The sequence below is a fragment of the Paenibacillus turicensis genome, from assembly GCF_050461185.1.
Classification (GTDB): domain Bacteria; phylum Bacillota; class Bacilli; order Paenibacillales; family Paenibacillaceae; genus Fontibacillus; species Fontibacillus turicensis_A.
Map to the genome: position 1 here is coordinate 57672 of NZ_JBCMOR010000006.1, position 115343 is coordinate 173014.

The following is a 115343-nucleotide window of genomic DNA, read 5'->3' on the forward strand; positions in this document are numbered from 1 at the left end:
AAATTCAAGCTTTCCTAACACTAAAAAACCATCGATATTAGCTTAAGGCTTCCTCGTATCCCAAGCTAATTCCGATGGTTTTCGTTTTTCGTGTATGAATAACAGTAAAATTCCTTGAACTCAACTTATTTTGTAGCCGCTACAGAAAAAATAACCGATTTCTCAGTGCTATTGACCAGCACATTGATCGTATCTGTACCCAAGGTAATCTTTTTGGAGGCTAGTGGTCTACCTGCTTCTACCTCTACACATACGCTATTAAACCAACGATGAAATGCAATTGCATTGTAGCCAAAAATCTGATTACCAAAGGCTTCAATCGCTTCTTTATTTCTCGCAAGCGTGCCTTCCCGCAAGTAGACGGTAAAACCATACGTATTATAAGCAGGGTCAACCCACAGCGATACCTCTGGTTCAACTTTACCATTAGCTACTGCTGTTTTTTCTGTACTATCCTTGTATAATCGCACTGTTGTTTCTACGTTATCGAAATTCGTTCCTCGGGTTTGACCTGCTTGTAATAACATGTCATAGGCATCCCACATGCGTTGATCTGGAAATTCAACAATCTTTTGCCCACCACCACTTGCAGGCACATATCTTTGTAAGCTTTGTGCTGAAGGCTTTACTGGGATACGTTGTGACTTATCTGTCAGACGATTCAAGATCACTAACGCCTCTGCGCGTGTCACGTAGTTTCCAACCCCAAACTTTGCATCAGGGTAACCTTCCATGATCCCTTTTACTAAAGCTTCAGCGATAAAGCGTTGCTCCCGATCCGATGCACTTGTAATGTCACCATACGCTTGGGCTAAAGAGGTGCTAAAAGCAGTATCCTCTAGAAATTCGGTTTCTTGTAGCACGTAATACACCACTTCTGCTACGTTTTCCCGGGTCATATCACTTTGAAAATCTGCATATCTATTTTTATTGAGAAAATGAAGATCACTCGCAATATCGATATATGGCTTAGCCCAATATCCTGTCGTTGCAGGCTTAAAATCATAATGACGATAATCCTGCTTTAAAATCGTTTGATTATCTTCGCTTAAGGAGGCTAAAAAGGATTTTTGCCAAGTGCGCCCTGTGTTGGGATGCTGATCACTGTATGACAAAATGAGCATTTTAATAAACTGATCCACCTTAATAGGATCTTTAGGGCGAAAACTCCGATCTGGAAAACCATCTAATATGCCTTGCCCCACCATCGTATTTATGGTTGCTTCTGCCCAATGATTTTTAATATCTGTAAATATACTGGTTCCCGCTGCACTTACCTCCCGGTCAGTACTAAGCAAGGATGCCCCCAATATTAAAATAGTCATGACAAAAAGACATAAAACCTTTGTAACACGCTTCATCTATATCCTCCTCACATTAAATTAACCAACATCTGTATGCATCTCATTGCCCCTATCACTATTTGGGACTAATCCTCTATGTATTGTTGATTTGCCACACAAACATTAGATAACCATAAATGATGGAGGATGTGAATAGGTCAAATGAACGTAGGTAAACGGACTATTGAAACAAGCGATATTCGCTGCATTTTACAACCGTCATAAGCACTGATTATAATTAAGTTAACTAAGTCAAATCTCCTATTCTAAAAAATAAAAATTTTTGAAACTCTTATATCAGATGTGCGTATTTAATCTTCAAGAAGCTAAATAACATTATGTGGAGGAATGAACCTATGTCTATTTTCAAAAGATTACGCGATTTAACGATGTCAAATATAAATGCAATGATTGATAAAGCTGAGGACCCGATTAAAATGACTGATCAATATATTCGGGACATGACCGAGGATTTAGAGGATGCGGAAAAAGCAGTTGCAGCACAAATTGCGATTGAGAAAAAATTCAAAGCATTATACGAGGAGCAAGAAGCACTTGTAGCACGTCGTAACGATCAAGCACATACGGCTGCACAAGCAGGTAATGTTGACCTTGCACGCCGTGCTTTGGAAGAAAAGAAATCGGCAGAAGCTAAACTTAATGAATACAAAACAAGCTATGAGCAAAACAAAGCAGCTGCAGATCAATTACGTGGTAAGCTGGAAGAGATGCGTAAGCAATTAACAGAAATGAAAAATAAGCGTGAAACGTTAGTGGCTCGCTACAATGCGGCAAAAGCACAAACTGAGATCAATAAGGCGATGAGTGGCTTTAATTCTGACTCCGCTTCGGCAGGCTTAAAGCGTATGGAGGAAAAGATGCTTCAAGCAGAGGCTCAGGCTGAAGCAAGCAATGAAATGAACGCTAAGGATAAGTCACTTGATGATGAATTTGAGGCATTAGGCAAGGATAAACAAGTTGAGGATGAATTAGCAGCATTGATGAAGCAATACGAGAAGCAATAATTATTAAAATTTTGCGGAATTCAATAATCATCTTTATGAATAGAATTACTTAGAATAACAAGGAGAGGTGGCAGATGAAGCCCCCTCCTTCTTATTTGTCATTATTTTGGTGAAGAGGAGCTTAAAAAATGAGCTTAGATAATTTGATTGCGATGTTAATCTGGACAGCAACGGGTTCGGTGCTTTTATTTATTTTAATGTATGTGGATTCACTATTTACGAAATATAAGGATTTGGAAGAAATTAAGGCAGGCAATATGTCTGTAACAACCAGACTTGTATTAAAGCTATTAGCTCAAGGCTGGATTTTAGCTTCATCCATTAGTTCTTCTGCATTTTTATTGCAAGCCATCGTTGTTTCCGTTGTTTCGTTCTTTATTTTACTTATCATCGAATCGATTACTCGCTATTTACTTCATAAGGCTGCAAAAATTGATTTAGATGCAGGCACTAAGGAAGGTAAGGTTGGATACGGCTTATTTGCAGGTACCTTACACATTGTTGGAGCGTTGATTATTACTGCGATATAATAAAATTTAATACAGCTATTACAAGTGGCTCACACATTTATCAGTTGAAAGGAAGTTCATTCTATGAGCTTATGGAAACGAATTAATAATCTATTTTCCAAGCCTGCCCCACCTCCAGTACAAAAAAGTATCCTGTCCTTATCACCAGGAGATATTTGTGAGGTTGCTTTAGTAACCTATGAGGTGACAGGTCGGGTCCAGAACAGAAGTAGAAATGCTGTCATGCTAACATTGCAGGATGGTGCAAGAATTGCTTATTTATATATTGAGGAAAGAGAAACATTACAATATGCACTATATGAGCCCATTGACGGTAGACTTGACACACCAAACGAAGTACCTACTACAATCGAGCTTGATGATCGCGCCTTTTTCCTTGAAGAAGAGTATGACGGCAATGTGTCTATAGTTGGAAAAACTCCGTTTACCCAAAGCGGGGAGCAGCATATATGGCAATACCAATCCGATGATTATCGTTTATTACGAATTGAGTGGCAGCATGGTCGATTTATGTTATATGAAGGAGAGAAAGTTATCGCCGGTGATGTAAAGATCATTCGCGCCAGCTAGGAGAGGGTTCAAAATGAAGAAAATGTCTTCACTGTCGCTGAAATTAATGCTCGTATTGGGGCTGTTAGTTTCATTGCTTAGTGGCTGTGGCGCTCCAAATGTAAAAGAAACATACCCACTAGAATCTGTTAATCGTGATGGCAACTCGACGTCATACGTATATCGTGCCGTAAATACTAGTGTACCTGAGGTGGCTTCATCCCTTGTCAGTGAGAAGAAACCTAATCAGGCTTCTCCTGAAAGCACAGAACGAATGTTTCTTGTTTATGGAGATAAGTATTACCATCTTCAACAAGACCCTAAAAATACAAGTGACACGTTAATTGAAATTAGCTCTAAAGAATATGTACAAAAAAATTATAGCTCAAGCTTCTTACAAGGCTATTTAGCTTCCTCCTTACTCCGTGATTTATTTGATTCATTAGGCGGAGGAGGTAATTATCGAGGATACACAAGTAAGGATATTTATAAGCCTTCCCAAGGGAATTATCATAAGCCTACAGATGCCGATAAAAAAATAAGCCCACCCCTTACCGTGGAACGCAAGGGTAGCATATTCCGCCGAGGAAAAGATAGCGATTCTAGCAGCGTTGGTTCTAATGGAAGCTGGTTTAATCGTGATTCTGGCAGTTCTAAGGATACGAAGGGGAAAATAGAACGAAAGAAGGGCGGCAGCTCTTCCTCTGGATGGTTTGATTCCCCTAAAATAAAGAAACCTAAAACCCGTAAAGGAACAGGGAGTATTTTCAAACGGAGAAGATAAGTAGACGATTAGTGGAATTTGAGTTAAAGGCAAGTCATGATAGTCAAAAAGGAAGAACAAGCAAAGTGGAGACTCTTAGATTAGAGAATCCACTTTTTTTATATTAACTAAAGAATTGAATAGATTTTATTAGTAAATTTAAAATTTATATTTTTTTTGAATATACGCTTTAAAAATGTGTATAATAAAAATATATTTTAAAAAACCATCATTTTTTTAAAAATAGAAATGGAGGTGTCCTATGGAATATCAGAAATTATCAAAGCTTTATTATAAGTTAGATTATGATGCATACTTAAACGAGATAGATAAACGGAAACATGGCTACAGTAGCTACTTAACGTCACTTAAAATTAGAGGGTTCAAAAAAGGACAGCTTACCAAAGATTATTTTGAATTATTTTATGTGAATATATTTGAATTAACGAATGTCAGTAATGAGGTTTTAATAAATAGTTCCAAAATTTCATTACTAATTAGTAAATTACCTCAATTTGCAGTGCAGTATTATTTTAATAAACTTATTATCAACGAAGCTCAAAGTACTAACGAAATTGAAGGTATACGTAGTACCAAAAAAGAATTACAAGAGGCGCTTATGGATGTAAGCAATCCTCAATCCAAAAATAATAAAAGATTTAAAGGCTTAATGAAAACTTACCGTTATATAGATCAAATTAATAGCTTTGAAAATGTAGAGGATTTCAGAAAATTGTATGATGCGCTGGTATCGGATGAAATTAATGAAGAAGGTACTCCAGATGGAAAATTATTTAGAGCTAATTATGTTGAAATAAATGATGGTCTTAAAACAACCCATATCGGATTGAGTAATGAACAAAAAATTATTGAAGGGCTAGGCGCTCTTATAAACTATTTAAACAATAGTGCTCACCCCCCTTTATATCGTTATCTAGTAGCTCACTACTACTATGAGTATATTCATCCCTTCTATGACGGCAATGGAAGAACCGGCCGCTTGATTGTTGGAAGCTATATATCACGTTACTTAGAGAAATATACTGCAATCACATTTTCATACGCAATTAACAAAGATAAACTTAAATATTACAAAGCATTAGAAGAAATCCCCTTTCCATTAAATCATGGAGATATGACCTTCTATTTAGTGGATATGCTTCAATTACTTGCAACAGGACAAAAGCTAATCATTGAGGATCTTGAAATAAGCTTAGATAAATTTGAGCGTATCAGTCAATTTTTTGACGAGGACAGATGGACTAAATTAAGTGATGAGCAACAAGTATTATTTACGATGGTTACGATTGTAGTGTTTATTAGTACCGATACCCTCTTTACGCTTCAAAGTTTAATGGAAATGTCCCAAAAATCTAGACATATTATGAATAAAGTAATGACTTATTTATTGGAGGAAGGTTACGTAAAAGAAGTAAGTAAAAAACCAAAATCGTACCAAATTTGCGAGGAGTTTGTTGATAAGATATTATCTAAAAATTAGGTAAGTAAAACCTACTAGCTGGTATTGTTTAGGATGAATTATAGATAGTTTAATATACAAAAAGACTGTCTCTTCATGATTTAATATCTGAGACAGTCTTCTTTTTAGTCGTTTTTAATCCTCTAGCTCTACATTATGATAAACCTGCTGTACATCCTCTAAGTCCTCAAGCAAATCAATCATTTTCTCGAATTGTGCCTGAGCATCATCAGCTAATTCAATATAGTTTTGTGGTAGCATTGTAATTTCAGCAACGGTAAATTCAGTCACACCTGCATTAATAAATGCTTGTTGCACTACATGGAATTGATCTGGATCAGCATAAACAATGACCGCTTCATCTTCCTCGATGATGTCTCGTACATCTAGGTCTGCTTCCATCAACAATTCCAACACTTCATCTGCTGTTTTGCCAACCAAACCAATCACCGCAGTCTGATCAAACATATAACTAACAGAACCACTAACGCCTAGGTTTCCACCATTTTTAGTAAAGGTAGAACGCACTTCAGAGGCAGTCCGATTTACGTTATTGGTCAACGCATCCACAATAACCATGGAGCCATTTGGTCCAAAGCCTTCATATCTCAGCTCATCATAGTTTTCCTCTGAGCCACCTTTTGCTTTTTCGATCGCACGATCAATAATCGCTTTAGGTACGTTATAGGTTTTAGCACGCTCTAGAACAAATTTTAATGCTTGGTTTGACTCTGGATCTGGCTCGCCTTGCTTGGCAACAACATAAATTTCGCGTCCAAACTTAGCATATATACGACTTGTATTAGCATCCTTGGATGCCTTTTTTTCTTTAATATTATTCCATTTACGGCCCATACGTATTTTCGCTCTCTTTCAACATTGGATAAATACAGTCTATATTATTATAGCCCTTGCAGTGATGTTGTTCAAATGATATATTTCTCTTTTATTTAATGGATAAATTTTGTAAAGGAGGTAAATCCTAAATCAAGCCCTACATTTATTCAAAGAGGTGAGGTCTAGGATGGAATTGATTAAAGATCTTGGCATTGTTTTTATTAGAATTGTTACCATTTTTCCACTCATGTTATGGGTGACCTTATTTATTATGGGTCGTAGATCAATTGGAGAAATGCCAGTATTTGATTTTCTTGTTGTGCTGACACTGGGTTCTGTCGTTGGAGCTGATATCGCTGAGCCTAAAATTGAACATATACCTACTGCCTTTGCGATACTTGTAATTGGACTTGTTCAAAAATTAATTTCTTATTGGGTGATTCGTTATCAACGTTTTGGTAAGCTAGTGACCTTTGAGCCAATCATCATTATATATGAGGGGAAGCTGGTTCATAAAAATTTAAAAAAATCTAGATATTCAGTCGATAATATTTTTCAATTGTTACGTGAAAATCAAATTTTTGATCCAAGCACAGTGAAGCTAGCCATTATTGAAGGAAGTGGTAATTTAAGCTATCTGGAGGAGACAAAGGCCAGCACAACAAGTATATCCTATCCTGTTATCCGCGAAGGTCAGATTGAGGATCATATTTTATCCACCTTTGGCTTAGATGAAGTCTGGTTATTGGATCAATTAGAACAACAGCAACTCGATTTGAAAAATATTTTTGTGGCAACGATTGATGACAAGCATCAATTACATTGCACGAGATATATTGAACCTGAGCATCAGAAATTGCCGCCTATTGTGCATTAAGGGATACAGCTTTACCCGACCCGATGAGCAATTAAACAATCATTACCCCTACCAACAATTCCAACTATGAGTATGTATAGATATTTCTTCCATTTATTTTATGCATATGCTAGAATTGTGAGAAAGCTAGTAAAATATCATGGAGAGAAGGTCAGTGAATAGACATTACGATGCAATCTACAAACATATGAAAACGCTCACATCTTCTCAAATGGTTTTCTAAGCTTATTTTATTGGGATAGGGAGGTTTTTGAATGTTTTCATCGTTTCAAAGGATTGGCAAGCTACTCTTATCATTTGCATTACTAGCAAGTATTAGTGTATACGCTGGTAGCACAACAAGAGCCGCAGAGGAAAATCTTTATTTCCACACTGATGGTAACAAAATTGTGGATGCTTCTGGTAAAGAAGCCGTGTTTAATGGACTCAACTGGTTTGGCTTTGAAACCCCCAATTACTCTCCTCATGGTTTATGGACCCGCTCAATGGATGACGTATTAGATCAAATCAAAGAAGAAGGCTATAACTTAATTCGCTTACCTTTCTGTAATCAAATGTTTGACGAGGACTCCGAGCCTAATAGCATCCGGTATGATATCAATGCTGATTTAGTTGGACTAAAGCCGATTGAAATTATGGATAAACTAATTAAAAAGGCTGGAGATCGTGGTATTCGCATTTTCCTTGACCGTCATCGCCCTGACTCCGGTGGACAATCAACGCTATGGTACACAAGCGCTTACCCTGAAAGTCGTTGGATTAGCGATTGGGTAATGTTAGCTGATCGTTACAAAAATGACCCGACTGTCATTGGTGCTGATTTGCATAACGAACCCCATGGTGCGGCAAGCTGGGGTACGGGTGATTTAGCAACTGACTGGCGATTAGCTGCTCAGCGTGCAGGGAATGCAATTTTAGCAGTCAATCCAAATTGGCTCATTATCGTTGAAGGCATTGAAAAAAATGTACAAGGTAATGATAGCAAATACTGGTGGGGCGGTAACCTAACTGGGGTTCGTGATTATCCGGTACAACTTAGTGTACCAAATCGTGTTGTTTATTCACCGCATGACTACGGCCCAGGCGTAGCTTCGCAGTCTTGGTTTGATGACCCTACATTCCCTAACAATATGGCAGCGATTTGGGATGCCACTTGGGGTTATATTAGCAAGGAGGGGATCGCGCCTTTAATCGTTGGTGAGTTTGGAGGACGTAGTGTAGATACCGTGACAGTAGAAGGTCGCTGGCAAAATGCACTTGTTGATTATATTGGCGAAAACGGACTGTACTGGACGTATTGGACTGTGAATCCGAACAGTGGTGACACAGGTGGTTTATTGCTAGATGATTGGGCAACATGGAATCGTCCGAAGCAGGATATGCTTGATCGCATTATGAAGCCAGTTACATTTACACCAACCAATCCGGATAATGGCGGTGGAACACAACCTGAAGTGATTGAAGTAACTCCTTTATATCTAGTTGGGGATAAGGCAGCTTCGACTGGCTCAATCCGCGCTAATTTACAGCTAAAAAATAACTCTAACGTACCTGTTAAGCTAAGCGATGTTACGGTGCGCTACTGGTATACAGAGGATGGTAATTCAGATCAGAACATTGTGATTGACCACGCCACCATGGGTAAAACCAATGTAGTGACAAATGTAGTCCCTGTGATACCAGCTAAACCTAAAGCAGATAAATATGTGGAGTTTTCATTTCTTGGTGATGCAGGCAAGCTAGCCGTCAATGGTAATAGCGGTGAAATTCAATTTCGAGTGCATAACACCAATTGGACTAATTTAAATCAAGAAAATGATTATTCCTTTGACCCTACTTCAACTAGCTATGCTGCAAACGAAAAAATCACTGTATATTATAAAGGGAATCTGATCTTTGGCATTGAGCCTTAAATAATTTTAATAAGGAAGAAACCTCCCCTGCAAAATGCAAAGTAAGGGATAGTCCCTTTTGTGAGCAACGTAGGGGTAAGGTTTCTTTTTTCTTGAACAAAAATACTAATGCATTTCTAACTAATAGTGACATCCCCTTTAATCGGTACAATATAATCTATCGTTACTTTTTCACCACGACTGGAGGGTTCACAATATCGCTCATTCGTATATACCTCACACCAGTAAAAATTTTCGTGGTCAATTTGCTTGCCTGTCTTCTCTACTGCTTCCGTAATTAACAAATAAGCGGATTCCACAATATCAGGGACTTGATTTCCTTCGATTTGAATATGTGCTGTTAATCCACTTGGGATATGCTTTGAATAAAGTCCTTCTGGAATTTCTGTACCAACCTGAACAAAATCGCCAATCACAAGTTCAAAGTGGTTCATATCTTTAAAATCATACATCATCCCGATCCCTACATTTGCATCGATATCATCGCAACGTTTCACATCTGACACTACACTAAGCTTTTCAGGAGTATCCCCCTCAAAAAATGCTTGCCACACCTTGCCTGCCTCAAAAAAAGAGGTTTCGGTGTGCATCCCGATCATAAGGCGCTCTTCCGCTTCTTTGTAAATATTTTTTTCATTTCCGCCATAATCCGCTTTCCTCCTATAAATCGCATCTCTAAGTAATTAATCGGAAGAAAAATATTTAAGTTCGCAGTTTCGAGCTTGGCTTCTGATGGGGTAATCCCGTGATGCTCCTTAAAGGCACGTGAAAACGCTGAATGCGATTGGAATCCATATTTTATAGCTACAGCTAGCACAGAGATATCACTATTTTTTAGATTTAAGCCCGCCATTGTAAGCTTACGCTTACGCACATAGTCCGCTATACTAACGCCAGATATAAAAATAAAAATTCGTTGGAACAATGCTGCGGGGCTCATCGCAATTTTTGATATTTCGTTATAGTCAATTTCACCGCCATCGACAATCGTCTTTTCAAGATATTGGATTACATCATCAAAGGTTTTACTGCTATTCATCTATTCACCCTCCGTTATGGCTAGATTAATGGAAATTGGAGCGCGTTGCTTTACACCAAGCGTACAGCTTTTGCACAAGAAATTATAACAATATGTAAATCGTGCTCTATTTAGAAATTAGTCCATGACAACGATCATAGGAACTCTCTGCCCCGTAGCTTCCACCTTCATCGTGTCAATCACTGATTCCTCTATGCCTTAATTAAGCCTCATCATTTCATTAGTGATTGACACACACACCAAATAGCGAAAGGGCAGAGGGATTCCAGAGATCGTCTCTTAAAACCAGATTTTAACAATTAACATATCATTCCGAACAATCTGGTTTTAACAACGATCGTAGGAACTCTCTGCCCCGTAGCTTCCACCTTCATCGTGTCAATCACTAATTCCTCTGAGCATTAACTTTAATGAAGCCTCATCATTTCATTAGTGATTGACACACACACCAACTAGCGAAAGGGCAGAGGGATTCCGGAGATCGTCTCTTAAAATCAGATTTCACCATTAAAATACCATTCCGAACAATCTGGTTTTAACAACGATCGTAGGAACTCTCTGCCCCGTAGCTTCCACCTTCATCGTGTCAATCACTGATTCCTCTATGCCTTAATTAAGCCTCATCATTTCATTAGTGATTGACACAAACCCCAACTAGCGAAGAGGCAGAGGGATTCCGGAGACCGTCTCTTAAAACCAGATTTCACCATTAAATACCATTCAAAATAATCTGGTTTTAACAACGATCGTAGGAACTCTCTGCCCCGTAGCTTCCACCTTCATCGTGTCAATCACTGTTTCCTCTATGCCTTAATTAAGCCTCATCATTTCATTAGTGATTGACACACACACCAACAAGCGAAGAGGCAGAGGGATTCCGGAGATCGTCTCTTAAAACCAGATTTTAACAATTAACATATCATTCTGAACAATCTGGTTTTAACAACGATCGTAGGAACTCTCTGCCCCGTAGCTTCCACCTTCATCGTGTCGATCACTAATCCGTATGAGTCTTAATTAACTTTTATTAACTACAACCGTTTAAATTCAATATAGTCAATCTGTAACCCTGGCTTAATGAAGTCAAGCTTCATTTCATATAGACCAGTATCCAAATGCACTTTGATTAGCTTTTGTTTAATCCAACTGCCTTCTGTACCATTGGTTTGGATCGTAACCACCGCTTGATCGTTGAGCGTTAGGTTACACGCACTTTGTGCAAGGAAAAAATCTGCCGACATCAGTTGTACGTAAATCCGATATTCTCCCGCTTCTTCCACCGTAAACAAGGTTGTCCCTGCTTCATTTGGTTTCACTTTAGCATCTATCGAGATGCTTTGAACTTGCTTAGCTTGTTCAGCTTCTAAAGCAGAACTACCTTTAATCGTAGCAGCTACTTCCTCTGGTTTAAGTGCTCTGAAAAATACAGGCGCCTTCATAAGAAACTCACAAATGTTAATCGCACTACGTTGCACCTCTCCACGTGTCAAGGAACCATTTTCTAACGATTCCAATGTATTATCGCCCCATACGTTCGTTTCAGCACCATAATTCGTGACTACCTTATACAAATCATTTTGTGCACGTACCATCATATTCGTAAGCTTCCGATCTGCTGGGCCACCGTTAACAACATCGTTCATCACTGCCCACCAGTCTGTCATAACAATACCCTTAAAGCCCCATTCTCCACGCAATATCGTTGTATTTAAATCGTAGTTAGAAGCTGTCCAATGTCCGTTAATTGGATTGTAAGCTGTCATGATGGAGTTCGCTCCAGCTTGCTTCACTGCAATTTCAAAGCCCTTTAAATAAATTTCACGCAATGCCCGCTCAGATACAACCGCATCAACCTTGTTACGGAATTTCTCCTGATTGTTACCCGCAAAATGCTTCAGTGTGGCATTGGCGCCACCCTTCATAATCCCACGCGTACAAGCAGCCGCAAAGAGACCAGAAACTAGTGGGTCCTCTGAGAAGTACTCAAAATTGCGTCCGTTTAATGGGCTACGACGAATGTTTAATCCTGGTCCTAGCAGTGCATCGATCCCGTTACGCAACAATTCTTGACCTTCCATCACGTACAAGGCTTCCACTAATTCTACATCCCAAGTTGCAGCCAGCAACGTTCCAATGGATACTTGGGTTGCTTTATGTCCACTATCCATACGAATTCCAGATGGACCATCTGCCGTACAACCAACAGGAATACCTAGCTTACTTAAGCTATCACTCACACCACCAAATGCAGAAGCTGTACCTGGGGTAACAAGCGGGCTACTCATTCCTTCACTGCGTACAATGACAGCTAAATCCTCGTCACTTAACTGGGCAATAAATTGCTCCATGCTTACCTTACCTGCGGCTACATCCTGTAGGGTATATCCTTGGTTGCCTGTCTGCTCGATCTCTTGTGGCAAACGGCTTTTAATCCGCTCGGCCAGATCCACCTTACGTGTCGGTACTGGAACAAAGTCGATTTCATATGTGCCATCTTCCTTACGAGCACCTGGCTTCATTCTCGTAAATTCCTGTACTGGTGCCATCGCTTCCTCAAGCTGTTCTACCACTACTAGCTGATGAAGGTTAAACCCATCCTTGCCGTCTACCTGAACCTGAGTTGTATTACGAACACTGTTGCCAACATGGAATAAGTACGTGCCTGCCTCTAATACATAAGCAAAAGCTACACCACTTTCACCGTTATCATCATAAGCCGCCATACTAGATACAGGGAAACTCACAGTGACACGTTGAGATTGACTTGGCTGTAACTCCTTTGTTTTTGCAAAACCAGCAAGTGTCTTCGCAGGTCTTCCTAATTTACCTTGTGGTGCTTCATAATAAACCTGCACAACCTCTTTACCAGCATAGGTTGCGCCGATATTTTTTACAGTTGCAGAAACTTCAATCCACTGTTTGCCTTCCTTTTCTATCACATGTGCTTGCTCTGTCTCAATTGAAAAATCAGTATAAGACAACCCAAAACCAAACTCATATTGCACCTTATTAGGACAAAACGTTTCAAAGTAGCGATAACCTACATAAATATCCTCTTGATAAAAATTTCTAAATTCATCCCCATAATTTCGTGTAGAAGGGTAATCTTCGATCGCATAAGCAATCGTATCCGTTAGCTTACCACTTGGGATTACATCGCCAACAATGACATCTGCAATCGCATTGCCACCCTCCATTCCCCCATGCCAAGCATAAATAACAGTAGGAATATCACGAAGGTTATCGTCATTTAACCAGCTCATATCTATAATATTGCTCACATTTAGCACCACAATTGTCTGGTCAAAATGGGCACATACCTTTTTAAGCATTTCCTTCTCATCATCAGTAAGGCGGTAGCTACCAGGCGCATCCGCATTATCCTGGTCTTCACCTGCTGTACGACCAATAACAACGATTGCCTTTTCCGACTCCGTTGCAGCACGAGCTACGATCTCATCGGTTAAAGGCATTTCCTTCTGATGCCATGGCTCGGCAGCCCAACCGCCACCACCGTTATCAAACGGGTTTTGCTCCACCCATTGCTCATAAATTTGCGATAACTGTTCATTCACAACAATATCTTTTTTACTACGAAGCCCTTCCAGCAAGCTTGTCGTATGGGTTACATTTACACTCCCACCTGAGCCTGTGCCACTACGATAATAGTTAATTTGAACTCGACCAAAAACTGAAACCTTCTCATTTTTTTGAATAGGCAGAACATGTCCTTCATTTTTCAAAAGCACTGCCCCTTGTGCAGCAACTTCCCGACTAAATTCAGCAAATCCCTCTAATGGTATCCCTAATTTCTCCATACCTTATCTATTCCCTCCTGATGTTCGTTTCAAAGTACTGCTACATCAACAATGATAGCGCATTCTTAAATCAGTATTAGAATTGAATTTAAAGCTAGTTCTCTAAATTATAGCCTTCCCCCAGCAAGCATGTCCATATCACAACTTAATAGAATATCATGCTAAAATTACAGATTTGAAGCATGAGGAATATCACAACTTCCAATTAATGTATATCGTAAACTAATGTTATTGTGACTTTAAAACTTAAAACCACTTAAAACTATACTTCCTTATAAAAGATGTTGAAAAAGATATTGGATATGATTGTTAGAATTAGTAAAAAACGATTGAATTGCTAGGGGTGTATGTGGGATTAGGTATAGGGGTTCTATACATTCCTATATCTTCTATAGTAATAGATTGGATTAAAGAGGGCGAGACAGGCAATAGCAATAAACATAACAAATGAAATGGGATCCCCACCTATACCTAGCTCATCAACAATAATACCTGTTTGGTAAAGTAGCAGTGCGGAGACAAATAAAAAAGTGACTGAAAAGCTAATCACCGTAAAACCATTTATTATTTTTCTCTTGAAAAACGCCATTGCAAACAATGAGCACACTAACAATAAAATAAATAAAATATAGATCGGCCTAAAACCTATATAGGCACCATCAACAATTCCATTAACCATTAAAATTCTCTCCTTACGGCATCAAAAGTATATACATGAAGATAGCTGCTGGAACAAGCATGCCAACAAACATAGCGACATAGGGCAGAGGTGTTTTTAAATAACCTTTAACTTCTTTTACCCCATACTTACGTTTATCATGGAAATCGATTTGACTAGAAAAATCCTGAATGAGGTTTTCTGCTTCTTTCTCCTCATAGTGAAGTAGCGTATTCCACACTTTCTCATATTGTGTGCGTAGTTCATCCAAACGTTCACTATCCCTCAGCTTCATCCGTTATGCACTCCTTTAGCTTTATTTAATAATTAGATATATGGCTATCCCCATTACTATAAAAGGCAAACCAAACAAAAACAAAAATTGAGATTGCCTTACTCTCGACGTTCGATCTTTCTCGGTTTCTTGATGAAAGTTAGCTCTAGAACGATCTCCACTTATAAATGCGCCTGTGAGTAAACCTGAAATAATCCAAATAACTACACCTGTAATGAAGGTGACATTTAATGCAGTGTCAATATCCTTTGTAAATATCATAATTGAAATAGTAAGTACACTGGCTATTAAACCATACAGCAATGATTTCAACTTCATCACCCCGATATAAAAAATATATCTAATCCTATAACTTTACTTTAGCATATCACCAATATATTGGAAAATGTGAGATAAAGAGCTATAAGGTGCATAATGGATATGACGAAGCACATACTAAGATTCAACTATAATTACAAAGGAGATGGCTTCTACTTGAATCAACAACATGAGCCAGATAAAAACCTAGTTAATACAGTCAAGCGGTTGGAGGAAACACCTGTGAACAGTCATGAGGCGCAGCAACAGCAGCAGGCACGTAACGACCGTCGTAAGCAAGCCTTGCATAACAGTGATGGAAAATATAAAGAAAATGAATCTGGAAACTTCCATTAAGCTAACTGCATCACCATTAAATATTATTCCATTTGAAAAAGAAGCTTCTTCGCCCACATATCGTGGATGTAGAAGCTTCTTTCTTGTTTTAAAATTTTAAATTGCCCAAATTTTCCTTCGTTTAGTTTGTTTAATTTATTTAGTTATTTAGCTCTTGTCCTGTCCCCTTACTTCTTCAAGCCTTTCCATACCCAGTTTTCAACCTCTGGCAAGTCAGTACCTTCTTCACGAATAAAGTGGTGGTGTTTGTTCACCATTTCATCCATTTCGTTCGCAATTGCAGTATGTGCCTCAGAAGCAGGCAAGCTAAGCACAGCTTCCTTCACGAGGTCAAAACGGTCCATTTGGTTAACAACACGCATATCGAATGGCGTAGTAATATCTCCATTTTCACGGTAGCCATGTACATGTAAATTATGATTATGACGATCAAAGAACAAGTCTTTAATTAAGCCTTCATAACCATGGAAAGCAAAAATGACAGGTTTATCTTTCGTGAAGAATCCATCAAATTCAGCGTCTGAAAGACCACGAGGATCTAGCTTTTGGCTTCTTAATTTCAATAAATCAACGATATTAATGTATCTAATTTTAAGGTTTGGCAATTTTTCATTTAAGATGGAGATTGCAGCTAGCGCCTCCATTGTTGGTTCTGTTCCTGCGGAAGCAAATACAACATCAGGTTCAGCACCATTGTCTGTACTTGCCCAATCAATAATTTTAAGTCCTTTATCCACTAGTTCTTGCGCTTCATCCCCATTAAACCATTGTGGACGTGGGTGCTTAGAAGAAACGATCAAATTAATTTTTTGACGATCATTCAAAATAGTATCAAATACTGCAAGCAAGGAATTCGCATCTGCTGGCAAATATTCACGAATGTACTCAGGTTTCTTATCTGCTAAGTGACCTAAAATACCTGGGTCTTGGTGCGTATATCCATTATGGTCTTGTTGGAACACCGTAGATGTTGCCACAATATTTAGGGATGGAATTTCTGCACGCCAACCTTGATCTGTCGCCTTACGAAGCCATTTGAAGTGTTGTGTAATCATGGAATCAACAACACGTAAGAACGCTTCATAGCTTGCAAAAAATCCATGACGACCCGTTAACACGTAACCTTCCAATAAACCTTCAGCTTGGTGCTCAGACAATTGAGAGTCTATAACACGACCATAGCTAGCCAAAAACTCGTCGTTAGGCTCAATAACTTCTTCCATCCATTGACGTTTGGTAACTTCGAATACAGGTCCTAAACGGTTAGACATCGTTTCATCTGGACCAAAAATTCTGAAGTTTTTGTTGTCTTCATTTTCAACAAGGACATCCTTAACGTATTTACCAAGCACGGACATATCCTGCGCTAACACAGCACCTGGCTGACTTGTATCTACAGTATAATTGCGGAAATTCGGCTTTTTCAAATCCTTTACAAGATGACCTGCATCTGCATGCGGATTTTTACCCATTCGTCTGTTACCCTTTGGTGTAAGCTCAGCAAGCTCTGCTTTTAATTTACCATTAGCCTCAAACAACTCTTCTGGTCTATAGCTATGCATCCATTCCAATAATGCAGGTGCATATTCCATATGCTTTTGATCCACAGGAATTGGCACCTGATGAGCACGGAACGATCCTTCATTCGGAACCTTATCCCATTCCTTAGGTCCAGTCCAGCCTTTAGGAGAACGGAAAATAAGAACAGGCCATGCAGGAATCGATAAATCGTTGTTTTCACGTGCATTTTTTTGAATCGCATGAATTTTTTCAATAATAACATCTAAAGCTTCAGCCATTGCTGCGTGCATTTTATCAGGATCGCTACCTTCAACAAAATGAGGATCCCAACCTAAACCTTTGAAATATTGGGTTAACTCTTCGGTTGATTTACGGGAAAGAATAGTTGGATTACTAATTTTAAAACCGTTCAAGTGTAAAATTGGCAATGCGCAGCCATCTGTAATTGGGTTAATAAAACGATTAGAGAACCAAGAAGCCGCAAGTGGTCCTGTTTCAGATTCTCCATCGCCAATAACTACCGCAGAAATCAAGCTAGGGTTATCTAAAATTGCGCCAACACCATGGGAAAGAGAATATCCAAGTTCGCCACCTTCATGGATTGATCCTGGCGTTTCAGGTGCAGCATGAGAAGCAATACCGCCTGGGAAAGAAAATTGTTTAAACAATTTTTTCATACCTGCAATGTCTTGAGTAATTTGTGGGTAAATTTCAGTATAGCTACCGTCTAAGTAGGAGTTGGAGACCATGACTTGACCGCCGTGGCCTGGACCTTCAATATAAATCATATTTAAATCGTATTTATTAATAACACGATTAAGATGAGCGTAAATAAAGTTTTGACCCGGAATTGTGCCCCAGTGTCCAATCGGTTTTACCTTTACATCTGAAGCCTTCAAAGGTTCCTTCAATAAAGGATTATCCTTCAAGTATAGCTGACCTACTGAAATATAGTTTGTTGCTCTCCAGTACGCGTCAACCTTTGCCAAATATTCTTTAGATGAGTAATCCAACTTTGGTGCGATCATTGCCATTTCTTCCACCCCTAAACAATTTTTTTGTAATTTCTTTCCGTTTTCTTTATTTTCAAGTACATCATACCGCTATGAAAATTAAATTCAACCTTTTTATGAATTAATACGATCCAATCATGTGAAATTTTGAACATAGTATGAAATTTACAACAATAAATTAGTCGTTTTTCTTTTATTTTTAAATTATTATAAATTTTTACTTCTTACGAGAGCACAAAAAAACCAGGGTATTTTCCCCTAGTCTTTTCTAAACCTTGTTTATTATTCTGATCACTACGTTGTCAAATAATTCTTGCTTACTGCACCGATACAAAGGAGTTAAATTTCATATATTTATAATGAAAACGCATATGCGAGAACTCAAACGGTGTTCCATTGTCTAAAAAGAAAATGCCTTCCATCACACCTACCGGCTCATTTGGCTGTAGCTCTAATAGCTGCTGATCCTCAGCCTGAGAAGGCTCTGCAAACACGGACAAAAATGACTTTGTTACCGCTAAGTTATGCGCATCCTCCAAATAATTAAAGATCGAGCCTTCAATAATTTCCTGATTTAAATTTTGCACAATTTTAATTGGAATATACCCCGTCTCAATCATAAACGGCTGATCATCAAACAAACGTAAACGCACAATTTTATAAACAAAATCATATCTATCTATAAACAAATCTCGTTGTAACTCCTCTGTTGGAGAAATCACCTCAAAGCTGAGTACTTTGACCTTAGGTTTTTGCCCATGCATTTGAAAATTATCTGTAACCCCTAGGTTTGAGCCTTCATAATTGAAAATAGATTCATTTTTAATGTATAAAGGATTGATAAATGTTCCTGAGCCACGCTTTTTAAAAATAATACCTACGTGCTCCATTTTATTCAAGGCATGTTTGACTGAACTTCGACTCACCTGATATGTTTCACTTAATGTCCTCTCGTCTGGTAATTTCATATCAGGAAATTGCCCTGCGAATATTTTCCTTTTGAGGTCATCCATAATTTTTTTATACACAAACTGCGTCATATCTTACTCCTCTTTTAAGGTCATTTTTCAGTTAACCCCAGTAGACCTAGTTTACCATATCCAATTAGTAGTTAGGTAAGCTTTCAACCGCCGTAAAAAATACATCCAACAATTTTTCGCCAAATTCAGCTTCGACATAAGCTTCAATTTTGTCTAACTCCTCAAGGCTGTCATACTCCAGACAAGGGCGTCCTTCACTCCACAACACCCGACATTGGAATACTGACTGCACCTTTTCGATGATGAAATCTTGCTCTACAGACTTACGGCTAAGCGACACGAAAAATCATTCCTTTCTTCTTTCTTTGTTTCTTCTTTCTTTGTTTCTTGTTTGTTCTTCTTTTCAATGTTTAAGGTTTTTCTTTATTTCTTTGGCATGCATGGAAATATGTAAAAATTTATTTAGTAGATAAACTAATAAGTTCACTGACCGTCACCAATTGATACCCGTCCCCAGCAAGCTCCTCTACCAATATGCGTACTGCCTCAATGGATTGGGAACGATCCCCATAACCATCATGGAAAATTAAAATACTTCCTTTACCTAGCTTCTTTTTGGTCTGATCGATAATAAAATCAATACCTGGCTGTTCCCAATCCTGTGCCTCATTGTTTACTGCACCGATCGTATAATAACCACGATCCCCAACAAACTGCTGTATCTCATCATTAATGCCAAAGTAAGGAGGTCTAAAAACAGCCGGTTTCCCACCTGTAATTTGAACAATTCGTTGTTCCATTTTTTCAATTTCAGCTTTAGCTTCCTCTAAAGAAACTGACGCTAAATTGGGATGGGTATACGTATGGTTTCCAATCTCATGTCCTGCCGCGTGAGCCTCTCTTGCTACCTGCTCTGCCTCATCTGAAGCATCCATCTGTTGTCCTAACATAAAAAAGGTTGCTTTGCCACCAACCTGGCTAAAAATATCAAGCAACTGCCGCGTATATAACGGATTAGGACCATCATCAAACGTAAAGGCAACAATTTTATCCTCTGTTGGAACCTGTTCAAGCACGCTAAATTTAGTTAACTTATCCATTACACTCACCTCGAAATTAAGTTACTTCTATCGCTATGCCCCTACATTATACCGTATCTCACTATGGCAAAAAGTGAATGTTGCCAAACATTTCTTAAATTGTTGAAAAAAAAGCCCACCCTGATAAAAGGATGGACTTAGAACTAAGCGTTAATAAATGGGAGGAATTTGATTTTAAAAGGCAATCTTCAGAATCGCTCTGTCTCTCCGCTAGTTTCAAGCACTGATTTCAAGATTGAGCCAAATTTGTTTATATCGTACGTGTTGCTACCACGATTTCAAATGGCTGAATCTGCCATGAGACAGTAGTATCTAATTGACGAACTCCTTCATTTGGGACTACAGTCCACTTTTCATCTAAAGCAGGCATCTCACAAGCAACTCCGTTATAGTTTTGTACAAATAGGTACTCGGTATCGGCATTTTCACGCGTAGTAGCATACACGCCATATGGTAATGGCACCTCAACCGCCTTTTTCAATTGTAATTTAGCAGCTACATCAAAATAAAAATCGCGATAAAACTGCTGTTCAAATCGGCTAGCCACATAATAGGCTTCACCTGCGCCAAAACGATGACGGGTTAAGGCTGGCTTACCTGCATAAAAATCATCGCCATAAGTCATGATTGCTTCTGCACCTTGCAAAGAAACTAAATCACATAACGTACTACAGAAGTAGAAGCCAGTTAGCTTGCCGTTGCCCTCCTGCATGATGTGTGTCGCCTCAACGTTAACGACGCCTTGATTCATCTCATGATCATACAGACCATCGATTTCGTCACTAACTAGACCAACAACATCACTTAGCTTATGCGGTGCAACACCTCTGAACACAAGATCGTTTTCGTCGACAATACCACTCCAGTACGTTAATACTAATGTGCCACCCTGCTCAACAAATGAGCGAAGCTTATCCTCAAAGCCAGCCCGAAGCATATACAACATTGGAGCAACAAGCAGCTTATAGTCACTAATGTCACATTCCATATCCACAAAATCGACAGAAATACCTTGCTCTAGCAATGCCCGATAATGACGCTGAACCTCTTCAATATACCCCATACCTTGGTTGCGAGGGCCTTGAGCGTCCTCGATCGCCCATTTATTTTCCCAGTCATACACGATGGCAGCTTGGGAAACTGTCGTTGAACTCGCTACATCTACATCTGAAAACTGCTGGAGTAGGTTACCTAACTCTGCCACTTCTTTAAATACACGGTGCTCATTGGAGCTATCATGGGACACAACAGCACCATGGAATTTTTCACTCGACCCACGACTTTTACGCCACTGAAAATATTGCACAGAATTAGAGCCATGCGCCACCGCTTGCATTGACGATAATACATGCATACCTGGTTTTTTCAGCTTGGAAACGCCTTGCCAATTCGTCATACTTGGTGAGCTTTCCATAAGCAAAAACGGCTGACGCTTAATCGAGCGCATCATATCATGATTCATTGCCGTATCGATCGCAATATCGATATCCGGTTTTTTATGCCAAAGTGGGTAATTGTCCCATGATACAATATCAACGGAGTCCTTATATTTAAAGTAGTTTAATCCATCAAAGTAATACATAAAGTTGGTGGTGACAGGAATACCAGGATTATAAGTTTTTACTGCCGCAATTTCATGGTTCATAAAATTAAGACTTTGATCGGTTACAAATCTGCGCCAATCTAGGTTCAAGCCATGAGTTGCGCTCTCGCCATGTGGAGCAGGAGAGTCAATTTGTAACCAATCAGTATACGTATGACTCCAAAAAGTTGTCCACCAAGCGGCATTTAATGCCTCTAATGTACCGTACTTGTTTTGAAGCCAAGTCCTGAATGCGTCCTGACACAAATCACAATGGCATTCGCCACCATATTCATTGGAAATATGCCAGAGCTTTACCGCAGGATGGTGACTATAACGCTTTGAGAGCTCTGTATTAATAATGTTGATTTTTTCTCTATAAATAGGAGAAGTATAGCAATGATTATGACGAGCACCATATAAATTACGTTGGCGTTCTTTGCTTACACGTAATACTTCGGGATATTTCTGAGCGAGCCAAGTTGGACGTGCACCTGATGGGGTTGCCAAAAAGACAGAAATCCCATTTGAATAAAGGGAATCAATCACATGATCCATCCACTCAAAATTAAACTTCCCTTCCTCAGGCTCTAATGCTGCCCAAGAAAAAATCCCTACAGACATTACATTACAGCCCGCTTCCTTCATATATCGAATATCCTGCTCCAGCACCTCTGGTTCATGTAACCATTGCTCTGGATTATAGTCCGCACCATGCAAAAGTCGATCACTAAAAAGATGTGTCTCTTGTGTTCTTGTATTCGTATTCAATGGTTTCCCTCCACTCTTAAAAATAAAGCCTGATTTCACCTTGATGCATAACATTAGGATGAGAATCAGGCTATCAAATTTAAAAAATAAATGGTGTGGTCATTAAGGTTCGCTCTTTTAATTAGTGGTTGACAACCAACCCAAGCTAGCGAAGGGAGAGAGAGATTCTGGAGAGTGAAACGTTCGTATTTAAAACCAGATTTCCACAATAAAATTATCGATAACTATGAAATCTGGTTTTAACAACGATCGGAAGAACTCTCTGTTTCGAGCCTTCCATCTCCATTGTTGACAACCACTAATTGTATTTAGATCCTAACGAGCCACTATTTAACCGAACCAATCATCCCCTGCACAAACTGCTTCTGTAGCAAGAAGAAGATTAATACTGTAGGAATGGTCGTAATTACAATCGCCACCATAATAATGCCGTAATCCGGATTATAGGACGAAGCCAAGCTTGACACGATCAGTGGCAAGGTTTTCTTTTCCTGCGATTGCAACGCAATCAACGGCCATAAGAAGTTATTCCAATGGTTCATGAAGGTTATAATCGCTGCTGCCGCATACGTTGGTTTCATCGTTGGCACATATACTCTAGTAAAGAGCTGAATTTCATTTAAGCCATCCACACGTCCTGCCTGCAATAGCTCACGTGGGAAGGACTTTGTATTTTGTAAAAAGAAAAAGATCATAAATGCAGTCGTCATCATCGGTAAAATAACAGCCGTTGGTGAGTTTAACAGCCCAAATTGACTAAACATCCGGAATAGCGGAATCATAATCGCTGCAAAAGGCATCATCATTGAGAGCATTAAAATCCCAAACAATCTATCCTTCGCACGACTACGGTAAATTTCAAAGCCATACCCTGCCATGGAGCTTAATAGTAAGGTCAAAATGGTACCAATCACCGCAATGATCGCTGAGTTCCAAAATGCGGAACCTAATGTTGTTGTATCTAGCAATTTCGTAATATTATCCTGCAACATACTGCCAAAGCTAAATTTACCTTTAACAATGTCTGAGGAAGTATTTGTCATACCAATCAGCATCCATAAAAATGGGAACAGGGAGATTATAGATACGATAATGAGGAAGACATGTATAGCTATATTCGATAGCTTTCTCATTTTTTCTCCCCTCCAATTTTAAGCTGAAGTAAAGCTAGAACAGCAACCATAATCACGATAGCATAAGACACTGTAGCGGCATAACCAAAATTAGGTGTATATACAAACGATAAGTTATAAATGTACTGAGAAATCGTCATTGTGGAGTTACCTGGGCCACCATTTGTAATATTGACAACCTCATCAAATAACTGCAATGTACCGTTCGTTGAAATAATTGCTGTAAACAAAATAATAGGTCTTAACATCGGTACAGTGATTTTGAAAAATTGCTTTGTTTTAGAAGCCCCATCAATTGAAGCTGCTTCGTATACACTTGGATCAATACTTTGCATAGCTGATAAATAAAAAATCATGTTATAGCCTGTCCAACGCCATGTAATTGCTGCGATAATGACTACTCTTGCCCATACTGGGTCCATGAGCCAAGCGATGGGCTCATGGATAAGGTGGGTTGAAACTAACATTTTATTCAGTATGCCATCTACTGCAAAAATACTTTTAAACAATACTGCATAAGATACGAGTGAAGTTACACAAGGTAAAAAGATTGCAGTACGGTAAAATCCTTTAAAACGAAGCTTCGGCAGGTTTAGGAAGTAAGCGATAATAAGTCCCAAAAACAACATGATTGGTACTTGGACTACTAAATAAAGCAACGTATTAAGGACAGCTTGCTTAAACATCGGATCAGAGAACAGGCGTGTATAGTTACTTAAACCTGAGTATTGATATACAACGCCTTTACCTGATTGAAACGACAACAGCAAAGACTGTACCATCGGATAAAAGCTAAATATGATAATGAGTAAGGAAGGCCATAATACGAATTGCCATCCAATCAGTGATGATTTGTTCCATTTGTTACGCATAATTCCACCTGCCTAACTTGTAGTTTATTGCACCTGTTGCTCAAACAGTTTTTGAATATTTTCTAAGCTTTTCGTAATATCCGCACCGTTCAAGATGTTAGGCAATTCATTTTTCAACGCGTCTTTTGCTTCTTGTGTGTACATGCCTAAAGAAATACCTGGAACTAATGTAGACCATTTTGTAAAGTCGCTATAAATTGCTTGTCCACCAAAGAACTCTGATTTTTGTCCATAAGCTTCACTTGTGAAAGCAGGCATATAAGAACCTACACCACCGTTTTCCTTCAAGAAGCGCTCATAAAACTCGCTGCTACCACCAATTGTTTTTGCAAGGAAATCCATTGCAGCTTCTTTATTTTTAGAGCCATCTAATACGAACCAGCTAGAACCACCTTCATTGGAAGCGTTAGCTGCGCCTTCAATATTTAATTTAGGGATTGGAGCCACTCTCCATTTACCACTTTGGTCTTTAGCATCCATAATTGAAGCAACTTGCCACACACCAGAAACAACTGTAGCTACATCACCTGCGTTAAAGCTACCTACAAACTCACTCCAGCCTGTAACTGGTTTAGCAATCCCAGAGTCAGCAATCGCTTTGTACACACGAAGTGTTTCTGCCATCACAGGGTTATTTACAAAGTTACCTTTGTTATCTGGCGTAATATACCATGAGCCACCAGATTGCAATAAGATTGACGTCAACGCTTCATCGTTAGGATTGATCGTTGCCATATATTTTCCTGTTTTTTCTTTTACAATTTTACCGATTTCAATGTACTTGTCCCAAGTAATGTTCTCCAAGTCCTCAGGTTGGAAGCCTGCTTGCTCTAAGTAATCAGAGCGATAAAACATTCCAGTTACACCGATATCAAACGGCACACCATAAATTTTGTTATCAATGCGAAGTGCATCTACTTTATAAGGTGAAAATTTAGTGAAATCGACTTTATCTGTAAAGTCAGCAAATGTATTTGGATAGGAATTTACATATTTTTGAATGTTAGGGTCATTAACTAAAATAATGTCTGGAAGACCATCCTTTACGCCAGAAGCAAGGTTTGTATTTAGCTTTTGCTCAAGGTCTGCTTTTGCCATCTCTACTACTTCTAATTCGAAGTCTGGATGTTCTTTTTTGTACAATTCCTCAGCAATTTTTAGTGCCGCACCGTTAAACGAAGGATCCCAAGCCCAAGCAACTACTTTTGTTTTTGCGCCTGATTCCGTTTTAGTGTCTTTTCCTGCCTCTTTATTCTCTGTCTTATTAGAGCTAGTGGAACCACAAGCTGCAAGTAATGAAGCTGTCAACGAAAGTAATAACAACATCGATAACCATTTTTTCAAAATACACAACCCCTTTTTTCTATAATTTGAAAACGCTTTATTTACTGGTTTGAATTTAATTTTAAATATAATTGCATTCTAAGTATAATAATTATTAGCTGAAAAATAGTAAAAATTTTAGCATTATGAAAACGCTTCTTTTAAAATTTTTAGCAATAATTTTGGATAATAGTATTATTTATTTATATCCTTTGTTGTTCTTGTCTACCCAATACCCTTCTGCGTAGGCATCGGTTATGATGAAGGTAATAATTAGAGGTAATGGGGTGAATCTATGACTACAGCAAGTACAACAACCTATCGAATTATGATCGTGGATGATGAGGTAATTTTACGATCGGGGATTGTTCATTTATGTAACTGGAGCGACTATGGCATTGAATTTGTTGCACAGGCAGCCAATGGACAAGAAGCGCTTGCATTAATTGAGGCGCATTCCCCACACGTGGTCATCACTGATATCGTTATGCCCGTCATGGATGGTGTCGAGCTAACTAAAAATATAAAAAAAATGTATCCTCACATTAAAATTGTGGTACTAAGCAGCTACAGTGAGTTTAACTATGTACGTGAAGTGTTCAAATATGGTGTAACCGATTATCTCCTAAAACCGAAGGTTTCTGCTGAGGAGCTGATCGCTTTAATCCAATCACTATGCAGTGATGTTGATCTACCGATGCTAAGTCATGAGCCAGCTAAATTTGATCGGTCACTAGTGTTAAGCCAATGGCTGAATCAGGATACAACGTTAGATCCAACCCTTGATGATGCTACAATTGAGGAGCTAAAGGCACAATTTCCATTCCCCCATTTTCATATGGTTAAGGCAAGCACAAATCTCATATTGATGCGGACAAGCTATAATCAAAGCCAAATGGAGCAAATTATACTCCAAAATGCCCAGACGTATTTATCTGAGCTACATTACACTGTTGTTTTTTTAAAAAATGAGATGCTAGTCCTGTCTAATTATGACTTGTCACAGGAGGAACATGTTAGATTGGCGATCTCCCAGTTCGCAATTGAAATTCAAAACACCTTCAACTATATTTCCTTTGTAAGCGCTCAACCTTTTCAGCAATTTGAAGAAATTTTGCCACAACATGAACGGCTTACACCGTATTTAGGCAAATTATTTTATTTTCCGGGTCAACCTATCGTGGACGAAGACAACATTTTATTAACAGGTGAAAAAGTTGATTTTGACTTAAATACGTTTACAACGATGTTACGTATGTTTGCAATGGACGATGCTTGTAAGATGCTAACCTCGTTTTTTGATGAAGTAAAGCAAGGACAAGCCTATGACGATTATAGCTTAAAGCGGATATGTCAAAACATTGTTTACACCGCAATTAGCACAATAGAGCAATACAAACGACTGGAGTCCGGAGGCACTTCCTCTAAGCTAAAGCAATTTAAGAGTATTGATTTAGCCCATGATATCGCTGAGCTAGAGCATGTTATGACGTTATTTATTACCGAATTGCAATCGGCAACCACCCAAGGAGATCAACAGCATTCCATTCTTCTCCACCAAATTTACGATTATGTTCAGCAAAATTACGCCAATGATATTTCGCTCACTGAGATGGCAAATCATTTGCATATGAACTACAGCTATTTGTCTTCTTACTTTAAGCAACGTACAGGTGAAAATTTAACGACCTATATTAATCGAATTCGTGTGGAGCAGGCTAAAAAGCTACTATTAGACTTAAATCTTTCTGTCTCTGAGGTTAGTGCGATGACGGGCTTTTCAGAGCATAATTACTTTTCAAAGGTATTTAAAAAACTTACAGGCTTTACGCCACTTGAATTTCGCAATCAAGCTTTACACTCATAAAGCTATCAAAACCATACGTACAATAGGGTGAGGGTGCATAAGATGCTTCGTAAAAATAGTATTTTCATTAAATTTGTAGCGTTGATGCTGTCAGGCATTATCGTCATTTCTACCCTGCTCGTTTTTGCATCCTCCACAATTTCAGAACGAATTTTGCTGCAACAAGTCATTAAAAGCGCCTCGGCGAACATGAATTTAGTCAAACATGATTTATTGCGCTATAACGATCAGGTCGTGAATACAATGCTACAAGTAAGCAGTAGCTCTGAATTCAAAAATTACATTACAAAGCCCGTTACTACCACGTTAGAGCATATTAATTTAGTGATTTCCTTAGGAAGATATATCGATTTATATAAAGATTACTTAAGTCCTGATAACTCCCATGTTATCGTTTCCTCACTTCCAGGCATGGGTGGACGGCACTACTCAAGCAATGCTTTAAAATGGGACAAAATCCCTCAAGATATCGTGTCTAAATATATGACGATTGAGGGCGAGATTCCTAACAAAATTTTGTATCACAGCAGTGATAACTTATTTAAAGAATCTGTGACGTATAAAAATTTCATTTTTGCAACTAAACCATTAATGGATAAAAACGGCTGGATGTACGGTTATGTTGCGGTTGTCATGAACGAGTTAAATATTTCCCAAAAATATAGTCCTTATATCTCTAACGGCACCCATATTTCACTTATTACACCAGAAGGCATCATTTTATCTAGTAGTAAAAAAGAGTTGATCGGCCAAAAAGACATTCCACTTTTAAATCTAGCTACTGAGACGAAGGAACAAGGTGGGGTAATGTCAGATGCATTACAAAAACAAACCTATATCTCTTATTTCTTACCTGAATTTAATGCTTATCTTGTGGAAGAAATTGATCAGCTTGTTGCCTTTTCGCCCTTGTATAATATTTCTTGGGAAATTTTCAAGGTAGTCAGTATTCTAGTTGTAATTAGTATGATTTTTGTATATTGGCTAAGTCGGCGGATTACTCATCCTCTTAATAAGCTAGTTAAAACGATGACCACCTCTAGTGGGAACAACCTTAAGCCACACCCTCTACAGGAAAGTGGTAGCTATGAAACTAATGTACTGACAAAAGCGTACAATTCACTTATTAAAGAAATTGATGAACATACGGAGCAGCTAGTACATGAGCAGCAGGAGCGGAGGAAAGCGGATTTAAACGCGTTACAAATGCAAATCAATCCTCACTTTTTATACAATACATTAAGCTCAATTAAGTATTTGGCTAAAATGCATCGTACAGAAGAGGTGGATCAAACGATAGATAGTTTAATCTCTATGCTACAAAGTACACTTGGCTCAACTGAAGATGTTGTCACCGTGATGACTGAGATTGAAACTTTAAAACATTATGTATTTATTAATCAAATTCGTTATGGCAATCAGATTAAGGTTCATTATGAAATTGGCGAAGGCTGTGAAGATTTGTTGATTCCGAAGCTCATTATACAGCCGTTTGTTGAAAATTCCTTTTTCCACGCCTTCCCTGGATCGGTTGGCGGTAATATTCATATTTTTATTACACAACTCAATGAAAAGCTACTTATCGAAATCATGGATGATGGCATTGGCATGTCACCAAATCAACAAAGTTCAAAGGAAAAGAAAAAATACCATTTATCTGGTATCGGTATTCAAAACGTACATGGACGTGTTCAGCTTTTATACGGACAAGAATATGGCGTGCAGATCGAAAGCGAGGAAGGTTACGGCACTGCGGTCAAGATTTTGTTGCCGATTATTCAGTCGGAATCAGAGTCAGAGGTTCACAGGGATCATAGAGAAAAATGATGTGACCCATTTCCCCATAGATGACCTTGATCGGGTTTCAGGCACGCCCTAACCTCCTATTCAGACTCCTAATCTCCGAAGATTCACGACTGAGTCTTCGGAGATCCCCATCTTTCAGAGTTTTATCTCAACTAGAAAAGTGATTAATCCCAACCTATGAGGTTCTGAATATGAGATGTTAGTTTATTTGCTGCTTTGCGATGTGTTGTTGTAGATGGATGCCAATCCGCACCAAAGCCATCTTCCGGCAACTGTACCTCAAATTTCATCGTAGTAACATTAGTATCCCCTGTTTCGTTACTATACGCGGCTACCGCTCTCTCTACATAAGGAAATAAACGATCTCCCATAATGCCTAACGTGCATAATATTTTGGCATGTGGGTTGTTGGCCCTAACTTGTTTTAGAAATAAGACATAATGCTGCTCATAGTCCGCTTGGCGTTCTGGATGATCCTTGGTATAAGAGTCATCGTTTGTGCCTAAATTAATAACAATCAGGTCAGGTGTAAATTCGCTGAAATTCCAAGGGATAGACAAAGGGTTCACTGTTTCATTCAATAGGCCCTCGGATTTAGCAAATTTATTATAATAGTCAGGCAAAATATGAGTAGTTAGCTTTTGATCATTTTCTGTATAACCTGAAATAATCCCATATCCACTATAACTGACCATACTGTAATCAGCGTTAAGCTTTTGTGCTGTCAGATAGGCAAATGCCTTCGTCACATCTTCCGTTCCTGTCGTAAAGGGACTTTCCGCATGACTTGCATCCACACCATACCCACATGTAATGGAATCACCAATAAATTCAATTTTGCGAGCTCGAGCTGGCGTTGCCTTAATCCCATCTACTGAATCCACTTTTATATCCGCTATACCGACGGTAGACATTGCCGCTTCAGACAACTTGATAACCCGAACAGTAACTTCTCTATCTTCAGATCCGCCTTCAGTTCTGACTTCAGTTCTGTCTTCAGTTCTGTCTTCAATTCTGTCTTCAGTTCGTTGTTCAATGCTATTCTGACGTTTATCCCCATATTGATCTTCTATCTCATTGGCATCGTTAGCAAAAATAGAATACGTTTTCATTTTTTCAGTAACAAGCTCATCTACAACTCGTTGACCGTTAACTTCAATCGCAATTCTAGCTTCATTAATACCACTTGTTGCAATCTGATCGCCAACAATCGTAATTTCCGCCCTTTTCCCGTAAAAAGAAAACTCAATGCCACTACCTGATAAAGCAAGCCATCGTATGTCATGGTGCATATGTGTCCGACCGATTAGTTTGACGTGTGGTGATAAAGGCTTATAACTGTGGAGTAAGCCTGATGACATGAAACATCCCTCTCATTCATATAATTTGATTTGATAGATTGTTTAACATAAGAATACCTCCAAAACAAAAAAAGCGCACCCTTCAATTAGATTACTCTAGTTGAAGGCTACACTTCTATCACAATTCCCCTAAATCTTCCTACACCTGATATGTAATCAAATTATCAGATACAACTTGGAGCTTCTCACTGCTTTGTTGCATTTGCTCAGTAATATCCATAAACAAGTTGACCATTTTAGTCTGCTCTTGAGATGCACTTACAATTTGGTCTAGTTCACGTTCAATCTGCGAAATGGACTCTTGCACATCCTTTAATGCGGCTGCAATATCAACCGTTGCCTTTTTAGATTCTACTGATAGCTTACGTACCTCTTGAGCAACAATACCAAAGCCTGCTCCTGCTTCACCAACACGAGCCGCCTCAATCGCTGCATTTAAACCAAGTAAATTCGTTTGTTCAGAAATCTCTTTAATAAATCCAGCGACTTCATTTACTTTTGCAGAATTTCGGACAGCATGTTGTGTATTTTGTAAAATCTGCTCGGTAGTTGCTTGTAGCTCCTGAGAATGAGCTGCAACTTGCTGAACCGTCTCTACTAACTGATTTGTATGCTCATAGTTATTAGAAATTACGTGATCTAGCTCGTCTTTAGCAGAAGCATTATAACTCACTGTAAGTGCAGCAACAACCTCATCATTGTCATCAAAGATTGGAATTGTGACCATATCCAAGGGTATACCATACATATCCTTTGGCAAATGCATCAAATTAGGTTCCCTACCATTTTTCAAGGCAGCAAAATTTTCGAATCCAGGGTCTAGACGAGCACCTGTTTTAAATCCCATCTTAATTCCAGACTCAAAATAACCCAAAATATGTGTGCGATCTAACACAGCGATCGTTACCTCTTCACGCATGATTGATTTAAAATAAGGGATTGCTTTAAGTAATGCATCAATAATTTCCAACAATCACATCCACCCTTCTCTATGTAGTTAAATTATTCCCTAAAATCTAGTATAAATGAATATGTGATATTTTGTCGAAAATAATCAGAAAATTTTCAGAAAATCAAAACTAGGCTATTCTGAGCTACTTTTATCCCCTTTTTCTACACGAAATGATTTAATATATTGATATATCTCATCCTCAGGGGTACCTAGCAATCGGACAAGTGCTTCCTTCATCGCTAGAAACTGCTTCACTTTTTCATCGATATCCGCAATTTTACCCAATACTCGTTCCTTGAGAATATCCGGTTTAATCTCATCCCCTAGTAGATGTAACACCTCTTGAATTTCTTTTAGGGGGTAACCTAACTGCTTAGTATCCTTTATAAATTTAATCTTCACTAAATAATCTTCAGTGTATAGACGGTACCCATTTTCTCCACGACTTGGTTTAGGTAAAATACCTTGCTCCTCATAGTAACGAATCGTTGCTGCAGATAATCCCGTCCGTTTAGCAAGCTGTCCTCTCGTCATTTTCATCTGTGTATCCGCCTCCCTTATCATCGCTATTATTTAAATAATTCACTCACTTCATAAGCAATATATTATAGGCTCTATCTTGAAAATCAATACTTGACCACTCACCCACACTAGCGAAGAGACAGAGAGATTCTGAAGGTTGTCTCTTAAAATTATCTTCCATCTACAATTATACTTCGATCAAAAGGAATATGATTTTAACAACAACCGCAAGAACTCTCTGGATCGTAGCTACCACCCTCCCGTTATTGTCAAGTGTTACATTTTTTGAATCGGCCCATATTTTATATATAATACAACAATAATTTATTGTAAAACGATAAAAACCATGATAAAGTTTTGATGAAAATGATTAAAAGAGGTGTTTTTTATGAAACGAGAAACCGTGTTTTTAAAGGTGATTGTTTTTCTACTTGCTTTACCTGTTTTTGCTTTATGTATTTGGATCGTCCCTCGTATAGGTAGTGACCTAGCTGAAGCCTATCCAGATTTTTGGGTTTATTTCCTGTTGGGATCAGCGTATGGATCAGCCCTTGTCTATTTCACTGCACTATATCAAGCTTTACGGCTGTTAAGCTATATAGACAAAAATAATGCCTTTTCTCATCAATCTGTTCGAGCTTTAAAGCTAATTCGAAATTATGCCTTTATTATAAGCATACTCTATTTAATTGCTTCCCCATTTTTGTATTTCATTGCTGATCAAGAGGATGCACCTGGAATTATCGCATTTGGATTGATCATAATTTTAGCCTCTACCACGATTGGCGTATTTGCTGCCGTACTAAAAACATTGTTAAAAAACGCAATCGATATGAAAGCAGAAAACGAATTAACGATTTGAGGTGATCGTCTTGGCTATTATTATTAATATTGACGTTATGCTAGCAAAACGAAAAATGAGTGTAACTGAATTAGCTGATCAGGTTGGCATAACAATATCCAATCTTTCTATTTTAAAAAATGGAAAAGCAAAAGCTATCCGAATCTCCACCTTAGAGGCTATCTGCAAAGCTTTAGACTGTCAGCCAGGGGATATTTTAGAATATCGCAAAGAGGAATAAGCTTGTCGAATAGGATAAAGGGGGCAAAATATGAACGCGATCAAGCAACTGTTTCGTTTTGGGATGGCTCAAGCTCTATCTTGCTTATTTCCTGTCGTTATTTTCAGCTCATTGGCATTGACTAAGTATGTCCCTCTTCCCTTTTTGCCTAGATATGATTGGCTGCTCATTATTTGTATACTGATGCAATGGTGGATGGTTCACGCTAAGCTGGAAACGATGGACGAATTAAAGGTTATTTCCCTATTTCATGTTATAGGGCTAGCACTAGAGCTATTTAAAGTACATATGGGATCATGGTCGTATCCAGAGGAAGGCTTCTTCAAGGTTGGGGGCGTTCCGTTGTACAGTGGCTTTATGTACGCAAGTGTGGCTAGCTATTTATGCCAAGCGTGGAGAAGGTTACACGTAGAGCTTGTTCACTGGCCTCCTTTAAGGATAGTTGTGCCTGTTGCTGCTCTTATTTATTTCAATTTTTTTACTCATCATTTCTGGATTGATGTGCGCTGGTGGTTATCTGTGCTCGTCATTATCGTTTTCTGGCGGTCTTCCGTGAATTATAAAGTAGGAGGCACACAATATCGTATGCCCCTTGTTTTTTCTTTTATATTAATTGGCTTCTTTATTTGGATTGCAGAAAATATCGCTACTTATTTTGCAGCATGGCAATACCCGAATCAAGCGACGGCGTGGAGCTTAGTTCATATTGGAAAGGTCAGCTCGTGGCTATTATTAGTTATAGTCAGCTTTCTCATTGTTGCTACATTAAAGCAGGTAAAGGAAACTAAAAAGTTAAGTTAGATTGGCTCAATCTTGAAATCAGTCCTTGACAGCTAACCCATACTAGCGAAGAGACAGAGAGATTCTTAAGGTTGTCTCTTAAAATTAAATTCCATCCATAAATATACTTCAATAATAGGAATATGATTTTAACAACAATCGTAAGAACTCTCTGGATCGTAGCTACCAGCCTCCTGTCGTTGTCATGTACTAATTTCTAAAGAGAGCCGTAGAATTCTATTTTTATTTTCCGCCAACAGAGACCAATGTCGTTTGGTAACTTCTTATTTTAGCCATCAATGCTTGATTTACATCATAAGAGGAATCATCTACTTCATTATTAAATTGCCATGTAAAATCACCATTGTTTAAACGGCCAGCTTGGGTAGTCACCACTTGCTCTACCTCATCTACAGGATGAATTGCAGCTACAGACACACCTGTATCCACGTTTGTATCAAAGTTGTTGTATGGTGTTCCCCCTTTTAAGGTGACGAACTCACTTGGGACAACCTCATTTCGAGTTCCAGCCAAATACGCATCAAAGGAAGTGGCATGTGGTTGTGCCGTGTCACTCTCCACATTTGCATAAATAAGGTTTGCCTCATCCACAATTTTATTGTCAAAAGCCTTAATCATGCCACCTTGCTCACCTGAAAACGTCCCTCTACCTGTCGCATCCGTTCCTTGCAGGGAGCTTAGCATCGGATATTTGGTATTTCTAAAATAGTTGGACTCTACAAATGCAGAGGCTCCTGTTGTTACACCAACACCATACTTTGAAACACCATCATAAAAGTTGTTGTAGACGTGCACAGAAGCTACTCTTATACGTGGATGACGGGAATCAGAGTGATCAAACCAGTTATGATGGAAGGTAACAAAAAATTCAGCACTTTCACTCAAGCCTACCAATGACGCTTTACCTGAATCCCAATAGTGATTATAGGATAGAGTAATATAGGAGGAGCCTTTTTTTAAATCTGTGGAGCCATCGCCTTTCGCTTGATCCGCATCGCTACCCGCGGAGCCGTAAAACAGATCGTTATGATGCACCCATACATTCGCATTGCCCGTATCCATTGAAATCCCATCATCAGGGAATAACATAAACCCGATATTTCTGACCTCAACATTACCTACATATCGAAGCAACATCCCCCATCTATAAGCGTAGGCATCATCCCCGACCCCCTCAATGGTTGTATTCATCTCTGAATAGCTGGATTTTCCCTTTAGCTCAAGATAACCACTGCTGTTAAGCTGTCCCTGCATATCCTGTGCTGTAATTTGGCCGATAAGTCTAATCGCAAGTGGCGTTTTATCATAACCTTTTTGTCTTAGCTTTAAAATTTCTCCGAGCCCTACGCCAGTCTGTATTTTACCTTTGTTATTTACGATGACATCCAGTGTGACCGTCTGTGCAGTCTGAGCCGTGATATAAAGCACTTGCGCATCCTGCTTCAAGGTTCCATCTTCATTGTAAGCACCAGAGCCTGTCTGATAGGGAGAGTCAGATGAAAAGGAAAATCCAGAGCGATCATGTGCGACGACCGAAATTGGATTGGAAATAGCACTTTCTACCGAGTCATTTGCTAATCTAGCTTCTACTTTCAAAACATAGTCTCCAGCGGAAAGACCAACTGCATCAGCTCTCCAATAGGAGGGATATTTTCTGATCAATTCATTATCTATTTGGCGATAAGCCCCCTCTGACTGTCCTACACCTTTTACATATACCGCGTATTCTTCAGCATTACTAACAGGTAGCCACTTAACGTAAGCGGTTTCATTCCAACCCGCTTCAGAAACAATCGTGAGTCCAGCCGCCAAAGCTGATGAGGGTTGCAGCACACCTACGAATAATGTGATTACTAGAGGGAGCATGAGGAGCATGCTGATCCTCTTTATTATTTTCTTCTTCATTTTAGTCCTCCTAAATTTTTTTAGTAGTATACTTTAAATTCAAATTCGTTAAATTTTGTTTAGTAAATAATATAACTCCTTCCTTACAATTTTTATTATATTATTAATGTATTTTCTAAAATATAACATACACTTCAAATTATTTCCTGTATTTATTTTACTAAAAATACCTATAAATTAATTTATTAACAATGTATAAAGCACTATTTTTTTAATGAACGATGTCTTTTCATTAGAATAAGCATTATTATTTTTTATTTTGAATAGGGTAGCAAAATTTGACTGTATTTTCCTTGTATGAAATGATGGGATTGGGTGATCGAGATGGATGAGCAAAACATTAAATTAATACATCAATTAACAGATCAGACTAAAGAAAAAAGAGGTGGCGCTCGAAATGGAGCGGGACGAAAGCCGATTGGGATAACACGAAAAATTTCTTTAACGTTACCGCAATCGTGTTGGGAAGAAATTGACCGACTTTGTAAACGGGGTGACTATTCCATTTCTGAAATTATAAGATCCATTATTGAAGACCAGCTTCATAATGCTGATCAATTGTAATAGAGATAGAAAAAATGAAATTATATTACTTGATAAATAGTGATGAATTACAGGAGGTACCACAATGGAGCAGGGTTATATCGATGTGCAAGATGGCAAGCTTTTTTTCACTCATTCAGGGAATGGCGATCCTATTATTTTTATCCATGGTAATTTTAACGATCACCATATTTGGGATGAACAAATTGATTTCTTTTCCCCACACTACCGTACAATTCGGTTTGATTTAAGAGGATATGGAATGTCTAGCACCCCAGAACATCCTTTTACATACGTTGAAGATTTAAAGAAATTAGTGGACATGCTTCAGCTTACTAATATTACTTTAGTAGGTTCCTCTATGGGCGGCGGTATCGCACTTGATTTTACATTAACATACCCTCATCTTGTACGATCACTTGTCTTGGTTGCACCTACGATTAGTGGCGCTTTCTACCCGCTTAGCATCAGCTTTCATGGCATCAAAAATTACATGAATACCACCTTTAAAGGTAGCACCAAAGCGATCGAGACATTTATACGAAATCCATTTTGGCACTATATTTTCCCCGCTCCTACGAAGGAAGAAGCACGAAAAAAAGTGATGACTAATGTAAAAAACCCGAATAATTTTTGTCGATTTCCGCCTAAGCTGATTACTGAAACTAAGCCATCTGCGATTCATCGCCTACATGAAATTAGAATCCCAACTCAAATTATAATCGGTGATGGGGATCATACGTTTAACAAAAAGAATGCTGCCCTTTTGAGTAATCAGTTAAATGTGGCTACTAAAATTGAGATGACAGGTTGTGGGCATCTGCCTTTTGTTGAGGAACCACAACAATTTAATTCCCTCATTTTTAGCTTCCTGAGTCAGCTATCCTAAACTTAAAATGATCCAACAACCATATCAACTTAATCCACTCCATTTTGATCTTAAATATGATGTCCGAAAACCGCTAGTTTAAAATATAAAACATGATATACTAACAAACTACAAAGGTTCCTTTTTATATTTATCAAATGGAGTGATGGCATGGAAACGAAGATACCACAACCGACTCTTAACAATAAAATGTATTATCAAGCTTTTATCGCTCATGATCCTCGCTTTGATGGACGAATTTATATGGGTGTATCCTCTACTGGCATTTATTGTCGCCCTGTATGTCGTGTAAAAAAACCGAAGGAGCAAAATTGCACCTTCTATCCAAGTGCAGCGGCAGCAGAAGTTGCTGGGTTCAGACCATGCCTTCGGTGCAGACCTGAATTAGCACCAGGGTTTGCCCCCATTGATGCTAGCGTCCAGCTCTCTCAAAGAGCCAAGCATCTCATTGAAGACGAAGGTTTTTATGGAGGGAGCTTAGCAGGCATTGCAGAGCAATTAAATATTACGGATAGGCACCTAAGACGTGCCTTTGCTTTAGAATTTGGGGTTTCTCCCGTGCAATATTTGCAAACCTATCGACTTTTATTGGCTAAAACCTTACTGACGGATACCCATCTGCCCATTACAGATGTAGCGTTTACGGCAGGGTTTGGAAGTGTACGACGTTTTAATGAGGTATTTAAAGAACATTATCGCCTGTCCCCCTCCCTATTAAGAAAAGAACAGCAACAAGATGATGTTCCTCTAAATCAGGAGAGCATTACACTTTTACTTGGCTATCGTCCACCTTATTTATGGAGCAACATTCTTCATTTCCTCGCTAGTCGAGCGATAAGTGGCGTTGAGGTTGTAGCTGAGCAAGCTTACTCTCGAACCGTCGTTATTTCTCATAGTCAACAGCTTTATCGGGGGTGGATCTCCGTTAGACAGCTTGAACATAAAAATTCGCTAGCAGTCACAGTGTCAGGCTCATTGTTGCCCGTGTTGTCTAAAGTGCTGGCAAGAGTTAAGCATTTATTTGACCTTTATTGTGATCCTGTAGAAGTTTATGAACAGCTTAAAAGTATGAATGACATTAAATCAGGGATGTGTGTACTAGGGACAAGGCTCCCAGGTTGTTTTGATCCTTTTGAGATGGCTGTTCGCGCGATTCTTGGACAACAAATCACGGTCAAAGCAGCACAAACGTTAGCTAATCGCATCGTTGCCACCTATGGGACATTTGCCTCCACGCCCATCCCCAGCTTAACGCATTATTTTCCAACACCTGAAGAAATCTGTAGCCTAGAACCTCCGATTGAAAATCATTTAGGTGTTCTTGGTGTAACGGGGGCGCGTGCAAGATCTATTTTAGCTTTAGCGACTGCTATTATGCAGGGTGAAATTGATTTGTCTCGCAACAGTGATCCTGAAGTGCAAATGAAACGATTACTACAGCTCCCAGGGTTTGGCCCTTGGACCGTACAATATGTTTCAATGCGAGCATTAGGTTGGCCTGACGCATTTCCGCATACAGATTATGGGGTTAAAAAGGCACTTGAGCCTTACACTTCAAAGGAGATTTTGAATCTTGCGGAGCAGTGGCGACCTTGGCGATCTTATGCGACGATTAACTTATGGAATTCATTATGAAGGGGGATAAAATGATGAATAATACTCAAGCGCAGGCAAACCAAGCTAACCAACCTGACCAAGTTCAATATGTAAAAGAATATCGTTCCCCCATCGGAATGTTCACGTTAGCCAGTGACGGTGAGCATTTGACTGGATTATGGCTAAAGGGGCAGAAATACTTTGGAGCTACACTAACGAATGATGAAATCGATAAAAAAGGTGAAGCAGGCGAAAGCGATGAACTAGGTGATTCAGCGAACAACCTCCCGTTATTTCACCTCGTTGAGCAATGGCTCGATGCCTATTTCCAAGGGAGACAGCCTGAACTATCCTTGCCTTTAGCGCCAAAAGGTAGCCCGTTTCGACAAGACGTATGGGATATTTTAAGCCAAATTCCTTATGGCGAGGTTATAACCTATGGTGACATTGCAAAAAAAATGGCGAAAAAACTAGGGAAAGACACAATGTCTGCGCAAGCAATTGGTGGTGCAGTGGGGCATAATCCGATTTCCATCATTATTCCTTGTCATCGTGTCGTTGGGGCAAATGGAAGCCTTACTGGATACGCGGGTGGGATTGAAAATAAAATTAAATTGTTGGAATTAGAGCAGGTAGACCTAACCCCTTTTTCCATACCTACTAAAGGAAGTGCGCTTTAGCAAGTAAAGTTCACACCCTGCCTACCTCACTCGACCCCTTTATAGTAATACAACCACCCTAATTTCATTACAATCAGGGTGGTTAATGTTTAGCAGATTATTTAAGTTAATTCGCTTTTTTTCACAATAATAGAGATAAAGTTAATATATTGATTTAATCCATTGTTAAAAAACTGCTGATCTCGTATGGCATACTCATGCTTTGTATCAAACCAATCCTGCCACGCCTCTTCAAAGGTATTCATCTCTTCAATTTGCACCAATTCCGTGCCATCACTGTGTCCAATTAGCCGCTTCCATTGGTTCACAGTTAGGAAACTGCTAATTTCCTCTCCACACCATTCCTTCATTAGTTCAGGCTCTTGACCCTCAAATTGCTGCTTCATCCCTGGTATTGCAATAAGTGCATATCCCCCTGGTTTAAGTAGACTCATTATTTTTTGTTCAAAAAAACCCTCCGCAGTTCCAAAGTAATGATAGGCATCTATGCACACTAAGAGATCAAAATATTCATTAGCAAATGGGAGATCATGTACATCTGCATGAATGGGAATAATATTATCTGCCAAGCCCCATCCTTTAAATCGCTTATAATTATCACTTGCAGAAATCCATAAATCTATAGCAAACACAGTTGCTGCCTGCTCCTTAGCAAAATAGAGAGAATTTAACCCGTGCCCACATCCTAAATCCAATATACGTAATCCCTTTTTACCCATATCCAAATTAGTTAATAGCTCTTCTAACAGCATAAGCGTGTTGGGACCCATCATATTAAGATCCTTTTTGCTTATATCATAGTAGAACTGACTTAATATATTACTCATGGCTTACTCCTTTCCATAATTCAGCCCTGCAGCACAAAACAACCCTGATCTCTTAGATCAGAGTTGTTAGCTAACCATATTTGCTTTATTTTTATTTTTTCTCAACTAACAAGTTATAAATAATATCCAACTGCTTATCAACCGAAATTGGATCACTAGGTAAAAATTGATTGAAATCTATGTTGTAGACGTTACCTGCTTGCCCTGCTGGTGTATTACGAATTAACTTTTCTACCTTCTTCATGTTTTCCTCTGCGCCTTCATTTACAGCTAAAAGTAAATGATCACCAATGAATTCTGGGATGACTTCGGCCGATATTTCCCATGTTTCTCCATTGATCACATCGCTTTGAATCTTTTCTGTTGGCTTTAAGCCAAGATACTTATAAATAATGTTGCCACCCATATTTGTATCCCCATAAATAAAAATGTTACCTGGTCGTACATTTAAAATGGAGAAGGTTTCATTTACGCCAATAAGTGGGTTAATCTGTGTTTTGTACTTTTCTATTTTCGCTGTAAATTCCTTATTCCACCTTGCAGCTTCCTCTTGCTTGCCGAGAATGTCCCCAAACATTGCAACATCCTTTATCGGATCATTATATTGTTCGACTACAATCGTAGGAGCAATTTGACTTAATGCTTCATAACCCCCTTCAACCGCCTCCGCAAATGGTGCTGTCGTGACGATAAGGTCTGGCTCTAATGAAACAATTTTTTCTAAGTCTGGTGGCACACCTACGTCTGTAATATCGGAGATATCATCTAACATCGGGTTGTCCAAAATATAAGTGGTTGTACCTACTGGCTTAACCCCTAACGTCATCAGCTCCCCTAAATGAAACAAACTGACGACACGTTGTGGCTTTACAGGAATTGTAGCTGTTCCCTTCAAATGCTTATACTCGCGCATTTCTGCATTCTGTTTATTTGATGAAGCATCTGCTGTTGTTTTAGTATCAGCATTTGTTGGTACTTTTGCTTGTGGTGATGTGCTCACATTTCCTGTACTACTATTTTGGCATGCACTCAGTATTAAAAATGTACATAACAACATCATTACACTTAGCGTTGGTCTTGAAAATCTAAACATCGATGTGTCCCCTTCCTCATCCCATTGATAATAAGTCTCATTCTCATTATGGGAATTCGGTCTTTTGGAAACAATAGACGATTTTAACAGCTCTAATGGATTATACTGAACCAGTTGGCCATGTAGGTCACGAAATTGAATGGGTGAGTAGCCTGTGTGCTTTTTAAATAAGCGACTAAAATAATAAACATCACTATACCCTACACGATTAGCGATTTCCCCTAAACGAGCGTCCGTTTTTATCAAAAGCTGCTTTGCTTTATGAATGCGCATATGAATTAAATATTCTATAGGACCTACACCAAGCTGATTTTTAAATAAACGTGCCAAATAGCTTGTACTACAATTATAAATTCCAGCTAAACGCTCAGCGGTAATTGGCTCCTGATAATGGGCTTGCATATAATGAATAGCTTCGGTTACGATGTCCAGTCTATTATTTTGTGAAAGGCTTACCCGAATTTGACGGAATATCTCATGTACAAATGAAAGAAACAATGCTTGAGCCTCTAGCCTATCCAATGGATCATGTTGCTGCCATAGATGATGCATCGTATTACACTTTTCCAATAATAGCAAGGGAATAGTAGGATTAAACGCATAACTTACTTGAAGATCATCTCGCTCCTCTAACTCAGTGTATTCACTATGAATAGATTTATATAAAATAACATAACTAGTACAGGAAGGGCCTGTTGGTACTTTTATTTGTACCTTTTCGCCTTGTATGCCATGAACAATATGAGTTGCTTCTCCATCCACAGAAACCATGAAAAAACTTGTTGGTGCTACAAAATAGGCTGGGAGTGTGCCATCCTCTATACGATACTGCTTCATATCTATCAATCTAACAGCAGCGCTACTCCATTGTTGGATATGAGCCTCCCAGTTCATATGTATTCCCCCCTCTAATTTAACTTTTATTTTGATAACCTACTTTCTCCCATTTCCAATATCTGATAAGCTTAACATATATTCTAAATTGGAGGAGAAAACCTGTGAAAAAGCGAATTTTCTTGCCACTTTTTATGTCTTGTCTTCTTTTACTAGTACCTACACTTACTTCAGCGCACCCAGGTAGAACAGATGCTAGCGGTGGACATACATGTAGAACAAACTGTTCTAGATGGGGATTAGAAACAGGAGAATATCATTACCACAATAGTGGAACAAAATCAGCAAAAAAGACAACAACATCTAAGTCTCAGAAATCACAAAAATCAAAGAAAGTAAATAAAAAGCAAACTAAAAAAAGTCCAAAATCTACAAAAACAGTGAAAGCAAAAACGACAAAGGCCAAAAAATAGGTTGCTTTCGAGTTACATACTCTAATGTTCAATTAATAATTTTATTACACCATGACTTAGCAAAAAAAGCGACCCTGGGGTCGCCTTTTTAGATTTTAGAAAAGTTATAAAACTTTATCCCATTTTAGGTGGAATCCGATGTTTCGTTGCTTGCTCAAACCCATACGCAATTTTAATTAATGTGGGTTCACTAAATGCAGTCCCTACAAATGTAATACCTTGAGGTCCTTTTGTAGTGTAACCTCCAGGAGCAATCATTCCACTTGAGACGTACCCACCAGGAACTGTAATGATAGGGTAACCCGCCCTTGCTGCTAAATCAGATCCTTCATCCCCTAAGAACATCAATGCATCTAGCTCGTATGAATTCAACGCATGATCAATTCCTTGTGTCCTCGACATCTCTATACTTTTGTTTAGGCTATCGATATATTCTTTTTCTGTTAACGTGCCACTTGTTTCATTTGACCATATCAATGTACCTTGCCCATATTTTAACGCTACTTCTGCATGTTTTTCATTATATGCAATGACTTCTTCCAAGGAATGCACGGGTACACCTTCTGGCAGCCTTGCTAGATAAGAATTAAGATCGCTTTTAAATTCATATCGCAACACATCCCAGTCCCACTGAGCTTTTTCACATGGCATAGAAACGGGATCTATTATTGTAGCACCTGCTTTTTTGAGTACCTGAATTGCCTCTTCAACTATATTAGCTCTTGCCTCATCCAAATCTTGATAATAATATCTAGGAATCCCGATTCTAGCCTGTTTTAAAGATTGTACATCCAATAATTCATGATAGTTATCAAAAGATTTTTTCACTGATTGTGAAAAATGAGGATTTTGCTTAGTCTCCTCCAGTAAGACACTTAATAAGATGGCGGTATCTTTTACTGTTTTTGTCATAGGTCCAGCTGAGTCTTGGCTATGTGCAAGCGGAATAATTCCATCTTGACTGATCAAACCTACCGTTGGCTTAACACCCACTATGTTATTTTGGCTTGCAGGGCTAATAATCGACCCGGATGTTTCCGTTCCAATTGCCGCTGCTGCAAAATTAGCTGCTACTGCTACTGCAGGTCCTGAACTAGAGCCACCCACAAACAGCTCCCCAGGTCCATAAGGATTAAGAACTAAGCCACCTCTAGAACTATAACCTGCCCACATTTCATTAGACATAAAGTTCGCCCATTCTGTCATATTCGCCTTTCCAAGCAAAACAGCACCCGCTGCACGTAATTTAGAAGCAACGACTGAGTCTTCAGGGGCAATTGAATCCTTCAAAGCGATTGAACCTGCACTGGTATGCATTTTATCATGAGTATCAATATTATCCTTAAGTAAAATAGGAATCCCATGTAAGAGACCTCGACTTCCCTTTTCTTCCCTCTCCTTATCTAAATTGATAGCGATTTCAATCGCCTCAGGATTTATTTCTAGCACAGCATTTAATTCCATATTATATTTATTAATTCGTTCTAAGTAGGCTCTAACAATATCCTCTGAGCGAACATCTCCCGACTCCATCGCTAGCTGCATACTACTTATATCCGCTTCAATAATCCATTTCTCAATACTCATTCATCATTCACCTCATAAAGTAGTCGACCATAATGGAATTTATCCATTTATAAACTATAATAGCGTAGATTTCAAAGTTAATTACGGTAGAAATAAGCTATAATCGTTTTTTACATTAAATACTAGAATTACGGTATCTCCAACAAAAAAAGAAACCCAAGTTAGTCTATAACCTAGGTTTCTCGCCATACAGCTCATTTATAGTATACAGTAGTAACTTAACTCCAATATTGCTTCGCAATTTTTTGTCCTTGATTAATTTTAGCCCATTGCTCTGCTTCAGTTAGTTCATTGCCACCGTCGCAGGAAGCAAAACCACATTGATGAGACAGCAACAAACGATCCTTATCAATAATCGTAGACGCTTCATCCAGTAAGCGAAGCACACGTTCTTCATCATCCAACGTATTTGTTTTAGAGGACAACAAGCCAAGTACGATTTCGGTGTTTGGCTTATCCTTAAATACTTCAAGTGCCTCTAGCGAACCTGCACGCTCATCATCCCACTCTAGGAAAAAGCGGTCATATTTAAGCTGCTTCAAAAATAAATTCGCAATCTTCGCATAAGAGCCACCGCCCATATTACGGGAGTCATAGTTACCACGACAGTTGTGTGTCCACATTTTTAGCCCTAAGCTATGTCCAAAATCAATCACTTGATTGTTAATATCGATAAATTCCGTTGCAAGTGCTTGGACTTCCTCTTGGTTGATATTTTCACCGGTATACGGGGAATTTGGATTATCATCTGCAAATAGCTCCCATAAGCAGTCATCAAACTGTAGGATCTTCCCGCCAGCCTCTGCAAACTCCGCTACAAACTCCTTATATGCCTTCACTAAGCCTGCTTTAAGCTCTTGTGTAGTTTTGTATACGGAATCTGTACCTCCGATATTATCGGACCAAGACAATTCGCCAAAAATATGTGATGGAGATGGCACACATAATTTCGTTTCGTGCTCTCCCGCAGCTTCCTGTAATTGTTTAAATACTTTAATAAAATGATGGTTATTTCCACCTAATTCTCCTGTAATACGAAGCCCGATATCTTTACGAGTTTCATATTTAGAGCTACCATCGATATCTCTGAAGAAATAGCCGTGATCAGCAATATAACGTTCTACACCTTGAAAGCCCCAAACAAAATCCAAATGCCACATCGATTTGGAATGCTCTCCATCTGTAATAATGGACAAATCATGCTCAATCTCTTTTTTCACAACATCCTGAATAGAATGTGCCTCACATTGCTGATACCCTTCAAAATCTTGATAAAATGGATATTTAATATCATCCCGATGCTCAATTTGGGTTTTATATTTTAATAGCTCAGATGGTCTAAGCAAGCTACCTACGATTTGAAATTTATGACTCATTTAAAAAACCTCCCCCAATTTTCCTGTTGCTGCTTCAACATGGTTTGATTGTAGCATGGGAGAGGACACATACCGTAACACGCAAAAGGTATACCTAGTTATAGTTAGAAGCTATAGCTAGATTATAAGATATCAATACTATTCCTTATTTAATTCAAACGGTTTATATTAAATTCCCTTTAATTTGATGAAATGGGTTTCACCAAGGACATATACGGACTTAATTTCGCCAATTTTACCTACTTCACCAATTTCACTTACTCAGACACTCGGTACGGCTCCTGTACTTTGACGGATAACTAGCTTAGGCTCTAGCACTGTCTGCCTTCTAGGCGTTTTTTTATTAATTAAGTCATGCAATACACGCACACCTAGATTCCCTAAATCGTATGTGTTTTGTGAAATGGTGGTTAGTTCAGGGATCACTGCACTAGCGAGAGGGGTATCATCAAACCCAACAATTGAAATATCTTGAGGAATACGTAATCCCTGCTCAACTGCCGCTTTAATCGCCCCTGTTGCGGTATTATCATTAACACAAATAACAGCAGTAGGTGGATTGTCCACCGCTAACATCTCTTTCATTGAACGCTTGCCATCTTCGATCGAAAAGCTACCTAAGCATTGACGATCTGGTGGGAGATCAAGCCCATATTCCTGTAATTTTTTTTGCAAAGACCTTACCTTTACCATCGTTGTCGAAGTGTCAGGTGATCCGCCTAAAAAACCGAACTCCCGATGTCCTAATGCTAATAAATGCTCTGCTGCAAGAACAGCTCCAGCTCCTTCATCTGTATAGACACGATGGAAGCTACCTTTTGCTATATTGCCATTCACTAAAACGATCGGTAAGTGCTTGCCCACATCTATAATTTCCTGTGCCATTTGTTGTGGACAGCTCTTCAGGTTAATGCGACCACCCAAAAATATAATGCCATCCACCCTCTTCTCCCGCAAAATAGAAAGGTATTCAGATTCACGATTTGAATTACCAGCCGTATTACAGAGGAACAACGTGTAGCCAAACTCCCTTGCTGCATTTTCCGCCCCCCAAAATACTTCAGGGAAAAATGGGTTCGTAATATCAGGCAATATAATAGCAATCGTGCCCGTTTCCTTCTTAATCAAGCTTCTCGCTTGTGCATTGGGTTGAAATTGATGCTTCTCAATAATCGACATAATCCGTTCCCTTGTACTCGCACGTACTGGAGCCGTGTCATTTAATACTCGGGAAACTGTAGATACAGATACGTTTGCCTCTTTGGCAATATCATATATAGTAACTTGCGTCATCTAAGTACCTCTCTTTTCCTCTCTTTTTCTGCCTTGTTCTGCTTATCATACCAGATAAGGAATCACAATGAAATCGGCTTCATAACAGAAAATGCATTGAAATTTTGCTTGTCCCATGACCCAAAAAAAGACGGTTAGAGTCTACATATCATTCTAATCCGTCAAATATATATCGTATTAAATTAGTATAAACTTTATAGAAATTAGAAATACGGTGTTAAGCATTTTCATCGTTACGTTCATTGACCAACAAAGAGGTGCATACTAAGGATAGGAGTATCATTAACATTAATCCAATGAGGGCAAGAGGACCGGATAAACTCAAAGAAGATAGTATATAGTGAAATATTTTAATTAAACCACAAAAAACAAGTACAGTAACGATTACCTTTTTAATCCCCTTTTTAATGTGAATCACCTTGCTTTCTAAATAGCTATAAGCTGAAATCGGTATCCCCTTTTTTGTCTCCATATTTTAAAGTGTAAGTTTTGTCCGTTTTGTCCGAATCATACGGCATTGTCGCTATTTTTAGACGGGTATAACGTTGATTGCCACTTTCGCTTTTCATCGGATATTGTACAACCAACCAAAAGGATTTGCCCATCTCCCATCACCATCCTTACAAGTTCATGGTTTAATTTGATAGCTTTAGGTTTATTTTAACATATTATAGCCAACTTCATTGTAGAGTGTCACTAAGTGTAAATAAAACAAAACCAGCCACTATCAGGAAATAATAGTAGGCTGGTTAATTTGTTATTTATTTAGTTGCTACCATGCTTGTTATCAATCAATTGTGCCTTGACTAAAAACCGCTGTACAATCGCTGCAGTTTCAGCACGTGTAAGCTTCTCTGCTGGTCTTAAGCCCTCTGCTGAACCTTCTACAAGGTTATGCTTCAAGCCTATTGCCATCGCTTGCTTCGCCCATGAAGCAACCTCTGCTTGGTCTGCAAATTTGGATAATAAGGCTTCTACATTTGCTCCATCGGTTTCTAACCCTGCTATTTTTATCGCTCTTGTCAAAATGACCAAGGCTTCTTGTCTAGTAATACTTTGGTTCGGAGCAAATGTGCCATTGTTATAGCCTTCAATCAAGCCATATTCTACAGCCTTCGCAACTGCATCTGCGTACCAATCACTGGCATTGACATCGGTGAACTTAGAGCTATTTCCTGACTCAGATAAGCCTAATGCACGAATCATAATCGCGGCTAACTCAGCTCTTGTAATCGTTGCGTTTGGTTTGAAGTTAGTCTCATCCGTACCTTTAATAATTAATCTGGATCCCATATCGTTTACAGCTTGCTTAGACCAATGTCCCTCTACATCTGCAAACGTTTTTGGATTCCAAATGAGGAAGTAATCACTATTTGTCAAACTATTCACAACTGCATAATACTTACCTTCGCGAGCTGTAATAAAGGTTGGAACATGACGTACACTACCATCTGGATTTATAACCGCTGCCGTTGTCACCTTGCTAGGATCAACTCCAGCAGGAAGTGGAAGCTCACGTTCTACATAACTACTAAATTTCTCTACACTTACTGATTTTCCATTATAGGAAGCTGTCACGCTAAAATTAATCGGAGACGCTACAGCAGTAAAGTTTCCTTTAGTTGCCGCCACATCAGCTTGAACTGATGTAGAATTTTCACTCTCAGCAATATCAACATGAATCACTATATCAGAGAGCTTCACCTGCTGACCCAATTTAGAGGAAACATTGTCAATCGCAATTTCCCCAGCAGGTAGCTTATAGGAGCCACTTGGTGTCTGTACTTCTAAAACAGCTTGCTTGTTTTCCATGCTCTTAACAGCTTCACCTGTTAGCACTACAGATACTTTATTCATATTATCAGTAACAGGAACAATCACACTAGATTTGTCCCCAGATTGCTTAAGCTGATCCGCCAATTTGGAAGGATCTACAGTAGCAGTTAGTACAGACTTGCCATTTTCTTTGGCAATAGAGCCAGTAGCTACTTGTTCTTTAACAACCCCATCAATTATAACCTTGAAGCCAATTGGTTTTTCTCCTGTTGTTGTGCTTGGAGCAGTTGGCGTACCTCCAGAACCAGTTGAACCATTTGAGCTGTTCGAGTTACCTGGGTTACTCGGATTGCTTGGGTTAGTTGGATTGGTTGTACTATTTTTTGTCCACTTCGCATATAGCGTCACGTTAGTTGTAACCTTATCCACTGCAAAGTTCCAAATACTTTCGAACTCTATATCCTTATACCAGCCCGCAAAAGTATATCCTTCCTTCGTTGGTGCTTGCGGTGCATTGATAAGCGTACCACTATCTAAATTGGTAAGGCTTGCAACCTCGCTACCTCCCTGTGAATTGAAGCTTACAGTATGTTGTGTTGATCCTTCGACAACTGCAACCTTACCATTGTAAAAGTAACCTTCCATCCTGTTATTGAATGAATCAAATAACATGTTATTATCAGAAGTCGTATAATCAAATCTCAGAGGTTTATCTCCTAATGTTGCTTCATCCCTTATTTTAAAGCTGATTGTGAACAATTTTTCTTGTTCAAAAATGGGTGTCTCTCCACCATCACTGTCCGCCCACGCGACTCTAATCCAACCACTATTATTATTATAATTTGAAGAAAATTCGTCTCCTGCATTACTTGTAACCTTTGTGACTTCTAAAGAATCAGCATTGTAATCAATTTTAAATTGATACGCCCCTATACCAAGGTTACTATGCATCACAGTCACTGGCACCTCTACTGTAGATCCAGGTGTACCATTTACATTATTAAAATAAATGCGTGCAAAATTCATCTCCCACTTCGCATACAAAGTCATATCAGATGTTACTGTGTCTGTTGAGAAATTCCAGCTCTCTGTACCTGCTTTATCTTTGTACCAGCCTAAAAAGGTATATAATTCCTTTGTTGGTGCTGGTGGTGCAGTAATCTTTGTACTACTCTCCACATTCGTTAGGTTTGAAACCTCAGTTCCTCCTTGTGAATCAAAGCTTACGGTGTGTTTCTGTGCCGCTTCAATAACCGTAACCGTACCCAAGTCCAAAAATCCTTGAATAATATTATTTTGTGAGTCTATCAACGTGCCATCCTCAGGATCAAGCGAATCAAAGACAAGATGCTGATCTCCTAATTCTGCTTGTTCCTTAATTTTGACGCTAATCGTAAATAATTTTTGTCCTGCTACAATAGGCGTGTCCCCACTATTTCTATCTTTCCATGAAGCTACAATGGAGCCATTTTCATTGTTAAAATTTGAAGAAAAATTATCACCCGCATTACCTGTAATCTTTGTAACTTCCAAAGCCTCAACATTATAAACAATGCGTAACTGATAACTCGCTATCCCCTTGTTAGATTCAGTTACTGTAACTGGCACCTCTACTGTAGATCCAGGTGTACCACTTACTTTACCTATTTTGATACGTGCTACGATGCCTTCCCACTTCGCATACAAAGTCACATCAGACGTTACAGTATCTGTGTCAAAGTTCCATACCTGTGTTCCAGCTTCATCTTTGTACCAACCAACAAAGGAATATCCCCCCAACCTTGGTGCTGAAGGCGGATTGACCGTTGAGCCACTCACGACATTGGTTAAGCTTTCTACAGAACTGCCACCCTGTGAGTTAAATGTTACTGTATGTCCTATGTTTTTCGGCTTTATTGTAATTCCGCCAATATCCATAGTGGTTTGGCCATTAGTGCTACCTTCAATCAGGGCTTTTCCAGGGACTTTAAATTGGACGGTCCCCGGTTGTGCAGACTCCTTAATTTTAAAATGAAGCGTAAGCACCTTTGTATTATTTTCAGAAATATATACTGGATTTGCCCTAACATCAATTAAGCCAGCTTGAGGAAAATAACTTTCAAATCCTCCCTCCGAAACGGTCCCTAGTTCATCTGTGATTTTATTTTCGTTAACTAGCTCCAATGAGTTGGAATCATATTCAATTAATAATACATAACTGTTGATTAAATTCTCTGGTGTCATATATACAGGTATATCCACCAAATCGCCAGGATGCCCTTCACCACTACCTATTTGCAATGAATTTGAAATTGGATCCTCATCAATACTCGCATAACCAACATTTCCTAAACTCATAAATATCATAACGACTAACATGATCGAAATCGATTTACTCCATTTGTTCCAATTCATCTTATCAGCCCTTTCCCACAGAGATAGCAAGTATTATTTTAATGTCCTCTTCGTCCCATTTCCCATCGCCATTCATATCAAGTGCCTGCAATTGCTGTGGCGTCAGTGTAATCTTACCTTTAATATACTTAGTTAATAAAAGCGCATCAGATGCAGTCACCTTGCCATCACCATCCGCATCACCTAGCACCAATTGAGTGTAATAGGCGGTATAGGTCACATCTGCGGTAACTGTTGAAGTAGCGACTTGGTGCGAAGTAAGCTTCGTTACGCCTCCATCACTACTCCAGCCTGCAAAGTGGTAACCATTGATAGGTGTAACCGTTGGGACCGCGACTGGATGTCCCCCCACCTCTACCTGCTCGCTGATTCCACTTAAAGTGCCATGATCTCCTGGCAGATAGTTCACTGTCACACTTGGCGGTCTTAATGATGTTCGCAATATAACGCCGCCGAGGCCCACAGCAATAATTTCATTTCCATTAGAAGTAATAGCAGTTAACCGAGTATTTATAATACTTTGATTTTTACTCCAATTAATCCCATCGGTGGATGTCAGGAAAACACCAGCTTCACCAACAGCCATAAACACACTCCCATCAAATTGAACATTATATAATGGAGTAGTAACTGTGCTGTCACGTTTTGTCCAAGTTTGTCCGTCCTCAGAGGTGAATATCTCCCCTGCTGATCCCACCCCTACAAATAATCCATTACCATAAGTTAACTTGCTCACACCTGATGAATTGTTAGAAGTGACAATTGTATGTTTGCTCCATGTGATTCCATCTGATGAGGTTAATATAACACCACCAGCAGTCACAACATATATACCGTCACCATATGCAAAACTAAATTGCATATAATTCGACCCAGTTGAGCCAGTACCCCAACTTTGCCCGTCTGAAGAGGTTAAAATTTTCCCGTCCATCATCAAAATGGTATATTGTTGATTACTAATTCCAACATCTACAGGCGATCCATCAATAATTTGTTCATCCCACGATACCCCATCCGAAGACGTCATAATTAAACCTTTTATACCGCTATTTTCCTGCCTACTCCCAATGGCTATAAATTTTCCCTTATAATAATTAATGCTACCAAGAGCATCTATTCTAAATGGAATTAAAGTTTGTTTTCGATTAATCCAATTCTCCCCATCAGTAGAGGTCAAAATTACTGCCTGTCTTTTTTCCCTCGTCCAATCCTCTGACCCTACAGCAACATACATGCCATTGCCATAAGCAATCCCCCAAAGGTTAGCCCCTGTAACCTTTAAATTATGGGTCCATAAAACTCCATTATTCGAAGTCAGGATTAGACCAGTGTATCCAACCACAACAGTAAGCCCATTATGGGAAACAACTCCCTTAAGTTCCTTTTGTGTGCCTGTTTCTTGAACTGTCCAGTTGGTTCCGTCCATAGAAGTTAAAAGGGTTCCCCAGCTACCTACCGCCACATAGATGTGATTGACATTGTCATACGTTACATTGTTTAAGGTATTTGATGTATTGCTTATCACGCTGTTCCAGTTTGTTCCATCGGTTGAGGTCATAATTAAACCATCTTTACCAACAGCTACATACTTGTCATCGCCATAAGTTATTCCGTTGAACGTGTATGTACTATTCAACGAGACTAGGTTCCAACTCTCTCCATCCACAGATTGCATAACGTTGCTACCATTTCCTACAGCTACAAACATATTTTTTCCATAAGTAACGCTACTGCGAGAATAGTCCAAACCTGGGGATGCCTGTTGGTTCCAGGTCACGCCATCGGTAGAGGTTACGACCTTCCTACTCCCTATTCCTACAAACTTTCCATTAGCATAGACAAGACTTTCTATATAAGGACTGATCATTCCATTACCAAATGGAGACTCAACCTTCCATTCCGTTTCTCCATCCTCTAGGGTCAAAACGATACCACTGCCTATTGCAACAAACCTGCCGTTACCATAGCTGACACTGTATAGTATGGAATTCAAATGTTGTGGGTAACTAACTTCACTCCATTGCTTTCCATCCTTAGAAACAACAATTCCCATTCTATCTCCCACAGCCACGAATTGGCCATTTCCATAGGCTACACTTGCCATTGAACCAGCCGTAGGATTTGGACTTACCTTCTTCCATTCACTAGCATCAGCCTTCCCAAAATTTGGCGTGAATAATGTCGTGAATAACAAAACCACCATTACAAACGACAAACCACGTTTGAGAACCCCCATGTTCTTCCTCCCCTATGAATACATCATATTACTTACTAATTTACTGGTAGCCTAACACAACAATTCTCAACATTTTCACAACAATCACCCCAAAAAAAGACAAAAATGGCCTTCAGAACAATGTCTGAAGACCGGTCACAGGTAATAGCTCAATAAATCAAATGTTTGAACCACTATGAATTTTTAGATCCAGCTATTAGGTCAGCCTTTGCCCACAGAGATAGCCAGTATAATTTTAATATCTTCTTCATCCCATTTTCCATCGCCATTCATATCAAGTGCATGCAATTGCTCTGGTGTTAGCGTTTTTTTATTTTTAATGAAGCGAGCCAATAATAGGGCATCATTAGCAGTCACCTTACCATCGCCATCCGCATCACCCATCACAAATTGCGTGTAATAGGCGGTGTAAGTTACGTCCGTAGTGACTGTAGAAGCACCAACTTGGTGCGAAGTAAGCTTCGTAACGCCACCATCACTACTCCAGCCTGCAAAATGGTATCCATGCATAGGGGTAACTGTTGGGACCACGATTGGATGTCCCCCTACTTCTACCTGCTCGCTTGTGCCATCCAAAGTGCCATGATCTCCAGGTAAATAGCTTACTGTCACACTTGGCGGTCTTGTATCACTGATAATAATTACGAATTTTAGTGGTGCGCCTTTACTAAAGGCAAAGGATAACTCCAACGTTCCTGCCATTTGCTTCTTCAAGTAATCCTTGCTAAAGGTCACAATGCCATTGAGGAATGTATAGTCGGTTCCTTGCACTAGCATATTGTTCCCATCGGAAACCCCCATCAGCTCGTTGCTCTTTAAATCTACCGTTGTGACTACATCCTTGTAATCTACTGAATTACTATTTTTATCAAAAGAGGATGTTGTAGGGTTTATTGTGATATTAGTGTTCAAAGATCGTAAAATAATGCCTTCTTGACCAACAGCAACGACTTCATTTCCACTTGATGCAATATCCCTAAGGGTAGAGCTCACAGGACTTTCCTGTTTACTCCAAGTGATCCCATCCTTAGATGTAACAATAACTCCAGCATCACCCACTGCCTTAAACCCTTGCTCATCATATTTAACTTTATCTAATTTTGTATTAACAGTGCTATTGCGGCTAGTCCAGGTTTGCCCATCCTCCGAAGTAAAGATCGCTCCTCCCATGCCTACTCCAACAAATATTCCATTACCATAAGTAACCTTATACAGATCTGTTGAGACAGTTTGCTTATTCCATGTAACCCCATTTACAGAGGTTAATATACTACCACTAGTTGATATAACATATAGACCATTACCATAAGTGACACTATTGAGCATTTGAGTCACTCCACTTGAATGAATACTCCAGCTTTGTCCATCTAGAGAGGTTAGTACCTTTCCACTAGTAGTAACAATGACATATTGAGAATTGCCATATACAATATCCAAAATTGCTTCATCAATGATTTGCTCCGACCAGGATAGCCCATCTGCCGAGGTCAAAATAACACCATTGGATCTATAGTCAAATCCTTGCCGATCGGCTAAAATTATAAATTTATTATTAATAAATCGAATACTTTTTACAAAGTCACTTTTATTAGTAAGTGAATTTTGATTAACCCAGATTTCACCATCAAGAGAAGACAAAATTGCACCTTCTATCTTCCCACTTCCTGAAGAATCATACCCTACAGCAACATACATCCCATGACCATAATCTATTCCTAAAAGACTTGCTGCTGTTCCCTTTAATTGATCTCTCCACAATAAGCCATCATTAGAGGTCAAGATTGCACCATTATAACCTACAGCAACAAGGGATCCATTTCCAGCTCCAATGCCGTTAAGGTCTTTTGTAGTCACCGTCCCCTGTACTTCCCAATTTGTACCATTTTCTGAGGTGACGATTGTTCCCCCACCACCTACCGCCACGTATAAATTATTGACAGCATCATAGGTTACTTTATTTAAAGTCGCGGTGGTATTACTTATTACTTTGTTCCAGTTATCGCCGTCCGTAGAGGTCATAATTAATCCACTTTGACCCACAGCTACATATTCGTTGTTACCGTAGGTAACACCATTAAACATAGCATTGCTATCAATCGTTTTAGTACTCCATGTGTTCCCATCTACTGATTGAATAACAAACCCTCTGTTACCTATTCCTACAAACTTCCCACCACCATAAGTTACACTAATATGAAAGTTATCAGAAGAACCTACTGTCTTCCCTGTCCAGGTTATACCATCCGTTGAGGTTAATGCTTGACCATTGGCCCCCACCGCTACAAAGCTTCCGTTGCCATAGACTACGCTACGCAGGTTAGCGGCTGTAATATTTTGAGTTTGAAGTTTCCACTTACTTGAACCATCTTCCAAGGTTAAAACTACCCCGTTTGCTCCAACAACAACAAATCTACCATTACCGTAGCTCACACCCATCAACCTAAACATATTGTTTATTGGAACACTTGATGTGTTCCACTTATTTCCGTCCGCAGAAGTAAGAATTCCCATATTATAACCCACAGCCACAAATTGACCGTTGCCATAGGCCACGCCCTCGATCGTACTCGCTGTAGGGAATGGACTCACCTGCTCCCACTCACCAGAATCGGCTTGTGCGAAATTTGGCGTTACTAATGTCGTTAATAAAAGAACCGCCAATAAAAATGATAAACCACGTTTAATAGCCCCCATTTTCTTCCTCCCCTTGAATCAAATCATAAAAATTCACTTGTCTGCTTTCAACAGGATCAACCTAACACGACAGTTCTCAACATTTTCACAACAATTGTCTAAAAAAAGACAAAAGCAGCCTGCAGAACAATGTCTGAAGACCGCTTCAATAATAACTTGACCTTATGTGATCTATAACTTATTTGGTTAACAAGGCTTAACCTTCTTTTAAACGCATTTGCTCCTGTATAAGTTGTAATTGACGTACACCTGCCTGATCCCCTACCTCATTCAAAGCATCAGCTAGTAGATCGTAATACTCCCATTGCATTGGTTCCAATTCGATGAGCTTTTTGAGTAACTGTATTTTAATTTCCTTTGTTGCTTGATCTAACGATAAGGTCATCTTGGAGATCATCACTGCCCGCAGTTCTACTCGATACGAATTTGCCCAATCATAATATTCCATATCAAAATAATCACCGCTATAAAGCTGAAAGATATTCTTAATCGCTCCCCCTGCTTGCATAAATTTTAACCCTTCTTGTAATTCATCCAAATCACTTCGCACAGCAGATGGATCAATCCAATACTTATCATCTCCATATTTAACAAAGCCATCATAACCTTCTAATTTGAACATACTCCGTAAATAATAGAGTGAGGTGTGAAGTAGCTTATGACCACGATCCGCAGTATCATTTGGCCATAAATGCTCTAAAATGACATATTTATATACTGGCTGTCCACGATGATGCCAAAGAAACGCAAATAATTCCTTCGTTTTTTTCGTACGCCATGTCATTAGTTGGCCACCCGGCGTATATAACTCCATGCTTCCAAGTACTTTAAGCTGTAATATCTTTTTATTTACACCTACATTCCCTGAAACCGTCGATAAAGTCGTGGCGGTTAACTCATTTCCCCCATCTTCCCTAATATTATCTAACCGTCTGACCTGTCTATGTTGTAAATTATCATAACGAAGCAACAATTTAACCAACTTATCCTTTACGACCGGCTTCAGTAAATACCCTATCGCATCCGTATCATAAGCATCAATCGCATATTGATCATGAGCGGTTACGAACACAATTTTTGCATCTGGACAGTGAATAGTAAGTTCCACTGCCGCATCTAGTCCATTTAATCCTGGCATTTCGATATCTAAAAATATTAGATCCGGCTTGAGATTTCCACATTGCGCCAGCGCTTCAGCAACAAGTTGATATCTACCTACTACTTCTACGCCCCCGACCTCATCCAACATAATATTCATGACATCAAGCGCAATTTCTTCATCATCTATTAAAATCGCTCTATGCATGTCGCGCCTCCGTCAAATATATCGTTATTTTAGTTCCTTTATTAGGTTGGCTAACAATTTCTAGGCTTCTTCCATACCTCATTTGTAGACGACGATTCACATTATGAATGCCAACTCCACTAGGCTTACCCATCATTAGCAGCTTAAGCTTTTCTTCGTCCATCCCGGCACCATCATCCTCAACTACAATCTCTACGCCCCAGTCACGCTTAGAAATAATTATGTCTACCGTGCCCCCTTCTGGCTTTTGTCCAATGCCATGACGCACTGCATTTTCGACTATCGGCTGTAAAATAAGTGGTGGCAGTAAAATATGTGCGTCTTCGCCGATCGTATACCGAACAGTTAACCGTTGCCCAAAACGAAGCTGCTCGATCGCAAGGTACGCACGAACCAGCTCTAGTTCTCTTTCTAACGGTACTTCGTCTCCATGGAAGACAAATGTAAACTTCGCACGAAGATAGGTCGTCAAATGATGTATCGTTTCTCTCAGCTTATCTATGTTTTTGTAACTAAGCCCTACCAAAGCATTTAAACTATTATATAGGAAATGTGGAGGAATTTGTGCCTGTAAAAAATCCATCTCCCGTCGAATCGCTCGCTCTGAGGAGCTTTTCATCGCCAGTAGCGATTGCACGCGTGCACGTAGCTCCGCCAATTCAAATGGCTTTTGTAAAATATCGTTGGCTCCTGCTGAAAAGGCAGCAATCGTATCGCGAGTTTGTCCTGAAGCAGTCAGCATAAGCACTGGAAGCTCTGCTAAATCATACAGCGTACGAATCTCCCGACATATATCAAGACCTGACACACCAGGCATCATTAAATCTAGTAATACAAGATCAGGTTTCATCTCACGAAGTGCTTCTAATGCCTCCATTCCTCCACCTGCAGTTGTATAGGTATGACCTAGAGAATCGATAGCATCCATAGCAACCTTAAGGTTGGAGGGCTCATCATCGACAATTAAAATATGGAACATTTCCCCATGGTTTAGGGGCATATGCGGTGCACTCAAGATTGATGGTGAATGACCATCCTGATGTAAGGACTGGTGCCCTGCCCATTTTCCGTACTCCTTATTCCGCCCCGTATAAGACGGTTTAAGTTGATCACCTTCAGATTTTTCTACAGTAACTGCCGCTTCTTGTATACTATCCGTGTTATCTATACTATCTATTAAAACAGGTAAAGTGAAAGTGAAGCGTGTACCAACACCTACCTCCGATTCTACTTGTAAATGCCCTCCCTGTAGCTCCACTAATTGCTTAGAAATGCTTAGTCCAAGACCAATTCCATCACGGGAATGAAAGCCCTCCTCATCATGCTGGAAAAAGGGATGGAATAAATTCTCCATGGCTTCACTCGGGATCCCCTTACCAGTGTCATGAACTGAAATGTATAACAAATCCCCATGTCGTTCCGCTGAGATCGATACGCTACCTTGGTCGGTGTATTTAAGTCCGTTTTCGAGCAGATTGTACAAAATCTGCCGAAGCCGATTTTCATCAGCTAGGATAAGCGGAAGTTTCGAAGGTAGTGCATTTACAAGTCGTACATTACTATTAAATGGTGCAATCGATAATATCTCCATCACAAAGCGCGTCGAGACAAATAAATCAACTGGCATTAAATGCATATTTAGCTGACCATAACGAATTCGATTCATATCTAAAATGTCATTAACTAACCCTGATAATCGCCGTCCAATAAGATGTAGCAATCTAATATTTTCACGGTGCTCCGATCCGAGTGGTGTCTCTTTATTTTCAAGCAACGATTCGGATAGGTTAATGATTCCATGCAAAGGTGTACGTAGCTCATGTGACGTTTTTGCCAAAAATTCATCCTTTTGCCGATCTCTCACAAGTAACTGCTGAGCTAAACGTTCACTTTTTAGAAAGGAACCTTGCATCTGATCCGTCATTAAAAACGATTGTGACAGCACAACCAACACTAACGTAATCGTAAGATAGTATGGACTATCTATCGCTAATTGGTACCGAGCCTGAGCGACAATCCAAGTAATTGTCAGGAAAAATACACCAAGCAAAATATAATAAACCTTTACCCCCTGTTGACGATTTCGGATAATAATTAAAAAAATAAAACAAAAGCCAATAATTTGTAACACGGCACCAAACCAAAATAATGTTATTAAATAATCATTGGGAACTACAATCAATGAAGCCAGATACACATAGGAAGACCAAATAAATGTTTTAAAATAAATTCCACTTTGGTCGTTTAAATAAAGCCTTACATAGTGAATAAAGAAAAACATAGTGAAGTAAGGCAAAATAAATAATAGCTTCTGTAGCAAAAGAAAGGACATCGAAGGAAATAGATTTGCCGCAATGATTTCATTATCAATACTAAAAAAAAGGCCCAACGAACAACAAAACAAACTAAAATAAATAAGATAGGGCTCACGCCGCCATTGCCGAAACATCCCCGCAAAAAAAATACCAAAGGCAAGCAAGGTCGTAATTACGATCATATCGGCAATACGTGCATTGTCCCGCCGATTCATTACATCCGTTGTCAGTCCAAACTCCGGTGCCTGTACAATGCCACCTTCCACATAACGAAAGCTTGCAACCTGAACGATGATTTCCACCGTCTTAGCTTTCGTATCAAGCCTACCTAAAAAGGGAACATTGCTAGGTATAAAATCTTGAGAGGATAACGCAGGATGCCCCGTACCCCCAAGCTCTTCCCCGCCCATGTAGATTCGACTAGACAACCTGATTTTTTTAATTCTAAGACTATAATCACCTAAGTCACTCACAAGCAAGCGCAAACGATATGTCCCCACACCATGTCCATCATCTGATACCTTGTCATCCCACCGTTCTGGAACCTGAAGCAAAAGACGTTCTGCTTGTAGTTCGTCTCTATGGTCAGCAAAGTCTTGAGGGGTTAACAATTTCCCTTTATAAAACTCCCATTCCCCTCGAAGCGGAATAATCCCTTTATCAGAGAACTTCCACTCCCTTGCATCTAGCACACCTTCTCTTGCCTCAGGATAATTTCCAGTAGAGTGTAGCCACTCATATATAAAAACAGAGCTTGCCACCGTAAAAACTAGCAACATCCCAATCAAAACTGACAATTGCCTTTTCATAAGTATGTAGTCCTTCCTGTCATAAGGCATGGAAATAAACTAGTTAAAAAATGCAAAACAAGAAATAATTAAACTAGTTAGAATATGATAGCATCTTTTTTCATAAAAAGGATAGGTCAATTTAACATTAATTATTATTGAATTATTGAATTGTCTAAACTAATTTGAGCTCTAATCTGAAACGCTATGTTCTTGATATGTATTTTGGGGACGATACAGGCTAAATCTGTAATAATAATCTGTAATAATCAATATTTTATCATGCAATTTTAAACTGCTGTTGATTCATTGGGAGGACAAAAACTTTCCTACTGGTTAAATTTTTATGTTCAAAAGTTAATCATGCGTCCATTGTGTACACGGGGTGGAATGGTATGATTAAGTTAAACAAAAGGCCTTTTGTAAATCCATTCAGAGGTGCATGATGAACCTAAAAATAGCAGAGGTAATTATAAAATATCGTAAAGAAAAGGGGCTTACGCAAGAGCAACTGGCTAAGGCAGTAGGTGTCTCCACACCCGCCGTGAGTAAATGGGAAAGTGGGAACACTTATCCAGATATCATGCTTTTAGCACCCATTGCACGCTTGCTTGGCATCACAACCGACAAGCTGCTATCTTATCAAGAGGATTTGAGTGATGCTGAAGTTTTAGAGTATGCGAAGCAGATGGAGGAATTATTTGATACAAAAGGGGTTGAATCCGGTTATCGTAAGTGCGAAGAGCTAATTCACCAGTATCCAAATAGCAATGATCTAAAATACCATTTTGCACTGCTCTATCAGCGTGAGTTAGCTTTATCTAGGTTCGTTGACGAAGAACAAAGAGTAAAAGTGACAAACCGGATTACAGAAATTTACGAACAAGTCTTAGCTAGCAAAGACCCGAAACTGACCTCAGCCGTTACAGTTAACCTTGCCAGCCTTTACATGACAACAGACCAATGTGACAGAGCAGAAAAACTTCTCGATAGCCTTCCAAAAACAAATGTCGATGCCGATGCTCTATATCCAATGCTGTATATGATTCAAGGTAGAGTGGATGAAGCAGAAAAACTTCAGGAAAACAAGCTGTTTCGTTCTGTTCATCAATCACTAGCCACACTTGGTATACTGAGTACCATTTCAGAACGTAAAAACGATTTCACCCGTGCACTACATATAGCAGATTTGAGTGACCAGATGATTAAACTTTTTGATTTACGAGGTGCCATAGGGCTTGATCAGAAAATCAGGCTACTTTCAGAACAGGGAAAAATCGAGGAAGCTCTGAATTCATTTGAAATTTATGTTGATAAAATAATGTCATTAAGCTTCGATTATTCCAATCATCCGCTATTTTGTAAAATTGACTTAAGTACTGAAAAACAACAATACGAACAAATTAAACATTTAATGGTAGACACGCTTGGAAAGGATAAAAACTATGCTGTACTACAAAATGAGGAACGTTTCCTCAGGGCGCTAGAAAAACTAAAAAGGAGCATAGAAAAGTAGTTAATGGGTAATGAATCTATCAATCAGTACCACCCGTCTAACGGGTGGTTTGCATTAGGGACTAGGGCTAATCACATTACTACTGAAATTTATCTGGGTGCATAGCTAACTTAAGTTGTTCCTCAATAGGAAAAATATCACTAATTGGCTTATAGCTTAAATCAATAATTTTCTTATTTTCGTTAGTCGTATACGGAACAAACGCTGAATTGATTAAAGCTTCTAACTGATTATCTATTCGCAAGCATAAGGTTGGCTCCGTTTTTGCAAAGTTAAGGGAATTCAAATCGATCGTACGAATTTTGTTGTTATGATAGTCTTTATAGTGAATGCTCATTTTTCCCAAATCAAATACAATACTCCAATAAGTTATTGTAGGCGGTGTCTTTTCACCAATCCAATCCCAAGTGCTATCGGGTGATGGGCTTACTGATAACTCTTTTAACACATAAAAAGCTTCATCCATTGGAATGGGGACTTCCGTCAACATTGAATTGATACGTTCAACATGGCGATAGGCAAGTGTGAATCGATCATGAGAAGTCACTCGTTTAGATAGCTCAGATATAGGTATTTCCATGAATTTTTTGGCATATCGCTTGGAAGATTTAAAGCTAGAATTAGATAGTACAAAATACTTCTCATCATGAATAATTTGTGCTACGCCATCTATAAACTCAATGAGAACCGCATTCCCTTGTGTATCAGCAACGGTATAATGTAGCACATACATGACTTTTTCTAACCTTAAATCATCAAGATGATAGATGACCTCATCCACCGTTGCATATTGGTCTAGCTGATATTGTATCCATTGCAGCTCGTTTAACGACATTCTATCATCTTCCCACGGAAATTCACCTTCATCATGATACATCATGGCAACAACTAGTCCCTTCTCGTTCATTCCGCTCATAGGTAACTCGCGGCCAAACTGAGTGAAGGTCACACTTCCATAATTCGCTGTCCAGTATATACCTTTTCCGTCTTCATATGATGATTTAAAGGATTTAAATGCTTCCTTCTGAACACCTCGTTTACCAACGACCATTAACCCATGACCATAATAAAAATCGTAATTCTGTCCAAGTAACATGGAATGATCATTTTGAAGAATAAATGTCGTACACATCGGAATCTCCCTCCAATAAAAGCTGATTCTAGAAGTAGCCTCAGGAAGAGCTAGTAAGTAATAGTAAAGACTACTACGTAGCTGTCAGTAGCTGTCAGTAGCTGTCAGTACCTATAGCTCCGACACTTTGACTTCAACTTATTCATCATCTTATTGGAAATCGCTTACTCAAGTTTGATGATTTTTGCTATATTTTCTGTTAGATACTCTGCTATGTTGTTTTCTAACTTTCACTTTATTGAAAAAGATATTTCCAGAACCGAATCTTCATGATCAGGACCTTTAAAATCAGGGCCATATCTTTCAAGTAATAATTCACTAGTGAGCTCATATTCCGCATAAGGGATACGATAACGATACAAAAACTGATACGTATCAATTATTTTGTTTTGTTCCTTGGTAAACAACTTTCCTTTGTGTGAATAGGTAATAACCTTAGCTTCTTGGATACATTTTGTCGTCATTCCATCTGGAACCTGCGTAACCTCTGTCACCGCTACAGCTATTAGCTCTCTGTATAGAGGTTCCTCTTGATCTCCTTTTGATGGGTCGAGATCATAGCACAGTCGATATATCGTATCATTCACCTTGTGCGGAATTATTTTAGACTCACACAAGAAACCTTGCATTGCTCCAGTTACAGTTAATCCTTCATCATTTGTTGTTATGCGCTCTATACCTATTAACGTTAAGTTGCTAATATATTCAACCTTCTCCTGAGGAACTACTTTTCCGTTAAACGCCTTAATATTCATTCGCAGGGCATCGATATTTATTTTGTTCGTTTTATTTACTCGCCAGTTAGAAGGGTTTAACTTTTTAAATTGAGCAGGAGGATACCCAAATTGCTTCTTAAAATTTCGTGTAAAAACCTCTTGTGAATGAAATCCGTACAAAATTGCAGTCATAAGTACATTATCATTCGTACGGTATAAATGCTCAGCTGCCTCACTGAGTTTTCTTCGTTTTATGTAATCATGAATAGTAATCCCGACGATCGCTTTAAATAGTCGATGAAAATGGAATTTTGACATGTGTGCTTGACTTATAACCTTATCAATATCCACCTCTTGATCGAGATGCTTATCTACATAGTCAACACATTTTTGAATACTTGAGAAATAATCCATAGCAAGTTAATTCCCCCATCTTGTCTAAATATAAGATCACTACGGCATAAACCCCATCCTCATAAGGATGGGGTATTATCAACCATATTACAATAAACATGTTGAGTTTCAGTATCTTTAACAATTGTATTAATAATATCATTAGGAAATTGGTTTAGAAAAAAATGCTCCCCTTTGAACTCATGAAATGTGACATTCCCTTCAGCCACTTCCGCCCACTTTTGAATTTCATTGATATGAATTGAAGAATCATGATCCGCATAAAAAACGCTTATGCCACAGCTAATTTTTTCTGCTTTGGGTTGAAACTTATAATTGTCCAAAATTATAAAATCTGCTCGCAAAATTGGGAGAAAGATATCCATAATCTCTTTTGTATAAAATTCCTCAGTAAGTCCCCCATATTGTTCTACCGTTTGTAAGAAGGCTTCATCACTCATATGTTCAATGTCATCTTTCTCTTCAACAATATGTGGCGCATTTCGGCCAGAAAAAAATAGATGCATTGGTTCCTTAGCTCCCATTTGCTTAAGTTGATAATATATCTCATAAGCCAATAAGGCACCCATACTGTGACCAAATATAATATATTCATCATCGTAATTTAATTGTTCACTTATTCTTTTTGCGATATCTTCACTTGCTTCACCTACAGACTGGTAGCAAGGCTCTGTGAATCGAGTGCCTCTTCCAGCCAATTCACATACACACAATTCATATCGTTCCGGCAGTAGTTTTTTCCATTCAAAATACACATTCACTGACGCTCCAGCGTATGGAAGCGGAAAAACTTTTATTTTATTTATTTTACTCACTCCTATGGTTAACTTGAGCCCTCTATTTCTCGCTGCTCCGCTAGCAACAAATTTACCATCCCACTATAGCTATTTAAACCATCTGTCTGATTATTGGCCTTCAAATAAAAGTCATTTACAACTCTTGAAATACTTGAAATAGCGCCCTCGTACTTGTCTCGATACTGCTCATTTTGTATGATGTCCTGCTGTACCGCCTTGGGCAAACTAGACATTATATTAGACGCCTGATCTGGATTAACTTTCTTTAGTGCAGATATAGAATAATCAAAAGCTAGGAAAAAGCCACTGTAACGTATCATTGGGTTTTCTTGTTGCTTACATGCTAGATAGGCTATAAAGTTTGCCTCATCCTCATGCATAAAGCCACTCTGATGTGCCAATTCATGTGCCATCGTAGCAGGAAGCAAAAAAATTGGTACATTAACATTAATAATAGATTCAAAAGTAAAAGGGACAAAAATACCATGTATTCCCGCATGTGACATTAGTTTCGACATCACTACTGGTTTAGGTGTTGAATATAAAGAATGCTCCAAAACTGGATATTTCTTTGATAACATTTGCATCGACAACACCGCATTTTGTGCATAATAGTCAAAATGATCTGGTACTTGAGCCACAAGATCAGCATCCTCTAACTTTTCCCTTGCCATTTCCATTTCAACAGCAAGTGACTTACATAATTTCACTAACTCATCTTCGCTGTAATTTCCCTCTTGATATTCGGTGTAGGATAAAAAAGAATACCTGTGATAGTTTATTCCACCCAAAACAGTATAGCAAAAATAGATCACACTACAGATTGCAACAATTCCTAGCGTACCACGATAAACTACCATCCTACGCATACCTTTACGTATGGAGACTTTGCGCACATAATAACCGATATAAAATAGAAAAAGTAACACAACTAACACTACAAGCCATTCACTAACCGCAAATTTGACCCAAGAAGGCACAAATCCTACTATTTTTGACAATACAGGATACACAGACCTACTATATTTTTCTGCCCAATCCTGATGGTTTTGTGCGTATTTTGTTAGTATATAAGCCACTACTCCAAGTAAGATCAATGGCAATCTCTTAAATAAAAGCTTTTTTATAATGTACACCTCCTATGTAATCAATATAGGATGTACGCAATGTGACTACAGTAATATATTTAGTAATATTATTTGTAATGTTACTTGTTCATATCATTTCTATATTTCAATCAGCTTTTCCTCGTAAAAATCATGTTTATTAGAAAAGCCATATTGATTCATAAAATCTATAGGAAGTACTTCATGCGCCCAGTAGGTACCATTAGGTCTATTGCTTAAAATAGCTTGTCTTGCCGTTTCAGCAGCCACTGTACCCGTTAACTCCGAGCTTGTTTCCATTTGTAGATTCAATCGGCACCTAACATTTTTTCCATCTTTTACTCCTGTAGCATCAATGACAAACGCGACCCACTCCTCTTTAGGTTTCCCCTCTAAAGAAATATCTAGTTTTTCCATCGCTTCTTCAACCGAAGACTCAAGCTGCATTTGATAAAATTGCATTGCCAAACGGAAAATATAATCATTTGCTGCTATGTTGTACCAGTGAAGTTCCTCTACTGAACTATCTTCTAAAATATCAATGATCTCTTGACTTAAATATGGTTTCTTGTAGACAGGAACATCAATTTCAGGGACAAATTCTTTTTGCATCATATTTATATTTTCAGATTTAACAGCACGATCACTCCAATAAGAGTCTGTTTTCCCAATGACGCTATAACCACTCATTAAAATATCTGAGATAGAGGTTTTTGTGTAATTTTCCGCACCACCAATATAGCAATTAACAGATTTAGTTTCATCTAGCAAATGATTAATTACTCGTCTTAATAGAAGCCCTGTAATTCCAGGACAAAAACCAGCTCCTATGTAATTTACACCGTTAGCTTCAGGCTCTTGCTTTTGCTCTTGACTCAATAATATAGCATTAGAAGCATCAATATATTTTGCCCCTACGTTCATAGCTGCCTGAGCAACTCTATCTTTAATTACAAACTCTGGCCCTGCACAATTAATGACAACAGTACAATCAGCACAAAATGTAATCAAGTTCTCCCAGTCGAAGATATCCAAATAGTGGTATTCGAAATTATTAAGACTCAATAATGCTGTAGGTTGACGTCGCTGCCCACCCTTAACAATGAAGTCTTTACATAAGTTTTTACAAATGACTTCACCGATCATTCCGCCACACCCAACAACTGCGATTCGTTCCATTTGCATGAACACCTCTTTCATTAGATACAAGTATTAATCAGTCTAAAACTTATTTCATATCTACAGTTAAAAATACAATACTAGTTACATCTTCTATACCTTTTCTAATACAAGATCATTATTAGATTTACTCAACATACTTAATGCATAAAATTTTTGTTTTGCTTCCATTAATTCATGATAGGTTCCGTGTTCTTCAATTGTTCCATTACTCAATAAAATAATCTCATCATATCCACTAAGAATTGTTTCATCCAATCTATGTGTAACTGCAATTTTGGTAATACTCTGCATTTCACTTAACATAGACTCAAGTTCACTCGCTGTTTGATTGTCCAATGCTGAAGTTGCCTCATCCATAAGTAATATAGGTGATTTTCTCAAAAGTGCTCTTGCTATAGAAATTCTTTGTTTTTCCCCACCTGAAAAATGAATCCCGTTTTCACCACATAATACATCATATCCACCTCGATCATTAATCAGTTGCTGCAATCTACTCTTCTTTATGACCTGATCAAACTCATCCTTGTCACATTCACGAAACAATTTAATATTTTGTTCAATCGTATCATCAAAAATAAAACAGTCCTGATGAATAAAACTAACATTTTGAAAAATAGATTGATCACTTATTTTCTCAAGTTCAACTCCGTCATACTTAATATTTCCTTCATACCCATCATAAAATCCAGTCATCATCCTTAATAAGGTTGTTTTTCCACTCCCACTTGTTCCTACAAGTGCATAAGACTTTCCACATTCAAATTCAAAATTAATATCATTAAGGATTTTTTTGCCATCTACACTTAAAGACAGCCCATTCAAAGAAATATTGTTACTGAATTTAGGAATATCAATTCTTTGAGTTTGATCTATTTTTGTCTCTCCTATTTTATTGAAATTTAGTAACAAGGCCCGACTGGCTTGCCTTTTGGTGAAACCAGTTATGAGTTTATTAATAGGAATTGTTACACAATTTAGTAATTGAATAAAAGCCATGATCTCGCCTACTGTAATTTCTCCTCTCATCAGTAGCCGAGTTCCTACAATAAATATGACTACAGCAACAAGAAAAGTTGAAATATCCGTAAGAGAATAAATTAGTGAGAGCAGATTTTCGTATACCATTTTTGCTTTTTCCTGCTTGTTTGCCTTTGCCTTTGCTTGTTCAAAAATCTCATTTTCAATATTAAAGCTCTTCACAACTTGATTTCCGGACAATATATCTTTAATAAAAGATACATAACTTTTATTTTGCTCAGCTACTTCCCCTTGTGCTTTTTGCATACGATTATTAAATATACTCGAGATGGTAAGGGGAAATATACAAGTGAGTAATATACTTATTGCAAGAAATGAATTGATGATAAACATCATAAGCACTCCACCTATAAGCATAACTAGCTGAACAAAGATTTCTACGGTTCCTTTTATATAATCATTTTGAATTATAGTTATATCATTAGACAATCGTGATATGTAAGTTCCATTACTCTCATTGTTGAAACTCCTCATATCTAACTTTAAAATTTTTTCAACAAGGGTGTTTTTAAGGTTTAACGTTGCCTTTTTTGTATATAAATTTTTAACCGCATAACCTATATACATACCCAATGCCCCTGCAGGTAATAAAATAACTGAAAAGGTAGTCAATTTAATGATATTCTCAATATCTTTATTAATTGAATAATCAATAAATCTTTGTAGTATAATCGCCAGTGCAATAAACAGAATAGATGTCACAATACCAAGTAAGCAGGACAAAATAAATAAGCCTATATTATTTTTGTAAATGCTTTTTGAAATTTTTCCATTCATATTGTTGAGCCCTCTTCTTGTTTCTAGTTTCATTTATTGCTAGATCATGTGCATTGCACCCTCAAATTTATCGTGGATTATTTCACCACGAGCATGATGACGAGCACAAGCACATAATCCGGCATGATACATCTTCCATAATCCCCATCCCCTACGCACACAGCATCTCCTACATTCGTAGTAATGGGGATTATGGGTAAAAATAGAACATTAAATCTGTTTCATGACATTTTTAAGGAGCTCTTTTTCAATTGTAATGCCTATAATGCGAGCCATCAGAGTACTATTTTGGATATAGAAATGCATACTAACTCCAAAGTCTTCAGAATCTATAAACTCTGTTCGTAGAAGCATGCTCTCTACTGATATATCATCTCTGCTTGCAAACTTATCAAGGACTCCCTGATAATTAATGATTGGAATACGTTTTGATATCTCATTAAAACCATACTTTTGTGCTATAAGCATCAACTTTTCTGTAATTGCCGATTGATTGATACTTAGTTTTTCGAATGCTGGTAAAATCTGTTTTATCACTTTACTTTTCATATCATAAATTGAATAGTCTAAATTTAAAGTTAGGCCCAGCATTCCCTTATTGAATTCATCTCTGTTATGTGTCAAAACGGAAATAGGCAAGTTATCCAATTCAGATAAGTCACTATACATAAGCCTTGATAAAAATTCTGCTGCTGCATTAATAGGTTGTTCACTAAATTTCTGATATTGCAGCTCATTTAGTTTTACATTGATTTCTGTAGACCTTTTAGGATCCTGTCGAGAAACTAAATTAGCTGTTTTTTTAGCAACTTCAATGTATTCCACCATCTTAGACTCTTGCTTGCTAGAAAGCTCTAGTTCATTAACTTGGTTTTTAATCTTTTTGCAATATTCTATAAAAGAATAATGATTGAGATTATTAACTCTGTTGTTCAAAGTTTCATGAAGCATTACTTTAAACAAATCTTGTGAGACTCCATCCCATATTAAATGATGGATTGCACTCAGCAATATACAATTATTCCTATCCAATTCTACAATTAAGAATCTAGATAATAGCTTACCGTCAGTTAGAAAACTCATTTCATTTGCAATTTCTTTAAATTGTTCTGTAGATAATTGTAAGTTTCCTTTCATTACTGGAATTTCCCATTCATCTGAATAATCGTATTCTTCTAAATAGGTCATATTTTGATTTATTTTTGTTCTTAATGCTCCATGACTAGAAATTATTTTCTTTACTGATAAAGCAGTATTCTCTACTGTTCCTTCTATTCTTATAACTTCACTAATAATCTCTGTGTCGAGTCGCAAAAATTCTTCATGCCCTGTCAATACAGGACATTCTAAAATAGAACGTGTTTTTATATAGTTATCCCCATAATAATTCAGCTGTTCTTGTATCATGGACTTTAGATCACTATCACCATAATCACCAATATATGAAATATCCAATGGCATTTTCACTGTTTCTTTTCTGGTTAAACACGTTTCAACTACATCCTTAATTGCTTGTTCATATGCCAACATAAAGGTTTGAGCATCTTGGTCAGAATACAATCCAGTATCATAGATTAGATCAAATTCAAGCTCTCCATTTAAAACAGCACCATTTAGAGACAATCCCATTCCTGATGAATTTTTGTCTGACATACTTCTTCCTAATGGCATTTCCGAAATTGATATTCCTTCAATTCTGTCTATCTCATTATCCAGTTCCCCAAGATAATTAAATGTTATTGCTGTGTTCACCTCAAGTCCATTGTGCTCACCAAGATATTTCAAAATCCCATATCCAATTCCATGATTAGGAATCTGCCTCAATGTATTTTTTGTCTCAAAAATACTTTCTTCAACAGTATCCTTTGTCTCCAAAACAACAGGGTATACACTTGTAAACCAACCCACCGTACGATCGATGACGATCTCTCTATCTATTTCCTCTCTTCCGTGACCTTCCATTTCAATTGTTAGGTAATTAGAGCTTCTCCATCGTTTTATGGCAATTGAAAGTGATGCAAGTAACAAGTCATTTATTTCTGTTTTGTATGTCTTTCCTGCTTCAAACAACAACTTTTGGGTCGTTTCGGAGTTGATTTTCACTACTTTATTTTTATGTTGACCGCTTGCCGTCTGCATACTCTTGAATGTCTCAGTACTATTAGATTTTCTCGATATATTTTCCCAGTATGCAATTTCATTTGAGAGCACTTCACTCTTAGCATATTGTGTTAAGGCATCTGCCCATTCCTTGAATGAAGCTGTTTTCTGTGGCAATGTGATTTTACCTGTCTCTTGTAGTTGTTGATATCCACCGAATAAATCTTCCAACAAAATTCTCCATGACACACCGTCTATAACTAAATGATGTACACAAATCAGTAAGTGATCTCCACTGTTTGTATGAAATAGCCCTATTTTTACCAAAGGCCCCTTAGCAAGATCAATGCTTGACTGTAATTTATCGCTGGCATACCCTATTTCTTTTGATACATCTTGCACTTTTGTAAAATCTTTTTCAACCCAATCGTATAACCTGCTTTCCTCCGTAGACAGCGTGATCTGATGTTGTCCGTTAAATACATTCCTCAAAGCATCATGATGTTTAATGATTTCAGTAATTGCTGTCTTTAAATTAGGTATGTCAAACTGCTCGTTACTTCTTAACATTAAAGCCTGATTAAAATGGTTTGGTACTATGTGATTATTAAGGAAAAATTGTATTTGTATCGGAGTTAGTAAACTTTCCCCATTAATTTCTCCCTGTTCGTAAGCTTGATTTAATTGTCCCTTTTGAATATTTTCACCAATCATTCTTGCTGTCTGCTGATATATTAATGCTGCGAAAGAGAGCTTATAGCCTTTTTCCCGTAACTTCGAAACCGCCTTAATCGCTTTAATAGAATCTCCACCAAGTTCAAAGAAACTATCCTCTATTCCTACAGGTGAAACCCCTAAAATTTCTTCAAAAATGTCCGTAATGACTTCCTCTGTTACAGTCCTTGGTGGAATATATTCTTGTCCCGCCAACACATCCGGTTCTGGCAATGCCTTTATATCCAGCTTACCATTTGGAGTCAGTGGCAATACATCGATCTGCATCATAAAGCTAGGTAACATATACTCTGGTAGAGCTTCTCTCAAATTATTTTTAATTTCAGACATCTCCAGCTTTTGCTCTTTACTTGTCGGTATTAGGTATGCACATATACGCTTGTCCCCATTTACTTCCAGCGCAACCACTGCGACATCAAATATACCGACCTGATTTCTTAAAATGCTTTCGATCTCCGACAACTCGATCCGATATCCTCGAATTTTAACCTGCTCATCTATTCTGCCTAGGTATTCTATTTCCCCATTAGGCAGCCATCTCGCCAAATCTCCAGAGCGGTACAACTTCCCCTCGCCATAGGGATTATCAATAAACTTTTCTGCTGTTAATTCAGGCTGGTTTAAATACCCTTTCGCTACTCCGTCTCCTGCAATACATAACTCGCCAGGAATGCCTACACCACACAACTCCATCTCATTGAGAATATATAACTGCATATTGCTAATGGGATGACCGATTCCTACACTTAAGCCTTTATCTTTTTCGCTAGAATAGACATAATCACAGCATCCAACTGTCGTCTCGGTAGGGCCATATTCATTATGAATCTTGACGTTATCTCCTAATAGCTTTTGCGTTTTCCATGCGGTATCTGTGGTTAACTCTTCTCCACCAACAATCAGTGTTTCGAGATTCGGTAGATCCACTTCGTCCACATAAGTTTCCAACATCTTTAAATGAGAAGGAGTAAGCTTAAGGAAAGTTACCCTGTTATCCTTTAATGCCACCTTTAATCTTTCCTCCGTGTCTCTTCCCTTTAACAGAAGGCATCCACCACTGATCAGCGGTAAATACAAGGAAGTGACGGAGAGGTCAAAACTTAAGCTTGTAATTAAGGCCGTAGTACACGCGGCTTTTTGGTACTCTTGATTGGCATAGGACAAGTAATGATCCAAATTCCCTCTTGTCACCACTACGCCTTTTGGTTTCCCTGTCGTTCCTGAAGTGTAGATCACATAGGCAATATCGTCTTTTATAGCGGCATATTCTGGACTTTGCTCCCTCTCATCCATGTTTTCAAAATTCATAGTGATACATGAGAGTTCAGTTTCCAGCTTCTTCTCTCTCGTTAAGATCACTTTTGGTGCTGCATCGTTAAGAATGTGCGCTATGCGTTCTTTTGGCGTTGCTGGATCAATCGGGACATAGGAGGCTCCACTCTTTAGCACCCCTAAAACCCCGATTATCGTCTCCACTTCCAGTGAAGCCATGACGGCTACTCTATCATTAGGCTGGACACCTAACGCAATTAGTTCCCATGCCAATGCATTTGCCTTGCGGTTTACTTCTCCATAACGAAGGACTCCCGTTTCGTGTTGTATTACTATCTTGTCGGGTGTCTGTTCCGCATGCTTCTCAAACAGCTTTACTATCGTATCAGTATGATCTTGTGCATACTCCGTATGCGTATCGTTGAACACAGTTAGTATTTCTTGCTGTTCTTCCTCACTAACCATGTGTAGTTCAGATAATTTCATTTCAGGGTTAGCAATCACTTTATCTAGCAAAATTTTAAAATGCTCAAGTACACCCTGTGCTGAAGATGGGGTAAATAATTCAGTGCAATATACCAGATCTAATGTGTACCCGTCTTCATACGCTGTCGCTTGTAAATCCAAATCAAATTTTGCATCGATAAAATGAATTCCCATCATGCGCACTTGGGCTTCGTCCATCGTAAGCGTAACTTCTTCGTTATTCTGCATCGTAAACATCACGTCAAATAGCGGATTGCGCGACAAATCACGACGTACTTCTACTTCCTCTACCAATTCTTCAAATGGGTATTCTTGATGCTCATAGGCATTCAAAGCAAGCTCTTTGATCTCGCTTAAAAATTGCAAGAACGTTTTTCCACCTTCTGGATATCCTCTCATTGCCAATGTATTGACAAACATCCCCGCTATCGTCTCGGTATCCTGATGCACCCTACCTGAGATTGGCGTCCCTACTACTATATCTTTTTGCCTGCTGTATTTGTGTAGCTCTACCATAAAGACAGCCAATAAGGTCATGTAATCCGTCGTTCCAATTTGCTTATTTATCTTCTCAATGCCGGCTTTTAGGTCTTTACTAAGCTGAATAGACACTTGTGCTCCCTTGTAACTTTGTGTCTTTGGACGTGGATAGTCCGTCACTAAATCCAAAACGGGAGCCTCTTCTTTGAATACTTCTTTCCAATAATCTCTTTGACTCTCCAGGTTTCTATCACGCATCCATTCACTATAATCCTTGTACTGGATTTCAAGTGGTGCTAGTCCCTCTCCGTTATAGAGTCGTGAGAAATCTTCGATGAATATATTTAAAGTCTTGTGATCCGAAATAATATGGTGCATATCAAATAGTAAAATATAGCGCTTATGATTCTTTTCTTTGATTACTTTAAAACGCATAAGTGGTGCTTTTCCGATATCAAACGGATGTACAAATTGCTCCATATCCGCTTCACTGTAGCTGTCGGTTTCTTCATACTCTACTTGGTAAAACACCTCTTCTGCGATGACTTGGTACGTTTCGCCTTCCGTCATAACAAAACTAGTGCGCAGCGACTCATGACGCTTAATCAGTTCATCTATTGCTTGCTGTATTTTTTCTAAATCAAGGTTACCTGTTACTTCTAATGCTGATGGCATGTTGTAGGCTGTACTACTACCTTCCATCTGATCCAGAATAAACAGTCTTTTTTGTGTAGAGGATGCTGGATAAGCTTCTCTCTTTTCTGCTTTTGGTATTGGAGTATATTCGCCTTCTCCCGCATCCTTAATCTTTTTCGCTAACATAGCAGGAGTTGGTGAACTAAATAGCTCTTTTACTGGCAAACGAATTCCTATTTTCTTCTCTATCGCATTAATAGCTGTCGTTGCTTTTAACGAATGCCCACCTAATTCAAAGAAGCTATCCTCTATCCCTATTGGAGATACGCCTAAGATTTCTTCAAATATGTCCGTAATGACTTGCTCTGTTTTAGTTCTTGGTGGAATATATTCTTGTCCCGCCAACACATCCGGTTCTGGCAATGCCTTTACATTCAGCTTACCATTTGGAGTAAGTGGCAATACATCAATCTGCATTATAAAGCTAGGTAACATATACTCTGGTAGAGCTTCTCTCAAATTATTTTTAATTTCAGACATTTCCAGCTTTTGCTCTTTACTTGTCGGTATTAGGTATGCACATATACGCTTGTCCCCATTTGCTTCCACTGCAATCACTGCAACATCCAATATCCCCGCCTGATTTCTTAAAATGCTCTCGATCTCGGACAACTCGATCCGATATCCTCGAATTTTAACCTGCTCATCTATTCTGCCGAGGTATTCTATTTCCCCATTAGGTAACCATCTCGCCAAATCTCCAGAGCGGTACAGCTTTCCCTCTCCATAGGGATTGTCGATAAACTTTTCTGCTGTTAATTCAGGCTGGTTTAAATACCCCTTCGCTACTCCGTTTCCTGCAATGCATAATTCACCAGGAATGCCTACACCACATAACTCCATCTCATTGAGTATATATAGCTGCATATTGCTAATGGGATGACCGATACCTACACTTAAGCCCTTATCCTTTTCACTAGAATAGACATAATCACAGCATCCAACTGTCGTCTCTGTAGGGCCGTATTCGTTATGAATCTTGACGTTATCTCCTAATAGCTTTTGCGTTTTCCATGCAATATCTGTCGTCAGCTCTTCTCCGCCAACAATTAGCGTTTCTAAATTCGGTAGATCTACTCCATCTGCATAGGTTTCCAGCATCTTTAAATGGGAAGGGGTAAGCTTAAGGAAAGTTACCCTATTATCTTGTAGTGCAACACTTAGTCTTTCCTCCGTGTCCCCTCCCTTTAATAGAAGACATCCACCACTAATCAGCGGTAAATACAAGGAAGTGACGGAGAGGTCGAAACTTAAGCTTGTAATTAAGGCCGTAGTACAAGCTGCCTTCTGATATTCTTGGCTTGCGTAAGACAAATAATGATCCAAATTGCCGCGTGTCACCGTCACACCTTTGGGCTTTCCTGTCGTTCCTGAAGTGTAGATCACGTAGGCAATATCGTCTTTTTCTACTGTACACTCTGGATTTTTGTCCTTCTCATTCATGTCTTCAAGATTCATAGAGATGAATGGGAGTTCTGTTTCCATATCCTTCTCTTTAGCTAAGATCACTTTGGGTGCTGCATTGTGAAGAATGTGCGCTATGCGTTCTTTTGGCGTTGCTGGATCAATCGGGACATAGGAGGCTCCACTCTTGAGTACGCCTAAAATCCCAATCATCGTTTCCACTTCCAGTGAAGCTATGACGGCAACTCTATCATTTCGCCCGACACCTAGTGAAATAAGATCCCCTGCCAACGCATTAGCCTTGCGGTTTACTTCTCCATAACGAAGGACTCCCGTTTCGTATTCGATAGCTATCTTCTCTGGTGTCTGCTCTACATGCTTCTCGAATAGCTCTACTACGGTATGAGCACCATTTTCTGTATATTCCATATGTGTATCGTTCTGTGTATCGTTAAAGGTAGTTAATATTTTTTGTTGTTCTTCCTCACTAACCATGTTTAGTTCAGATAATTTCATTTCAGGATTAGCAATTACCTTATCTAGCAAGACTTTAAAATGCTCAAGCATACCCTCTGCTGAAGTTTGGGTAAATAAATCAGTACAATATACTAGATCTAACACATACCCCTCTTCATACGCTGTCGCTTGTAAATCCAAATCAAATTTTGCATCGATGAAATGAATTCCCAACATGCGTACTTGGGCTTCGCCCATCGTAAGCGTAACTTCTTCGTTATTTTGCATCGTAAACATCACGTCAAACAATGGATTACGTGACAATTCACGGCGTACTTGTACTTCTTCTACCAACTCTTCAAATGGGTATTCTTGATGCTCATAGGCATTCAAAGCGAGCTCTTTGATTTCCCTTAAAAATTGTATGAATGTTTTTTCTGCCGTAGGATATCCTCTCATTGCCAATGTATTGACAAACATACCCGCTATCGTCTCGGTATCCTGATGCACCCTACCTAAGATTGGCGTTCCTACCACTATATCTTGTTGCCTGCTATACTTGTGTAGCTCTACCATAAAGACAGCCAATAAGGTCATGTAATCCGTCGTTCCAACTTGCTTATTTATCCCTTCAATGCCAGCCTTTTGGTCTTTATTAAGCTGAATAGACACTTGTGCTCCCTTGTAACTTTGTGTCTTTGGACGTGGATAGTCCATCACCAAATCCAAAACAGGTGCCTCGTCTTTAAATACTTTTTTCCAATAGTCTCTCTGGCTGTCTAAGTCTCTAATACTCATCCATTCACTATAATCCTTGTATTGGATTTCAAGTGGTTCCAGTCTTTCTCCGTTATAAAGTCGTGAGAAATCTTCGATTAATATATTTAACGTCTTATGATCCGAAATAATATGGTGCATATCAAATAATAAAATATAGCGCTTATGATTCTTTTCTTTGATTACTTTAAAACGCATAAGTGGTGCTTTTCCGAGGTCAAATGGACGTACAAATTGCTCCATAACTGCTTCACTGTAACTGTCGGTTTCTTCATATTCCACTTGGTAGACTACCTCGTCTGCAATGACTTGGTATGCTTCGCCTTCTGTCATGACAAAGCTAGTTCTTAGCGACTCATGACGCTTAATCAGATGATCTATGGCATGCTGTACTTTTTCTAAATCAAGGTCCCCTGTTACTTCTAATGCTGAAGCCATATTATAGGCTGTACTACTGCCTTCCATCTGATCGAGGATAAACAATCGTTTTTGTGTAGAGGATGCTGGGTAAGCTTTTCTTTTCTCTGATTTTGGTATTGGACTATATTCGCCTTCTCCCGCGGCCTCTATCTTTTTCGCCAACATGGCAGGAGTTGGTGAACTAAATATCTCTTTTACTGGCAAACGAATTCCTGTTTTTTTCTCTATCGCATTAATTGCTGTTGTTGCTTTTAACGAATGCCCACCTAATTCAAAGAAACTATCCTCTATTCCTATTGGAGATATGCCTAAGATCTCTTCAAATACATCTACAATTGCTTGTTCCGTTTTATTACTTGGTGGTATATATTTCAAGCTTTCCAACATATCTGGTTCAGGCAATCTAGCTTTATCCAATTTCCCATTTATCGTTAGTGGAAACTCATCGATCTGCATCATAAAGGAAGGAATCATATACTCCGTTATCTCTTCTCTTATTGCTTCTCTAATTTCGGATATGATGAGTTCTTGACCTTTCTCTGCAATCAGATATGCACAGAGCATTTTATCGCTTTCAACTTCTTTTACAACAACGACAGCATCTATAATTTTGTTCTGTTTTCTTAATACACTCTCGATTTCGCCTAACTCTATTCTGTAACCACGGACTTTTACCTGCTCATCTATTCGACCTAAATACTCTATATTCCCATCAGACTGCCAACGTGCTAAATCTCCTGTACGGTACAGTCTTCCCTCACCAAAAGGATTTCTAATAAACTTCTGATTCGTCAATTCTGGTTGATTCAAATACCCTCTTGCTAATCCGTCTCCTGCAATACATAACTCACCAGGTATGCCAATCCCGCATAACTCCATTCCATTTAGAAGATATACCTTAGTATTTGCAATTGGACGTCCAATAGTAATTGAAGTTGAGTCTGGATACACTCTAAAGCTAGTTGCATTTACAGTAGACTCTGTAGGGCCATACGTGTTCAGCACTTCTACTTTTTTTGCCCATTCTTTTAAGCTATCTAGATTACCTGCCTCTCCACCTGATTCCAGCAAACGAAGGGTTGGTAATGCCTCAACACATAATCCTTCTATTACCTTAGGTGTCAACGATGCTGTTGTTACATTATTTACATGCATATATTTTTGTAATTTTTCCATATCATATGTGAGATGCTTTGGCACAATACACAATGCTGCACCATTACAAAGTGCAGGGAAGATATCACCCACCGCTTGGTCAAAGGCTACATTTGCAAATTGCAGTACAGTATCCTTATCGTTTAATGCAAACGTATCTTCATATGTGACCCACATATTAACCGCATTTGGGTGTTCAATTAAAACTCCTTTAGGATTACCAGTTGTACCAGAAGTGTAGATACAATATGCTAAATCATTGGAGCTGTTAACATGGTAAAGATTGTCGGTTTCATTAGCATAATTAATCTCATCTTCTAAATCTAATACTGGAATATCTACCTTCCCTGGCAACTCATTCTTATACGTCAATACAATCTTTGGACTGCTGTCCTGAAGCATATACCCAATTCTATGATCCGGATATTCTGGATTGATGGGGACATAAGCTCCTCCTGCCTTGAGGATTGCTAAAATTCCTACAATCATTTCCATGCTACGTTCTGTAACCAAAGCAACCAAATCATTTGGAACCACGCCTAAATGCCGAAGAGTACGCGCTAACTGATTTGCTCTCTCATTCAGTTGGAAATAGGTCATCTGTTTATCTTCAAATTTGAGTGCAATATTTTCTGCTGTTTTCTCTACCTGCTTCTCAAATAGGCTTACTAGAGTTTGATCTTGAGCATATTGCACATTCGTTGCATTGAAATCAACCAATATCTTTTCTTGTTCCTCGATATCAAGCATATGCAAATCCTTAAGCTTTTTTTCTGGATGCATTACTGCTTCCTCAAGCAACATTACATAATGCCGTGCCATGTATTCAATCGTTTCTTGTTTAAATAAGTCTGTGCAATACTCAAAATCAATTTCATATCCTTCTGACGTACATTCAATCAAAACAGATAGGTCAAACTTTGCAACCTTCCTTTTAATGAATGCACTTTTCCCGCCTAATAGGCCTTGCATTTCAGTTGGTTTTTTCTTCTCTTTTAAACCGAACATAAAATCAAATATCGGATTTCTTGAAAGATCTCTCTTTTTCTCTACAGCCTCTACTAAATCTTCAAATTGGTATTCTTGATTGTCATAAGCCTGTAAACACTTCTCTTTCACAGCTAAAATCAAATGCTCAAAAGTATCATCAGGACAAACTTCTCCCTTTATTACTAGGGTATTTACAAACATCCCCAGCATACCTTTTGTATCTGCATGAACTCGGCCTGACACGGATGTGCCTACAATAATATCCCTTTGGCGACTATATTTGCCCAATAATAGCATAAATACAGATAGGGTAACCATAAATTCAGTAGCACCATGCTTTAGGGCTAAATTTTTAACCCCTAAGCTTAATGAATCATTTACTTTTGCTACAACATTTGCTCCCCTGAAGGACTGGATTTGAGGACGGAGGAAATCCGTCTTCAAATCTACCCTTGCGATTTCACCAGCGAATTCCCTCTTCCAGTATTCTTCCTGTTTTGTGATATCATAAAAATTCTGCCATACACTGAAATCTTTATACTGGACTCGGTTAGAATTTTTACTCATAAGTTCTCCTCTATTCATGATCAGTTCCATCATTTTCATAAAATTGATTCACTTGATGCAGTATAACTGGCAGGCTTTCCCCATCACATATAATGTGATGAATATCAACAAATAGGTAGGAGGCCGTTGTTGTTTTCATTAATTTGGCACGCATCAACGGCGCTTCGGATAAAACAAACGGTTGAACAAAATTGTCATATTCTGTTTGTATATCTATTTCATCCACTTCGCTGTAGTCTAATAGAACCCTTGCGTCTGAGGATATCATTTGAATCGGCTCACCATCCACAATGTGGAAACTAGTTCGCAGTATTTCTTCTTGCTCTAACAGCTTATTCAAAGCTTTCTGTAGTCTTTCTTTATCTAGTGGCTCTTCATAAGCATAGACATCCGATACATTATAGTTAATGTTAGGTCCTGTCATCTCGTCCAGAAGATAAAGTCTTTTTTGAGCTGAACTTGTTGGGTAATACTCAGCCGCTGAAGCTTGTTCTATTGCCACAAACATCGAATTCTCTAAAGATCCCATATTTTCTGCTATCTGCTCCGGAGTAGCAAAGGTAAAAATATCTCTAAGAGATAGACGTACGCCTATGGCTTTCTCCAATTCATTACACAGTAACACTGCTTTCAGTGAGGATCCCCCTAGATCAAAGAAGCTGTCAGTTACACTTATATTTTCAATATCTAGGATGTACTCAAATGCTTGTACAATTAGAGCTTCACTTTCGTTTCGTGGCGCAATATATTCCTTTGACTTATACTGCGGCAATGGCAGTGATGTTTTGTCAAGCTTACCATTACGTGTCAGCGGAATTGCATCAATTGAAATAATATGTGCAGGTACCATGTAATCTGGTAATAATTTATTTAACTTAAGCTTTACTGTCTTTTCCTCTATTTCTTCCTCAGCTATGATGTAAGCACACAAGAATTTTTCTTTACTTTTATCTTCCCGCACGACTACCACAGCTTCACTTATACCTTCAAGCTCCAATAAACGGCACTCTACTTCTCTTGGTTCGATACGATATCCTCTAATTTTTGCTTGGTCATCCATACGTCCGATATATTCGATATTTCCATTAGGTAACCAGCGTGCCAAATCTCCTGTCCGATACATCTTTCCTGCTCCAAATGGGTTGTGTACAAACTTCTCGTCTGTCAGGGCTTGTCGATTTAAATAGCCTTGAGATACACCCTCACCCGTTATACATAACTCACCTGGGACTCCAATTCCACAAAGCTCATTTCCATTTAAAATATAAATTTTTAACGTTGGAAGTGGCTTTCCTATATCACTAATTCCATTCTCGATCGCTTCAGTATCAATATCACGATAAGTAGCATAAACTGTGGTTTCTGTTGGCCCATACATATTAACCAGACGACAATGTCTATTGTTCTCATGCCATTTCTTCAAGTGAGCTGGATAGAGTGCCTCTCCTGCAAAAATTACATATCGTAAACTATTTATGGTTTGCCCTGTCGTTGCATCGATTAACGCATAAAATGGTGAAGGTACCTGACATAGGATGGTTACTGCTTCTTTTTGAAGCAGCTCTCCGAATGCATACCCATCTTTTACTGTAGCTTCAGAAGGAATAACAAGCTTTGCTCCATTTAAAAGACTTCCAAATATCTCCCAAACTGAAACATCAAAGCAATAGGAATGGAATTGAACCCAGATATCATTTTCATAGAAATCAAGCTTAAACTTGTCATTCTTCAGTAATCGCACTACATTTACATGCTGCACCATAACACCCTTTGGCCATCCCGTTGTACCCGACGTATAAATCACATACATCAAATCATTTGATTGATTTACATAGACAAGATTACTGCATTCCAGCTTATAATTTGCCTCATCATGGAGATACATGATAGGAATGTCAACTTCAAGTTGTTTTGTTCCACATAATACTACCTTTGGTTTACAGTCATTAATGATATAATCTATTCTTTCCTCCGGATAAGATGGATCAACGGGTACATAAGCAGCTCCGGCCTTTAAAATCGCATATATACCAACGACCATCTCCAAACATTTTTCTGTTGAAATCACCACAAAATCATTAGGCCTAATGCTATGTTCCTCTCGAAGTTTCCTTGCTAAAGCATTTGCCCGTTCATTTAATTGAGCATAGGTAAGTTGGTGCCCTTCAAATGTGATTGCGATATGATTAGGTGTTTGGGCAACTTGCTCTTCCAATAATTGCACAATCGTCTTATGAAGAGGGAACTCTGCCTCTGTCCTATTGAACTCATTCAATATCTTTGCTTTCTCATTCATATCTATCATGGCAATATCCTGAAGCTTTGCTTCCGGAGACACTAAAACTTCTTCAATTAGGGTTACAAAGTGTTGTGCCATATATTCAATCGTTTCTGGTTTAAATAAGTCTGTACAATATTCAAAATCAATCTTATAGCCTTCTGAATCACTTACCATGGTTAAGGTCAAGTCAAATTTAGAAATACTTCCTTCAACCGATTCCCTCGTTCCAAATTGAATAATATCCGAGTAATTCTCTCTCTCATCATCCAGTAATACAAACATGACGTCGAATACGGGGTTTCTTGAAAAATCTCTCTTTACTGCCACAGCTTCAACTAAATCTTCTAACTGATATTCCTTGTTATCGTATGCCTGTAAACACTTCTCTTTTGTACTTAATAACACATCCTCAAATGTATCATCAGCGCGGACATTTCCTTTGATTGCTAGCGTATTTACAAACATCCCTAACATATTTTGGGTATCACTATGGCTTCGTCCCGATATCGGAGTTCCTACTATAATTTCTTCCTGTCGACTATATTTTCCTAACATTGAAATAAAGGTGGACAACAAAACCATAAACTCAGTTGCACCATAATTCTGTGCTATTTCTTTTACTTTGATACTTGTCTTTTCCTCTACCTGTGTTCGGAAATTAGCACCTCTAAAGCTTTGTTTATGAGGACGCGGATAATCCGTAATTAAATCCAGAACCGGTATATCGCCAGAAAATTCTTCCTTCCAATATTCAGCCTGCTCTGTTACGTCTCTAGCATTTTGCCAAACAGAAAAGTCCTTATACTGAACTCGTGGTGTTAACAATTCTCTGCCTTCATACAATTCTTGTATTTTGTAAAGCATAATTGGCATGCTTCCTGCATCACATAAAATATGGTGAATATCCACAAACAAATATGAACCATTTGGAGTATCAAGTATTTTTGTACGCATTAGTGGTGATTTAGACAGGTCAAATGGTTGGACGAAAGTATTGTATTCGTCTTGGATATACTGTGAATCGGCTGTACCCGCTTCGCTGTATTCCAGCACAATTCTTGCATCTGAACAAATTTTTTGAATAGGTTCACCATCAACCATATGAAAGCTTGTTCTCAAAATTTCTTCCTGCTCTAATAATTGATCTAATGCTCCCTGAAGTCGCGCATTGTCTGGTTTAACTTTAAGCTTGATGACTAACGGAATATTATAAGTTGTACTCGGGCCTGTGAGTTGATCTAAAAGATAAAGCCTCTTTTGAGCTGAACTTATAGAATAGCTTTCCGCTTCTGCTATTTTTGGAATTTGTTCAAACATATTTTCCGTTGAGTTTTTAATGCTTTCTGCAATATTTTTTGGTGTAACTAAATCGAAAATTTCTCTAAGTGGCAACCTTACCCCTGTACTCTTCTCTAATTCATTACACAAACGAATCACATTTAGTGAATATCCACCCAAATCAAAGAAATTGTCATTCACACTTACTCGTTCCATACCAAGTACATTTTCAAACGCCTCTACAACCAATTTCTCCGTCGGGGTGCTTGGTGCCTCATAACCCCTCATGTTCTTACTTTCTTCAATATGCATTTCTGGATTTGGCAATAACTTACGATCGACTTTCCCATTTGCAGAAAGTGGGATCTCTTCGACCTGTATAAATTGTGATGGGACCATATAATCAGGGACAGACTTGGCTAACTCTCTTCTTATTTCTGCCAATTCGATTGTCTCATCTGACACAATGTACCCACACAGTTGCTTATCTCCTTGTGGATCACTATAATCGGCAACAACGGACTGGCGAATGTTCGGCAAATTGTTGATACAATGTTCGATCTCTCCAAGTTCGATTCGATGTCCGCGTATCTTAACCTGACTATCTCTTCTTCCAAGGAAATCTACATATCCTGACTGACGCATCACGCCATAATCCCCTGTTTTGTACAGATACCCTAATCTATGTTGGATAAAAGCGGCCTTCGTCTTTTCTTCGTCATTGAGATAACCTGCAGCCACGCCTTTTCCACCAATATGCAGTTCTCCTGCTACACCTACTGGACATTGTTCTCCACATTCATCCAGTACGTAGATTTGTTGATTTTTCAGTGGGTAACCATAAGGGATGCTTTTCCACTCTGGCTTTACCTCTGTGATTGGGAAATGGATCGACCAGATTGAGCCTTCCGTTGCTCCTCCTAAGCCGATGACTTGGGCTTTAGGCATTCTTGTTGTGATTTTTTCTGGCAAACCAAGCGGTATCCAGTCTCCACTTAGCATCACAAGACGTAAACTCTCTGTTGTATCTCCCTGCACTGTGTCTTGCTTGGTACCCTCCAAATACATATCCATTATGGCGGGAACCGAATTCCATATCGTGATTGCTTCTTCCATCATGATCCCATGAATGCTGGCTACATCTAAAAGATCTGGAATTAATACTAACTGCGCTCCACTAATGAGCGCGCCAAACATATCATAGACAGATAAATCAAAGCTCATCGAGGATAAAGCAATGATTTTATCTTCGCTCCCTACTTGGAATCGCTCATTAATATCTAATAATGTATTCACGACAGCTTCATGGGTAATCACCACACCCTTAGGATGTCCAGTGCTTCCTGACGTATAAATTGCATAGGCTTTATCCTGCTGACGAACTTGTACCGACTCTAATACACCTTCCTGATAGGTAGAAAGATTCTCTTTTTCATATAAATCTGGATAAATCATTAGCTTAATATCACTATGCTCCACGATATATTGTATTCTTTCCTCAGGATATTCTGGATTCACAGGAATATAAGCATGGCCGGCTTTCAAAATAGCTACCATATTTATAATGGTCTCAATACGTCGCTCTGCCCAAACTCCAATATAAGAATTGTGCGCATAGTTTTGTTCTGCTAAATAATGAGCGACCTGATTGGATTTTCTTTCTAGCTCGCCATAGGTCAGTGTATCCTGTCCTAACTTGAATGCAATCGCATCAGGCGTTTTTTGACATTGCTGGTCTATTAATCTTTGTAGTACATCCCCCGCATAATCTGCTTGTGTGGCATTGTAATCAAGCAGGAGTTGAGATTGTGCCAAAGGTAGCGGTATCGTAGCTGACAGATTATTGTCTATCACCTGCTGTAATCGAAGTTGGTAGGCTTCAAACATGGCACTAAGCATATCTTCATCCAACAAATCTTTCGCATAGTCCCAAGTCATAATTAATTGTCCGTTGCTCTCCGTAACTTGGAAATCCAATAATACTTCAAGGGTCTGATTTATTCCGTATTTCAATTCTCCCCTATTACCCATATTGGCATTGAAAGAATTCACTTCTTCACGAAGCAAACTGGTAAATACGATTGGCATTATAGCCTGATCTTCTTGACCAAGGTTTTCAGCCAGATCACGTAGGAAATCAACCCCACTGTAAAATCTGTGGTCTAACGCTTCAAATAATGATTTCTGAATCTCAGTCGTTTTTTCCCAAAATTGTCTAGGAGATGATAAATCGATATCTAACATCAATTGTGATACAAAATCCCCCATTAGAGACATTCCATCTTGGTGGAAAGGTTGATTACTAGACAGGTTCAAGCTAAGTCCCATGTTGGCTTGATTGCTCCATTTAAATAGAACCTCTGCGTAAATCGTGCATAATAAAGCAGATGGTGCAATTTTGTTGTCCAATGCTTTGCTTCTTACAATCGCCCAGTCTGTCGCAGAAAGATTTCTTTCTAAACGTGCCACTTTTGCGTTGTTTACAGCATCATTCCCAGCAGATAAAAGTGGTAACTGTGGTGCTTGTGGGAAATTGTCTACTTTGCTCTTCCAATAAGCTTGATCTCTTTGATGCAATGCTTGCATCAAATCTGAAACTTGCTGTGCCAAATGATTAGCACGATGATTAAGCTCTGTTTGAGCCGAATTATTCTCCTCTGTTTTAACATTTTCTTTCTGAGCATCCTCTTGGTGAAGTAGCTTTTGCACACTATTTTCTGGATGTGTTACAACCTCTGAAAGCAATAAAACATAATCATCGACCATTTGCTTGATCGTTTCCTGCTTAAATAAATCTGTAGAATACTCTAAGTTGAGCACATAACCCGCTGATGTTTGAATTACCATTAAATTCAGATCAAACTTAGCTACTTTCCCTTCCATAGGTAGCCATTTTCCACTCATAATGCTCTTTGAACCATCCATGATTTCACTTTCTGGCATCATAAACATGACATCAAATAATGGGTTTCTTGATAAATCTCTCTTTACATCTACTGCCTCAACTAAATCTTCATATTGATAGTCCTGATTATCATAAGCACGAAGACATTTTTCTTTTACGCCAAGCAATAACTGTTCAAAGCTCTCCTCTTGTTTCACATGCCCTTTGATAGCCAAGGAGTTTACGAACATTCCTAGCATCTCTTGTGTATCCACATGAGTTCTACCTGATACAGGCGTCCCAACTACAATTTCTGCCTGCTGACTATATTTGTTCAATAGAAGCATAAAGGTAGATAACATAATCATGTATTCTGTAGCACCATGCTTCTTCGCTAATTGCTTAATTTCCATAACAACTGGTTCTTCAATTTCAGTTTTTACATCCGCACCATTAAAACTCTTTTTCTTAGGACGCTGGAAATCTGTATTCAAATTTAGTGTTGGTATTTCGCCTGAAAACTCGTTTTTCCAATATGCTGCCTGCTCCGAGATATCCTGAGTAATTTGCCAAGCAGAGAAATCCTTATAATGAATCTGTGGGCTTGGTAAGGTATTTCCTTCATATAGCTCACTGATCCAGTTCATCATAATAGGCAAACTCTCTCCATCAGAAATAATATGATGAATATCCAACATCAAGTATGAGGCTTGCGGTGTCTGTAATAACTTCACCCGCATCAAAGGTGCTTTGGATAAATCAAATGGACAAACAAAATGATCATATTCAGCTTGAATATTTAGTGTATCTGCTTCTTTATATTCTAGTACTACTCTCGCATCTGGTTGGATCACTTGAACTGGCTCTCCATCAATAAGATGGAAGCTGGTTCTCAATATTTCTTCTCTTTCTAAGAGGTGATCTAATGCTCTCTGTAGCCGCTCTTTATCCAAGGCATTTTCATATTTTATGACATTCGAGATGTTATAGGAAATGCTAGGACCAACGATTTCATTTAGAAGATATAGTCGCTTTTGAACTGAGCTCATTGGATAGAACTCTGCTTGTGCTATTTTTGGTATCTCTTTAAAACTATCATGCTGTAAACTTCTAAGTCTTTCTCCAATACGTTTTGGTGTTGATAAGGCAAATATTTCACTAAGCTGCAGTTTTATTCCCACTGTCTTTTCTAATTCATTAGACAATAATGTAACTTTAAGTGAATGACCACCCAAGTCAAAAAAGCTATCATTGACACTAATTCCTGTTATTCCAAGGGTCTTCTCAAATGCTTCCACTACTAATTGTTCTTCTCTATTTGTCGGTGCTGCATATTCCTTAGGCTTGTATTCTGGTTCTGGTAGCGCAGCTTTATTCAGCTTTCCATTATGACTTAAAGGAATTTGGTCAATTCGAATAATATATAAAGGAACCATATAGTCTGGTAACTTCTTGCGCAATTCAGTCTTGATGGTATCTTCATCAAATTGCTCTGCTTCCTTATGAACGACCACATAAGCACACAAATATTTTTCACCTTGCTTATCCTGTCGTACGATAACGGCTGCACCACTAACCCCTTCGAGCTCCAACAAAGTACTTTCTATTTCTCCTGGTTCGATTCGGAAACCTCTGATCTTAACCTGATCATCTATGCGACCAAGGTACTCAACATTTCCATCCGGCAGCCACCGTGCCAAATCGCCTGTTTTATACATCATTCCTGAACCAAAAGGGTTTTTAATAAACTTTTGTGCTGTTAATTCTTCGCGATTTAAGTAACCACGAGACACACTTTCTCCTGCAATACATAGTTCGCCTGGTACCCCTATTCCAGCAATTTTTTCATTAGATAATATATGAATTTGAGTATTACTAATCGGTTTGCCAATTAAGACTTTATCCACATTTAAGCCTGCTGGACAATGATATCCACTAGAGTTAACTGTAGTTTCAGCAGGACCATACAGATTAAGCAATTCTGCGCTTACCTGTCCTTTTTCCCTTAGTTGATTGTAATGTCTTACACTTTCCGCATTTAGTTTCTCGCCAATATTAATGATATAACGTAGAGTATTTATGCTCTCTTTGCTCATTTCTAATTCTTCTAAAAACATATTAAACATGGAAGGAACGAACTGGATTGCATTAACTTCATAATCCTGAATCGTTTTGATTATCTTATCGCTTTGACTTTCTTCCCCTTGTGGTAAAATAATCAGTTTTCCACCGTCCAACATCCACCAAAATACTTCCCAGGCGAAAACATCAAATGCACAGGTCGTCTTCATTAAAAGGGATTCACCCTCATGTAACGGGTATTCTCTTTGTGTCCACATTTGCTGATTAACGATATGCTGATGCTCTACCATAACCCCTTTTGGTTTTCCTGTTGTCCCAGATGTATACACAAGATAAACAAGATCATGAGGCGTATTCACATGCTCTAGATTATCTGTAAGTTCTCCATTGCTGTCATCACTAAATAAGTGAACAACCTTTTCAGCAGAAATATTATATTTCCCATGACCAATTAAAACTGCTTTTGGCTGGCTATCCTCCAATATATGCTTGATACGTTCTTCTGGATAAAATGGATCAATCGGTACATAAGCTGCGCCTGACTTTAAAATGGCATACAATCCAACCACCATCTCTAAACTTCTTTCCGCTATAATGGCAACAAAATCATCCGGCTGAACATGGTATTCTTCTCGCAATTTTAATGCAAGTTTGTTGGCACGTGCATTTAGTTGAGCGTAACTTAATTGCTCATCCCCGCATACTACTGCTGTATTATGTGGTGTTCTTGCTACTTGCTCTTCAAATAATTGGACAATTGTGTTGTCTCTTGGATAGTCATTATCCGTTGCATTAAATTGAACTAATTCAATCTTTTCTTCCGCTTCATTCGTCAAACCTAATTCTTTTAATTTCGTTTGTGGTGCTGCAATTGCTTGTTCCATAAGAGTTTGCAAATGAGAACCAATAATATTTATTTCTTCCTTGTTATATAGCTTTGTACTAAATAGGATTCTAAAATGTAGACGATCACTCTTAAATGCCGTCATTCCCAAGTCATATCCAATTTGTTCACGGTAAAATTCAGATTCTACATTTAATTTGCCGTTAATATTTATACTTGTTCCTTGATAGCCTTCAAAGAAAAATAAGGTCCCTATTAAATTTCTTCCTAACAAGGTATGATTCTGTATTTCTGCTAAAGGAAGAAAATCGTGTTCATTTGCAGCAATTGCCTGACTCTGCAATGATTCCAATAAATCGGCAAATGTATCTTCGTTTGATGTTGATATACGTACTGGTATTGTATTGATAAATAAACCAACAATTTCTTCGATACCTTCAATCTCTGCATTTCTACCAGATACAACTTTCCCAAATACAACATCATCTGTTGAGTTGTATTTTTCCAATAAAACTCCCCAGCAAGCTTCTACTAGCGTGTTCAATGTTACACCGTACTGAGCACATACAGCTTCTGCTTGTTCCGTTACCTTCAAAGATAACTCAAACTCTTGACTCTGACTTTCTTCTTCTGTTTCATCCGGTCGACCTATTGGTAAAATATCAGCCCTTGTCTCATATCCTTGAAGCAGGTCTTCCCAATATTTAAGACTTGGCTCTTTCTCTTTTTCATTTAAATAATGCACAAATTGTTCATAGCTGCCTATTTTGTTAGAAGTAGTCGTATCAGGAATCGTTAATTGTTCTTCATCTGTTGCCATATAGGCACTAAATAATTCTCTACGCAAAATTGGCAAACACCAACCATCTAAAATAATATGATGGTTCGTCATGATCAACCGATAATCACTGTTGTTTATTTTTATCAAGTTCATACGAACTAGAGTATCCTCTTCTAAATCAAAACCTCGTTTTACATCTTGTTCTTTTAAATCAAGATAATCAGACTCATTAGCTACTTCAATATAATTAAATTCCAGAGTTCTTTCTTTCAATAAAACTTGTCTTGGTACACTTACGCCACGATAACAGATTTTTGTACGTAAAATATCATGTTGCGTCGCTAAATACTGGAAGGATTTATGCATTTTATCCACATCTACTTCTGTCAATCGCAACGTCTGCTGAACAACATATTTCGTGGAGTATTCATCTAAAAGTTTCTCATAGAGCATTCCCTCCTGCACAGGAGCCAATGGATAGATACGTTGAATTTTCTCACCGCGCATTTGGACTGCTTGCTGTACATAACAAAATTCATGATCTTGCCATACGCTCTCGCCAAAATCACTTGCCGTTAATTCACTTTGCTGTGAACTAGAGCAATGTTCTGCGACTGCTATCAGCTCTTCTTCATATGCTTTTCCTATTTGCTCAATCCTTTCAGCCAAATAACGACTGCTGTTGCAGGTTACTGTCATAGATAAACTACCGTTTTGTACATGACCTATGACGTTAATGGATGGACCGAACTGATTATGAGGATCACTGTCCTGCCCATAACCTAATTGTGAAAACTCGAAATATGGATTGTTAGATTCTTTTTGTACGCCTAGTTCTCCAAGGTAATTAAATGATATATCTGGTGCCGTATCTGCTACCATTTCTTCTGAATTAACTATGTCTGCATTTTTTATGAGGCCATAGTCAATTCCATGTGCGGGTACACGTCGCAATGTCTCTTTGGTATTACGAATATCCTGGGCAATATTAGTGCCTAACTCCTCTAAAACTACAGGATATATACTCGTGAACCACCCTATTGTCCTACCTAAATCAAAAGAGCCTACTGTTTCTTCACGACCATGTCCTTCCATCTGTACTGCAAGCGTTCTTTGACCTGTTACCTTGTATATTGCACGTCCTAGTGCGGTTACAAGTAAGTCATTAATTTCTGTATGATAAGCATGGGCACTTTCTTTTAATAATTTTTGTGTAATGTTGGTATTAAGACAGGCTACGGCTGACTTTGGCTCGAATTTATTATCCGTTCCATCTTCTTTTAACTTACCTTCAACCAATTTACTTTCTATTTCTGCCCAGTAAGCTATACTTCTTTTCAACTTTTCACTTTGGCTGTAATGAGCTAATGCTTCGCTCCATACTTTAAAGGAAACCGTTTTATCTGCTAATGTTATCTCTTCCTGACTTAATGCTTGAGTATAGCCCTTCTCCAAATCCTCACTTAAGATGCGCCAGGAGATCACATCCATGATAATGTGATGAGCTACCAACAGCAGATAATCCTGCTCTGGTGTGCAAAATAAAACCGCTTGTAATAATGGCCCTTCCGCTAAATCCATCTTTACTTTTGTTGTCTTAATTTTTTCTTGAATCTCTTCAGATTCACAGGTTACTTTTGTAAAGCCATACCATATCTTATCTTCTATTTTCCCTATAACCTGTTTACTACCTTTGTAAGTAGCTCTCAACATATCATGATGCTGCACTAAAGCAGATAAAGCTGATTGTAATGCATCAACATTGAGTCTTTCACGTACCTTGAACACTTGGCATACATTAAAATGTTCAGGATACATCATATTTTGTGCGAAGAAATAGCGCTGAATTGGTGTAAGTGAAATTTCACCACTTATTTCCCCTTGTTCCACAGGTGTATTTTCTTGTTTTGTAGATAAATTCATGGCGATTAACTTTGGTGTTCTTTCCATTAGAAGATTGCGCATGGAGCTATCGTATCCGGCTTCTCTTATCTTGTTTAAAATATGAATTGCCTTGATGGAGTCTCCACCTAAATCAAAAAAGTTGTCATTCACACTTACTCGTTCCATGCCAAGTACGTTTTCAAACGCCTCTACGACCAATCTCTCCGTCGGGGTACTTGGTGCCTCATAACCCCTCATGTTCTTACTTTCTTCAATATGCATTTCTGGATTTGGCAATAACTTACGATCGACTTTCCCATTGGCAGAAAGTGGGATCTCTTCGACCTGTATGAATTGTGATGGAACCATATAATCAGGGACAGACTTGGCTAACTCTCTTCTTATTTCTGCCAATTCGATTGTCTCGTCTGACACAATGTACCCACACAGTTGCTTTTCTCCTTGCGGATCACTATAATCGGCAACAACGGACTGGCGAATGTTGGGTAAATTGTTGATGCAATGTTCGATTTCTCCAAGTTCGATGCGATGTCCACGTATCTTAACCTGACTATCTCTTCTTCCAAGGAAATCTACATATCCTTCCTGACGCATCACACCATAATCCCCTGTTTTGTACAGATACCCTAATCTATGTTGGATAAAAGCGGCCTTCGTCTTTTCCTCGTCATTCAGATAACCCGCAGCCACGCCTTTTCCACCAATATGCAGTTCTCCTGCCACGTCGATTGGGCATTCTTCTCCATGTTCATCCAGCACGTAGATTTGTTGGTTTTTTAGTGGGTAACCATAAGGGATGCTTTTCCACTCTGGCTTTACCTCTGTGATTGGGAAATGGATCGACCAGATTGAGCCTTCCGTTGCCCCACCTAAACCGATAACTTGGGCTTGGGGCATTCTTGTTGTGATTTTTTCTGGCAAGCCAAGCGGAATCCAGTCTCCACTTAGCATCACAAGACGCAAACTTTCTATAGCATCTCCCTGTACCGTGTCTTGCTTAGTGCTCTCCATATACATATCCATAATGGCTGGAACTGAGTTCCATATCGTGATTTCTTCTTCCATCATGATCCCATGAATACTGTTCATATCTAAAAGATCTGGGATTAAAACTAACTGGGCTCCACTAATGAGTGCGCCAAAAATATCATAGATGGACAAATCAAAGCTCATCGAGGATAAGGCAATAATCTTATCTTCACTACCTACTTGGAATCGCTCATTAATATCTAATAATGTATTCACGACGGCTTCATGGGTAATCACCACACCCTTAGGATGTCCAGTGCTGCCTGACGTATAAATCGCATAGGCTTTATCCTGTTGACCACCTTGCACAGACTCTAAGACACCTTCCTGATAGGTGGAAAGTTTCTCTTTTTCATACAAGTCTGGATGAATCACTAGCTTAATATCACTGTGCTCCACGATATATTGTATTCTTTCCTCAGGGTGTTCTGGATTGATAGGGATATAAGCATGTCCCGCTTTCAAAATAGCTACCATATTAATAATGGTCTCGATACGTCTCTCTGCCCACACTCCAATATAAGAATTGTGTGCATAGTTTTGCTCTGCTAAATAATGAGCGACCTGATTAGATTTCCTTTCTAGCTCGCCATAAGTCAATGTATCCTGCCCTAATTTGACTGCAATCGCATCGGGCGTTTTTTGACATTGCTGGTCTATTAATTGTTGCAGTACATCCCCTGCATAATTTGCCTGTGTGGCATTGTAATCAAGCAGGAGCTGAGACTGTGTCAAAGGTAGCGGCATCGTAGCTGATAGATTATTATCTATCACCTGCTGTAATCGAAGTTGATAGGCTTCAAACATGGCACTAAGCATATCTTCATCCAACAAATCTTTCGCATAATCCCAAGTCATAATTAATTGTCCGTCTCTTTCCGTAACTTGGAAATCTAAAAAGACTTGAGGGGTCTGGCTTATTCCGTATTTTACTTTGCCCCATTTTGTCATATTGTTTGTGAATTTTGATCTATCAAATAACATACTTGTAAATACAATTGGCATAATCGCTTTACTAGTCAGTTCTCTTTTACTTGCAATATTTCTTATAACATCAACACCGCTATAGAAACGATGATCTACTGCTTCAAATAATATATCCTGAACCATAGATGCTCTCTCCCAAAAAGCACTATGAGTGGTCAAATCAATATCCAGCAATAAAACGGATGTAAAATCTCCAATTAATTTCATTACGTCTGGATGAAAGGACTGTCGATTAAATAATGTTAGATTAAGTGCCATTCTGGATTGATTGCTCCATTTGCACAAAATTTCTGCATAAACTGTACATAAAAATACAGATGGTGTTACGCCATGCTGAGTTGCTAAGCCCTTCACAATATCCCATTTATCAGTTGGCAAACTCTTCTGCATTCGGTTAAATATTGGTTTCTCTATCGTTTCTGGTTCACGAACTAAGGTTAGCTGAGGTGCATAAGGGAAATCTTCTATTTTGGCTTGCCAATAGTCCTTAGCTCTTTGGTAGGCGGAAGATTCACGAAAACTGTGCAATGCTCTTACATAATCTGAGAATTGAAAGGCTAAAGGTTCGATCTCCATATTCGGCTTCTCATAATAATTCATTATTTCTTGTATTAAAATTAATAGACTGCCTCCATCAGCAATTAATAGATCAATATCCAAGAAGAGGTAATTCCTTTTCTCCCCAAGAATAAATGCAGATAACTCAAATAATGGCCAACGATCTTGTTGAAAAACAAAATGTGACCTCTCATTTCTTTTTTCCAAAATCCGCTTGTGTTGTTCCTCTAAAGAAAGGTGTTGTAAATCTTCAACACAAATATCATAAGAAAACTTAGAACGTCGTACTTTTTGCATTCCTGTTTCATCAAAAATAGTACGTAACATAAGCTGATGCTCTAAAACATGATTTAATGCATCGTTTAAACGTTTAATATCTAATGCTGTTTCAACCTCATAATAGGCATGTGTGGAGATATTACCCATTTCCATAATGTTTTGTCTTCCAACTAAATAAGCCCCTTGTATTTCTGTTACAGGAAAGGGTTCATACCACAAATCTTTATTCCCCGTTAATTCAGGTGTAGTTACTTTCTCAACCTTTAGCTGTTCATCAATGATAGCAATTATTTGTTCTAGGGTAGACATTTTGAAAAGGCTTACAATAGGGATTTCGACTTGAAATCTTTGATTTATTTCATCCTGGAAACGAATCAGAGTTAACGAACTAACACCCATCTGAGAAATATTATCGTCTACTTTCAAAGAAGGAATAGAAAATACATCTTTTGCAATCTCAATGATTTGATTCTCAATCTCCGTTTTGTTCCATGCTGGCTTCTTGGAAGATTCCTTAATAGTTTGATATGAATATGGAGCTATTGCGATAACTTCATCAAACTCATGATTCTCAAATCGCTCTATTAAACGATACCGTTGTACCTTTCCACTTGTTGTTTTAGGTATTGTTTTTATTGGTATTACGTAATCCGCAGCGATTCCAACCCGTTCCAGTACCATATTCTGTACTTGCTGTGCAAGGGGAAGAAATGACTTAGCATCTTGCCGATCATGTACAAATACTATAATTTCATCCCTACTTGATGATTGATCCCGAAAACCACACACAACGACTTGAGACAATTGTGGGATCGCCAAGGTTAACATATTTTCTATATCACTAGCATAATAATTTTGACCATTTACAAACAAAATATCCTTCTTTCTTCCCATTACGATTAATTCTCCATTGCGTAAAAATCCCAAATCCCCTGTATTAAAGAAGCCCTGCTCATTAAAAATAGAATCATCTTGATTCATGTATCCATCAAATACATTTTTCCCTTTGATCACTATATTGCCTATGTAATTTTCCTCTAAGATGTAATCTTCATCATCTACAATCATTAATTCTATTCCATATAATGGTTGTCCTACTATAGCAAACTCTGCCGCACTTGACTCTTTCGTTGCTACATCCTCTACCTCTTGACCAATACGAGCTTTATGACGGTTAATACATACACTGCGATTATGTCCTTCTAAGGGAATAGTAACAGCCACGCAAGCTTCTGCCATACCATATACTTGATGGATCGTATTCTCACGCAAGCCATAAGGAGAAAATTTCTCGTAAAATCGTCTAATCGTATCCATTGATATTGGCTCTGCGCCACACATTATGTTTCGCACACTAGATAAATCAACATGATCTAAATGTGAATCCTTAATCGTCTTCATCATCCAGTCTAATCCAAAGTTAGGACTTGCAAGCACCGTTGCTTTTAATTCCGTACATTTTTGAAAATACAGCCAAGATTTTTTTAAAAACAAAACTGAATTTAGTAGGGAATGAGAGATGCCCATAAATATTGGAGTTAAATGATAACCAATCAGCCCCATATCGTGTGTCAATGGTAGCCAACTTGCCATAATATCATTCCTGTTTAATTTCATACGTTCTGATATCTGCGACAAATTATAAACTAAATTTTTATGTGTTAATTTCACGCCTTTAGGATTACCTGTGCTACCTGATGAATATTGTATATACGCTATATCCTGACAATTTATTGTGACACATTGCCCTTCTTCTAGGTTACTCGCCAACGTTTCATACTCTAAATATTTCAAATTATTTACTTCATAATTTTCTCTAAATGTATTTAAATTTCTTTTATCAGAAATGATCAACGCATTTGACAACTGTTCACTTACTTTTACTAACTTTTTAAATGCTTCCGTATCAGGCGATGCAAGTAGTGGCACAGACAAAGGAACAGGGATCATGCCTCCTAAAATACAACCCCAAAACAACCTTACAAAAAACAAATTATTGTTTGTCTGAAAAATAATATAAGCGCCCTTTTGAAACCCTTGCTTTTGTAGTGCCCCTAAGATACATTTTGCATTAAAATAAAGACTTTCGTAAGACTCAAACAATTCAGATCCATCAGATTGTGTAAAGTAAATTCCTGTTGATTTTTCATTAGCATAATTTTCAAGTAATTGGTCTAGTGTTACATTAGCTTGATCCTCTAGTACTGATGTTATAAAAGATTGCATGTTTACCTCCCAAAAAATTATGTTTTTATGCTACGACATCATCTCAATTACAACTCATAAAATTTACAAAGTATTATATTTGATGAAGCATCTTAACCTTGCCTGAGAGTGTAAAAAACTACACATTTTTTTCAAGATAATCTATAATATCTTGCACCACTACCAATTCGCTGATCACTCTTTCTGAAACTTCCACATTAAACTCATCTTCAATTCTTGCAACTAAAGAAAAAACATCTATTGAATCTAGTCCCAAATCAGCTACTAATGCTGCATCCCTAGAAATAGGTTTGTTATTTTTCACATAACCTTGCAATATTTTTGTTAATTTTTCTACCATGTTTGTTCTCCTTTGCCTATTTTGTAAAGTTTCTTTTAATTTTTTTCGTAGTCGTCTTCTCAAATTCCACTTCTCTAAAGGTAACTTTGTGTATTTGTTTAAATACTGGTTTTCCATAATTATAGGTAGTAATAAATTTTCTTATTGCATCCTGATCTCCCTGTTCTGAAAAAATCGCCGCATGCAAGCAATTATCTTGTCCATACACAATCACTTCATGAATCCATTCACATTTCATCAATTCTGACTCTATCTCTTCTGGATAAATATTTTTTCCATTGCTTAAAATAATCAGATTTTTTTCCCGGCCTGTAATATACAAAAATCCATTTGAATCCAAATATCCGATATCTCCTGTATTAAACCATCCGTCACAAATTGCATTGTTAGTCGCTTCTTCGTTATTATAATAACCAAGCATTACGTTGGGTCCTTTGACTAAAATCGGACCATTTCCCTCTTGATCGCATGTTCCAATTTTCACTTTGTTACTCACTAATGGTAAACCCACACTTTTATAGCTGTAGTATTTGTTCCGATTTACTGCAACTACAGGAGAACATTCACTAACACCATATCCGTTTAAAACGGTTATCCCGAACTCTTCAAACCCTTTTATATACTTTTCCTCTAAAAATGCCCCACCTGAAACGATGAATTCTAATTTTCCACCAAACTCATCTATGATTTGTTTAAATAACACTCTTCTTATATCAATTCCGATTCTTCTTAAGCAATTACTCATTCCAATGGCCCGCTTTAGTTTTGTGGTAATTTTCTTTTCGCTCGCAACCTCCCAAATTCGCTTATACATTGATTCCACAAACATCGGAACTAAGAACATACAATATGGCTTGAACTGTTTTAAATCTGAATTGAACTTTTTTAAACTAGAGTTAATCGGAATGCGAACACCCCAATTAAACATACAAAGTATACTTGTAAGTGCAAAGGTATGATGCAGAGGCAACACTAGCATAGATGAATCTGTAGCGAAAAAATTTTGACAAGCCCCTGCTATATTCGATGCTAAATTTCTGTTGCTAAGCATAACTCCTTTAGGTTTCCCAGTTGTTCCTGAGGTATAGATTATTGTACATAGCTGGTCAGGTTCAATCTCGTTGTTTATAAAGTCCTCCTTATGTTGAACATCCGCTTGTCCTTTCTCCCTATACTCATCCATATTTTTCATATTAAAAAAACAACGTATTTTGGAACTACGCGTCTGTAATTCCTCTGCTACATCGCAATAATCATTTGAATATACGATTGCTTCAACCCCACTATCCTCTGCAATACGGTATATTTCTTGGATAGACAGATCTTTATCAATTGGAACTATAACATTGCTCCCAATCACCGCTGCAAAATAACTAACTAACCACTCATAACTATTTTCACCAATGAGGGCAATTTTGCTATTTTTCAACATATTGAAATAAAAAAAAGTTCCCAAATTAACAATGTCATCTTGAAACTCTTGATACGTTTTTGCTATATATTCTTTTTTCTTATAAAACTCAAATGCCACATGACTTGGATTATTGCTGACCTGATTTCTTACTAAATCCCTTAAATCTAACGGTATGTACGGCTCATATATTGAATATTTTTTCCCCTTCATGCCCCTACACTCTCACTCTCTCAGCTCATTTAAGGTGTTTTTTTCCTTTACAAGTAAAGTGCGCATCATCATACATCCATTTTATAAAACCATTTATTTTTACTATTTTTACTTCTATAACAACATCATATAGATCAGCTTCTTATATAATTATAATGATTAATTTACATTTTTTTACATAACACCCCCTACTTCCGAACTATGAATCACATAAATTATTTAAATTACCTTTAATATCAAAATACGGCACAATCCTCTATAAATCTATTATATTCCATTTCAGGATCATATCAACAACAAGTTTCATATTTTTTTCCAACAATGTAACTTAATTCGACCTGTTCAAATATCATTAACTATAACTTTCAAATAATGGTACTATTTTCCTATTAAATCAATGTATAATCTATAAGCTCAAAAACTATATGATCTAGATAACAAAGTATGGGTATAAGATATTAAACGTAAGACTAGCAAGAGTGAAGCTGGTGGAAATGACTTAAAAGCTTTATATACAAACTCAAGTTAAAAAAGGATAGAAACTATTTTTTTCAAAAAAATGGGCAGTAAATGAGTGAATTTTATGGGAAAATGAGGCTAAATTACTCTATCATTCCCAATTAAAGAATCGTAAAATATGAATGTATCTCATATAACAGGAGGATGATCAGAGATGAGAAAATTAAGGCAACTACTAATTGTTTTTATGAGTATGATTTTTATTTTTACTTTAACAGGTCTTGGACAGAGTATGAAGGCATCTGCTGCAACTTCACGCACTCCAATCGTATTTGTTCATGGATTAACTGGCTCGGACAGTAACTTTGCGTTAATTGAAAGGTATCTACGTAGTGAGGGCTGGGCAAGTAACGAATTATTTGCGATTGATCTACCAAGCAAGGCAGGAAATCAACTGTTGAACTCAGCGGCAATTAGCCGATTCGTAGATGATGTGCTTCGCCAAACAGGACATTCAAAGGTTCATATTGTTGCTCATAGTATGGGGGGAGCGAACAGCTTATATTATATTCTGAACCGTGGAGGCATTGATAAAGTAGATAAACTGATTACGCTAGGCGGAGCAAATCGGTTAACAACGAGTAAAGCCCCAAGCGGTATTACAGTTACTTCGATATATTCAACCAGCGATACTATTGTTTCGCCACTTTTATCCAGATTAGACGGGGCGAACAATATTTCTGTTAATCTAGTATCTCATATTGGATTGCTCTATAATTCCAGAGTTAATGCTTTGATTAAGGCTGCTCTTATAGAGTAGTTATGTATGTGACAATTTATGAAGCGACTGACCTAAATTGGTCAGTCGTTTTTTTGAATGCTCAGCAATGGGTTTTCACGCGGATTGTTTCGCATAACCGTCTCAATCTTGCTTGACTGTTGACCACTAGTACTATATAGTACTAATATGAAAAAAAATACACTCAGCAATAAAGACATTGCACTGCAATCAGCTTTCACATTGTTTCTTACCAAGGGTTTCCAAGCAACAAGCATGGACGAGATCGTCGCACATAGCAAAGTCTCAAAAACCAACATTTATTACTATTTTAAAAGTAAGGAGGAGCTACTTCTCGCGACCGTTGATCAGTTGATTTCACATTATGAACAACGTATTCATCAAATCCTGTCTCACAGTGATACCACTGTTCTAGAAAAATTAGAAGCTTTACTGGTCATCCTAATCGATAATACGGAACAAAATAATTACCTTGGTGGCTGTCCATTCCTAACCCTTTACACACAAACACCCCTCGAAGCTATCGAGGTCAGAAATCGAATCAAAAGCTTTTTTGAACAACAGTTTGAGGCCGTTGAATTCATTCTAGCCGAAGGGATTGCGAAACAGGAACTAAAGACAGAACTCCCAATCAAGCAAACAGCTACACTCATCGTCTCCTCTATCGAGGGTGCTCTTTTCTTAGCTCAAGCTTCTAATAATACAGATATCGTCAAAGCCGTTTATCCTGCTTTAGCTTCATTGCTAAAGTAATTTTTTTAATTATATTAGTACTATTTAGTACTAAAAATGATAAAGGAGAATTTCTATTATGAATATCTTTTTAACGGGTGGAACTGGTTTTATCGGAAGACACCTACTCTCTGAATTAGCTTCTCAGCACCAAGTTTATGTACTCGTACGTCAAAAAAGCCGTTTAGATGCAATCGTAAACCAACTACCGACCGATCAACAACTTAACATCTTACCAGTCATTGGGGATCTAACTAAACCCAGATTAGGTTTAGATGATACTAGCTATAAGCAAATGCTTGCCACGGATCTGATCATCCATGCAGGCGGCCCCATGAATATTGGGTTAAGCCTTAGTGAAGCTGAGCAATCATTTCTCTATCCAGCCAAAGCCCTTGTTCAGCTGACCAAAGATATTCACTCCACAAAAGGTTTAAAGCATTTCATCCATCTCTCAGGTTTTATGAGTCCTTATCATGAACAAAATGCACTGTCAGATCTGAATCACCTGCTAGATAAAGAACCTCCCTATGAAAAAATGAAGTTTCTAGCAGACTCCTATATACGTAAATCTCTTCATGCTATGAACATCCCTTTATCTACAGTTAATCCTAGTGTTGTCGTTGGCAATTCCTTCTCAGGGGAGACAGAACAGCTTGGAGGTCTCAGTATTTTAATCGATGCCGTAAGGCGAAACCTTATGCCGCTCGTTCCAGGTGGTGACGACTACTGGTTGCCCATGGTACACGTTGATCATGTTGCCTCATTTATTGCCAAGCTTGCTCATACAGAAGGGTTATCAAGTAATACCTACTATTTATTAGATAGTAAACAAGCGAGTCCATCCATTCGAGTCTTGATTCAACTCATTGCAAAAGAACTGCAAACAGCCAAGCCCTTTGGAACGGTATCGCCTCCGTTATTAAAAACCATTCTTGGAATGGGTGCTGGGAAGCTTCTTGGTATTCCAAAGGAGTCCATGAACTTTCTTGTAAAATCAGAATTTCCCATCAACACTAAATTAGAAATTGAACAAATGAGTGGGAGGAATTTTTCCATAGCGCCATCTACTCTACCTTTTATAGTAAGCGATCTGGATTATCGGTTAAATCATTTAGGATTAGATCGGCAGGAGAGCTTTTCTCAACGAAGAAGAACGAATTTAATCTCATTAGAAAAAGATATGGAGAGCATCCCTGTTATTTTTCTTCATGGGACGTTTAGCAGTGCGGATAGCCTATTGCCTATCGCCGAATCCTTAAGTGATATTAATACATGGTTCATTGATTTACCTGGATTTGGACGTACGCCATACCACCATGATCCTTCTGTGATAGAAGGCTATGTAGATAGTGTAGCAGCCATGATTATCGAGTTGAATAGACCCGTGATATTGGTTGGCCATTCATTTGGTGGGTTGATTGCCGCCCGAGTCATGCAACGCCAGCCTTCACTGATCCATCAGCTTATTATACTGCAACCAGTCTTGCATCCTATAAAACCTAAATACAAAATTCAAGGTGTTACAAAACTCATTTTAAAACATTTGAAGCCTGCCAAACTGAAAAGAGAGATGCTTAAAAACAAAAATTTCATAACATCTAGCAAATATTTAGAGGATTATGTACATGATGTGGTTCGTGATTTAAAATCACCCCGCATCCGCACGACTAACGCTACGGTCATGTCATCGTTAACACAATCGAAGTCCATTCAACTGGATCCCAAGGAGTGGGATGAGGCCAAAATCAACATATTATGGGGAGACATGGACAAAGAACATCATATTCCAAAGTCATACGAACACCTCGATATTACTCGTATTCCATACGGCCATCAATTTCCTATTGAACGTCCCGAACAAACGGCTCAATGGATTCGTCAGGTTTTGAAGGTTTGAAGCAGGCTTTCTGGTAAAAATAGCATTGCATGTATCTGTTAAATTCAGCAACACTGTTTCTTCTCTCTAAAAATCGAGTGAAGGGGGCGGAAAGCCCCCACTCGGGATTTTCACCCTAGAGATGACGCTCATGCTGGGCGTACTAGCACCCCCCCAACCGTAAGAGGTCGGGGGGTTACATATTGGTGGAAGCGAGCCGTGGCTGTACAAATCTACAATTCGACGGCGTGTGTTCCCTGCGTGCAAGGAGCAAACAACTATCAATCTTGTTCCACAATACCTGTAATTTGATCAGCAAGTGCCATCGCAGCGGAATAGCCTGAGCTCCAGGCCCATTGCAGATTATAGCCACCGCAATCTCCATCCACATCCATCACTTCTCCGGCAAAATAGAGCCCAGGTACTAGCTTCGATTCTAGCGTTCCTTTTCTTAACTCTGTTGTATCGATGCCACCGGCCGTCGTTTGTGCATTCGTGAAACCATTGGTATCGGTTACGATAAATTCCCAACGCTTTATGAGTTGGCACAAGGTTTTCTTAGCTTTCCATGATAAATCCTGACATAGGAGGTTCGGCTCCTGATCGATTCCCGCCTCTTTCAACAGAATAGGGACCAACTTCTTGTTAAAAATTCCAATCAAGGAAGCTGCAACAGTTCGGTAGCCAAATGTCCCCCAATGCGTAGTCATAAAATCGACGACTTCCTCCTCCGTGCGGTCTGGCATCAAATCAAGTGATAAGGTTACTGTTTCTCCCATTTTGAGTTGATACGCAGCCTTCCGGCTTAGCTGGAGAATCGGTGGGCCGGAGACGCCGTAGTTTGTAAACAGGATTTCCCCATATTCACTGCGAATAACCTCGCCGTTGACGATGATATGACCTAACCCCTCGAATTTGACGCCAGACAACTCCTTTAGATCCGGATATTGCAGCTTCAACTGTACGATTCCTGGTACAGGATCGATCATTGTGTGTCCCAATCGCTGGGCAAGCGTATAACCCGATCCATCCGTTCCTGTCTTTGGTGCGGTAAGGCCGCCTGTACATATAAAGAGATAATCGCTAGTATACACGACCTCGCCCTCTGCCTCCGTTTGGCACGTAATCGTAAATCGCGGATGTCCCTTCGATACGGTAACATCCAACACCCTAGTTTTGAAGTGTATTGGAACATACCGATCTTCTAGCGCGATTCGAAAAACTTCTAATACAGATGCAGCCTGTAGTGACATCGGATACATTCGGCCATTCTCAATGGCGAGCAACGGAAGGCCAAGTGTGTTGAAGAAATCGATGGTTTGTCGAACGCCAAATTGCTGCAGCACAGGCAGTGGGAATTCCTGTTGGTTACTGTGATATTTATGCGATAATGCGACCGCTTCATCCGTACCCTTCGCCGTAGATTGGTTCGTAATATTACAACGCCCATTGCCAGTCGTGAGTACCTTCTTTCCTACCCGGTCATTGCCTTCAATGATTGCGACATCGATCCCTCGATCTCGCGCAGTAACAGCGGCCATAAGACCTGAAGCGCCTGCACCGATAATAAACAGCTCGTGGTGCATTGTAGATTTCGACTTATACATATGTGTTGAATTCATTCCTTTTTCTAATGTCTTCATTTGAAAATATGTCTCCCCAACGCCATTGCGGCCGTATATCCGGAGCTCCAGGCCCATTGCAGGTTGTAGCCGCCGAACTCGCCGTCGACATCCATCACCTCGCCAGCGAAATAGAGCCCAGGCACGAGCTTAGATTCCAACGTGTCAGCGAAGAGATCTTTTGTAACGATACCTCCGGCTGTCGCTTGTGCCTTCTCGAAGCTATGGGTATCTGTTACTTTGAATTCCCAACGCTTCAGTATTTTATAGAAGATCCCTTTTGTTTTCCATGAGAGATCCTGGCAAAGGAGGTTTGGCTCTTCATCGATTTTCGCCTCCTTCAGCAAGACAGGGATTAGCTTCTTGTGTAAAAACCCGATGAAGGATTCCGCAACAGGCCGGTGTGTGAATGTCCCCCAGTTCATCTCCAAAAATTCGATAACCTCCTCCTTCGTGCGGTTCGGCATCAAATCGATGGATAAAGTCACGGAATCCCCTCTCGAGAGATGAACAGCAGCGATACGGCTGAGTTGAAGAATCGGCGGGCCGGAAAAGCCGTAATCGGCGAAATGAATTTCACCGGTTTCACTGCGAGCGACCTTTCCATTCACGAGAATGTGTGCTCGTCCCTGAAGTTTGATGCCCGATAGAGCCTTCATGTAAGGGTATTGCACCTTTAATTGCACAATTGCCGGAACAGGCTCGACCATGGCGTGCCCCATGCTTTGAGCAAGTACATACCCAGAACCATCCGTCCCCGCATTCTGGCCCGTGAGGCCGCCCGTACATATAAACAGGTATTCGCTGGTATAGACAACCTGCTCCTCTGCCTCGTTTTGGCATGTAATCTTGAATCGCGGATGATCCGTCGATACGGTAACATCTATCACTTTGTTGTTAAGGTATACCGGAACATTCCGTTCCTCCAAAGCAAGCTCAAAAATATCCAACACGGATGCAGCCTGCAGCGACATCGGATACATTAAGCCTTCTTTCAATTTTGTGAGTGGCAATCCAAGCATATTGAAAAAATCAATGGTTTGACGGATGCCAAATTGCTGCAACACAGGCAACGGAAATTCAGCCTGACTGCTGTGATACTTGCCCGATAATGCCACTACTTCGTCGTCGGTATCCGTCATAGTGGAATCGTTCGTAATATTGCAACGACCGTCGCCTGTCATTGCAATTTTTTTCCCAATACGGTCATTCCCCTCTAGAATGGCGGTATCGATACCCAAATCCCGCGCTGTAACAGCGGCCATGAGTCCTGATGCGCCTGCACCGATAATAATCAACTTGTGGTGTAGGGAAGTCTGATAATCGAGCATGGTTGTTCAATGCACCCCTTGTCCAATAAATTTATATATAGGAAATGTGATTTTTCCGAATGAAACTACACTATGTATAATTATAGCATAACCGATAGAATACTCCTGACATCACGTCTCATTACAGTAATACCCTAAATATAGAAAAAACCACAACCTTGTGCGGTTATGGATTTGCATGGACGGTTGTCCTTACCGAAGAAGACTTGAATCGGCGATTATGGGGGCGATTATAGGAATGATCAGTAATCCCGATTCCATATCTATTAATAATATATCTATTGTTCCTTACTATGTAGCAGAAAACATTGGAATTGGGATTATGCCATTATCCCTTGTACCGTAACCCTGTCTCCCCCTTTCCACCAATGCAAAAAAGACACCTTTGGGGTGTCCTTTTCATACTGATGGAGGCGAACTTACGATTTTAAAAGCCCTGCATGCCTCTTATCCAACAGATCAACTAGAATGATAAAATCCCTTTGAAATAACAGCAATGGTGACTATACTGAAACATAAAGTAAGACCATTTTAGGATGTTAGGAGAATTGTTGTATATGTAATTAAAAAATATACTCAGCTAATTAATGATGCGCAACTGGTTACTATTATGGCTTCATTATGAGAGGAATAACACGTTCTCTACTTTATATTCTATATAAATATTGAGGTGATATTTGTGAAACAGATGACAAGCGAAGAACTCTATGATCTTCTAAAAAAAATTAAGCACAGACCAGGAATGTACATTGGTAAAAAATCGATAATTAACTTAAAAGTTTTTTTGGATGGTGTATTATACGCCGTATATTATATGAATGAACAAAATGAATCTACTCATTTTTTGCAGGGATTTCAAGAATGGATTCAAATCCAATATGACATCTCTTCCTCGCATCATTGGAGCAGCATATTAAATTTCTTTTCATCAGATGAGGCTGAAGCTTTCGATTTGTTTTATAAACGCTTAGATGAATTTTTAAGTTTAGGAGAGGAAGCGAGCAATTATAAAAACATACTCAAAAATAAAGAAAAATGGATGGAATTAAAAACAGAGTATTGGAGCCAATATGATAAAATGAATTTTTGATTCATCAATTGTCAGATAATTGGTTAGTTCAACAAAGGCAGCTAATCATGTTGATTGACTGCCTTCTTTTTTTGGCATTCAAATTAAACAATTATGTCTGAGAGCTCTCTTCCAAGGAAACTTCATACGTTGGCACATTTTTGACTAAATTCGCTTTTTTAATTTTGATGTCTACTAGGTCATTTTCTTGCAGAGGGGTCTGGAACCCCTGTCGGAAGGCAACACCACATAGGTGTCTACGCCTACCATTATTCAAAAACAAATTGTACTCGCTGATCATTACTCCACTTTTCTCGTATTCGATCAAAGTAAACATCAATATTATTATTAAGGATATCGTTATAAGTGCTAGTTAGATGAGGATAATTTTTACCTATATATTTTTCTAAACTAGGCCTGTTATTCTTTCCTATTCTAATTCTATCTAGGAATACGGGGATGTTCTTATCTAAAGCATTAATCATTTCATCCACATTTGTTATTCCCGGTAAAATCGGAGTAATAAATGCCCAAACCTTAATTCCCATTCTGTGCAATTCGTTTGCTGTCTGTATATTGCTCATTATTGAATAAGGATCCATTCTCTTTAACTGTTCTAGGTTTGATAAACCTAAAAGCAGCGTGAATCTGTCTCGCATAGGTTTAATCACATCTATATCTCTATAGATTAGTTTTGATCCGGCTTTAGTTGTAACCATGCACTTTACACTTAACTTACTTAATTCGATTAAACATTTTCTGGTTAACTGATATTTTCGTTCAATACCCATGTAAGGATCACACTTGCTCCCCAAATATATTACTTCTTCCTTATTCCAGTGAGTTAATTCTTCGCACAAAATTTCTGCTATGTTGAGTTTAACAATCAAGTTTTTATTCCAATTTTCATCCTCTAGTCGGAAACAATAGGGACACCCGATTGTACAGCCATCATACGGATCAATAATAGGTAACGTTGTTCCATCAGGGGGATATTCATAAGTCATTGCACGATCAATCTGCACTTCCTTTAACATCATCATCCATCTCCATTCGCTTGTTTATAGGAAGATGGTACATGACTCCCAGAAAAAAATATAGACTTATAATACCCGGTCTGTTATGATGTTGAATAAGGTCTTGAAAAAAATAGGCATACAATCCCTGAGATTAATATATCTCAGGTTTTTTTATTTTTGGTTGGATCTGTCTATTTGAAAGAATACGGCATTCCCTCCTGGAATCACTCATGGTATTCAAATTCCTGTCGTTTTCCCATTTTATCAAAAACAATCTCAAACTTGTTTCCTTCTGCATCTTCACGAACGCGTTTGTTATTCTTTATATAATAGATAGAGGCACCTGACTCTTTAGCTTGCTTCCGTGCATGTTGATTTGCTTTTTTCAGAACTTCATGGAGTTGTTCTCGATTACTATAAATTCTCAATCCCCCTCCAGTTTTAAATTATTTTTATTATATCACAAACTGAAATATCACCAATCAGAACACTAATTGATGGTATTATATTTTTCTAACTAACTTCTTATAATCTGAGAGCTGAATTTGTTTTTCCTTCTCAATAGTCATTAAGGTCAATGTTCTCACTCCAAATCTATTAATATAGTAATTAGTAGTACCAAAATAATAGACTGATACACAAAAACGGACACCAAATGGTGTCCGTCACTGGTACTACATATGGAGGCGAGGCGAGTCTAACCCCTGTCCGAAGGCAACGCCACATAGGTGTCTACGGGTGTAGTCACAGTTTGATGTCGGTCTAGTATAGCAAATGCCAATAATAATTAAATTGAAGTTCAATACTTAAACAATGTATAATTGTTATAACAGTTGAATATATTATAAAGGAGGATTCACAATGAATAGGGTGATAGATATGGAACGAAAAGTAGGCAAATTCGGTAATAGTTTGGGTATAACCATGACCGACGCTCTCAAACAGATCGGATTAAGTCAAGGAGATAGTGTTTTGATTGATGTTAACCAAAATACTGGCGAAATCATTATCAAAAAATCGAATAAGGTGTCTTTACCTGATGGCATCAGTGAAGATTTTATGGACACGTTAACTAGCGTAATTGAAGAGTATGACCAGACATTGAAAAACCTTAAAGAAAGATGAGAAATATACGTTATGTGACTGTAGAAGAGGTTATTGCTATTAATGTTGCTATGATCCAACGATATAGTCCATCTGAACAAAAAGGCGTTAAAGAAGCAGGGTTGCTTGAGTCGGCTGTCCTTCGCCCTCAATCCTCTGCTTTTAAAAAAGATGCATATCAAACTATTTTCGAAAAATCAGCTGCATTGTTTGAGTCATTAGGTCAAAATCATCCTTTTTATAATGCTAACAAACGAACAGCCTTTACAGCCCTTGTCTTGTTTTTACGGTATAACAATTTACATTTCAAAATGAATGAGAAATATGCTGAAGACTTTGTAGTAGATATGGTAAACCACAAATACACATTTGAAGAATTAACCCAAATCATACAAAAACATTGCGTAGCTATTTAAAATTCCAAAGAAATACAAAAAAAAGAAACCAATTAAGGTTTCTTTTTTTGTACTACATATGGAGGCGAGGGGAGTCGAACCCCTGTCCGAAGGCAACGCCACATAGGTGTCTACGGGTGTAGTCACAGCTTTAATGTCGGTCTAGCAAACGCCCTGCAACTAGCTTTCACTAAACCCAGCCTGATTGTCTTCTTCTGCACACCCCAGGCGGAGATGTAACAGCGTATCCCACTAAAGTTGAGCCCCTACATCCGGCACATGGGCGATGCAGGAGAGGAGCACGCTAACAGGTTATTAAGCTGCTAAAGCGTAGTTGTTTTGTGTTTTGCCATTTAATAGGCTTTAGCGTTGATGAAGTGGCCGCGTCCCCACTACCCGCTACCCACGCTCGATCTACCCCCGTCGAATCCAAAAAACGCCCCCGTAATAAAAGGTGTACGTTTAATCGTACGGTTAGCATCAAGCTAGGTGCAATATTAAGAGTACATCTAAATTGTTACATCCCTAGTATAGCACAGCAATCATAACGTAAGTAGTAAAGATTACTTACATTTTAACCACAATTCGTAAAAACAAATATTACCTAGCGATCTTCTGCTTTTCACGAAGTACACGCTGAATATCGCGTTGTGCATCGCGTTTTGCCGCCGCTTCACGCTTATCATATTGCTTTTTACCTCGACCTAAGCCAAGCAGCAATTTAGCGTAGCCATTACGCACATATACCTTCAATGGCACAATGGTGTATCCCTCTTGCTTAGCTAAACCAAGCAACTTAGAGATTTGAGCTTTGTGCATTAACAGCTTACGTGTCCGTGTAGGATCAGATGGATTGTTCCGATTTCCTTGCTCAAACGGACTAATGTGCATATTATGAATGAAAATCTCGCCATTACGGATCGTAGCAAAAGCATCTCCAATGTTAGCACGAGCATTACGAACAGACTTTATCTCAGTTCCAGTCAACACCATGCCTGCTTCAAACGTATCCTCGATGAAATAATCATGGGAGGCCTTTTTATTTTGCGCTAGCACTTTTCCATCATTTTTTTTCCCCATGTATTTCCTTCACTCCTTCATCGACTTTACAATTGAACAATTTTGACTTTGAAATGCTTACAGACCTGCATTATAAAACGAAATATTAACGAATTCCATTCACAAAGCTAGACTATAATTGTAGCAATAATAGGTAGTAAAATCAACCTACTTATACGCTCACTCACTGAATTGACTGAATTCACTGACTTCGTTGTATTCACTAAATTTATTTAATTCAACAAATTCAAAAAAACAAACGAAATAAACTACCTGTTCATTTTTTTAAAAATTTATGCTCAGATTCCAGCCTAATTATTATTAAATTCAAGCTGAAACCTGAACATGTTTTACTTCCTACTTCCTTTTCTTCCTAACAAATGCAGCGGTAGCTTGGTTTGACTTACCTTTGTTTTTCTTGCGCTTTTTCCCTTCTCTTGCTAGGCTAGCTTCCCCTTGATTTCCTGCACCATTACTTCCATTTTCAACCGAAAACGACTCGCCTACAAAAATGCCGCTTTTAGACGTTTTTTTACGTCTGCTTTGGCCATTACCGCCGCCTTTAGGGTTGCTTTTGCCTCTACGTTCGCCGCGATCATTATAGTTAGGATTAACTCCCTGAGAATAACCACCTTTACCAGAGCCAAACTCGAAGCGAATTCCACTACGCTCTGAACCTTGCCCTTGTTCTCCTTGTCCCTGACTTTGCCCCTGGGTAGGAGTTCCTTGATTAGATTCCCCATTACCTAAGTGGCGATCTGAAGAATGGTTTGCATATCCCTTTTGTGAACTATCCCTACTATCCCTGCTGTCCCTGCCAAAAATTAATGGCTCACCTGAACGCCCACCTTTTTTGCTTTTAGATTTACGACCGCCAAAGCCACCAGAACCAACAAAGTTACTTTCTGCCTTACCCTTGCGTTTACCACGTTCTGATCCAGAGCCGGTACTAGCGCCGTAACCTCCACCTTGACCCGCACGAGTCTTCTTACCTTTTTTATCTGAGCGGAAACTTTTATCTGAACTAGTACCTGACCTAGAACCTGAACCAGCGCTACCCCCGTTACCTCTATAGCTATCTGGCAAGCCACGTTCTCTTCGTCTTCCTTTACTATCCACAAGTTCAAAGTCGATCGTATGATCATCCATATTGACGCGGGCTACCCGAATTTTCACTTCATCACCAATGCGATAAATTTTAGAAGTACGTTCACCAATTAACGCCATGTGTTGTTCATGGAAATTGTAGTAGTCGTCATACATTGCACTTAGGCGAATTAAGCCCTCTACGGTGTTATCTAATTCAATAAACATGCCAAAGCTTGTCACACTACTAATAATACCAACAAATTCTTCCCCAACCTTATCCAGCATAAATTCTGCCTTCTTCAGTTGCTCTGTATCCCGTTCAGCCTCTACTGCAAGCCGTTCACGCTCCGAAGATTGTTGCGCTATTTCACCCACACGACTAGCTAGAAATTCCAGTCTCGCTTCTGGTAAAATACCCTTGTTTTCAATGACCTCACGAATAATACGGTGAATACAAAGGTCAGGATAACGACGAATTGGTGAAGTAAAATGAGTATAAAAATCAGCCGCTAAGCCAAAATGCCCTGTACTTTCTGCATCATATTTCGCCTGCTTCATGGAACGTAACATCATCGTGCTTATAACCGTTTGTTCCTTTGTTCCTGAAATTTCTTCTAACAAGGACTGTAATGCGCGAGGATGTACCTTGTTGCCTTTTCCACCCTTCACTGCATACCCAAAGTTAGCTGCAAATGCCATAAAGTTCATCAGCTTCTCTTGATCAGGGTCCTCATGAATCCGATAAATAAACGGAACCTTAAGCCAATGGAAATGCTCCGCTACCGTTTCATTAGCAGCAAGCATAAATTCTTCGATAATTTGCTCAGCAATGGAGCGCTCACGTTTTATAATATCAACAGGCTTACCGTTTTCATCCACGATGACTTTAGCTTCCGCAAAGTCAAAATCAACAGCACCCCGTCCCATCCGACGTTTACGCAATCTTAACGCTAGATCCTCCATCGTTTTAAACATATCTACTAAACCAGCATACTTTTCTGTCACTTCAGCATCTTCATTTTGTAAAATTTTACGAACATTTGTATAGGTCATTCTTTCTGTCGTACGAATTACACTCGTGAACACATCATGATTAACGACCTTCATATGCTCGTCAAATTCCATCTCACACGACAATGTAAAGCGATCTACCTTAGGATTTAATGAACATATTCCATTAGACAAACGATGTGGCAACATCGGAATGACACGATCGACCAAATATACACTACAGCCACGATTGTACGCCTCTTGATCTAGTTGTGAGTTCTCGCGTACATAATAACCAACATCGGCAATATGCACACCTAACTTCAAGTTCCCATTTTCTAAACGCTCTACATGAACAGCATCATCTAAATCCTTTGCATCTTCGCCATCAATCGTCACAATGATCTTGTTTCTTAAATCACGACGACCTTGCTTTACAATATCCTCTTCCGCGATCACATCAGGCGCAGCCGCAGCTTCAGCCATAACATCAACGGGAAATGCCTCTGGAAGCTGATGCTTACGAATAATGGATAAAATATCAACGCCAGGATCATCCTTGTGCCCTAAAATTTCAATAATTTCACCTACCGCAGCGGTACGGCCTTCAGGGTAACTCACAATTTTGGCAACTACCTTGTCCCCATCTACAGCACCAAGAAAACTTTCCATGGGTACAAAAATATCACGATGAACACGTTTATCATCCGGTACGACAAAACCGTATGATTTATTATGCTGGAATACCCCAACAATTTGAGTAATGGATCTGCTAACAATGCGGACAACCTCACCCTCAAGCTTTCCACCACTAGTCCCTCGTGCATTAACCCGAACAAGCACAATATCTCCATTCATTGCACTTTTTAGATCATTGGCATGTACGTAAACATCAGGATGATCAGGCTCCTCTGAAATAAGAAAAGCAAATCCCTTTGCATGTACCTGCAACCGTCCCTTAACTAATCCCATTCGATCAGGGACTCCATACCTACCATTTCGCGTTAAAATGATCTGTCCCTCTAGCTCTAACTTATCTAATAATGCCTTAAAGTCACTTATTTCCGCTTTACTTACATACTCAAAATGCTCCTTCAGCTCTTGAATCGTCATTGGTTTATAGGCAGTTTCCTTCATAAAAGAAAGCAACCCTGCTTCATTTATCATTATGTCACCTCGAATGTACGCTCTAAATTTTTCCTATTTTTATTTGGTTAATCCTAGTATACACGATTATTGTTCATTACATCCTTACTTTGTAAAGAGGCACATTTTACATTTTTCATTGATTTTCTTAGTTATTTGTTTCGAAAGCATGCATTAACTGTATTTATTTTCCTAAAAGCGATCAATTCCATAAAATAGTGAAAAAAATACAAATCATAATATAAATATTTTATTAAAAAAATG

The 115343-nt window shown here is 38.6% G+C and carries 75 protein-coding genes and 1 other RNA gene (1 of these 76 only partly in view); 27 read left to right on the forward strand and 49 right to left on the reverse strand.

Features of this window, described 5'->3' with window-relative positions; all coding sequences use genetic code 11:
• Position 1, forward strand: a 1-nt sliver of a protein-coding gene (locus tag ABE099_RS11665) for a helix-turn-helix transcriptional regulator (RefSeq protein ID WP_430030728.1). 215 nt of this gene lie to the left of the window's left edge; only 1 of the gene's 216 nt is visible here; its start codon lies beyond the left edge, outside the window; its stop codon straddles the left edge of the window (only 1 of its three bases is visible, at position 1).
• Positions 2 to 125: 124 nt separating this feature from the next.
• On the opposite strand, the gene ABE099_RS11670 is transcribed toward ABE099_RS11665, so the two are convergent.
• Positions 126 to 1361, reverse strand: coding sequence for an S-layer homology domain-containing protein (locus ABE099_RS11670; protein ID WP_430030731.1), 1236 nt, complete (start codon positions 1359 to 1361; stop codon positions 126 to 128).
• 338 nt (positions 1362 to 1699) lie between these two features.
• On the opposite strand from ABE099_RS11670, the gene ABE099_RS11675 reads away from it, so the two are divergent.
• The 5 genes from ABE099_RS11675 to ABE099_RS11695 all read left to right on the forward strand — a co-directional run bounded on the left by ABE099_RS11675 (position 1700) and on the right by ABE099_RS11695 (position 5711).
• Entirely contained in the window at positions 1700 to 2368 is a 669-nt protein-coding gene (locus ABE099_RS11675) for a PspA/IM30 family protein (protein WP_430030734.1), read from the forward strand.
• Between the two features lie 128 nt (positions 2369 to 2496).
• Positions 2497 to 2898 (forward strand): DUF350 domain-containing protein, encoded by a 402-nt coding sequence (locus ABE099_RS11680; RefSeq protein ID WP_430030737.1) that lies wholly within the window; start codon positions 2497 to 2499, stop codon positions 2896 to 2898.
• A 63-nt stretch (positions 2899 to 2961) separates the two neighbouring features.
• Positions 2962 to 3468, forward strand: coding sequence for a DUF4178 domain-containing protein (locus ABE099_RS11685; protein ID WP_430030739.1), 507 nt, complete (start codon positions 2962 to 2964; stop codon positions 3466 to 3468).
• Between the two features lie 13 nt (positions 3469 to 3481).
• Complete coding sequence (locus ABE099_RS11690; RefSeq protein ID WP_430030742.1) at positions 3482 to 4231, forward strand: DUF4247 domain-containing protein; 750 nt, start codon at positions 3482 to 3484, stop codon at positions 4229 to 4231.
• 241 nt (positions 4232 to 4472) lie between these two features.
• Positions 4473 to 5711: a Fic family protein gene (locus tag ABE099_RS11695; protein ID WP_430030746.1), complete on the forward strand. Its 1239-nt coding sequence runs from the start codon at positions 4473 to 4475 to the stop codon at positions 5709 to 5711.
• 114 nt (positions 5712 to 5825) lie between these two features.
• Here the strand turns inward: ABE099_RS11695 and ABE099_RS11700 are convergent, their stop codons facing one another.
• On the reverse strand, positions 5826 to 6545 hold the full coding sequence (locus tag ABE099_RS11700) for a YebC/PmpR family DNA-binding transcriptional regulator (RefSeq protein WP_430030749.1): 720 nt from the start codon (positions 6543 to 6545) through the stop codon (positions 5826 to 5828).
• Between the two features lie 169 nt (positions 6546 to 6714).
• On the opposite strand from ABE099_RS11700, the gene ABE099_RS11705 reads away from it, so the two are divergent.
• Positions 6715 to 7404, forward strand: a complete 690-nt coding sequence (locus ABE099_RS11705) for a DUF421 domain-containing protein (RefSeq protein ID WP_430030752.1) — start codon at positions 6715 to 6717, stop codon at positions 7402 to 7404.
• A 254-nt stretch (positions 7405 to 7658) separates the two neighbouring features.
• Positions 7659 to 9317, forward strand: a complete 1659-nt coding sequence (locus ABE099_RS11710; protein WP_430030754.1) for a cellulase family glycosylhydrolase — start codon at positions 7659 to 7661, stop codon at positions 9315 to 9317.
• 116 nt (positions 9318 to 9433) lie between these two features.
• Here the strand turns inward: ABE099_RS11710 and ABE099_RS11715 are convergent, their stop codons facing one another.
• The 6 genes from ABE099_RS11715 to ABE099_RS11740 all read right to left on the reverse strand — a co-directional run bounded on the left by ABE099_RS11715 (position 9434) and on the right by ABE099_RS11740 (position 15445).
• Entirely contained in the window at positions 9434 to 9916 is a 483-nt protein-coding gene (locus ABE099_RS11715) for a GyrI-like domain-containing protein (protein WP_430030757.1), read from the reverse strand.
• Positions 9913 to 10356, reverse strand: coding sequence for a helix-turn-helix transcriptional regulator (locus ABE099_RS11720; protein ID WP_430030760.1), 444 nt, complete (start codon positions 10354 to 10356; stop codon positions 9913 to 9915). Before ABE099_RS11720 ends, ABE099_RS11715 begins: the two co-directional genes overlap by 4 nt.
• Before the next feature lie 1031 nt (positions 10357 to 11387).
• A complete protein-coding gene (locus ABE099_RS11725) occupies positions 11388 to 14174 on the reverse strand; it encodes a glycoside hydrolase family 3 protein (RefSeq protein WP_430030763.1) in 2787 nt (928 codons plus the stop codon).
• Between the two features lie 370 nt (positions 14175 to 14544).
• Entirely contained in the window at positions 14545 to 14853 is a 309-nt protein-coding gene (locus ABE099_RS11730) for a hypothetical protein (RefSeq protein WP_430030766.1), read from the reverse strand.
• Between the two features lie 13 nt (positions 14854 to 14866).
• Positions 14867 to 15127 (reverse strand): hypothetical protein, encoded by a 261-nt coding sequence (locus tag ABE099_RS11735; protein ID WP_430030769.1) that lies wholly within the window; start codon positions 15125 to 15127, stop codon positions 14867 to 14869.
• 21 nt (positions 15128 to 15148) lie between these two features.
• A complete protein-coding gene (locus tag ABE099_RS11740) occupies positions 15149 to 15445 on the reverse strand; it encodes a DUF5316 domain-containing protein (RefSeq protein WP_430030772.1) in 297 nt (98 codons plus the stop codon).
• A gap of 156 nt (positions 15446 to 15601) precedes the next feature.
• Between ABE099_RS11740 and ABE099_RS11745 the strand changes: the two genes are divergently transcribed.
• The gene (locus ABE099_RS11745; protein WP_430030775.1) at positions 15602 to 15781 is read left to right on the forward strand and encodes a hypothetical protein; all 180 of its coding nucleotides are present in this window, start codon (positions 15602 to 15604) and stop codon (positions 15779 to 15781) included.
• 167 nt (positions 15782 to 15948) lie between these two features.
• Here the strand turns inward: ABE099_RS11745 and ABE099_RS11750 are convergent, their stop codons facing one another.
• From ABE099_RS11750 to ABE099_RS11785, 8 genes are all read right to left on the reverse strand, one after another.
• Entirely contained in the window at positions 15949 to 18336 is a 2388-nt protein-coding gene (locus ABE099_RS11750; RefSeq protein ID WP_430030779.1) for a phosphoketolase family protein, read from the reverse strand.
• 296 nt (positions 18337 to 18632) lie between these two features.
• Positions 18633 to 19355: a GntR family transcriptional regulator gene (locus ABE099_RS11755; protein WP_430030782.1), complete on the reverse strand. Its 723-nt coding sequence runs from the start codon at positions 19353 to 19355 to the stop codon at positions 18633 to 18635.
• A gap of 64 nt (positions 19356 to 19419) precedes the next feature.
• Positions 19420 to 19635, reverse strand: a complete 216-nt coding sequence (locus ABE099_RS11760) for a hypothetical protein (protein ID WP_430030785.1) — start codon at positions 19633 to 19635, stop codon at positions 19420 to 19422.
• 118 nt (positions 19636 to 19753) lie between these two features.
• Positions 19754 to 20395, reverse strand: a complete 642-nt coding sequence (locus ABE099_RS11765) for a polysaccharide deacetylase family protein (RefSeq protein ID WP_430030787.1) — start codon at positions 20393 to 20395, stop codon at positions 19754 to 19756.
• A gap of 250 nt (positions 20396 to 20645) precedes the next feature.
• Complete coding sequence (locus ABE099_RS11770) at positions 20646 to 22802, reverse strand: beta-galactosidase (protein ID WP_430030790.1); 2157 nt, start codon at positions 22800 to 22802, stop codon at positions 20646 to 20648.
• A 272-nt stretch (positions 22803 to 23074) separates the two neighbouring features.
• Entirely contained in the window at positions 23075 to 23881 is an 807-nt protein-coding gene (locus tag ABE099_RS11775; protein ID WP_430030793.1) for a carbohydrate ABC transporter permease, read from the reverse strand.
• Positions 23878 to 24753 (reverse strand): carbohydrate ABC transporter permease, encoded by an 876-nt coding sequence (locus ABE099_RS11780; RefSeq protein WP_430030796.1) that lies wholly within the window; start codon positions 24751 to 24753, stop codon positions 23878 to 23880. Before ABE099_RS11780 ends, ABE099_RS11775 begins: the two co-directional genes overlap by 4 nt.
• Before the next feature lie 24 nt (positions 24754 to 24777).
• Entirely contained in the window at positions 24778 to 26097 is a 1320-nt protein-coding gene (locus ABE099_RS11785) for an ABC transporter substrate-binding protein (protein WP_430030799.1), read from the reverse strand.
• Positions 26098 to 26371: 274 nt separating this feature from the next.
• Here ABE099_RS11785 and ABE099_RS11790 point away from each other — a divergent pair, with 274 nt between their 5' ends.
• Together ABE099_RS11790 and ABE099_RS11795 are read left to right on the forward strand one after the other, a co-directional pair.
• Positions 26372 to 27943: a response regulator transcription factor gene (locus ABE099_RS11790; RefSeq protein ID WP_430030802.1), complete on the forward strand. Its 1572-nt coding sequence runs from the start codon at positions 26372 to 26374 to the stop codon at positions 27941 to 27943.
• A 42-nt stretch (positions 27944 to 27985) separates the two neighbouring features.
• A complete protein-coding gene (locus tag ABE099_RS11795) occupies positions 27986 to 29770 on the forward strand; it encodes a sensor histidine kinase (RefSeq protein ID WP_430030804.1) in 1785 nt (594 codons plus the stop codon).
• 143 nt (positions 29771 to 29913) lie between these two features.
• Here ABE099_RS11795 and ABE099_RS11800 read toward each other — a convergent pair whose 3' ends face one another.
• The 3 genes from ABE099_RS11800 to ABE099_RS11810 form a co-directional block, all read right to left on the reverse strand.
• Entirely contained in the window at positions 29914 to 31110 is a 1197-nt protein-coding gene (locus tag ABE099_RS11800) for a GDSL-type esterase/lipase family protein (protein ID WP_430030807.1), read from the reverse strand.
• Between the two features lie 139 nt (positions 31111 to 31249).
• Positions 31250 to 32080: a methyl-accepting chemotaxis protein gene (locus tag ABE099_RS11805; RefSeq protein ID WP_430030810.1), complete on the reverse strand. Its 831-nt coding sequence runs from the start codon at positions 32078 to 32080 to the stop codon at positions 31250 to 31252.
• A gap of 114 nt (positions 32081 to 32194) precedes the next feature.
• Positions 32195 to 32602 (reverse strand): MerR family transcriptional regulator, encoded by a 408-nt coding sequence (locus ABE099_RS11810; RefSeq protein ID WP_430030812.1) that lies wholly within the window; start codon positions 32600 to 32602, stop codon positions 32195 to 32197.
• Positions 32603 to 32972: 370 nt separating this feature from the next.
• Between ABE099_RS11810 and ABE099_RS11815 the strand changes: the two genes are divergently transcribed.
• The 3 genes from ABE099_RS11815 to ABE099_RS11825 are packed head-to-tail and all read left to right on the forward strand — an operon-like array spanning position 32973 to position 34467.
• Positions 32973 to 33446 (forward strand): DUF2975 domain-containing protein, encoded by a 474-nt coding sequence (locus ABE099_RS11815; RefSeq protein ID WP_430030815.1) that lies wholly within the window; start codon positions 32973 to 32975, stop codon positions 33444 to 33446.
• Between the two features lie 10 nt (positions 33447 to 33456).
• Positions 33457 to 33666 (forward strand): helix-turn-helix domain-containing protein, encoded by a 210-nt coding sequence (locus ABE099_RS11820; RefSeq protein WP_430030818.1) that lies wholly within the window; start codon positions 33457 to 33459, stop codon positions 33664 to 33666.
• Between the two features lie 30 nt (positions 33667 to 33696).
• The gene (locus ABE099_RS11825) at positions 33697 to 34467 is read left to right on the forward strand and encodes a DUF817 domain-containing protein (protein WP_430030821.1); all 771 of its coding nucleotides are present in this window, start codon (positions 33697 to 33699) and stop codon (positions 34465 to 34467) included.
• A 222-nt stretch (positions 34468 to 34689) separates the two neighbouring features.
• Here the strand turns inward: ABE099_RS11825 and ABE099_RS11830 are convergent, their stop codons facing one another.
• Positions 34690 to 36372, reverse strand: a complete 1683-nt coding sequence (locus ABE099_RS11830; RefSeq protein ID WP_430030824.1) for a pectate lyase family protein — start codon at positions 36370 to 36372, stop codon at positions 34690 to 34692.
• Positions 36373 to 36696: 324 nt separating this feature from the next.
• On the opposite strand from ABE099_RS11830, the gene ABE099_RS11835 reads away from it, so the two are divergent.
• The 4 genes from ABE099_RS11835 (at position 36697) to ABE099_RS11850 (ending at position 40080) form a co-directional block, all read left to right on the forward strand.
• Positions 36697 to 36936, forward strand: coding sequence for a ribbon-helix-helix protein, CopG family (locus tag ABE099_RS11835; RefSeq protein WP_430030827.1), 240 nt, complete (start codon positions 36697 to 36699; stop codon positions 36934 to 36936).
• 64 nt (positions 36937 to 37000) lie between these two features.
• Positions 37001 to 37804 carry an alpha/beta fold hydrolase gene (locus tag ABE099_RS11840; protein WP_430030830.1) on the forward strand — a complete coding sequence of 268 codons (804 nt, stop codon included), beginning with the start codon at positions 37001 to 37003 and terminating at the stop codon, positions 37802 to 37804.
• Positions 37805 to 37954: 150 nt separating this feature from the next.
• Positions 37955 to 39439 (forward strand): AlkA N-terminal domain-containing protein, encoded by a 1485-nt coding sequence (locus ABE099_RS11845; protein ID WP_430030833.1) that lies wholly within the window; start codon positions 37955 to 37957, stop codon positions 39437 to 39439.
• A gap of 14 nt (positions 39440 to 39453) precedes the next feature.
• The gene (locus tag ABE099_RS11850; protein WP_430030836.1) at positions 39454 to 40080 is read left to right on the forward strand and encodes a methylated-DNA--[protein]-cysteine S-methyltransferase; all 627 of its coding nucleotides are present in this window, start codon (positions 39454 to 39456) and stop codon (positions 40078 to 40080) included.
• Positions 40081 to 40181: 101 nt separating this feature from the next.
• Here the strand turns inward: ABE099_RS11850 and ABE099_RS11855 are convergent, their stop codons facing one another.
• Together ABE099_RS11855 and ABE099_RS11860 are read right to left on the reverse strand one after the other, a co-directional pair.
• Positions 40182 to 40907, reverse strand: coding sequence for an SAM-dependent methyltransferase (locus ABE099_RS11855; RefSeq protein WP_430030839.1), 726 nt, complete (start codon positions 40905 to 40907; stop codon positions 40182 to 40184).
• A 91-nt stretch (positions 40908 to 40998) separates the two neighbouring features.
• Positions 40999 to 42894: an AraC family transcriptional regulator gene (locus tag ABE099_RS11860; RefSeq protein WP_430030842.1), complete on the reverse strand. Its 1896-nt coding sequence runs from the start codon at positions 42892 to 42894 to the stop codon at positions 40999 to 41001.
• 104 nt (positions 42895 to 42998) lie between these two features.
• Here ABE099_RS11860 and ABE099_RS11865 point away from each other — a divergent pair, with 104 nt between their 5' ends.
• Positions 42999 to 43307, forward strand: a complete 309-nt coding sequence (locus tag ABE099_RS11865) for a YHYH domain-containing protein (RefSeq protein ID WP_430030845.1) — start codon at positions 42999 to 43001, stop codon at positions 43305 to 43307.
• A 114-nt stretch (positions 43308 to 43421) separates the two neighbouring features.
• Here ABE099_RS11865 and ABE099_RS11870 read toward each other — a convergent pair whose 3' ends face one another.
• The 9 genes from ABE099_RS11870 to ABE099_RS11910 form a co-directional block, all read right to left on the reverse strand.
• Complete coding sequence (locus tag ABE099_RS11870; RefSeq protein WP_430030848.1) at positions 43422 to 44894, reverse strand: amidase family protein; 1473 nt, start codon at positions 44892 to 44894, stop codon at positions 43422 to 43424.
• Positions 44895 to 45112: 218 nt separating this feature from the next.
• Positions 45113 to 46270, reverse strand: coding sequence for a cobalamin-independent methionine synthase II family protein (locus ABE099_RS11875; protein WP_430030850.1), 1158 nt, complete (start codon positions 46268 to 46270; stop codon positions 45113 to 45115).
• Positions 46271 to 46531: 261 nt separating this feature from the next.
• Complete coding sequence (locus ABE099_RS11880; RefSeq protein WP_430030853.1) at positions 46532 to 47563, reverse strand: LacI family DNA-binding transcriptional regulator; 1032 nt, start codon at positions 47561 to 47563, stop codon at positions 46532 to 46534.
• 434 nt (positions 47564 to 47997) lie between these two features.
• Complete coding sequence (locus tag ABE099_RS11885; RefSeq protein WP_430030856.1) at positions 47998 to 48132, reverse strand: hypothetical protein; 135 nt, start codon at positions 48130 to 48132, stop codon at positions 47998 to 48000.
• A 196-nt stretch (positions 48133 to 48328) separates the two neighbouring features.
• Positions 48329 to 51733, reverse strand: coding sequence for an InlB B-repeat-containing protein (locus tag ABE099_RS11890; protein WP_430030859.1), 3405 nt, complete (start codon positions 51731 to 51733; stop codon positions 48329 to 48331).
• 4 nt (positions 51734 to 51737) lie between these two features.
• Positions 51738 to 53969, reverse strand: a complete 2232-nt coding sequence (locus ABE099_RS11895; RefSeq protein WP_430030862.1) for a dockerin type I domain-containing protein — start codon at positions 53967 to 53969, stop codon at positions 51738 to 51740.
• A 201-nt stretch (positions 53970 to 54170) separates the two neighbouring features.
• Positions 54171 to 56663: a X2-like carbohydrate binding domain-containing protein gene (locus tag ABE099_RS11900; RefSeq protein WP_430030865.1), complete on the reverse strand. Its 2493-nt coding sequence runs from the start codon at positions 56661 to 56663 to the stop codon at positions 54171 to 54173.
• Positions 56664 to 56859: 196 nt separating this feature from the next.
• On the reverse strand, positions 56860 to 57969 hold the full coding sequence (locus tag ABE099_RS11905) for a response regulator (protein ID WP_430030868.1): 1110 nt from the start codon (positions 57967 to 57969) through the stop codon (positions 56860 to 56862).
• Entirely contained in the window at positions 57962 to 61093 is a 3132-nt protein-coding gene (locus ABE099_RS11910) for a hybrid sensor histidine kinase/response regulator (RefSeq protein WP_430030871.1), read from the reverse strand. Before ABE099_RS11910 ends, ABE099_RS11905 begins: the two co-directional genes overlap by 8 nt.
• A gap of 424 nt (positions 61094 to 61517) precedes the next feature.
• Here ABE099_RS11910 and ABE099_RS11915 point away from each other — a divergent pair, with 424 nt between their 5' ends.
• Positions 61518 to 62588 (forward strand): helix-turn-helix domain-containing protein, encoded by a 1071-nt coding sequence (locus ABE099_RS11915; RefSeq protein ID WP_430030874.1) that lies wholly within the window; start codon positions 61518 to 61520, stop codon positions 62586 to 62588.
• A 79-nt stretch (positions 62589 to 62667) separates the two neighbouring features.
• On the opposite strand, the gene ABE099_RS11920 is transcribed toward ABE099_RS11915, so the two are convergent.
• The 10 genes from ABE099_RS11920 to ABE099_RS11965 form a co-directional block, all read right to left on the reverse strand.
• On the reverse strand, positions 62668 to 63720 hold the full coding sequence (locus ABE099_RS11920) for a linear amide C-N hydrolase (RefSeq protein WP_430030877.1): 1053 nt from the start codon (positions 63718 to 63720) through the stop codon (positions 62668 to 62670).
• Between the two features lie 230 nt (positions 63721 to 63950).
• Positions 63951 to 64850 (reverse strand): AraC family transcriptional regulator, encoded by a 900-nt coding sequence (locus tag ABE099_RS11925; protein WP_430030880.1) that lies wholly within the window; start codon positions 64848 to 64850, stop codon positions 63951 to 63953.
• Between the two features lie 59 nt (positions 64851 to 64909).
• A complete protein-coding gene (locus ABE099_RS11930; RefSeq protein ID WP_430030883.1) occupies positions 64910 to 65665 on the reverse strand; it encodes a thioesterase II family protein in 756 nt (251 codons plus the stop codon).
• A gap of 8 nt (positions 65666 to 65673) precedes the next feature.
• Entirely contained in the window at positions 65674 to 66744 is a 1071-nt protein-coding gene (locus tag ABE099_RS11935) for a DUF3810 domain-containing protein (RefSeq protein ID WP_430031097.1), read from the reverse strand.
• Positions 66745 to 66873: 129 nt separating this feature from the next.
• Positions 66874 to 67932, reverse strand: coding sequence for a saccharopine dehydrogenase NADP-binding domain-containing protein (locus ABE099_RS11940; RefSeq protein ID WP_430030886.1), 1059 nt, complete (start codon positions 67930 to 67932; stop codon positions 66874 to 66876).
• 93 nt (positions 67933 to 68025) lie between these two features.
• Complete coding sequence (locus ABE099_RS11945; protein ID WP_430030889.1) at positions 68026 to 69783, reverse strand: ABC transporter ATP-binding protein; 1758 nt, start codon at positions 69781 to 69783, stop codon at positions 68026 to 68028.
• A gap of 177 nt (positions 69784 to 69960) precedes the next feature.
• Entirely contained in the window at positions 69961 to 81288 is an 11328-nt protein-coding gene (locus ABE099_RS11950; RefSeq protein WP_430030892.1) for an amino acid adenylation domain-containing protein, read from the reverse strand.
• A 10-nt stretch (positions 81289 to 81298) separates the two neighbouring features.
• A complete protein-coding gene (locus tag ABE099_RS11955; protein WP_430030895.1) occupies positions 81299 to 98422 on the reverse strand; it encodes an amino acid adenylation domain-containing protein in 17124 nt (5707 codons plus the stop codon).
• A 118-nt stretch (positions 98423 to 98540) separates the two neighbouring features.
• Complete coding sequence (locus ABE099_RS11960) at positions 98541 to 98762, reverse strand: acyl carrier protein (RefSeq protein ID WP_430030899.1); 222 nt, start codon at positions 98760 to 98762, stop codon at positions 98541 to 98543.
• Positions 98763 to 98778: 16 nt separating this feature from the next.
• The gene (locus tag ABE099_RS11965) at positions 98779 to 100386 is read right to left on the reverse strand and encodes an AMP-binding protein (RefSeq protein WP_430030902.1); all 1608 of its coding nucleotides are present in this window, start codon (positions 100384 to 100386) and stop codon (positions 98779 to 98781) included.
• A gap of 673 nt (positions 100387 to 101059) precedes the next feature.
• On the opposite strand from ABE099_RS11965, the gene ABE099_RS11970 reads away from it, so the two are divergent.
• The 3 genes from ABE099_RS11970 (at position 101060) to ABE099_RS11980 (ending at position 104276) form a co-directional block, all read left to right on the forward strand.
• Entirely contained in the window at positions 101060 to 101665 is a 606-nt protein-coding gene (locus ABE099_RS11970; RefSeq protein ID WP_430030905.1) for an esterase/lipase family protein, read from the forward strand.
• 147 nt (positions 101666 to 101812) lie between these two features.
• Positions 101813 to 102397, forward strand: a complete 585-nt coding sequence (locus tag ABE099_RS11975; protein WP_430030909.1) for a TetR/AcrR family transcriptional regulator — start codon at positions 101813 to 101815, stop codon at positions 102395 to 102397.
• Positions 102398 to 102455: 58 nt separating this feature from the next.
• Entirely contained in the window at positions 102456 to 104276 is a 1821-nt protein-coding gene (locus tag ABE099_RS11980; protein WP_430030912.1) for an alpha/beta fold hydrolase, read from the forward strand.
• A 260-nt stretch (positions 104277 to 104536) separates the two neighbouring features.
• On the opposite strand, the gene ABE099_RS11985 is transcribed toward ABE099_RS11980, so the two are convergent.
• Positions 104537 to 105898, reverse strand: a complete 1362-nt coding sequence (locus tag ABE099_RS11985) for an NAD(P)/FAD-dependent oxidoreductase (RefSeq protein WP_430030915.1) — start codon at positions 105896 to 105898, stop codon at positions 104537 to 104539.
• Positions 105895 to 107208, reverse strand: coding sequence for an NAD(P)/FAD-dependent oxidoreductase (locus tag ABE099_RS11990; protein ID WP_430030918.1), 1314 nt, complete (start codon positions 107206 to 107208; stop codon positions 105895 to 105897). Before ABE099_RS11990 ends, ABE099_RS11985 begins: the two co-directional genes overlap by 4 nt.
• Before the next feature lie 220 nt (positions 107209 to 107428).
• Here ABE099_RS11990 and ABE099_RS11995 point away from each other — a divergent pair, with 220 nt between their 5' ends.
• Complete coding sequence (locus ABE099_RS11995; RefSeq protein ID WP_430030921.1) at positions 107429 to 107554, forward strand: hypothetical protein; 126 nt, start codon at positions 107429 to 107431, stop codon at positions 107552 to 107554.
• Positions 107555 to 107896: 342 nt separating this feature from the next.
• A complete protein-coding gene (locus ABE099_RS12000) occupies positions 107897 to 108298 on the forward strand; it encodes a hypothetical protein (RefSeq protein ID WP_430030924.1) in 402 nt (133 codons plus the stop codon).
• A 91-nt stretch (positions 108299 to 108389) separates the two neighbouring features.
• On the opposite strand, the gene ABE099_RS12005 is transcribed toward ABE099_RS12000, so the two are convergent.
• From ABE099_RS12005 to ABE099_RS12015, 3 genes are all read right to left on the reverse strand, one after another.
• Positions 108390 to 108554: a hypothetical protein gene (locus ABE099_RS12005; protein WP_430030927.1), complete on the reverse strand. Its 165-nt coding sequence runs from the start codon at positions 108552 to 108554 to the stop codon at positions 108390 to 108392.
• Positions 108547 to 109314 (reverse strand): SPL family radical SAM protein, encoded by a 768-nt coding sequence (locus ABE099_RS12010; protein ID WP_430030930.1) that lies wholly within the window; start codon positions 109312 to 109314, stop codon positions 108547 to 108549. Before ABE099_RS12010 ends, ABE099_RS12005 begins: the two co-directional genes overlap by 8 nt.
• Positions 109315 to 109520: 206 nt before the next feature.
• Positions 109521 to 109724, reverse strand: a complete 204-nt coding sequence (locus ABE099_RS12015; RefSeq protein ID WP_430030933.1) for a hypothetical protein — start codon at positions 109722 to 109724, stop codon at positions 109521 to 109523.
• Between the two features lie 433 nt (positions 109725 to 110157).
• Here ABE099_RS12015 and ABE099_RS12020 point away from each other — a divergent pair, with 433 nt between their 5' ends.
• Positions 110158 to 110421 carry an AbrB/MazE/SpoVT family DNA-binding domain-containing protein gene (locus tag ABE099_RS12020; protein WP_430030936.1) on the forward strand — a complete coding sequence of 88 codons (264 nt, stop codon included), beginning with the start codon at positions 110158 to 110160 and terminating at the stop codon, positions 110419 to 110421.
• A complete protein-coding gene (locus ABE099_RS12025) occupies positions 110418 to 110816 on the forward strand; it encodes a type II toxin-antitoxin system death-on-curing family toxin (RefSeq protein WP_430030939.1) in 399 nt (132 codons plus the stop codon). Before ABE099_RS12020 ends, ABE099_RS12025 begins: the two co-directional genes overlap by 4 nt.
• A 56-nt stretch (positions 110817 to 110872) precedes the next feature.
• On the opposite strand, the gene ssrA is transcribed toward ABE099_RS12025, so the two are convergent.
• The 3 genes from ssrA to rnr all read right to left on the reverse strand — a co-directional run bounded on the left by ssrA (position 110873) and on the right by rnr (position 115100).
• Positions 110873 to 111239: a transfer-messenger RNA gene (ssrA, locus tag ABE099_RS12030) on the reverse strand.
• 156 nt (positions 111240 to 111395) lie between these two features.
• Positions 111396 to 111875 carry an SsrA-binding protein SmpB gene (gene smpB / locus ABE099_RS12035; RefSeq protein ID WP_210090110.1) on the reverse strand — a complete coding sequence of 160 codons (480 nt, stop codon included), beginning with the start codon at positions 111873 to 111875 and terminating at the stop codon, positions 111396 to 111398.
• 336 nt (positions 111876 to 112211) lie between these two features.
• Positions 112212 to 115100, reverse strand: coding sequence for a ribonuclease R (rnr, locus tag ABE099_RS12040; protein WP_430030942.1), 2889 nt, complete (start codon positions 115098 to 115100; stop codon positions 112212 to 112214).
• Positions 115101 to 115343 lie beyond the last annotated feature (243 nt).

Excerpts from the sequence above, each read along its gene's own strand:
- ABE099_RS11695 (WP_430030746.1), top strand. The coding sequence starts at position 4,473 with ATGGAATATCAGAAATTATCAAAGCTTTATTATAAGTTAGATTATGAT.
- ABE099_RS11960 (WP_430030899.1), bottom strand. The coding sequence starts at position 98,762 with ATGGTAGAAAAATTAACAAAAATATTGCAAGGTTATGTGAAAAATAAC.
- ABE099_RS11940 (WP_430030886.1), bottom strand. The coding sequence starts at position 67,932 with ATGGAACGAATCGCAGTTGTTGGGTGTGGCGGAATGATCGGTGAAGTC.
- ABE099_RS11890 (WP_430030859.1), bottom strand. The coding sequence starts at position 51,733 with ATGAATTGGAACAAATGGAGTAAATCGATTTCGATCATGTTAGTCGTT.
- ABE099_RS12025 (WP_430030939.1), top strand. The coding sequence starts at position 110,418 with ATGAGAAATATACGTTATGTGACTGTAGAAGAGGTTATTGCTATTAAT.
- ABE099_RS11945 (WP_430030889.1), bottom strand. The coding sequence starts at position 69,783 with ATGAAACTAGAAACAAGAAGAGGGCTCAACAATATGAATGGAAAAATT.
- ABE099_RS11800 (WP_430030807.1), bottom strand. The coding sequence starts at position 31,110 with ATGTCATCAGGCTTACTCCACAGTTATAAGCCTTTATCACCACACGTC.
- ABE099_RS11725 (WP_430030763.1), bottom strand. The coding sequence starts at position 14,174 with ATGGAGAAATTAGGGATACCATTAGAGGGATTTGCTGAATTTAGTCGG.
- ABE099_RS12010 (WP_430030930.1), bottom strand. The coding sequence starts at position 109,314 with ATGTTAAAGGAAGTGCAGATTGATCGTGCAATGACTTATGAATATCCC.
- ABE099_RS11955 (WP_430030895.1), bottom strand. The coding sequence starts at position 98,422 with ATGCAATCTTTTATAACATCAGTACTAGAGGATCAAGCTAATGTAACA.
- ABE099_RS11810 (WP_430030812.1), bottom strand. The coding sequence starts at position 32,602 with ATGAAAATGACGAGAGGACAGCTTGCTAAACGGACGGGATTATCTGCA.
- ABE099_RS11965 (WP_430030902.1), bottom strand. The coding sequence starts at position 100,386 with ATGAAGGGGAAAAAATATTCAATATATGAGCCGTACATACCGTTAGAT.
- ABE099_RS12020 (WP_430030936.1), top strand. The coding sequence starts at position 110,158 with ATGAATAGGGTGATAGATATGGAACGAAAAGTAGGCAAATTCGGTAAT.
- ABE099_RS11715 (WP_430030757.1), bottom strand. The coding sequence starts at position 9,916 with ATGATCGGGATGCACACCGAAACCTCTTTTTTTGAGGCAGGCAAGGTG.
- ABE099_RS11995 (WP_430030921.1), top strand. The coding sequence starts at position 107,429 with ATGGGGGCGATTATAGGAATGATCAGTAATCCCGATTCCATATCTATT.
- ABE099_RS11880 (WP_430030853.1), bottom strand. The coding sequence starts at position 47,563 with ATGACGCAAGTTACTATATATGATATTGCCAAAGAGGCAAACGTATCT.
- ABE099_RS11850 (WP_430030836.1), top strand. The coding sequence starts at position 39,454 with ATGAATAATACTCAAGCGCAGGCAAACCAAGCTAACCAACCTGACCAA.
- ABE099_RS11780 (WP_430030796.1), bottom strand. The coding sequence starts at position 24,753 with ATGCGTAACAAATGGAACAAATCATCACTGATTGGATGGCAATTCGTA.
- ABE099_RS11730 (WP_430030766.1), bottom strand. The coding sequence starts at position 14,853 with ATGGTTAATGGAATTGTTGATGGTGCCTATATAGGTTTTAGGCCGATC.
- ABE099_RS11825 (WP_430030821.1), top strand. The coding sequence starts at position 33,697 with ATGAACGCGATCAAGCAACTGTTTCGTTTTGGGATGGCTCAAGCTCTA.
- rnr (WP_430030942.1), bottom strand. The coding sequence starts at position 115,100 with ATGATAAATGAAGCAGGGTTGCTTTCTTTTATGAAGGAAACTGCCTAT.
- ABE099_RS11775 (WP_430030793.1), bottom strand. The coding sequence starts at position 23,881 with ATGAGAAAGCTATCGAATATAGCTATACATGTCTTCCTCATTATCGTA.
- ABE099_RS11845 (WP_430030833.1), top strand. The coding sequence starts at position 37,955 with ATGGAAACGAAGATACCACAACCGACTCTTAACAATAAAATGTATTAT.
- ABE099_RS11835 (WP_430030827.1), top strand. The coding sequence starts at position 36,697 with ATGGATGAGCAAAACATTAAATTAATACATCAATTAACAGATCAGACT.
- ABE099_RS11905 (WP_430030868.1), bottom strand. The coding sequence starts at position 57,969 with ATGCATAGAGCGATTTTAATAGATGATGAAGAAATTGCGCTTGATGTC.
- ABE099_RS11690 (WP_430030742.1), top strand. The coding sequence starts at position 3,482 with ATGAAGAAAATGTCTTCACTGTCGCTGAAATTAATGCTCGTATTGGGG.
- ABE099_RS11895 (WP_430030862.1), bottom strand. The coding sequence starts at position 53,969 with ATGGGGGTTCTCAAACGTGGTTTGTCGTTTGTAATGGTGGTTTTGTTA.
- ABE099_RS11705 (WP_430030752.1), top strand. The coding sequence starts at position 6,715 with ATGGAATTGATTAAAGATCTTGGCATTGTTTTTATTAGAATTGTTACC.
- ABE099_RS11790 (WP_430030802.1), top strand. The coding sequence starts at position 26,372 with ATGACTACAGCAAGTACAACAACCTATCGAATTATGATCGTGGATGAT.
- ABE099_RS11765 (WP_430030787.1), bottom strand. The coding sequence starts at position 20,395 with ATGGATAAGTTAACTAAATTTAGCGTGCTTGAACAGGTTCCAACAGAG.
- ABE099_RS11710 (WP_430030754.1), top strand. The coding sequence starts at position 7,659 with ATGTTTTCATCGTTTCAAAGGATTGGCAAGCTACTCTTATCATTTGCA.
- ABE099_RS11915 (WP_430030874.1), top strand. The coding sequence starts at position 61,518 with ATGAACCTAAAAATAGCAGAGGTAATTATAAAATATCGTAAAGAAAAG.
- ABE099_RS11840 (WP_430030830.1), top strand. The coding sequence starts at position 37,001 with ATGGAGCAGGGTTATATCGATGTGCAAGATGGCAAGCTTTTTTTCACT.
- ABE099_RS12000 (WP_430030924.1), top strand. The coding sequence starts at position 107,897 with ATGACAAGCGAAGAACTCTATGATCTTCTAAAAAAAATTAAGCACAGA.
- ABE099_RS11755 (WP_430030782.1), bottom strand. The coding sequence starts at position 19,355 with ATGACGCAGTTTGTGTATAAAAAAATTATGGATGACCTCAAAAGGAAA.
- ABE099_RS11920 (WP_430030877.1), bottom strand. The coding sequence starts at position 63,720 with ATGTGTACGACATTTATTCTTCAAAATGATCATTCCATGTTACTTGGA.
- ABE099_RS11985 (WP_430030915.1), bottom strand. The coding sequence starts at position 105,898 with ATGAAGACATTAGAAAAAGGAATGAATTCAACACATATGTATAAGTCG.
- ABE099_RS11970 (WP_430030905.1), top strand. The coding sequence starts at position 101,060 with ATGAGAAAATTAAGGCAACTACTAATTGTTTTTATGAGTATGATTTTT.
- ABE099_RS11795 (WP_430030804.1), top strand. The coding sequence starts at position 27,986 with ATGCTTCGTAAAAATAGTATTTTCATTAAATTTGTAGCGTTGATGCTG.
- ABE099_RS11925 (WP_430030880.1), bottom strand. The coding sequence starts at position 64,850 with ATGGATTATTTCTCAAGTATTCAAAAATGTGTTGACTATGTAGATAAG.
- ABE099_RS11885 (WP_430030856.1), bottom strand. The coding sequence starts at position 48,132 with ATGAAAAGCGAAAGTGGCAATCAACGTTATACCCGTCTAAAAATAGCG.
- ABE099_RS11815 (WP_430030815.1), top strand. The coding sequence starts at position 32,973 with ATGAAACGAGAAACCGTGTTTTTAAAGGTGATTGTTTTTCTACTTGCT.
- ABE099_RS11750 (WP_430030779.1), bottom strand. The coding sequence starts at position 18,336 with ATGGCAATGATCGCACCAAAGTTGGATTACTCATCTAAAGAATATTTG.
- ABE099_RS11900 (WP_430030865.1), bottom strand. The coding sequence starts at position 56,663 with ATGGGGGCTATTAAACGTGGTTTATCATTTTTATTGGCGGTTCTTTTA.
- ABE099_RS11830 (WP_430030824.1), bottom strand. The coding sequence starts at position 36,372 with ATGAAGAAGAAAATAATAAAGAGGATCAGCATGCTCCTCATGCTCCCT.
- ABE099_RS11990 (WP_430030918.1), bottom strand. The coding sequence starts at position 107,208 with ATGCTCGATTATCAGACTTCCCTACACCACAAGTTGATTATTATCGGT.
- ABE099_RS11855 (WP_430030839.1), bottom strand. The coding sequence starts at position 40,907 with ATGAGTAATATATTAAGTCAGTTCTACTATGATATAAGCAAAAAGGAT.
- ABE099_RS11720 (WP_430030760.1), bottom strand. The coding sequence starts at position 10,356 with ATGAATAGCAGTAAAACCTTTGATGATGTAATCCAATATCTTGAAAAG.
- ABE099_RS11675 (WP_430030734.1), top strand. The coding sequence starts at position 1,700 with ATGTCTATTTTCAAAAGATTACGCGATTTAACGATGTCAAATATAAAT.
- ABE099_RS11860 (WP_430030842.1), bottom strand. The coding sequence starts at position 42,894 with ATGAACTGGGAGGCTCATATCCAACAATGGAGTAGCGCTGCTGTTAGA.
- ABE099_RS11770 (WP_430030790.1), bottom strand. The coding sequence starts at position 22,802 with ATGTTATGCATCAAGGTGAAATCAGGCTTTATTTTTAAGAGTGGAGGG.
- ABE099_RS11700 (WP_430030749.1), bottom strand. The coding sequence starts at position 6,545 with ATGGGCCGTAAATGGAATAATATTAAAGAAAAAAAGGCATCCAAGGAT.
- smpB (WP_210090110.1), bottom strand. The coding sequence starts at position 111,875 with ATGGGGAAAAAAAATGATGGAAAAGTGCTAGCGCAAAATAAAAAGGCC.
- ABE099_RS11975 (WP_430030909.1), top strand. The coding sequence starts at position 101,813 with ATGAAAAAAAATACACTCAGCAATAAAGACATTGCACTGCAATCAGCT.
- ABE099_RS11680 (WP_430030737.1), top strand. The coding sequence starts at position 2,497 with ATGAGCTTAGATAATTTGATTGCGATGTTAATCTGGACAGCAACGGGT.
- ABE099_RS11870 (WP_430030848.1), bottom strand. The coding sequence starts at position 44,894 with ATGAGTATTGAGAAATGGATTATTGAAGCGGATATAAGTAGTATGCAG.
- ABE099_RS11910 (WP_430030871.1), bottom strand. The coding sequence starts at position 61,093 with ATGAAAAGGCAATTGTCAGTTTTGATTGGGATGTTGCTAGTTTTTACG.
- ABE099_RS11950 (WP_430030892.1), bottom strand. The coding sequence starts at position 81,288 with ATGAGTAAAAATTCTAACCGAGTCCAGTATAAAGATTTCAGTGTATGG.
- ABE099_RS11980 (WP_430030912.1), top strand. The coding sequence starts at position 102,456 with ATGAATATCTTTTTAACGGGTGGAACTGGTTTTATCGGAAGACACCTA.
- ABE099_RS11685 (WP_430030739.1), top strand. The coding sequence starts at position 2,962 with ATGAGCTTATGGAAACGAATTAATAATCTATTTTCCAAGCCTGCCCCA.
- ABE099_RS11670 (WP_430030731.1), bottom strand. The coding sequence starts at position 1,361 with ATGAAGCGTGTTACAAAGGTTTTATGTCTTTTTGTCATGACTATTTTA.
- ABE099_RS11875 (WP_430030850.1), bottom strand. The coding sequence starts at position 46,270 with ATGAGTCATAAATTTCAAATCGTAGGTAGCTTGCTTAGACCATCTGAG.
- ABE099_RS11735 (WP_430030769.1), bottom strand. The coding sequence starts at position 15,127 with ATGAAGCTGAGGGATAGTGAACGTTTGGATGAACTACGCACACAATAT.
- ABE099_RS11740 (WP_430030772.1), bottom strand. The coding sequence starts at position 15,445 with ATGAAGTTGAAATCATTGCTGTATGGTTTAATAGCCAGTGTACTTACT.